This window comes from Mucilaginibacter straminoryzae (assembly GCF_022953055.1).
GTDB lineage: Bacteria > Bacteroidota > Bacteroidia > Sphingobacteriales > Sphingobacteriaceae > Mucilaginibacter > Mucilaginibacter straminoryzae.
The window spans coordinates 57,672-173,014 of record NZ_JALJEJ010000006.1 but is presented as its reverse complement, the minus strand read 5'-3'; the positions used below and the strand labels follow the sequence as shown (position 1 = coordinate 173,014).

113 protein-coding genes and 1 tRNA gene (2 of these 114 cut by a window edge) are annotated in these 115,343 nt (G+C 44.2%); 62 read left to right on the top strand and 52 right to left on the bottom strand.

Annotated features, from left to right (window positions below; genetic code table 11):
- Together dndD and dndC are read right to left on the bottom strand one after the other, a co-directional pair.
- Positions 1–447: the beginning of a DNA sulfur modification protein DndD gene (gene dndD / locus MUY27_RS13970; RefSeq protein WP_245130746.1), read on the bottom strand. It extends 1,650 nt beyond the left edge of the window; the window shows 447 of its 2,097 coding nt (coding positions 1–447); it begins with the start codon at positions 445–447; the stop codon falls past the left edge of the window.
- Complete coding sequence (gene dndC / locus MUY27_RS13965; RefSeq protein ID WP_245130743.1) at positions 444–1,775, bottom strand: DNA phosphorothioation system sulfurtransferase DndC; 1,332 nt, start codon at positions 1,773–1,775, stop codon at positions 444–446. The genes dndD and dndC overlap by 4 nt, the downstream gene beginning before the upstream one ends.
- A 396-nt stretch (positions 1,776–2,171) precedes the next feature.
- On the opposite strand from dndC, the gene MUY27_RS13960 reads away from it, so the two are divergent.
- Positions 2,172–2,315 carry a hypothetical protein gene (locus MUY27_RS13960; RefSeq protein WP_245130741.1) on the top strand — a complete coding sequence of 48 codons (144 nt, stop codon included), beginning with the start codon at positions 2,172–2,174 and terminating at the stop codon, positions 2,313–2,315.
- Positions 2,316–2,364: 49 nt separating this feature from the next.
- Here MUY27_RS13960 and MUY27_RS13955 read toward each other — a convergent pair whose 3' ends face one another.
- The 11 genes from MUY27_RS13955 to MUY27_RS13905 all read right to left on the bottom strand — a co-directional run bounded on the left by MUY27_RS13955 (position 2,365) and on the right by MUY27_RS13905 (position 11,844).
- Positions 2,365–3,750, bottom strand: coding sequence for an ApeA N-terminal domain 1-containing protein (locus MUY27_RS13955; protein ID WP_245130739.1), 1,386 nt, complete (start codon positions 3,748–3,750; stop codon positions 2,365–2,367).
- 124 nt (positions 3,751–3,874) lie between these two features.
- The gene (locus MUY27_RS13950) at positions 3,875–4,399 is read right to left on the bottom strand and encodes a hypothetical protein (protein WP_245130737.1); all 525 of its coding nucleotides are present in this window, start codon (positions 4,397–4,399) and stop codon (positions 3,875–3,877) included.
- A 17-nt stretch (positions 4,400–4,416) separates the two neighbouring features.
- Positions 4,417–4,692, bottom strand: coding sequence for a hypothetical protein (locus tag MUY27_RS13945; protein ID WP_245130735.1), 276 nt, complete (start codon positions 4,690–4,692; stop codon positions 4,417–4,419).
- 301 nt (positions 4,693–4,993) lie between these two features.
- Entirely contained in the window at positions 4,994–5,494 is a 501-nt protein-coding gene (locus MUY27_RS13940; protein ID WP_245130734.1) for a hypothetical protein, read from the bottom strand.
- Positions 5,495–5,575: 81 nt separating this feature from the next.
- Complete coding sequence (locus MUY27_RS13935) at positions 5,576–6,049, bottom strand: hypothetical protein (protein WP_245130732.1); 474 nt, start codon at positions 6,047–6,049, stop codon at positions 5,576–5,578.
- 374 nt (positions 6,050–6,423) lie between these two features.
- Positions 6,424–8,277 (bottom strand): hypothetical protein, encoded by a 1,854-nt coding sequence (locus MUY27_RS13930; protein ID WP_245130730.1) that lies wholly within the window; start codon positions 8,275–8,277, stop codon positions 6,424–6,426.
- Between the two features lie 65 nt (positions 8,278–8,342).
- Positions 8,343–8,885, bottom strand: coding sequence for a hypothetical protein (locus tag MUY27_RS13925; RefSeq protein ID WP_245130728.1), 543 nt, complete (start codon positions 8,883–8,885; stop codon positions 8,343–8,345).
- 83 nt (positions 8,886–8,968) lie between these two features.
- Positions 8,969–9,391 carry a hypothetical protein gene (locus tag MUY27_RS13920; RefSeq protein ID WP_245130727.1) on the bottom strand — a complete coding sequence of 141 codons (423 nt, stop codon included), beginning with the start codon at positions 9,389–9,391 and terminating at the stop codon, positions 8,969–8,971.
- Positions 9,392–9,493: 102 nt separating this feature from the next.
- Complete coding sequence (locus MUY27_RS13915) at positions 9,494–10,282, bottom strand: hypothetical protein (RefSeq protein ID WP_245130726.1); 789 nt, start codon at positions 10,280–10,282, stop codon at positions 9,494–9,496.
- A gap of 74 nt (positions 10,283–10,356) precedes the next feature.
- On the bottom strand, positions 10,357–11,562 hold the full coding sequence (locus tag MUY27_RS13910) for a site-specific integrase (RefSeq protein WP_338042677.1): 1,206 nt from the start codon (positions 11,560–11,562) through the stop codon (positions 10,357–10,359).
- 205 nt (positions 11,563–11,767) lie between these two features.
- A tRNA-Met gene (locus MUY27_RS13905) sits at positions 11,768–11,844 on the bottom strand.
- Positions 11,845–11,991: 147 nt separating this feature from the next.
- Between MUY27_RS13905 and era the strand changes: the two genes are divergently transcribed.
- Both era and der read left to right on the top strand, forming a co-directional pair.
- Positions 11,992–12,870 (top strand): GTPase Era, encoded by an 879-nt coding sequence (gene era / locus MUY27_RS13900; RefSeq protein WP_245130724.1) that lies wholly within the window; start codon positions 11,992–11,994, stop codon positions 12,868–12,870.
- Between the two features lie 251 nt (positions 12,871–13,121).
- Positions 13,122–14,423: a ribosome biogenesis GTPase Der gene (der, locus tag MUY27_RS13895; protein WP_245130723.1), complete on the top strand. Its 1,302-nt coding sequence runs from the start codon at positions 13,122–13,124 to the stop codon at positions 14,421–14,423.
- A 74-nt stretch (positions 14,424–14,497) separates the two neighbouring features.
- Here the strand turns inward: der and MUY27_RS13890 are convergent, their stop codons facing one another.
- From MUY27_RS13890 to MUY27_RS13880, 3 genes are read right to left on the bottom strand one after another with little or no spacing between them, the layout of a single operon-like run.
- The gene (locus MUY27_RS13890; RefSeq protein ID WP_245130722.1) at positions 14,498–14,887 is read right to left on the bottom strand and encodes a VOC family protein; all 390 of its coding nucleotides are present in this window, start codon (positions 14,885–14,887) and stop codon (positions 14,498–14,500) included.
- Positions 14,884–15,324 (bottom strand): SRPBCC family protein, encoded by a 441-nt coding sequence (locus MUY27_RS13885; protein ID WP_245130720.1) that lies wholly within the window; start codon positions 15,322–15,324, stop codon positions 14,884–14,886. Before MUY27_RS13885 ends, MUY27_RS13890 begins: the two co-directional genes overlap by 4 nt.
- A 2-nt stretch (positions 15,325–15,326) precedes the next feature.
- Positions 15,327–15,656 (bottom strand): ArsR/SmtB family transcription factor, encoded by a 330-nt coding sequence (locus MUY27_RS13880; protein ID WP_245130718.1) that lies wholly within the window; start codon positions 15,654–15,656, stop codon positions 15,327–15,329.
- A gap of 137 nt (positions 15,657–15,793) precedes the next feature.
- Between MUY27_RS13880 and MUY27_RS13875 the strand changes: the two genes are divergently transcribed.
- Positions 15,794–18,379 carry a DUF3857 domain-containing protein gene (locus tag MUY27_RS13875; RefSeq protein WP_245130716.1) on the top strand — a complete coding sequence of 862 codons (2,586 nt, stop codon included), beginning with the start codon at positions 15,794–15,796 and terminating at the stop codon, positions 18,377–18,379.
- Between the two features lie 67 nt (positions 18,380–18,446).
- Here MUY27_RS13875 and MUY27_RS13870 read toward each other — a convergent pair whose 3' ends face one another.
- A complete protein-coding gene (locus tag MUY27_RS13870; RefSeq protein WP_245130714.1) occupies positions 18,447–20,561 on the bottom strand; it encodes a prolyl oligopeptidase family serine peptidase in 2,115 nt (704 codons plus the stop codon).
- A 164-nt stretch (positions 20,562–20,725) separates the two neighbouring features.
- Here MUY27_RS13870 and MUY27_RS13865 point away from each other — a divergent pair, with 164 nt between their 5' ends.
- The 4 genes from MUY27_RS13865 to MUY27_RS13850 all read left to right on the top strand — a co-directional run bounded on the left by MUY27_RS13865 (position 20,726) and on the right by MUY27_RS13850 (position 23,342).
- Positions 20,726–20,905 carry a hypothetical protein gene (locus MUY27_RS13865; RefSeq protein WP_245130712.1) on the top strand — a complete coding sequence of 60 codons (180 nt, stop codon included), beginning with the start codon at positions 20,726–20,728 and terminating at the stop codon, positions 20,903–20,905.
- Entirely contained in the window at positions 20,883–22,304 is a 1,422-nt protein-coding gene (locus MUY27_RS13860) for a hypothetical protein (protein WP_245130710.1), read from the top strand. Before MUY27_RS13865 ends, MUY27_RS13860 begins: the two co-directional genes overlap by 23 nt.
- Complete coding sequence (locus MUY27_RS13855; protein WP_245130708.1) at positions 22,282–22,716, top strand: hypothetical protein; 435 nt, start codon at positions 22,282–22,284, stop codon at positions 22,714–22,716. The genes MUY27_RS13860 and MUY27_RS13855 overlap by 23 nt, the downstream gene beginning before the upstream one ends.
- A gap of 179 nt (positions 22,717–22,895) precedes the next feature.
- Positions 22,896–23,342, top strand: a complete 447-nt coding sequence (locus tag MUY27_RS13850) for a hypothetical protein (protein ID WP_245130706.1) — start codon at positions 22,896–22,898, stop codon at positions 23,340–23,342.
- Between the two features lie 43 nt (positions 23,343–23,385).
- Here the strand turns inward: MUY27_RS13850 and MUY27_RS13845 are convergent, their stop codons facing one another.
- Both MUY27_RS13845 and MUY27_RS13840 read right to left on the bottom strand, forming a co-directional pair.
- A complete protein-coding gene (locus MUY27_RS13845; protein WP_245130704.1) occupies positions 23,386–26,538 on the bottom strand; it encodes an ATP-dependent helicase in 3,153 nt (1,050 codons plus the stop codon).
- A gap of 79 nt (positions 26,539–26,617) precedes the next feature.
- A complete protein-coding gene (locus MUY27_RS13840; protein WP_245130703.1) occupies positions 26,618–27,721 on the bottom strand; it encodes a GAF domain-containing protein in 1,104 nt (367 codons plus the stop codon).
- Positions 27,722–27,933: 212 nt separating this feature from the next.
- Here MUY27_RS13840 and MUY27_RS13835 point away from each other — a divergent pair, with 212 nt between their 5' ends.
- Positions 27,934–29,283, top strand: a complete 1,350-nt coding sequence (locus MUY27_RS13835) for a M20/M25/M40 family metallo-hydrolase (protein WP_245130701.1) — start codon at positions 27,934–27,936, stop codon at positions 29,281–29,283.
- 188 nt (positions 29,284–29,471) lie between these two features.
- Here the strand turns inward: MUY27_RS13835 and MUY27_RS13830 are convergent, their stop codons facing one another.
- From MUY27_RS13830 to MUY27_RS13820, 3 genes are read right to left on the bottom strand one after another with little or no spacing between them, the layout of a single operon-like run.
- On the bottom strand, positions 29,472–30,275 hold the full coding sequence (locus MUY27_RS13830; protein ID WP_245130699.1) for an ABC transporter permease: 804 nt from the start codon (positions 30,273–30,275) through the stop codon (positions 29,472–29,474).
- Positions 30,272–31,177 (bottom strand): ABC transporter ATP-binding protein, encoded by a 906-nt coding sequence (locus tag MUY27_RS13825; protein WP_245130697.1) that lies wholly within the window; start codon positions 31,175–31,177, stop codon positions 30,272–30,274. Before MUY27_RS13825 ends, MUY27_RS13830 begins: the two co-directional genes overlap by 4 nt.
- Positions 31,171–31,377 (bottom strand): hypothetical protein, encoded by a 207-nt coding sequence (locus MUY27_RS13820; RefSeq protein ID WP_245130695.1) that lies wholly within the window; start codon positions 31,375–31,377, stop codon positions 31,171–31,173. Before MUY27_RS13820 ends, MUY27_RS13825 begins: the two co-directional genes overlap by 7 nt.
- A gap of 196 nt (positions 31,378–31,573) precedes the next feature.
- Here MUY27_RS13820 and MUY27_RS13815 point away from each other — a divergent pair, with 196 nt between their 5' ends.
- On the top strand, positions 31,574–32,587 hold the full coding sequence (locus MUY27_RS13815) for a sensor histidine kinase (protein WP_245130693.1): 1,014 nt from the start codon (positions 31,574–31,576) through the stop codon (positions 32,585–32,587).
- Positions 32,588–32,589: 2 nt separating this feature from the next.
- Positions 32,590–33,321 (top strand): LytR/AlgR family response regulator transcription factor, encoded by a 732-nt coding sequence (locus MUY27_RS13810; RefSeq protein ID WP_245130690.1) that lies wholly within the window; start codon positions 32,590–32,592, stop codon positions 33,319–33,321.
- 66 nt (positions 33,322–33,387) lie between these two features.
- Here the strand turns inward: MUY27_RS13810 and MUY27_RS13805 are convergent, their stop codons facing one another.
- From MUY27_RS13805 to metK, 3 genes are all read right to left on the bottom strand, one after another.
- The gene (locus MUY27_RS13805; protein WP_245130688.1) at positions 33,388–34,137 is read right to left on the bottom strand and encodes a lysophospholipid acyltransferase family protein; all 750 of its coding nucleotides are present in this window, start codon (positions 34,135–34,137) and stop codon (positions 33,388–33,390) included.
- A gap of 42 nt (positions 34,138–34,179) precedes the next feature.
- Positions 34,180–34,743, bottom strand: coding sequence for an NUDIX domain-containing protein (locus tag MUY27_RS13800; protein WP_245130686.1), 564 nt, complete (start codon positions 34,741–34,743; stop codon positions 34,180–34,182).
- A 130-nt stretch (positions 34,744–34,873) separates the two neighbouring features.
- Positions 34,874–36,124, bottom strand: a complete 1,251-nt coding sequence (metK, locus tag MUY27_RS13795; protein ID WP_245130684.1) for a methionine adenosyltransferase — start codon at positions 36,122–36,124, stop codon at positions 34,874–34,876.
- Positions 36,125–36,324: 200 nt separating this feature from the next.
- Between metK and MUY27_RS13790 the strand changes: the two genes are divergently transcribed.
- From MUY27_RS13790 to MUY27_RS13645, 30 genes are all read left to right on the top strand, one after another.
- Entirely contained in the window at positions 36,325–37,230 is a 906-nt protein-coding gene (locus MUY27_RS13790; RefSeq protein WP_245130682.1) for a diacylglycerol/lipid kinase family protein, read from the top strand.
- Positions 37,217–37,555, top strand: a complete 339-nt coding sequence (locus MUY27_RS13785) for a translation initiation factor (protein ID WP_245130680.1) — start codon at positions 37,217–37,219, stop codon at positions 37,553–37,555. Before MUY27_RS13790 ends, MUY27_RS13785 begins: the two co-directional genes overlap by 14 nt.
- Positions 37,556–37,931: 376 nt before the next feature.
- Positions 37,932–38,759, top strand: a complete 828-nt coding sequence (locus MUY27_RS13780) for a MotA/TolQ/ExbB proton channel family protein (RefSeq protein WP_245130679.1) — start codon at positions 37,932–37,934, stop codon at positions 38,757–38,759.
- Between the two features lie 85 nt (positions 38,760–38,844).
- Positions 38,845–39,456, top strand: coding sequence for an ExbD/TolR family protein (locus MUY27_RS13775; RefSeq protein ID WP_245130677.1), 612 nt, complete (start codon positions 38,845–38,847; stop codon positions 39,454–39,456).
- A gap of 6 nt (positions 39,457–39,462) precedes the next feature.
- A complete protein-coding gene (locus MUY27_RS13770) occupies positions 39,463–39,996 on the top strand; it encodes an ExbD/TolR family protein (protein WP_245130675.1) in 534 nt (177 codons plus the stop codon).
- 40 nt (positions 39,997–40,036) lie between these two features.
- Positions 40,037–40,870, top strand: a complete 834-nt coding sequence (locus tag MUY27_RS13765) for an energy transducer TonB (RefSeq protein ID WP_245130672.1) — start codon at positions 40,037–40,039, stop codon at positions 40,868–40,870.
- 7 nt (positions 40,871–40,877) lie between these two features.
- Positions 40,878–41,108 (top strand): hypothetical protein, encoded by a 231-nt coding sequence (locus tag MUY27_RS13760; RefSeq protein WP_245130670.1) that lies wholly within the window; start codon positions 40,878–40,880, stop codon positions 41,106–41,108.
- The gene (locus MUY27_RS13755) at positions 41,101–42,012 is read left to right on the top strand and encodes a PstS family phosphate ABC transporter substrate-binding protein (RefSeq protein ID WP_245130669.1); all 912 of its coding nucleotides are present in this window, start codon (positions 41,101–41,103) and stop codon (positions 42,010–42,012) included. The genes MUY27_RS13760 and MUY27_RS13755 overlap by 8 nt, the downstream gene beginning before the upstream one ends.
- Positions 42,013–42,043: 31 nt before the next feature.
- Complete coding sequence (locus MUY27_RS13750; RefSeq protein ID WP_245130667.1) at positions 42,044–43,735, top strand: tetratricopeptide repeat protein; 1,692 nt, start codon at positions 42,044–42,046, stop codon at positions 43,733–43,735.
- An 85-nt stretch (positions 43,736–43,820) separates the two neighbouring features.
- Positions 43,821–44,192 carry an NADH-quinone oxidoreductase subunit A gene (locus MUY27_RS13745; protein ID WP_245130665.1) on the top strand — a complete coding sequence of 124 codons (372 nt, stop codon included), beginning with the start codon at positions 43,821–43,823 and terminating at the stop codon, positions 44,190–44,192.
- 117 nt (positions 44,193–44,309) lie between these two features.
- Positions 44,310–44,852: an NADH-quinone oxidoreductase subunit B gene (locus tag MUY27_RS13740; protein ID WP_245130663.1), complete on the top strand. Its 543-nt coding sequence runs from the start codon at positions 44,310–44,312 to the stop codon at positions 44,850–44,852.
- A complete protein-coding gene (locus MUY27_RS13735) occupies positions 44,852–45,355 on the top strand; it encodes an NADH-quinone oxidoreductase subunit C (protein ID WP_245130661.1) in 504 nt (167 codons plus the stop codon). Before MUY27_RS13740 ends, MUY27_RS13735 begins: the two co-directional genes overlap by 1 nt.
- A 3-nt stretch (positions 45,356–45,358) precedes the next feature.
- Positions 45,359–46,570 (top strand): NADH-quinone oxidoreductase subunit D, encoded by a 1,212-nt coding sequence (locus MUY27_RS13730; protein ID WP_245130659.1) that lies wholly within the window; start codon positions 45,359–45,361, stop codon positions 46,568–46,570.
- Positions 46,563–47,087 carry an NADH-quinone oxidoreductase subunit NuoE family protein gene (locus tag MUY27_RS13725; RefSeq protein WP_245130656.1) on the top strand — a complete coding sequence of 175 codons (525 nt, stop codon included), beginning with the start codon at positions 46,563–46,565 and terminating at the stop codon, positions 47,085–47,087. Before MUY27_RS13730 ends, MUY27_RS13725 begins: the two co-directional genes overlap by 8 nt.
- 130 nt (positions 47,088–47,217) lie before the next feature.
- Complete coding sequence (gene nuoF / locus MUY27_RS13720) at positions 47,218–48,573, top strand: NADH-quinone oxidoreductase subunit NuoF (protein WP_245130655.1); 1,356 nt, start codon at positions 47,218–47,220, stop codon at positions 48,571–48,573.
- Between the two features lie 615 nt (positions 48,574–49,188).
- Complete coding sequence (locus MUY27_RS13715; RefSeq protein WP_245130652.1) at positions 49,189–49,596, top strand: gamma-glutamylcyclotransferase family protein; 408 nt, start codon at positions 49,189–49,191, stop codon at positions 49,594–49,596.
- Positions 49,586–50,590, top strand: a complete 1,005-nt coding sequence (locus tag MUY27_RS13710) for an NADH-quinone oxidoreductase subunit G (RefSeq protein WP_245130650.1) — start codon at positions 49,586–49,588, stop codon at positions 50,588–50,590. The genes MUY27_RS13715 and MUY27_RS13710 overlap by 11 nt, the downstream gene beginning before the upstream one ends.
- Positions 50,590–51,624 carry an NADH-quinone oxidoreductase subunit NuoH gene (gene nuoH, locus MUY27_RS13705; RefSeq protein WP_245130647.1) on the top strand — a complete coding sequence of 345 codons (1,035 nt, stop codon included), beginning with the start codon at positions 50,590–50,592 and terminating at the stop codon, positions 51,622–51,624. The genes MUY27_RS13710 and nuoH overlap by 1 nt, the downstream gene beginning before the upstream one ends.
- Positions 51,625–51,642: 18 nt before the next feature.
- Complete coding sequence (locus MUY27_RS13700; protein ID WP_245130645.1) at positions 51,643–52,140, top strand: NuoI/complex I 23 kDa subunit family protein; 498 nt, start codon at positions 51,643–51,645, stop codon at positions 52,138–52,140.
- Positions 52,141–52,197: 57 nt separating this feature from the next.
- Complete coding sequence (locus tag MUY27_RS13695; RefSeq protein WP_245130642.1) at positions 52,198–52,695, top strand: NADH-quinone oxidoreductase subunit J family protein; 498 nt, start codon at positions 52,198–52,200, stop codon at positions 52,693–52,695.
- Complete coding sequence (gene nuoK / locus MUY27_RS13690; protein WP_245130639.1) at positions 52,695–53,024, top strand: NADH-quinone oxidoreductase subunit NuoK; 330 nt, start codon at positions 52,695–52,697, stop codon at positions 53,022–53,024. The genes MUY27_RS13695 and nuoK overlap by 1 nt, the downstream gene beginning before the upstream one ends.
- Positions 53,025–53,238: 214 nt before the next feature.
- Complete coding sequence (gene nuoL / locus MUY27_RS13685) at positions 53,239–55,149, top strand: NADH-quinone oxidoreductase subunit L (RefSeq protein ID WP_245130637.1); 1,911 nt, start codon at positions 53,239–53,241, stop codon at positions 55,147–55,149.
- Positions 55,150–55,174: 25 nt separating this feature from the next.
- A complete protein-coding gene (locus MUY27_RS13680; RefSeq protein ID WP_245130635.1) occupies positions 55,175–56,668 on the top strand; it encodes a complex I subunit 4 family protein in 1,494 nt (497 codons plus the stop codon).
- 27 nt (positions 56,669–56,695) lie between these two features.
- The gene (locus tag MUY27_RS13675) at positions 56,696–58,081 is read left to right on the top strand and encodes an NADH-quinone oxidoreductase subunit N (protein WP_245130633.1); all 1,386 of its coding nucleotides are present in this window, start codon (positions 56,696–56,698) and stop codon (positions 58,079–58,081) included.
- Between the two features lie 51 nt (positions 58,082–58,132).
- Positions 58,133–58,774: a DedA family protein gene (locus MUY27_RS13670; RefSeq protein ID WP_245130631.1), complete on the top strand. Its 642-nt coding sequence runs from the start codon at positions 58,133–58,135 to the stop codon at positions 58,772–58,774.
- A 20-nt stretch (positions 58,775–58,794) separates the two neighbouring features.
- Positions 58,795–59,340 carry an inorganic diphosphatase gene (locus tag MUY27_RS13665; protein ID WP_245130628.1) on the top strand — a complete coding sequence of 182 codons (546 nt, stop codon included), beginning with the start codon at positions 58,795–58,797 and terminating at the stop codon, positions 59,338–59,340.
- Between the two features lie 7 nt (positions 59,341–59,347).
- On the top strand, positions 59,348–60,688 hold the full coding sequence (locus tag MUY27_RS13660) for a hemolysin family protein (protein WP_245130626.1): 1,341 nt from the start codon (positions 59,348–59,350) through the stop codon (positions 60,686–60,688).
- A gap of 92 nt (positions 60,689–60,780) precedes the next feature.
- Positions 60,781–61,488 (top strand): 16S rRNA (uracil(1498)-N(3))-methyltransferase, encoded by a 708-nt coding sequence (locus MUY27_RS13655; protein ID WP_245130624.1) that lies wholly within the window; start codon positions 60,781–60,783, stop codon positions 61,486–61,488.
- On the top strand, positions 61,488–62,147 hold the full coding sequence (locus tag MUY27_RS13650; RefSeq protein WP_245130622.1) for a DUF4159 domain-containing protein: 660 nt from the start codon (positions 61,488–61,490) through the stop codon (positions 62,145–62,147). The genes MUY27_RS13655 and MUY27_RS13650 overlap by 1 nt, the downstream gene beginning before the upstream one ends.
- A gap of 2 nt (positions 62,148–62,149) precedes the next feature.
- Entirely contained in the window at positions 62,150–62,647 is a 498-nt protein-coding gene (locus tag MUY27_RS13645; RefSeq protein WP_245130620.1) for an acyl-CoA carboxylase biotin carboxyl carrier protein subunit, read from the top strand.
- An 89-nt stretch (positions 62,648–62,736) separates the two neighbouring features.
- Here the strand turns inward: MUY27_RS13645 and MUY27_RS13640 are convergent, their stop codons facing one another.
- On the bottom strand, positions 62,737–64,500 hold the full coding sequence (locus MUY27_RS13640; RefSeq protein WP_245130619.1) for an SUMF1/EgtB/PvdO family nonheme iron enzyme: 1,764 nt from the start codon (positions 64,498–64,500) through the stop codon (positions 62,737–62,739).
- Between the two features lie 224 nt (positions 64,501–64,724).
- On the opposite strand from MUY27_RS13640, the gene porV reads away from it, so the two are divergent.
- Together porV and ispF are read left to right on the top strand one after the other, a co-directional pair.
- Positions 64,725–65,897, top strand: coding sequence for a type IX secretion system outer membrane channel protein PorV (gene porV / locus MUY27_RS13635; RefSeq protein WP_245130616.1), 1,173 nt, complete (start codon positions 64,725–64,727; stop codon positions 65,895–65,897).
- Positions 65,890–66,372, top strand: coding sequence for a 2-C-methyl-D-erythritol 2,4-cyclodiphosphate synthase (ispF, locus tag MUY27_RS13630; RefSeq protein ID WP_245130615.1), 483 nt, complete (start codon positions 65,890–65,892; stop codon positions 66,370–66,372). The genes porV and ispF overlap by 8 nt, the downstream gene beginning before the upstream one ends.
- 5 nt (positions 66,373–66,377) lie before the next feature.
- Here the strand turns inward: ispF and MUY27_RS13625 are convergent, their stop codons facing one another.
- Positions 66,378–69,749, bottom strand: coding sequence for a trifunctional glycoside hydrolase family 18/polysaccharide deacetylase/glycosyltransferase family 2 protein (locus MUY27_RS13625; RefSeq protein ID WP_245130612.1), 3,372 nt, complete (start codon positions 69,747–69,749; stop codon positions 66,378–66,380).
- Positions 69,750–69,799: 50 nt separating this feature from the next.
- On the opposite strand from MUY27_RS13625, the gene MUY27_RS20735 reads away from it, so the two are divergent.
- Positions 69,800–70,195 (top strand): hypothetical protein, encoded by a 396-nt coding sequence (locus MUY27_RS20735; protein WP_476739018.1) that lies wholly within the window; start codon positions 69,800–69,802, stop codon positions 70,193–70,195.
- Between the two features lie 69 nt (positions 70,196–70,264).
- On the opposite strand, the gene MUY27_RS13615 is transcribed toward MUY27_RS20735, so the two are convergent.
- Positions 70,265–71,080, bottom strand: a complete 816-nt coding sequence (locus MUY27_RS13615) for an alpha/beta hydrolase (protein ID WP_245130609.1) — start codon at positions 71,078–71,080, stop codon at positions 70,265–70,267.
- Positions 71,081–71,257: 177 nt separating this feature from the next.
- On the opposite strand from MUY27_RS13615, the gene MUY27_RS13610 reads away from it, so the two are divergent.
- The 4 genes from MUY27_RS13610 (at position 71,258) to MUY27_RS13595 (ending at position 75,281) form a co-directional block, all read left to right on the top strand.
- On the top strand, positions 71,258–71,923 hold the full coding sequence (locus MUY27_RS13610) for an alpha/beta fold hydrolase (protein WP_245130607.1): 666 nt from the start codon (positions 71,258–71,260) through the stop codon (positions 71,921–71,923).
- Between the two features lie 30 nt (positions 71,924–71,953).
- Positions 71,954–73,156, top strand: coding sequence for an ATP-grasp domain-containing protein (locus MUY27_RS13605; RefSeq protein WP_245130606.1), 1,203 nt, complete (start codon positions 71,954–71,956; stop codon positions 73,154–73,156).
- Between the two features lie 172 nt (positions 73,157–73,328).
- Positions 73,329–74,429, top strand: a complete 1,101-nt coding sequence (locus tag MUY27_RS13600; protein ID WP_245130605.1) for a carboxylate-amine ligase — start codon at positions 73,329–73,331, stop codon at positions 74,427–74,429.
- Positions 74,430–75,281 (top strand): type 1 glutamine amidotransferase, encoded by an 852-nt coding sequence (locus tag MUY27_RS13595; protein ID WP_245130604.1) that lies wholly within the window; start codon positions 74,430–74,432, stop codon positions 75,279–75,281.
- Positions 75,282–75,715: 434 nt separating this feature from the next.
- On the opposite strand, the gene MUY27_RS13590 is transcribed toward MUY27_RS13595, so the two are convergent.
- The 15 genes from MUY27_RS13590 to MUY27_RS13520 form a co-directional block, all read right to left on the bottom strand.
- The gene (locus tag MUY27_RS13590; RefSeq protein WP_245130603.1) at positions 75,716–76,018 is read right to left on the bottom strand and encodes a hypothetical protein; all 303 of its coding nucleotides are present in this window, start codon (positions 76,016–76,018) and stop codon (positions 75,716–75,718) included.
- Positions 76,018–76,587, bottom strand: a complete 570-nt coding sequence (locus MUY27_RS13585; protein ID WP_245130602.1) for a DUF3109 family protein — start codon at positions 76,585–76,587, stop codon at positions 76,018–76,020. Before MUY27_RS13585 ends, MUY27_RS13590 begins: the two co-directional genes overlap by 1 nt.
- Positions 76,588–77,388: a DUF3108 domain-containing protein gene (locus MUY27_RS13580; protein ID WP_245130601.1), complete on the bottom strand. Its 801-nt coding sequence runs from the start codon at positions 77,386–77,388 to the stop codon at positions 76,588–76,590.
- Positions 77,389–77,391: 3 nt separating this feature from the next.
- The gene (locus MUY27_RS13575) at positions 77,392–77,907 is read right to left on the bottom strand and encodes a DUF2480 family protein (protein ID WP_245130599.1); all 516 of its coding nucleotides are present in this window, start codon (positions 77,905–77,907) and stop codon (positions 77,392–77,394) included.
- A 67-nt stretch (positions 77,908–77,974) separates the two neighbouring features.
- Positions 77,975–80,083, bottom strand: a complete 2,109-nt coding sequence (locus MUY27_RS13570) for a peptidylprolyl isomerase (protein ID WP_338042676.1) — start codon at positions 80,081–80,083, stop codon at positions 77,975–77,977.
- Between the two features lie 111 nt (positions 80,084–80,194).
- Positions 80,195–80,776 carry an LPS export ABC transporter periplasmic protein LptC gene (gene lptC / locus MUY27_RS13565; RefSeq protein ID WP_245130594.1) on the bottom strand — a complete coding sequence of 194 codons (582 nt, stop codon included), beginning with the start codon at positions 80,774–80,776 and terminating at the stop codon, positions 80,195–80,197.
- Positions 80,777–80,788: 12 nt separating this feature from the next.
- Entirely contained in the window at positions 80,789–82,111 is a 1,323-nt protein-coding gene (gene bamG / locus MUY27_RS13560; RefSeq protein ID WP_245130592.1) for a BamG family beta-barrel-assembly machinery protein, read from the bottom strand.
- Positions 82,104–82,844, bottom strand: a complete 741-nt coding sequence (locus tag MUY27_RS13555) for a type III pantothenate kinase (RefSeq protein ID WP_245130590.1) — start codon at positions 82,842–82,844, stop codon at positions 82,104–82,106. The genes bamG and MUY27_RS13555 overlap by 8 nt, the downstream gene beginning before the upstream one ends.
- Complete coding sequence (gene purQ, locus MUY27_RS13550) at positions 82,837–83,529, bottom strand: phosphoribosylformylglycinamidine synthase subunit PurQ (RefSeq protein WP_245130588.1); 693 nt, start codon at positions 83,527–83,529, stop codon at positions 82,837–82,839. Before purQ ends, MUY27_RS13555 begins: the two co-directional genes overlap by 8 nt.
- Positions 83,530–83,574: 45 nt before the next feature.
- Entirely contained in the window at positions 83,575–84,561 is a 987-nt protein-coding gene (locus MUY27_RS13545; RefSeq protein WP_245130586.1) for a DUF6427 family protein, read from the bottom strand.
- Between the two features lie 47 nt (positions 84,562–84,608).
- Positions 84,609–85,595, bottom strand: coding sequence for a glycosyltransferase family protein (locus tag MUY27_RS13540; protein WP_245130584.1), 987 nt, complete (start codon positions 85,593–85,595; stop codon positions 84,609–84,611).
- A gap of 43 nt (positions 85,596–85,638) precedes the next feature.
- Complete coding sequence (locus tag MUY27_RS13535; RefSeq protein WP_245130582.1) at positions 85,639–86,493, bottom strand: UDP-2,3-diacylglucosamine diphosphatase; 855 nt, start codon at positions 86,491–86,493, stop codon at positions 85,639–85,641.
- A gap of 357 nt (positions 86,494–86,850) precedes the next feature.
- Positions 86,851–87,372: a DinB family protein gene (locus MUY27_RS13530; protein WP_245130580.1), complete on the bottom strand. Its 522-nt coding sequence runs from the start codon at positions 87,370–87,372 to the stop codon at positions 86,851–86,853.
- Between the two features lie 58 nt (positions 87,373–87,430).
- Entirely contained in the window at positions 87,431–88,123 is a 693-nt protein-coding gene (locus MUY27_RS13525; RefSeq protein WP_245130578.1) for a YjjG family noncanonical pyrimidine nucleotidase, read from the bottom strand.
- Positions 88,124–88,592: 469 nt separating this feature from the next.
- Complete coding sequence (locus MUY27_RS13520) at positions 88,593–89,369, bottom strand: ThuA domain-containing protein (protein ID WP_245130575.1); 777 nt, start codon at positions 89,367–89,369, stop codon at positions 88,593–88,595.
- 230 nt (positions 89,370–89,599) lie between these two features.
- On the opposite strand from MUY27_RS13520, the gene typA reads away from it, so the two are divergent.
- Positions 89,600–91,414: a translational GTPase TypA gene (typA, locus tag MUY27_RS13515; RefSeq protein ID WP_245130573.1), complete on the top strand. Its 1,815-nt coding sequence runs from the start codon at positions 89,600–89,602 to the stop codon at positions 91,412–91,414.
- A gap of 225 nt (positions 91,415–91,639) precedes the next feature.
- On the opposite strand, the gene MUY27_RS13510 is transcribed toward typA, so the two are convergent.
- The 4 genes from MUY27_RS13510 to MUY27_RS13495 all read right to left on the bottom strand — a co-directional run bounded on the left by MUY27_RS13510 (position 91,640) and on the right by MUY27_RS13495 (position 95,062).
- On the bottom strand, positions 91,640–93,295 hold the full coding sequence (locus MUY27_RS13510) for a response regulator (RefSeq protein WP_245130571.1): 1,656 nt from the start codon (positions 93,293–93,295) through the stop codon (positions 91,640–91,642).
- Complete coding sequence (locus MUY27_RS13505; RefSeq protein WP_245130570.1) at positions 93,276–93,929, bottom strand: hypothetical protein; 654 nt, start codon at positions 93,927–93,929, stop codon at positions 93,276–93,278. The genes MUY27_RS13510 and MUY27_RS13505 overlap by 20 nt, the downstream gene beginning before the upstream one ends.
- A gap of 15 nt (positions 93,930–93,944) precedes the next feature.
- Positions 93,945–94,385 (bottom strand): hypothetical protein, encoded by a 441-nt coding sequence (locus MUY27_RS13500; protein WP_245130567.1) that lies wholly within the window; start codon positions 94,383–94,385, stop codon positions 93,945–93,947.
- A gap of 227 nt (positions 94,386–94,612) precedes the next feature.
- Positions 94,613–95,062: a hypothetical protein gene (locus MUY27_RS13495; protein ID WP_245130566.1), complete on the bottom strand. Its 450-nt coding sequence runs from the start codon at positions 95,060–95,062 to the stop codon at positions 94,613–94,615.
- 136 nt (positions 95,063–95,198) lie between these two features.
- On the opposite strand from MUY27_RS13495, the gene MUY27_RS13490 reads away from it, so the two are divergent.
- From MUY27_RS13490 to MUY27_RS13480, 3 genes are read left to right on the top strand one after another with little or no spacing between them, the layout of a single operon-like run.
- The gene (locus MUY27_RS13490) at positions 95,199–96,515 is read left to right on the top strand and encodes a flippase (protein WP_245130564.1); all 1,317 of its coding nucleotides are present in this window, start codon (positions 95,199–95,201) and stop codon (positions 96,513–96,515) included.
- Positions 96,512–97,159 (top strand): class I SAM-dependent methyltransferase, encoded by a 648-nt coding sequence (locus tag MUY27_RS13485; RefSeq protein WP_245130562.1) that lies wholly within the window; start codon positions 96,512–96,514, stop codon positions 97,157–97,159. Before MUY27_RS13490 ends, MUY27_RS13485 begins: the two co-directional genes overlap by 4 nt.
- A gap of 5 nt (positions 97,160–97,164) precedes the next feature.
- Positions 97,165–98,067, top strand: a complete 903-nt coding sequence (locus MUY27_RS13480) for a glycosyltransferase family protein (RefSeq protein WP_245130560.1) — start codon at positions 97,165–97,167, stop codon at positions 98,065–98,067.
- Here MUY27_RS13480 and MUY27_RS13475 read toward each other — a convergent pair.
- From MUY27_RS13475 to MUY27_RS13465, 3 genes are read right to left on the bottom strand one after another with little or no spacing between them, the layout of a single operon-like run.
- The gene (locus MUY27_RS13475; protein ID WP_245130559.1) at positions 98,064–99,587 is read right to left on the bottom strand and encodes a rhomboid family intramembrane serine protease; all 1,524 of its coding nucleotides are present in this window, start codon (positions 99,585–99,587) and stop codon (positions 98,064–98,066) included. The two genes, MUY27_RS13480 and MUY27_RS13475, sit on opposite strands and share 4 nt — an antisense overlap.
- Before the next feature lies 1 nt (position 99,588).
- A complete protein-coding gene (locus MUY27_RS13470) occupies positions 99,589–100,335 on the bottom strand; it encodes a class I SAM-dependent methyltransferase (protein ID WP_245130558.1) in 747 nt (248 codons plus the stop codon).
- A 52-nt stretch (positions 100,336–100,387) separates the two neighbouring features.
- Complete coding sequence (locus tag MUY27_RS13465) at positions 100,388–103,576, bottom strand: S41 family peptidase (RefSeq protein WP_245130557.1); 3,189 nt, start codon at positions 103,574–103,576, stop codon at positions 100,388–100,390.
- Positions 103,577–103,620: 44 nt separating this feature from the next.
- Here MUY27_RS13465 and MUY27_RS13460 point away from each other — a divergent pair, with 44 nt between their 5' ends.
- The 10 genes from MUY27_RS13460 (at position 103,621) to MUY27_RS13415 (ending at position 113,499) form a co-directional block, all read left to right on the top strand.
- A complete protein-coding gene (locus tag MUY27_RS13460) occupies positions 103,621–104,898 on the top strand; it encodes a glycosyltransferase (protein ID WP_245130556.1) in 1,278 nt (425 codons plus the stop codon).
- Entirely contained in the window at positions 104,898–105,650 is a 753-nt protein-coding gene (locus MUY27_RS13455; protein WP_245130555.1) for a glycosyltransferase family 2 protein, read from the top strand. Before MUY27_RS13460 ends, MUY27_RS13455 begins: the two co-directional genes overlap by 1 nt.
- An 810-nt stretch (positions 105,651–106,460) precedes the next feature.
- A complete protein-coding gene (gene uvrB, locus MUY27_RS13450) occupies positions 106,461–108,488 on the top strand; it encodes an excinuclease ABC subunit UvrB (RefSeq protein ID WP_245130554.1) in 2,028 nt (675 codons plus the stop codon).
- A gap of 3 nt (positions 108,489–108,491) precedes the next feature.
- Positions 108,492–109,238, top strand: a complete 747-nt coding sequence (locus MUY27_RS13445) for an ankyrin repeat domain-containing protein (protein ID WP_245130553.1) — start codon at positions 108,492–108,494, stop codon at positions 109,236–109,238.
- An 86-nt stretch (positions 109,239–109,324) separates the two neighbouring features.
- Entirely contained in the window at positions 109,325–109,669 is a 345-nt protein-coding gene (locus MUY27_RS13440; RefSeq protein WP_245130552.1) for a hypothetical protein, read from the top strand.
- Positions 109,670–109,737: 68 nt separating this feature from the next.
- Positions 109,738–109,914 carry a hypothetical protein gene (locus MUY27_RS13435; RefSeq protein WP_245130551.1) on the top strand — a complete coding sequence of 59 codons (177 nt, stop codon included), beginning with the start codon at positions 109,738–109,740 and terminating at the stop codon, positions 109,912–109,914.
- A 57-nt stretch (positions 109,915–109,971) separates the two neighbouring features.
- On the top strand, positions 109,972–110,358 hold the full coding sequence (locus MUY27_RS13430; RefSeq protein WP_245130550.1) for a hypothetical protein: 387 nt from the start codon (positions 109,972–109,974) through the stop codon (positions 110,356–110,358).
- Between the two features lie 53 nt (positions 110,359–110,411).
- The gene (locus MUY27_RS13425) at positions 110,412–110,660 is read left to right on the top strand and encodes a DUF4834 family protein (protein ID WP_245130549.1); all 249 of its coding nucleotides are present in this window, start codon (positions 110,412–110,414) and stop codon (positions 110,658–110,660) included.
- A 2-nt stretch (positions 110,661–110,662) separates the two neighbouring features.
- On the top strand, positions 110,663–110,959 hold the full coding sequence (locus MUY27_RS13420; RefSeq protein WP_245130548.1) for a hypothetical protein: 297 nt from the start codon (positions 110,663–110,665) through the stop codon (positions 110,957–110,959).
- Between the two features lie 62 nt (positions 110,960–111,021).
- Positions 111,022–113,499, top strand: a complete 2,478-nt coding sequence (locus MUY27_RS13415; RefSeq protein ID WP_245130547.1) for a YfhO family protein — start codon at positions 111,022–111,024, stop codon at positions 113,497–113,499.
- A 65-nt stretch (positions 113,500–113,564) separates the two neighbouring features.
- Here the strand turns inward: MUY27_RS13415 and MUY27_RS13410 are convergent, their stop codons facing one another.
- Complete coding sequence (locus tag MUY27_RS13410; protein ID WP_245130546.1) at positions 113,565–114,755, bottom strand: hypothetical protein; 1,191 nt, start codon at positions 114,753–114,755, stop codon at positions 113,565–113,567.
- 407 nt (positions 114,756–115,162) lie between these two features.
- Positions 115,163–115,343, bottom strand: partial view of a GIY-YIG nuclease family protein gene (locus MUY27_RS13405; RefSeq protein WP_245130919.1) — the 3' portion only. The gene runs 116 nt beyond the window's last position; 181 of the gene's 297 nt are visible here — the last part of the coding sequence; its start codon lies off the right edge, out of view; the stop codon is at positions 115,163–115,165.

The following is a 115,343-nucleotide window of genomic DNA, read 5'->3' as shown; positions in this document are numbered from 1 at the left end:
GAAAATCTCGGGCCCCACCTCTCTCGACAACTCATTAGGACGTCCGTCAATCAAGACTTCTACATCTTCGTTGGAACTAGTTTTTAAGTTGTATGTACGTTTAACAGTAACTTCTTTGCACGGTACTTCAGGAATATTTAGATCGGTAAATGTAATAGCAACATGAAAATTGTAGTTCTCTTCTGCTTTTGCTAGTCGGTTTAAAGAGTTCACGATATACTTACTATAACCTCCTTGATCGGCAATCTCTTTTTTATACAAATCATCGACCTCCTGCATGTTTTTACCATACAGACACCAAACCATCGACATTAAAAAGGTTGTTTTACCAAACCCATTACGCCCACTGATAATAAAAATATTCTTATTGTCTTTGCGGGACAAGTCTATTACATTGGAATCTTTATAGATCCTGAAATTGTAAAGCTCAATTTCCTTAATTGTCATTTATATATTTCGCCTTTTTGCTGATTTTCTTCAACAAATAAATCAATTCTGCTTTCTATATCAGCCTGTAGACCACGTTTCTTTATCATTAAGGTTTTTGTTTTTTGTAGAGCGAGTAGGTCTTGAATTAAACTGACATCCTTAGGCTCTTCTTTACACGATGAATACAGCAGATCGGTTTCCTTTTTTGTGTTTTTGTGATGACGACTCATATTTAGGTTTCGCTTATAAACGTTATTGTAAATATCTGATACTTTAGTATGAAAAAGATTATCACGATACCAATAATATTGAATTAACACCATTTCTTGATGGGTTATCAACTCAATATTTTCAGTTGCTTGTATTTCCTTTTGTGCTTCAAGAATGCGCGCAAGTATTTCAATCCGGGTTTCATAACTATAAGGGCCCCATTTATCATCACTAATTGAACCATTCCTACGACGTTTTTCTCTGTACCGTTCTGGCTTTTCCCTGGCTTCAACTAAAAAGTTTCTAATTTCCGAAAGTGGTTCCATCCATTCTTCACCGTTCTCGATCAAGCCCTCCATGCTTTTATCTTTATTAACAACTGTGCATACCCAACAGCCGAAACGACTATTGCCGCAACTTGGAGTTGTATCATCAATCACCAAAGGACAATCGCCCGCATTCGCATTTCTATAGAGAGTTACAAGCTCTTTGTGGGTTCCGCCCCAAGGCGGAGCCACTTGGTTTAGGTATTGCCAAACCTCTTTTGTTGTTACATCTTTAATGGGTGCAAACACATACGCGTTACGAAGAAGATGTTTTCGTAACCTTTGATTCTTTACCTCATTTCTCTTTATTTGAGCAGCTCTATTAGTACTCTCGGCACTACGCGTACCTAATAGTATAATTGCTTCTCCATTTTCATCGACTTTTTCTAGAATAAATCGGGTTGTGGGATCTATTTTTAATCTATCAGTGCACCAACGATGCACTTTATTCGGTGCTGGATAGCCCAATCCTATAAGTTTAACCCAAAAGGTATCTTCCAACTTAGGTACCGTTTGTGCAACGATAAGCGGAATTTGTTGGTCATTAGCGGCCTCCTGAATTTTCTTTAGAGTTTCATTTATAAATCTAACAATTCGGGGATTTTCTACAAGTGTATCGTTGCAGACAACAAATATTTGCCTTGTTAACAGTATGGGTTCGACTTTTCTAAGGGCATTCCAAACTACTTGAAGGAGCATAGTGCTATCCTTACCGCCACTAAAACCGATAATCCAAGGCCTATTGGGGTTTTCATCATATAGATATTGGTCGATTATTTCATTTTCTAAATGCTGAATATTTAAAGACATGGAATGGTTTATGGTTATGTTTTCTAACTACAAAGTAACAAAAGCAAATGCTTCTTAAAGAAAAGATTATCAAATAGCAAATTAATAAGTTGCCGCGAGTCCGTTGCGAGTTGAGTGAGGGTCTAAGCAGGGAGAGCCGAAAGGCGGCTGCTTAGAATGCTTACAAGCAGCTGGCGCTGCTTTTGAGTGGAAGCAAGGGCGCAACGCCCTTCAAAAGCTGTGTACAGTTGAGCAGCCCGAACGATGGTAGCAGGCGAGCCAGACAGGGTGAACGCTTGGCTTTTATGGGTTAGGCAAACGCCGTAACTTATAAAAAGACAGAGAAAGTGAACGTGCTGAATGCCTTTGCTCAAATCAAAGTGCATGACGGGTTAGCTACAGCTAGTGAAGTGCAATGTGTATGAAATACTAATTGAACGTAACGGAACCCGGCATGATACTTTGCTGAGCTTAGAAATAAAGCACGCCTTTCTTCCTGGTGTTGAAATGGCCCATTCCGAAGGGAATGACCGTAAGCACAACTTGCCTTACCCCATGTAAGCAACTAAAGAAGGGGAAGGCAAGTGTAGGGCTTATGGCACCATCTAAATTATTGTCTCGCTTTTATCAAGTGGTCATATTTCATATAACCGTTGCGATCAAACAGCGATTCGATTGTATTCATTTCAATCCCGATTTCTTTTAATATTGCTGTTAGAAGCAGGATTTTTAAACGTTCCGAAGCGTAATAAAGTTCTGCGCCCTTTAATGCCCTTCTTTTTACACTATGATCGTAATGGGTATAATAATTCCTTGAATCTACTGCATTCCTAATTAGCCTAACAACGTCAGTATTATCTCCTGTCACATAGCTGAGTAAGCCTGTATTATAAAGTTTAAACAGCTCTCTTAGTCTGGCAGTTAATCCTGGTTCATAGCCGTATGACAGTTTTTCTTTCACTAACTTTTGTTGCTCCTCATTTAATAATTGAATTATCGAATTAAGTTTGATCAAATACTCGGCCTTCAGCGTTTCGGTATTTTGTAAAAAGCGTCTATGGAACACTTCCAAGGCTTGAATCACATCTAGGAAGCGATTTTCAATATATAGCAGACGTTCTGTATAACTTGAATAAATTGCATTAATGATCGGCTCCAACACATCCTTCTTTTCATACCATTGCCCTATTACAAAATCAAATTGCTCATGGATATCGTTGTAAGTGAAAAGAAAATTCATACTATGCTTATCATTTTTCTTAACATCAATATTTCTCTGATTATACAGTAACTCGACTAACTCATTTCTTACACCATCATCATCTTTCACCATATCCGATTTAAGTTGGACGTTTTTAACGAAAGTATTGCTTTCCGTAGCTAGAGTCAAAAATTTCTTGAAGTGCCATACATAAGCCAATAATTTCATAACAGGCAAGCCAGTTGAAGAAATAAACTTAACCTTTGCCTTATGAGAGCTTGTAAACTCTTCTTCCTGGTAGAATTGAGTTGAGCCATAAAATGTAAAAAGTCCTTGTACTTCCCCTAAACTAAAATGAATATCATTTGGATAATGGTAATCGAACGAAAACGAACCATCATCTTTAAGTTTTTTCTTAAAACCCCACTTATCAATCCATTTAGTAAGCAAATCAAACTCAACAATCACTTCATTGAAGTTTGTAGTTTCGATCTCATTTAGGTGTACCCCAATAAGAATTTTGCTTGGTTTATAGTTAATTGTTGAGTAGCCAGGAAAAGAAACTGCCGCACGCCCTCTTGCACAATCGATCAACGTTACCTTTTTCCCTTCGAGCGTAAAGCCATGTATTAACTTTACATAATGATAGTCATCATAAATGTCGTTATCATCATTTAGGGTTCCAAGTAATTGTAATTCTATATTACTTTGAGGTGTAAAATTCAAAACACCAGCCACATCTTGTGGTTTTCCAGGCAAACCCCAATATCCTTGGTAGGTTCTTTGATCTATCATTGTGCTAAGATTGTTATTCTAATTAAAGAAAAACAATTCACACACATTAACAACAGATTGCCTTTATCACATATGGCAATCAAAAGAGCCTGCGTAAGCAAGCTCTTGATAAAGGCAATCAGCTCTATTTACTCTTCAGTATGCTAACCTGATAACATCTGTCAGGCCCGTTTATACCAGGAGGAAATTCGGTGAGAGTAAAGGCAATATCGTTTATCGTATATGTTGTTTGTTGCCCACCATTAGCACTTCCAGCGCCAAGTTTCGTAGCTTCCATTGTTATCATCTGCTTCTTATACTGATTCCAGGTGTCAGGATCTGTAAACCCGTAAAGAATTCCCTTTGAAGCAGGAGGGCCAACATCAAGCGAAACCATCAGAATACATTCTTCTGGCTTATACCATTGACGCTGATCTTTAGTGTAACCATAAATAGCCGTAAAGCCTTTCTCGTCAATGGTAGGTCTTTCTCTTAACCTCCAATTCTTATCGACACTCATCAAGTAGTCATAGACCAACTTGTCAGCGTGAGGGTCATTCATTTGCCACGCTTTATGCAACTGTATTAAATCAGTGGGGGAAATATTCTGAGAGAATGAGATTCTGGTGGCCAGGCAGAGCAACAGTAATAATCCGTATTTGTTTAACATAACGTAGTGATAAGCGGTTAATAGCGATGTTCAATTACAATGTCTGAAGCCCTTGCGCCTCGGTCTACTTGATAGAGTTTACCATAATGGAAGTAGAAATAGTAGGGCTCATCAGTATTAGTTCTGTACACTGACCATTCCTGTGATTCCTTAATCATTCTGAATTGTCCAAGATGGTGTTTGTTCATGGCAAAGAATTCTTGTGACGTTTGTCCGATTTGATAACGAACACTAACGCAGCTTGTAAAAGCAAGCATCAGCGTTACGAGCGATAGGATAGCTAATTTTCTCATGTTGTGAGGGTTGGGTTAATATTACCGGGCAGTCCTTCACGGTATGTTGTAATGCACGAAAGCGCCTGGACTTTCGCCATATCTGAACTGGACCCCTAGGAGAGTGTGGAACAGACAGGTTAGGCCCAGACGCTTTCGCGTTGGGCGTTAACACTATCAGTCTTGTTTCCACTTTGAATTTCCTAGGTTCCAGTTACAAGTCTATAGCAAACGCTTATGTCTTATCTATATGATTGGGTAATGTACTGTCTGTGTATGTCCTCCTTGTTTTAATGTAAAGGTAGTAAGTAGTCAACAAAAGTTAAGCAACTCGTCTTAACTTTCTTCTCACTGGCCTTACCCTATATTTTATAAGCTTAAACTGGTGGTGCTTGTTACGCTGCTCTAAGTATTCATAGGCTTCACTACAGTTGTCAACTATCCAATCCGTTCTGACGGCCTCTTCGATGTTAATTGTGGTATTGCTTGCCATAGTCAGCTTATAAACCAGGCGGATAAAAGCAGCAGTGATATGATAATAAGGGCCAAAGACCGGGGAAAGTTCATAGCCATAGTGTATGCTGAATTCATCGTTCTGGTGCAATTCTAAGCGCAGGTAAATGAGTGGTGACAAAAACTCATGCAGGATGATCGCTTTCGTGTCCTTGTGTTTGTCTACTCTTGTCAGCGTGTAACGCAATCGCTCTTCCTCTAAAGTAGCGAGCAGGGCTTTAGCAGCCTTTAAAATAGCATAGTAAGCTGTAGTGATAGCTTGATTCCGTTTCGTTAGCTTTTGCGATGTTATTAGTTTTCTGTTGTTCATAATATGTAAGGATGAAAGGTTAGTAAATGAAAAAAGCCTGGTGTGAGACACCAAGCTTTTGAATGTTGTTATATAAGCTGACTAGGCCTTTAAAGAATAGATGTACTGTGAGGGCTGATACCTGAGCGTGTTATGATAGAAGGTGTTGAAATCGGGTCTAAGCTTTACTTCATTCGCTCTTTCGTTTATAGGGTAAACCTGCAACAGCTTTCTTATCTCCGCTTCTACGGGACAGTTGTTAAAAGCATAGTCGACCTTATAATCATAACAGAGTTCACACTCAAGTATGAAGTATAAGGTGCTGCTTATAAAGGCATGTAGAATGAATGCGTTATCATTGTTGTCATAACGGAAGTCCTTCTCAAACACCAGATGCTCATGTTCTTTTAGAAGTTGCTTTGCTTTAGTTAAGATGTCCCTGTAACAATAGCTTACCGACCCATTTAACGTGTTCTGATGAATGCTTTCGGCTCTTCTAAGTCCTGCAATCCATCTCTTCTTGAAGGGTTGCTTCTCAGGGTTGTTCTGATTTGTGAATGCTTGTTCTGATCTCATTTTACTTCTTGGCTTGCTAGTTCTTATTGGTTTCGCCTATAGGTGTTATATCGAGCTATGTTGCTATAGCAGCTTTAGTGCTAATTAAACTTGTAACTTATCAGCTTCGGGCATGAGTGATAGAGCTTACATAGACCTTATAAATCGAATGCTGAAAAGTTGAGTTTTGGATTTGGGAAAGACTATCGCAGCGTTTGCTTGATATATTTTCTTTAAAGTTCGAAAGGCAGGCCGGGGGTGATATCGGTACCTAGGTAAGTGCTCGGAGTTCAAATAAATTATCCTAATGTACGTTGGCCCTCGCTAAATTACTTGCGACAGATTAAATAAGGGGGGTATAAAACACCCAAATTCTCAAAAGTGTCTCACTACAGTTACTGTTTTACATTATGGTAGATTTCTAATATTCGGTAACCTTTTACCTCTTTCCCTCCATGCTTTCTGCCTAATGAAAATCGATTACTAAGCTTGCAGTACTTTTGTAAAAGATGAACATTGGGTTTCAAGTTGTACAATTTATTTTGCTTTATACCATTTGCGATCCGGCCACAAATTTGACTTGATGAAAGTTCCTCGCCAACTTTAAAGTTCTTATCAATAAAATCCACTAAACCAAACGCGGACTCAATATCCTCCTTTTGCTTTATCGCTGTCTTTACCTTTGAATAATTGAAGTTCAGCTCTTTAATCCTTTCATACCCAAGTAGTCTGTAAGCAGAGACGGCTTTCGGATATTCAGCCTCCAAAAAATCCATTTGGTTGATTCTTTTAAAGATATTATATCCTGGCTTGTTTATTTCATGTAAAATTGGAACTACAATTTCAAATACAGATTTTAAGGGAGCATGCTGACCACTTGCTTTGCGGTCTTTATCGGAGAACTTAAATTCGTCTATTCTGTCATCTATATTGAAGAACGATGTTCCTTGATAAGCTGCTTTGAGGTTTTTGCTATTATGATAAAATGCATTAGTTTGGTATTGATGAATAATGTTATCCTGCATAAAGTAATTTCTTGAACCGTCAGGATTTATATATCGTTTGTATTCAGATCTGTCAAGCATTTCTTTTAAAGCATCTATCGTTCCTTGTTTGGTTGCTGCTGTTAGATAAACGTTCAAATACTCATAGATGAGAAACCTTTCATTTACGTATTGTATAGCCTCTTTACGAGTCATCGATTGCAAAACCGGATCATAGTTAGTTATATGAACAATTTCCTTTTTCAACGTTATATTCTCATCTTTTGGACGTCGGAATCTCCCAGCTATCTGTATAGATTCAGTCAGAGGGTCAATTATAGAATGGGGCGCAAAAACCAAGTCTGTTAACATGATAATCGTCGGATTGCATTTATAGTCCTCGTATTCTATATCAACAGCAGAAAAAAATCTTCCAGTGAAGAAGTTATATTTTTTGAACGGTTCTAAGGAGGTATGAACAAAACTAAAACCGTTTGCTTTTAATTTTTGCTTACTTTCTTTGGCACAGAAAACTGCACTTTCCTGCTGAATGTCAAATGCCCTGATAAATTGACCAATGGAATCGGTAGACTTAAAAAATATAAAATACTTTTCGCGAGGATTTTTTTTCAGAAATTGTTTGAAGGAGAGAAATACGTTGTTAGTACTTACCAGTTTTAATGTTTCCTTATACTTAAAATTTGGTTCTATAAAAAGCGTCCTGAATTTCTCCTTTTTAAAACGAGGGTCACTCGGCATTATAGGAGTAGCTGAAATAAAGGCCTTATTTTTAAATTTAAAGAAATCATTTATTGGGAGAACAATATCTGCTCGGTAGCTTACATCCTGAATAGTGCGCTCACACTCGTCAAAGAGAAGGAAAAAGTCACTATAAAGATTGTAGCCATCAACACTATTAATTGCGTCTTTAACTCTGCGAAAAGATTCAGGAGTAACTATAATTTTTTTGACTTTTACTTTCGAATTTAAATAATCTAATATCTGCTCTTCTGTTTTTCCCTCATAAACGCCTAACAGTTTAATGGCTTTCCCTCCGTTATACTTCTTACATTTCCCTACGATAACAGGAACGTTAGGCTCTATAATTATACTGTTTCTAGTTTTATTCTCAATTTCTCCAGATGTAGCCCCTAAGCCAGGCAATTTTTTAAAAACAATAACATTCGAGGGAATGGATTTCACAATATCTTTCAAATACTGCTTAGCCCCTATGTATATGGTGTTATCTTTAGTTTGTTGAAACATGCCGTAATAAGAATTATTATTACCTCATTAAATATGGAGGAAGCTTTAAGCCTCCTCCGTTTAAATTATAAATTTGCAGTGTCAAACTTTGTAACCTGATTTATAGCCTCCTCAATCAACTCTTGAGCCGTGAAATCTATATCAATTTTGCAATTACAGTAATCTGATATAAATATCGAGAGCCCCGGAAAGTTAAAGTCGAGTTCGTATGAATTTTCCCGCCCGCTAGCTGAAATGAAGTGGTTTTCATCATTATCATCATAATATTTGACTACATAATCTTCCAAAAGAACATTCCGGTACATAAAGGATATTAAAGACCTAAATGCCAAAACATCGTTCCCTTCTCTTGTAGTAAAATGATCTACAAACTTTTTTGGGTTTTGGTATTTCACAAAAAATTGCTCAACCGTTATCCAAACTCGTTCATTGCGCTCTTTAAGATTACCGCTATGTAAAAATTTATAAAAGCTATCGGTTTCGTCACTCACTGCCGCTAAAAGAGCGTTATAAGGGCGGGTAAGTAATAAGTTATTATCTCCGTTATTTTTTCCCCCAATCTCTGACGGTGGGATATTAGACGCGGCTTCGCTTGTGTTTTCAATCATAACATTTTGTTTAATTAAATTTTTTAGGCAATAGCTTCCCATTAACCTGTTAGTTGTTACCTTTTTTAATAAAAGACAATTGATTATTCTTCCATAGGTTCTGCCTTTGTTTCGTCCGCCTGTTCTATAAGGGTTTCAAGAGTGAATGGAAATTTGAATTTTCCATCTGCATAGTCTTTGATGAAATCAAACATGCGGCCGTCCGCATATACGTTCAACGACTGTTTTACCCTACCGGATTTAAACGTACACCAACTAAAAGGATTACCATTTTCCTCTTCCAGCTTTGGAAAATTCGCCAAAGTTCTTCCCACACTTATGTTGTCAAAAAATTGCTTCAAATGGTTAATTTTACCTAGTCCTTTTGCTTTTAAAAGGAAATCAGCAAAGTCAGACTTTGAAAAATAGCCTTGGGTATTATCCTCAGTAAAAAAGATTTCCTGTTTCGATTCTTTAGCAGCCTCCTGGAGGTCACTAAATAGCTTTGTAAATAAATTATTTTCCATTTTTTCTTTATGGAGAGTAGGCCTACTCTGTCTTTTTACAAAGCTAATACGCCCTCAAAGCGATAGTTGAGTTAGAAAGTCCAACAATCAGAACTTATTAACTTATGCTAAAGATTTCTCTATGAGCCATTTAATCTTTTCCCAATCGTCGGAAACTTGTTCTATTCCGTTTGAAACTCTTTTTGACGGCTCGTATACGCCTAAGAATTTTACAAAATCGTAAAGAAACAGGTAAACTGCCCGATCCCCGTGAAGAATTCTTTTAAACTCTACTTTATTATTTTTCAGATAGTTGAACATCTGGTATAGCATAAGCCCCAAAGCTTTGTTTTGTTCCGGATGAGCCTTGTTAGGCTCAAAGGCAGTTTGATACAATGACTTCTTATTGCTAATCACATCGGGCGCGCCATTGGAGTTGTTGTTGAAGTATAATTTTATAGGTTCAGCCTTGTTTTTAATTTTAACTGTGATTTTTAGCTCTTCAACATTAATAATCGAACTAACTATTGCTTTGTAAGCTGTAATTAAACCATTATATGAGACAATGTCAGAACTATACGAAACCAATGACATAAACTTTTCACTGAAGTATGTAGTAAATACAAGCAGGTGGTTTAAATGAATATCAATGTTCTGCCTTAGTTTAATATGCCGAGTCAAAATATCGGAAATACCTCTAATAAAGTTTTCTGCTGCTGAAAGGTTATCAAAATAATCTTTCCTTATCGGATAGTAATTCACTAACGTCTTTCCAGACTTATTATAAGAATTTATAAAGCCAAATACATTTTCTTGCGTTTTATCGATTTCATAGGTTTTTAGCAACAGAGATGGAACGATTTCTAATTCTATATAAACTTTTTTATCCTTGTCGATTTTAGGTTTTCGCATGACATCTGAGAATTATTTAAGCGTAATCGAGTAATAATAAAAAAAAGCAGAGTGACTTCACTCTGCTCAATAAACTATTTTAGTCTCTTATTTAAGTTCCTGACATGCCTTATAACAGAGTCCTTGACCACTTTGGCGTAGTGCTGCTCAGTTGTGGTCGTTTTACTATGCCCTAGCAGAAACGATACTATCTCAACCGGTATATCATTATTAAGTAGCACGGTTGATGCAAAGGTCTTACGCGCAATATGATGTGTAAGATGTTTACCTATTCCAACTACTTCAGCCACCTCTTTAAGATAGCTGTTCATTTTCTGGTTTGAGATAACGGGCAATAGCAAACCTTCTTTGCCAGGATAGCCATATTTCTTAAGTACCTTCATTGCTTTTGGTAATACGGGTACGGATACTGGTCTTTGTGTCTTTTGTCTTATCATTTCAATCCAAAGCAATCCGTTATCGTCTAACTGCAAATGATCCGTACTAAGTTGAGAAGCTTCATTATAAGCTAGCCCCGTGTAGCAAGAAAAAATAAAGCAGTCACGAACCGCTTCTAAGCGGTCTTGTGCGAACTTATGTGTCTCAAGCTTCTTCAACTCGATGCTACTTAAGAACACTACCTCTTTAACATACTTCTTCTTTTGATAAAGCACGAACGGGTCTGATACAATCCACCCATTACCTACAGCTATCTTCATAACTTTCTTAACCCGCTCAATAACTTTATTGATCGTATTCTGGTTATGGCGTTTGGTGACTTTGAGGTAGTGGTCCAGGTCGTGCAGGAACTTTAGTTTGATTTCTGACAGGGGATAATCACTAAGCTTATATTCGCACTTAATAAACTCTTCTACGTGGTTTTGTATTACTACAAATTTGTCATAGGTCGCTTTAACGTAATCCTTCCCTACCAACTCTTTCATCTTCTCGTTGTGATATTCGAAGGCCTGCAGCAGTGTTTTGTACTCTTTGTCCTTCTCTGCAAAGCGATTATATACTTGCTCTACAGTAAAGACTGAACCTTCCTTAGCGATTGCGTTATAAGCCTTTATAAGTTGAACACGGATAGATTCAAGCCCGGAGTTAACATGTTGAGCATCGACAGAGGTGCCGCGATAACGTTGTGTTTGTCCGTTCCAGTTGGACTCTTTAAGAAAGAAGCCTGTTGAGAATTGCTTACGTTTACCATTTAATGTAAGCCTGCAGAAGATGGGCATTGTGCCTTTTTCGTTTGTCTTTGACCTGTACAGAAAGAACAGGATGTGAATGTTGTGTACCACTTGATTGTACCGATTTAAAATGAATAAATCGGATTGACGGCAATACTTACTGTAAAACAGATAGTTACAAGATTTAAGAAGTGTACCTCGGAGGTGTTTTGTGTACCTCGGGCTGTACCTCTTTCAGGGTTTGCTTTGTCTGGGTTAAACACAAAATCTGCATTTAAACCAATAAAAAAGCCCCTGATTTTCATCAGAGGCTTCCTGGGTAGCGGGAGCAGGACTCGAACCTACGACCTTCGGGTTATGAGCCCGACGAGCTACCAACTGCTCCATCCCGCACTATTTTTGTTTTGAACTTTCCGGCCATAACCTCCGGAAATCTGTTCCTCCAATACTACAAATGCAAGTTGCTTTTGTTTTTAATTGGACTGCAAAGATATAATTCGTTTCTTTGTACTCCAAATAAAAAATTAAAATATTTTCTAAATGAGTCACCGGGCCGGTTTTGTGAGTATAATTGGTAAACCCAATGCAGGGAAATCTACCTTAATGAACGCTTTGGTGGGCGAAAACATGTCTATCATTACGCCTAAAGCCCAAACTACCCGCCACCGAATTTTAGGGATCGTCAATACAGAGGATTACCAGATTGTGTTTTCAGACACGCCTGGCGTAATTAAACCAGCCTATCCGCTGCAGGAAAGCATGATGCACCAGGTAAATGGTTCCATCGTGGATGCCGACCTGATCCTGCTCATGACCGACGTGAACGAGAAGCATGATGAAAGCGACGTGATCGAAAGGTTGCAGGGATCATTAGCCCCGTTGGCCATCCTGGTGAACAAGATCGACCAAAGCAATGAGGAGACAGTGAAACAAAAGATTGCTTATTGGCAGGAAAAACTTCAGCCAAAGGCTATTTTTGCGATATCTGCTTTGCATAAGCATAATATCCAGTCGATCATGGATTTTATCGTGGATAATCTGCCGGAGCATCCGGCTTATTATGAAAAGGATTTCCTGACAGACCGTAACGATCGTTTCTTTGCTTCAGAAATGATCCGCGAGCAGGTGTTCAAGCAATACCAAAAGGAAATTCCTTACAGCACCGAGGTGATCATCACCAGCTTTAAAGAGGGGGATACCTTACATAGAATCAGCGCAGAAATCATCGTCGAGCGCGATTCGCAAAAGAACATCCTGATCGGAAAGAACGGTGAGATGCTGAAGATCGTAGGTACCTATGCACGTAAGAGTATGGAAGAATTCTTTCAGCGGAAGATCTTCCTGGAGTTGTTTGTAAAAGTGATTCCGGATTGGCGCAGTAAGAAAAATTACCTGAAACAGTTCGGGTACGAGGACTGATTTTTGGTAGCGAGTTACGAGTTTTTAAGTTTCGAGTAATTTGCTAGGCTAAAATCTGCATAGAGATTATAATAACTATAAGTTGGAGCTGTTTTTTGCATTGTGGTTTTCACACGCAACCTACAACTCGCAACTCAGAAACAAAAGCCGGTAAAAATTCTGGTTTGTAAATAATAATTAAGTAGAATCGGCAGTCGGAAAAAGATAAAGTCTTGTTTTTCCTGGCTCTTGATTCTTGATTCTATACAAGTATGAGCAATATTGTAGCGATCGTCGGCAGGCCGAATGTGGGGAAGTCGACTTTATATAACCGTTTGACGGAAACCCGTAAGGCCATTGTAGATGACATGAGCGGTGTTACCCGCGACCGTCATTACGGCTTAGCCGAGTGGACAAACCATCCTTTCACCGTGGTGGATACCGGCGGTTATGTGGCCGGAAGTGATGATGTTTTTGAAGCCGCCATCCGCGAGCAGGTAGTAATTGCTATTGAAGAAGCTACCTGTATCTTGTTTATAGTTGATGTGACTACAGGCATTACCGACCTTGACGACGAGATTGCGTCCATTCTACGCAAAAGCAAAAAACCGGTATTTGTTGTCGTGAATAAGGTGGACAACAATGCTTTATTGGCTGATTCGAGCGTTTTTTACAGCTTTGGTTTGGGCGAAATTTATACCATCTCGTCTATGACGGGTTCCGGAACTGGCGAACTGCTGGACGAAGTGGTCAAGACGTTCGAGGATGTCCCCGTTGAAGAGAATACTTTACCTAAATACGCCATTGTTGGTCGCCCTAACGTAGGTAAATCGTCATTGATCAATGCGTTGATCGGCAGGGAGCGTAACATTGTAACCCCAATTGCCGGTACCACACGCGATAGCATCCATATCCACTATAACCAGTACGGGCACGATTTTATGCTGGTAGACACCGCCGGTTTACGTAAGAAAACCAAGGTGAAAGAAAATATCGAATTTTATTCTGTGATGCGTACCATCAAAGCCCTGGAAGAAGCAGACGTAGTGATCCTGATGGTTGATGCCGTGGAGGGGCTGGAATCTCAGGATATCAATATCTTCCATCTTGCCGAGAAGAATAAGAAGGGGATTGTGATTGTGGTGAACAAGTGGGACCTGATCGAAAAGAACAGCAAAACCATTAAAGTTTTTGAAGAACAGATCCGCGAAAAGATATCGCCGTTTACCGATGTGCCCATCGTGTTCACTTCGGTTCATGAAAAGCAACGGATTATGAAGGTGATTGAAACCGCTAATCAGGTTTACACCAACCGCAGCAAGAAGGTTTCAACCAGTACCCTTAATGATGTAATGCTGCCGATTATTGAAAACTATCCGCCGCCGGCATTAAAAGGTAAGCACGTGAAGATTAAGTACGTGACGCAGATTAGCGGGGTGGCACCTATGTTTGCCTTTTTCTGTAACCTGCCGCAATATATTAAAGAACCATACCGCCGCTTTATAGAGAATAAGCTGCGCGAAAACTTTAACTTCAGCGGTGTGCCGATCCAGATTTTCTTCAGGCAAAAATAATTTTAGGATAAAAGACAATGGACGAAAGGATAAATGACAAATCGTTTTCTTTCGTCCAAACATCCTTTGTCCAATCAATTCATTTGGTACAATTGTATCCAGTTGCCGCAGTTATCATCCAGAATTGCAATGGTAACTGGTCCCATTGCGGTCGGTGCCATTTTAAAACTAACACCCTGTTGATTTAAACGCTCGTATTCTGCTTGTATATCCGAAACTGCAAAACCGGTAGCTGGTATCCCCGCTTCATAAAGTGCAGCTTGAAAAGTTTGTGCAGGTGCAAAAGCCATTGCTTCCAGTAAGAGCTCTACCTCATCGCTTTCGGGTGATACTACCGTTAACCACCGATGCTCGCCCATTGGCACGTCCTGCTTTTTAACAAAGCCTAAAACATTAGTGTAAAAGTGCGCTGCAGTTTCCTGATTCTTAACCATTACACTGCTCAGTTTTATTTGGATGCTCATTTTGCTTGTTCTGGTGTGTTTTCAACAAAATTTTTAATGGCGGTACCAACAAGGTAGGTCCATCCTGCTTCGAAGTTTGATTTTGCAAAGTCTTTCAACGGCGGGAAGGTTTCTAAACCCGTATGTGTTAGTTTTACCCGTGTCTGGTCACCCTCGGCAAATAATTCCCAGGTTACTTCAGATTCGCCATCGTAGCCCTCATATCGCCAGGTGTGGCTCAGTTTGCGGTTAGGTTCTACGGCAGTGATAACGCATTTATGCAGATAGGTACACTCTTCGGTGCCACCTTCAAATTCAAATTCAAAGCCAACTTTAGGTTCAAATTCTGCGATGTTAAAATACCATTGCTTCATTTGTTCGCGGTTTATAATGGCCTGCCATACCCGGCCCACGGGGACGTTTACAAGTCTTTCGATAACAAAGGGTACTGCTTCCATAATTATTTGTTTTCAGTTGGTTTATTGGTGTCCTGCTCAAGAAAGTTTTCTAAAGCATCTAACTTCTGTGTCCAGAAGGTTTTGAAATGAGTTGTCCACTCGTTTACTTCCTGCAATTGCTGCAAGTGAGCTTCGCAATAACGTTCGCGCCCTTGTTGTTTTATAACAATCAAGCCGCATTCGGTTAATATTTTAATATGCTTAGAAATAGCAGGCCTGCTAATATCAAAATTTTCTGCAACTGTGTTCAGATTCATGGATTGATATGCTACCATGTTTATAATGGCTCGCCTGGTTGGGTCTGCTATGGCCTGGAATACGTCTCTTCTCACTTTTATTACTTGTAATCTTCCGGTTACTAATATATGTGTAACCATTTGGTTACGCAATGGTTTTCGAATATTTTTCTGAATGAATAATCTTAACAGATTTTGAAGGGAAGCAGAATCTGTTTAATTTAAAAGCAGTTATGTTTAAGAAAGTCCCTGCCTTTATCACGGCCTGTTTATTACTTGTTTTTTACGCTTTTGCAGACGCTTCAACGCCAAAAGTTACTATTTCGGCAAAGCCACAATGGTTGCTTACCAGTAAACCTTACGATAAAAAGTTACCCGCCCGCCAGATTGACGGCGGATATTATTACCAGCTGATAGAGGAACAGTTTAACGTTGAGAAAGAGGCAGACTATAACCACAACATTCGCGAGATTGTCTCAGAAGCTGGTGTGCAGAATGCTTCGGAAATTTCTGTAGGCTTCGACCCAAGTTTCGAGAAGCTGGACTTTCACCAATTGGTGATCTGGCGCGATGGCAAACCACAGGATCGCCTGCGTGAGGCAAAGTTTAAGATAATTGCCGATGAAAAAGAGCTGTCTAAATTTATCTATCAGGGCACTTACTCTGCTTACCTGATCCTAGATGATATTCGCAAAGGCGACCGTATAGAGTATGCTTATACTATTACCGGGCGTAATCCTATTTTTAAGAATAAATTTTTCAAAGACATTTATTTCGATGGCAGCTCTGCCATTGCGCACGAATATATAACCATTCTTAGTCCGCAGTCGCGTAAGCTTAACGTCAAAGGGTTTAATAAACAGTTGCCATTAAAGCAATTTAACAACGGTCCTTTACATTACTATGAATGGGAAGGTTTCCAGGTGCAGCCGGTAATCAGTTATAACGATACACCGGGATGGTATAACCCTTACGGCCGTGTGCAAATAAGCGAGTATAACAATTGGAAAGAAGTGACTGACTGGGCACTGGGTATCAACAAGGTTCCCGAACACTTAAGTGGTGACCTGGCAGCAAAGGTAGCGCAGCTAAAAAAGCAAACCGGATACGATAAGGAGGAATATTTCCGCAAGGCAGTAATGCTGGTGCAAGACGAGGTTCGCTATATGGGCGTAGAGATGGGCCAGTATTCGCACCAAGCCAATGCGCCGGAAAAAGTTTTTAAGCAGCGTTATGGCGATTGCAAGGATAAGGCCTTATTGTTAGCCGCTATACTTCGGGCGAATGATATTGAAGCGTATATGGTATTGGTTAATTCGGATGTTCGCAAGGAGATAGACCAATATATTCCTACACCTAATGCTTTTGACCATGCCGTAGCGGTTGCCATGGTAAATGGTAAGCAGGTTTGGGTAGATGCGACTATAGCTTACCAACGTGGAACGGGTACCAATATTTATTTTCCGCATTATGGCAAAGGCCTGGTATTAAAGGCCGGTAATCAGTCGCTTACGGATTTGCCGGATCTGAAGGGTGGCACTACATCTTATGAAGAAATTTATACCGTCCCGGACGAAAAAGGTAAGGTTCAGCTGGATGTGCGTTCGGTTTATACATCCTATCATGCAGACAACATGCGCAATAAACTCGCTTCCGAAAGCCGGGATGAGACGGAAAAAAACTATCTGAAGTACTACAACAAGATTTATAAGGATATCGAAGCAAAGGACTCGCTGACGGTGATTGATAATCCCGCAGCTAATCAGTTGACAACAATAGAGCACTACGAGATCAGCAATTTCTTTACACGCGATAGTACCGAGCGTGGCAGGTACCAGGCCTCATTTTATGCTAACATGGTGGATAACCAGTTGCTTAACGTAGCAACAGATGCAAGGGCGCCAATTTCCATCAACTATCCGTACCATTTAAATTATACGATTAAAGTAGTGTTGCCGGGATGGAATATCGGCGAGAAGGAGAATAGCTTAAGCAACAAGTACTTTTCATTCAATTCTCATCAATGGGCAAAAGGTGACACCTTGTACCTGAATTATAAGTACGCCGCAAAGAAGGACTTTTTGCCGGTGGCGGATTTCGACAGTTATAAGAAAGATGTTAAACAGGTAGAGAATGACTATCTGTCTTACACCTTCAACTATACGCCCGATGTTTCTACTATTTCTTTTAAAATGAACTGGTGGATGCTGGCTTTTACTCTGCTCATTGCTGCTATAGCTGCGTTTGCAGGTTATAAAATTTATACCCGCGAAACACCTGGAATTATGTTTACCTACGGATCTAACTTTAAAATGCTGGGTGGATGGCTAATTCTGGTCACCATAGGGATGGCATTAACCGTACTGTTGGTGTTAAGCACCCTTATCACTAACGGCCCTTTCGATGTCCATACCTGGAACAGCCATTTATCGTCGGGTTTTGGCTTTCGTTTTATGATACTTTTTACCGCTTTCGGTAATACGGTAGAGCTTTGTTACGCCATTTTTTGCTTTATCCTGCTGGTTAATCGCAGGGATATTCTGCCAAAAGCGATCATTGGTTTTTACACCTATTGTGCGGTGTTTATTATAGCGAACTATACCTTATCGGCCAACTTATTAAGTAACGGGAAATTTGGAGCAGATGCAGGCGCTGCCATTATACGTTCTGTATTAACGGCAGCTATCTGGATACCCTATTTTATGCGTTCTGTACGTGTAGAAGAAACCTTTATTGTGCCTTATCCGCCTACCAATTTCAGTTATGAAACGGTTCCGGTACCAATCCAGGAAGGGAATGACGGTCAGGCAGAGAATTAAACTAATAAAAAGCACGAGCCGGTGGGCTCGTGCCTGAATTAGGTTAGAATAAACAGTTGTCTTTATTCTAAAACGTCAGCCCCATGTTAGCGAACATAAATGCCCACTTGTCGGCCTGCTGATTGATCACCTGCTGGGTGGATTGCCCTGCGCCATGGCCTGCGTTTGTTTCGATTCGAATTAACACAGGTGCCGGCCCTTGCTGCGCTTCCTGCAACCTTGCAGCAAACTTAAAGGAGTGGGCAGGCACAACCCGGTCGTCATGATCTGCCGTGGTAACCATCGTAGCAGGGTAGTTAGCCGGTTTTAGGTTGTGATACGGCGAATAGTGGTACAAGTAATTGAACATCTGCTCAGAGTCTTCTGCGGTACCGTAATCATAGGCCCATCCCGCGCCTGCCGTAAATTTGTTATATCGAAGCATATCCATTACACCTACCGCGGGGAAAGCTACTTTACACAAGTCGGGTCGTTGTGTCATAACAGCGCCAATCAGCAAACCACCGTTAGAACCACCGGAAATAGCCAGATAATCTTTAGAGGTATACTTGTTCTTGATCAGATATTCTGCTGCCGCGATAAAATCGTCGAACACGTTTTGTTTCTTCAACTTAATACCCGCGCGGTGCCAGGTTTCGCCATACTCGCCGCCACCTCGCAAGTTAGGCACGGCGTAAATGCCGCCATGTTCAAGCAGTACAATATTGCTGGTGCTAAAGGCAGGGGTAAGGTTTACACCAAAGCCGCCGTAAGCGTAAAGCATGGTTGGGTTTTTACCATTCAGCACGGTACCTTTTTTATAAGTAATGATCATCGGGATCTGGGTGCCATCCTTCGACTTGTAAAAAACCTGTTTAGATTCATACTGTGTCGGGTCGAATTGTACGGCCGGTTTCTTATAGACCTCAGATTTGCCGTTCGCAATGTTATACTTAAAAATAGTGGGTGGATAGACGTAAGAAGTGTAGGTGTAATACAGCTCTTTTTCTTCTTTCTTAGCGCCGAAGCCGCTGGCTGTACCTACGCCTGGTAGCTCGACTGCATGTTCCAGCTTGCCGTTCATGTTATACTGCTGTACCAGCGAAGTCGCATCTTTCAGGTATTCGGCAAAAAGCTTTCCGCCACCGGTGCTTACGGTCAGGGCATTTTTCGTCTGCGCGATCAGGTCTTTCCAATGCGTTACTTCAGGGCTGGCGGCATCAACAGTTACTACCCGGAAGTTTGGTGCGTAAAGGTTGGTGTAAATATACAGCTTACTGCCAATGTTATCTACCACGTTATGCTGGTTATCAAAATTACCTACAACCGTTACGATGCTGCTGTTCGGCTTGCTTAAGTCCTGGATGTATAGTTCGTTACCGGTGGTGCTGTTAGCTGCGGTAATCACCAGGAAGCGTTCGTCTTCGGTAAGGTAAGCGCCGATATAACGGCGAGGGGTTTGTTCGCCGCCGAAGATTAGTTTATCGCTGCTTTGCGGCGTGCCCAGCTTATGGTAATACAGTTTGTGGTATTGGGTCATGCCGCTTAGCTGGCTGCCTTCTTTGGGTTTATCGTAACTGCTGTAATAAAAACCATCGTTGCCATGCCAGGCAATACCGCTGAATTTTACATCGCGCAGCGTATCGCCAACTTGTTTTTTATCGGCGGTGTTTAACACAATTACTTTGCGCCAGTCGCTGCCGCCTTCAGAAATCTGAAACGCAGCCAGGCTGCCATCTTTACTGAAATCCAATCCTTGCAGCGAAGTAGTGCCGTCTTTAGAAAACGTGTTCGGGTCAAGAAATACCTCTGGTTGCTGCCCTTCTTTTTGCCGGTAAATTACGCTTTGGCTCTGCAGACCGCTGTTATGACCGTAATAGGTCCATTCACCTTCTTTATGTGGTGCGCCGAATTTCTCATAGTTCCAAAGGGTCTCTAACCGTTTGCGGATAGCCGGGCGAAACGGAATCTGGTCCAGGTAGTTAAACGTCACCTTGTTTTGCTCCTGCACCCAGGCTTTAGTTTCGGCAGAGCGGTCGTCTTCCAGCCAGCGATAAGGGTCGGCGACGGTGGTATTAAAATAAGTATCGGTAACGTCGCCCTTTTTAGTGGCGGGGTAGGGTAGTCTTTTTAAATTCATGGTTTGTGCAAAGGTAAAACCCGTTGCTATCAAAGCAGGTAACAAGCAAAATAGTTTTTTCATGAGTGCTGAATTAGGGGTCGGACAGTAAATATAACTTCCAAAATGCAGACTTGCAAGCTGTTGAGCCAGCAATACTTACCCTTCCTCGCTGACTTCAATAATTGAAAAAAAGTATGTAACTTGTAGATGTTAAAATAGTATAACAGCAAAACCTAACCATCTCAATGAAGAAAACCTTTACCAAGGCCGCCATCTACGTTTGGACGATTATCACTTTAGTAACCATTTCTCTAATTGTTTACAGCTGTAAAAAGGATAGCTTTCACCAACAGGAAACATCTATTGCGGAAACTCAAAAATCAAACAAAGATTTGATTGCAGATGCAAAGTTTGTTTTTCGATGATAAAGTAGCTAAGCAAAGTCAGAATGCTAAAAGCTCTGTAAATGTTGCAGCTAAGACCTTCAGGCAGTTACTTGAAAAGACTCCTGTATTTGATAGTGCTTACGTACAGGAGATGTTATCGAAACAGAAGTACGTTACTGTTCCCGTAGCTTATACAGGTAAAGAGTTATATCTAAAAGCAGGTCGAAGAACGCCTCGTATGGCTTATTTTACTTACCTCATTTTTTATTTAGATGAAAAGCAAGAAAAGCATGTGGAACTCGTAACAAAATTTCCGGACGAAGCGTATCTTATAGATACGTCAAAAACAAAGAAATTTAGTGGTGATATAGTTATCGAAGATTGGTATGGAAATTATACCAAGGGCTTTAAATACGTCGAGGGTATAGTAACAAAATTAATTGATGTACCAGCCCGATCAATGGGTAAAACAATTGTTAACAGCTTTAAAAAGCTAAATGAAGTTGATTGCATTAGGCAAGATTTTTACGTTCAGGTAACTGTAAATTTCAGTGAGAAACCGAAGGCGACAAATGTTGTCTATGTTTCTTATGACTACTCGGAATGGCACTGTTATTTTTCTCCTACTCCTGTGGGTGGTGGCGGAGATTTTGGAGGAGGATTTTCAGGGCTTACGGGTGCCGATTATGCGATTGTTGGCGGTGGAACGCCTAGCAATCCAAGTGGAGGACCTGGATCAGATTGTCCTCAGGATCAAAAATATAAAGGTGGAAAGGTTATTAACGGGTGTCCCTTGATAGTACAAACCATCAAATTCACGGATGCCTTTAAACAAAATGAAAAGCTTCAATGTGTATACGGGAAGTTATTAGCATTGTCCGCAGACTGGCGTCAGGACGGCTCCTCATTAGTCGCAAATTTATTCGCAACTTTCTCTCAGGATGACGATATTATATTTGACTTAGGCCATGTAGACAATGCATCTTGGGCTGGTACTACTGATGATATTACTGGTTTCTTTGGTGGACAAAAATATAGAGTGACCATTAATGTTGATAATTATGCGAATAGAACTGCGTTGCAAAACGCACAAACTATAATACATGAAGCAATGCATGCATACATCGAGCGGGCGATACACTACTCAGGCAATAGTCAAAACTTTTTCGATAAATTGAAGCAGTATAGAAATTTTGATCCCACAGATGATCCTAACCTTAATGAACATGAATACATAGCAAATTTTTATATAGATCCTTTTGCTAGAGCATTAAAATCTCTAGATGGAAATTTGCATGATTTAGATTATTATCGCTCATTGGCATGGGAAGGGCTTTTAGATACAACTCAATTCCAAGCACTGCCAGAGGATCAGAAGCAGAAAATTAAATCAGACATTTTTAATGAGGGAAGTAATGCGGACAAAAATTGCCATTAACAATTTGTTACTATTAGCTTTACTGTTACTATCTAATTGCTCTAATAAAGCTAAAAAGGACATTTTACTTATTTTTCCCAATCAAGACGAGAAGGCAATATCGTTAAGTTTTAATAAACAAGTTTATACATTCGGCACATCACCTTCAAAGATGGAGAGAGAAATGTATATTTTAACTACAGGGGGAAAAATGCGTGCCTTTAAACCCAAAATTCTAACTTTTTCAAAGTCATTGACAGAAAGTGAGTTTAACGCAAAATATCATAGTTCAGATGTTTCGTTGTTGTTTAACCGCCGAATTCTCGAAAATAAGTTGGAAGATCAATATGATATTTACGTCTGCCTTAAAGATAGTATCAATCGTACGTGGACGGTTAAACGAGTTGAAGTATATGATCGCTTAAGATTTTAGTGGTGAATACATTGGTAATTTCTATATAGATCCATTTGCAAAAGCATTACGATCATTTGATGGTAATTTACATGATTTGGACTATTACCGCTCGTTAGCGTGGGAAGGCCTATTGGATACTACCCAATTTGATTACTTACCTGAAGCTCAGAAGCAGAAAATTAAATCGGACATTTTTAATGAGAGAAGTAATGCGGACAAAAATTGCCATTAACAATTTGTTACTACTAGCTTTACTGGTACTGTCTAATTGCTCCAGTAAATCGAAAAAAGACATTCTACTTATTTTTCCCAACCAAGACGAGAAGGCAATATCCGTAAGTTTAAATAAACAAGTTTATACATTCGGCACATCACCTTCAAAGATGAAGAGAGAAATGTATATTTTAACTACAGGGGGAAAAATGCGTGCCTTTAAACCTAAAATTCTAACTCTTTCAAAATCATTGACAGAAAATGAGTTTAATGCAAAATATCGTAGTTCAGATGTTTCGTTGTTGTTTAACGACAATCTTTCTGCGGATCAGTTGCAAGATAAATACGATATATACGTCTGCCTTAAAGACAGTTCCAATCGTACGTGGAGTACAAAACATGTTGAGATAAATGACCGTATAGTATTTTAGTGGTAATGCGCTATCAATTCATACCTTATTTGAGTGAGAGGTGTTACCCTTCCTCGCTGACTTCCATAATGTTACCGGGCTGTTTAAAGTTGGTGCGAACGAAATGGCACCATTGGCAATCTGCCTTGCCACAACCGGTATTAAACTCGTGGTTCATGATCTTACGGTACGTGTTTACTATTTGATCCGTCACGTGACGGGTTTCTTCCGGCGAGATCACATATTTCTCGTGGTGATAATCGCCATCGTCTTTAGGTTCAATAAACTCAAAAACTGCGCTAACGGCCTGCCAGTCGTTCGTGCGGTCATTATCTACCAGCAGCTTATAGAATACACCCTGGCGCCAGTAGTCGCCGCCGGTATCGCCTTCAAACTCTGGCCGTCTTAATTTGTCTTTGGCATTCTTCAGCTTGCCGGTTTTGTAATCAACCACGGTTACCTGGTTGCCGTTAAATTCAATCTTATCGATGTTGCCTTTTACCGGCACGCCTTCAATTACCACATTACGGATACTGCGTTCGGTAACGGCTACTTTATTCCATGTCGGCAGGTTCCATTCGTAATACGCAGGCAGGATCAGGTCGCCATAGCTTAGCCTGCGTTTAAATTCCTCTTCGGTAAACAGATCGCGGTTGCGGTACATATACCAGCGGAACTCTTTCATGAAATCATCCAGCGGCATGAATTCATTGTTATTATCCTTCAGTTTACGGAACAAGCGGTTCAGTGCATGGTGGACAGCCGAACCAAATGCTGCTGCAGGACTTAATCCCGACGGCACGCAGATCAGGTTCTGGAAGTAGAACTTCAGCGGGCAGTCCAGGTAATTATTCAGGTGTGAAACGGACAGTGTATAGTTTTGCAGCAGGATATTGATATAGTTGTTATCCAGCAGGTCGAGCACCGGCTTATCTTCCTCGGTGAATTGCGTAGCAAAATAGTTGAGCAGCGATTCGGAGTTCACATGTGGATGCTGTACCTGCAAATTGGTTTCGGCCAGTATCTCCCCCACAAATTGCGAAGACTCCAGGTCTTTACCATTTCGGTCCTTAGCCGGGTAAGAGATATACAGATGCTGTTTAGCGCGGGTAAGTGCTACATAAAATAAACGGCGCGATTCTTCGCGTTGAGCAATGTCATCTGCCGAAGCCTGCATCAGGGTATCCGGGTAAGCATAGCTGCTGCTGCGGCCTTTGGTATCCCAAACCTTTTTGTTACAGCCGATCAGGAAAACATGCTCGAATTCCAGCCCTTTAGAACCGTGTGCGGTAAGGAAGTTGATGCCATTGGCCGCATAGATCACCTGATTCAGGTCCAGGCGGATGCCGTTGCGTTTCATCAGTTCAATGGTAGCGATTATATCGCGCAGCTTTGCGGCGGGGTTACGGTGGGCTTCATCTTTTATAAAATTGAAAAGATTAGTGAGCACCTCCATATGCCAGCCTTTGTCCGGTTGTTTCATCACGTAAGCCAGTATACCCATCTTTACGATCACCTGCTGAAACAACTGCTGCAGGTTAAGGCTAACGGCTACTTTTAGTAATGCTTCTATGTCTGTAACCAATTGCTTCATTTCGGCATTATGTACGGCATCAAAAAGGCCGGGCTGTTTCGGTAATGCCAACTCACTAATGTGCTGCCTTAACGAAGTTTTGACCGAATCGCCGTAGTTGGCTTTAGAAACGGCAATGCTGGCACGGGCAACGTCTACGGGTTTTATCTCGAAGAAATCATAGTGCATAATCTCGAACAGCAGGTTGTCGCCGCTGTAGGGCGAGTCCAGTTCGAGCGAGAGGTAACGCAGGATGTTGATGATCTTTTCACCAAAGGGCAATTCGAAGATATTGATCTTTCGTTTCGTGTTCACGGCAATCTTGCGCATATCCAGGTAGTGGATCAGCTCTTCTGCTTGGTTATGGTTGCGGTAGATCACCGCAATTTCGTTAGGTTCTACACCTTCGCGAACCAGCTGCTCAATCCGGTTACCTACGTCTACTAGTTCATGGTCGGGGTTGTCATATTCCAGGATTACTGGGTCGGCAGAAAGCTCGTTAAAACGGGGATGCGATGCCACCAGGTTTTTATCCAGGTTAAGCTGTTTCGTTAGTCGTTCGCGGTTATTATCGATCAGCGTCCGCGAAATATCAAGGATGGATTGATTTGAACGGTAGTTATTACGAAGGATCACCGTATGCAGCACGTCTGAATAATCGCCGGCAAAATCCAGGATATTCTTCATGTTCGCGCCCTGGAAACGGTAGATCGACTGGTCGTCGTCGCCCACCACAAACACGTTTGGCGATTCCCAGTAACTTAATAGGTATTTCAGCAGTTCGTTTTGGGCACCGCTGGTATCCTGAAACTCGTCTACCAGGATATACTGGTAACGTTCCTGGTAACGACGCAGAATTTCTTCATTCTCGCGAAAGGCCCGCAGTACCCACATAATCATGTCGTCATAATCATAGCGGTTGCGTTCCTTCATTTTACGTTCGAAGTTGCTGTATTCGGCCACGGCCGCCAGCAGTTTCTTCATCACCTCTTTGGCCGCGTCAATATCTTTCTGTTTCAGGTCGCCTTTTTGGATACCTTTTGATGGGATTCCTTTTTTATAAATGAACTCCTCGCGGTTGGGCAGATCGTCGATGTACTCATTCACCGCTTTTTCGATCATCGGCATATCCCAGTTCTCTTTCTTCATGGCAGAAAAAAGGCTTTTCAGGCGCGAAGCCTCGAAGTAAACATCGCCGGTAAAGCGTTTCAAGGCATGGTTGTCCGGAAACTCGTCGATCAGTTCGCGGAACAACATGGCCGATTCCAGATCGGTTAGCGGTTCCAGGTTCAGCTTACCGAAGTATTCCAGGTTCTCCTGGATTACCTCGTTACAAAAAGCATGGAAGGTATGGATATGGATGCGATAAGCGTCCGGGCCGATGAAGTCGAACAAACGTTTGCGCATGGCAACAGCGCCGGCGTCGGTATAGGTTAAGCATAAAATCTCTTCGGGGCGGGCATCGGTATCGATCAGGATTTTACCGATACGTGCGGCGAGGATCTGTGTTTTCCCGGTTCCGGGCCCGGCAACCACCATCACGGGACCGTCTATTTTGTTAACCGCGGCTAACTGTTCGGAGTTTAAGCCGCTCATAATTTCCTGAAACTTAGCCAGGTACTTTTCGGCGAGATTTTGCTTCATCAGGCAGTAAAGTTACTAAAAAAGTTAGTCTTGCCTGAATAAACCACGCGATGTGTGGGTAGATAAATATCGATAAGCTTTACTCGTCTTTTTGATTATTTCCGGCGTGATTCACTACTAAATGGATCTTTTCGTCCAGTTCGGCTACCGCTTTTTCAAGCAGACGGAAAGCTTCTATCTCGTGCAGGCCTTCGTCCATTTTTAAAATATCCATCAACCCCATTATTGATGCAACCGGCCGACGGAATTCGTGCGACTGCATAAAGGCAATTTCTTTAAGCGATTCGTTTTGTTCTGCTAACATCTGGTCTTGTTTGATCTTATTGGTAATGTCAGTCGAGTTGACGGATACACCAATGATTTCACCGTTGTTGTTAAATGCCGGTTCAAACTTAATGATGCGCCAGCCATAGCCATCGCCAATCTTCATTTCACGCTGCACAAATACCGCTGTTCCCTTTAAGGCCTTAAGATAATCCTGGAGGAAAGTTTCCGCATTCTCGGGATGGAGGAAGTTCATCATCGATTTGCCGCGTTCGATCACCACGCCGTCGGTACTTTTTACATAATTCTCCCACATCTTATTAAAGGCAAGCACTTCAAAATTTTTACCTAAAAGCAGGTGGTTATCAATAGTGCTCTCAAAAAACGAACGGAGTTCTATCTCGGCACGTTTAGCCTCGATAAACTGTTCTTTCAGAATCTGGACGCTCTGTTCAAACTCCAGCAGTTGCATGGCCTGTTTGGATAAGGCAGCGAGCATTTGTTGCTGGATATCGCTTAAATCCCTTGGCTGTTGGTCTATTACGCAAAGGCTTCCTAACCGGTGGCCGTCCTGGGTGGCTAAGGGCGAGCCTGCATAAAAACGGATATTTGGGCTGCCGGTCACCAATGGGTTGTTCACAAAACGATGATCAAGCATGGCATCAGGCACCACCATTACATCGTCCTGTTCAATTACGTGGTTGCAAAAAGCATCCTCGCGGGTGGTACGGTCATAATCAAAATAACGTTTGAACCGGATGTACTGAGTATCCTTATCTATAAAGGTAAGTAGCGCCGTGGGCGTACTGCAAATACTGGCTGCCAGGTCTACTATCTCCTGCAGTTCTTTTTCCTTACTGATCTCGAGCTTTAAAAAACGGTTGACACGTTGCAGGCGCTCCAATTCTCTCTGCGGCATAAAGTGGTACTGTTTGTCAAGGATACGTAAATGGGACAGCTTAAGGTTTCATTTTTTTTGAAATAGCGCAGTTTGTAACTGCTTTACGACGAAACTGTTGATAAATGAAATTTAATTAATCTGAGGGAAAATTAAGTAAGAAAGTAAAAATTCTGTTCAAGCCCGCGGCTCTTGCTGCTCAGATGTTAAATTGCATCAATTAAAGGAATTACATGAAGTACAGATTTCTACTCCCCCTGCTTTTTGCCCTGCCTGCCGCCGCGCAGACAACCGTAAAAACTGATACTAATATTAACCAGATGCTGAATGAAGTGTCATCGAAAAATATAGAAGCTATCGTGCGTAAGCTGGTGAGTTTTAAAACACGCCACACCCTGAGCGATACCACCAGCAAAACCGAGGGTATTGGCGCGGCCCGCAACTGGATCAAAGCAGAGATGGAGCGCTATGCCGCTGCTTCGGGCGGAAGGATGCATGTAGAATTTGATACGTTTACACAACCCGCGGGCGGGCGAATTGATAAACCTACGGTGCTGAAGAATGTGCTGGCTATTCTTAAAGGGACCGACCCGAACGATACACGCATTTATATGGTGTCCGGCCACTATGATTCGCGGGTGAATGATGTGATGGATGCAAAATCCTTCGCGCCGGGAGCTGTCGATGATGCTTCCGGAACGGCGGTGTCGATGGAGCTCGCCAGGGTAATGGCAAAAAGGCAATTTCCGTCCACCATTATTTTTATGGCCGTAGCAGGGGAGGAGCAAGGCCTGAACGGCTCTACCAATGTTGCAAAGCGCGCCAAGGCTGAGAACTGGAACATAGACGCCGTGCTGAACAATGATATCGTAGGTAATACCTTCGGTATGGAGAACGGCTTGAAAGATAATACGCACGTGCGCGTTTTTAGTGAAGGTGTGCCGTCCACCGTTGCCGGTAACGAAAAGGCGCTTTCTGCCTTAATTGGAAATGGTGGCGAAAATGACAGTCCTTCTCGCGAACTGGCCCGGTACATTAAAGAAGTGGCAGAACGTTATGTGCCGCAATTGGATGTAAAGTTGATCTATCGCCGTGATCGTTTTTTGCGTGGTGGGGATCATACACCATTCTTGCAGCAGGGATTTACAGCTGTCCGTTTTACCGAGATGAATGAAGATTTTAACCGTCAGCACCAGAACGTACGTAAAGAAAACGGCGTTGATTATGGCGACCTGCCCGAGTTTGCCGACTATGACTATATTCAGAAAGTAGCTCGTATGAATTTGTCGGTACTGGCTAACCTGGCCCTTGCACCTGCTGAACCGCAAAATGTAGGGGTAACTACCAGCGGATTAACCAACAAAACCACCTTAAAATGGGAAGTACCTAAAGCCGGAAAACAGCCTGCCGGTTACTACGTGCTGATGCGCGAAACCACCAGCGCTTTTTGGGAGAAGAAGTTTTACATAACCGGCACCGAAGCCATATTAGATTATTCTAAGGATAATTACTTTTTCGCGGTACAAGCGGTAGACGCTGAAGGGCACGAAAGCCAGATGGTATACCCGAAACCGATTAGGTAGCAGCCTCTCCCCATACCCCTCTCCGGAAAGGTTGGAGCGTTAAATTGTTGCTGGAAGGCTTTTTTAAATTAAAGTCCTCTCCTCTGGAGAGGATTAGGTGAGGCTAAAACCCAGAAAGAAAAAATCTTATCAAATTCACATTTAAATTAATGTGCTTACTTGTAAGGACAATCTACGTCGCCTAGATCTTACCTTACACTCCTTTTCTGTACGATGAAAAATCCGGCGACGAATACTACGGCAGCTACAATAAAGCTCACATAGGTTTCGCGGGTAAGCAGTACCACATTGATGTTAAAGCTGCCAAAAGAAGCCTTTGCGCGACGGATAACGTTCATGATGGCTAACATCGGGTGTGCATAGGGTACCAGGTAAATATATTTCCAGTTGGCGCCCACACCAATACCGCTGGCAATCAGTAGCAGAAAGCCAACGCCCATTGGTTTGATAAAGTCGCTCCAAAGCAGGCTGAGCAGAAATTGAATTGACAGGATACCCAGTGAATTGAAGAATAATTTAATATAAAGCCTTAGCAGGCTTTCGGATATAGAGCCCTCGTGAAATTTTAATTCGGGCTTAACCAGTTCGAGTAGATAGCCGGTAGCAATGGTCAGCGAAAAGAAAAGCGACAGGCAGATTACCAGTAGCATAAATGCATAAGCATATTTCGCGCTATAGACAGACCATTTAGGAATAGGCAGACTGAACAAGGTTTTCCAGGTCTCGGATTTATGTTCAATGTTATTTACCGAATAGCTGAGGAAGATGATATACATCGGCAGCAGCAGTACACCCATAATATTCAGGATACCGCCCGAAAGTTGCAGCCATAACAACGTGCCCGAAAGTTGCTGCATTTTTTCCGAATGTGCGTAGGTTCCCCAAAAAACGAGCATGCATATTAATAAAGGCAGCAAGATGGAGCCCCAGAAGCCTAATGTTTTTCGGCTTTTGTAGAATTCAGACCGGAATGATAACCAGAAACCCTTCATGCTTGTGCCTTTTTTGTAATGTCCAGAAAAAGTTTCTCCAGGTCTTTCTGTTGCTTACAGATGCTGTATACCTGGTAGCCGTTGCCGGTAAGCAAGCTGTTAACACGGCCCATATCCTCACGGCTGATATATGGCGCCAAAATACCTTCATCTTTAACTTCAACAGGGATGATGTTCTGTTTCATCAGAAAATTCGCTGCGGCTACGTTATCTTCCGTTTCAATATGTATCAGCGGTTTGCTCACATCCCTTAATTCGGTAATGCTTCCCTGGAACAATAACTCGCCATGGTTGATAATGCCCACATGCGTCGCCATTTTCTCTACTTCTGACAGAAGGTGGCTGGAAACGAACACTGTTTTATCATGGTTTCTCACCAGGTCAATCAGTAATTCGCGCATTTCGATAATTCCGTTAGGGTCAAGGCCGTTGGTGGGTTCATCCAGGATCAGCAGTTTAGGGTCGGCCAGTAATGCCAGGCCTATACCCAGCCTTTGCTTCATCCCTAAAGAATACTTACCTGCTTTTTTATCTGCTGCATGGTCCAGCTGAACCAGTTTCAGGATATCGTCGACCCGGTTTTTAGCTACCTGTACCAGCATGGCACGGTTCAAAAGGTTTTCTTTTCCGGTGAGGTGGCTGTAGATAGCAGGTTGTTCTATCAGCGAACCAATTTGCGAAAGTATCTGGACGCGATTTTTGTTCAGTTCCTGCTCAAAAATATAAATGCTGCCGTACTGCGTTTTAAGCAGGTTGAGCAGCATTTTTATCGTGGTAGTTTTTCCGGCGCCGTTAGGGCCTAAAAAACCATAGATGCTATTAGATGGTACGTTCAGTGAGAGCGATTTAACTACCTGCTGATTGCCGAAGTTAAATGATAGCTCCTCTGTTCTGATTACCATAATTGTTGCTGGGCGATAGCACAAACAGCTTTAACTAAACCTACGCTCTTGTAAAATAAAGAGGTGGCGTGAGGGGTGTTTGTGTTTTCAGCAATTTGTTTAGCTTGTTCTGCCTGATAACCAATACCCATAACCAGGGCAATTAATACCGGGATTAATAACAGTATAAATGGATTAAGGTGGCTTACTAACTTTTTCATTGTCTTGTGATCGATTTAACACTACAAAGGAATACAGAAAAAATTTCCTGCTAAAAAGTATTAGACCAACAGGCGCGAATTATAGATGAACAGGCTGGCGCCGGTTCGTCGTAACAAAATGCCCGTTCATCGATCAAAGCATTACTTAGATATAATTGAAATACATAACCCCGCTAATAATAGTATTTTTAAAGCAATGAAAAAAAGCTGGCAGGTCTTCTGGCATTTCCTCTTTTGGATCAGCATGATCTCGTTCTTCGTGTTTTTTGTGCACAACAACACCAAGATGAGCATGCCGCGCTTGCTGGTAATCTTTGTGCTTTACGGCATTATTAACATCGGTTTTTTCTATCTCAACCTATACGTTCTCATCCCCCGTTACCTGGATAAAAAGAGATTCAAGCTTTATGCACTGGTACTGTTAATAGCGGTGGTCATCGTGGGGATAGATAAATATGGTTTGGCGCTTTTATTTAAGCCTTACATCCTGGTGCGCGAGAAAGGGCAGGTACTCACCTTTGGGCAATACTTCGTCAGTTCCTTTTTTACCAGCCTGGTATTTATATTCTTAAGTATTGCACTAAAGTTTGCTACGGATTGGTTTAATAACGAACGTGTGCAGCGCGATTTGGAAAACCAGCGGTTAAGTGCAGAGCTTTCCTTCCTGAAGTCGCAGATCAACCCACATTTTCTGTTCAATTCGTTGAATACTATTTATTCGCTGGCTTACCAGAAATCTGAAACTACGCCGGAGGCTGTGCTAAAGCTGTCGGAAATTATGCGTTACATGCTTTATGAGTGTAATGATAACAAGGTAGACCTGGGTAAAGAGCTGCAGTATGTACAGAATTATATAGATCTGCAAAAGATCAGGTTTGGTAATAAGGCTTATGTAAATTATACCATCAATGGTGTAGTGACCAACCAGCAGATAGTGCCATTATTATTAATTGCTTTTGTGGAGAACGCCTTTAAGCATGGTTTGGCAAATGATGCCGCCAACCCAATCGATATTGTGATCGCCGTTAGCGACCATCACCTTAGTTTTTATCTACGGAATAAAAAGCATAGCCACAACCGCGATGCGGCAGGTGGTATCGGTCTAAGTAATGTTCAACGAAGGTTAGACCTATTATACCCGGGAAAGTATAAGTTGGAGATACACGACAAGCCGGAAACCTATTCTTGTGAATTATCATTAGATTTATAGCCATGATCAGATGCCTTGTAGTTGATGACGAGCCCCTGGCCCTGCATATTGTAGAAGATTATATCTCCAAGGTGCCGTTTCTGCAGTTGATTAAATCGACCACCAATCCTATTGAAGCGTTGACGACTGTTCAGGATGGCGGCATTGATCTGGTATTCTTAGATGTACAGATGCCAGAGCTTACCGGCCTGCAGTTCTTAAAAATCGCCAATGGAAAAGCAAAGGTGATACTGACGACGGCTTACCCGCAATATGCCTTGGAAGGTTACGAACTGGATGTGGTTGATTATTTGCTGAAACCTATTGCGTTCGACCGGTTTTTTAAATCGGTGCAAAAAGCCCAGGGCATGATCCGTCCGGCGGCAGCATCTATAGCTAAAGAAGAACCGCCCCCCGCGCAGTATGATGATTTCATGAGCGATTTTATTTTCGTAAAAACCGAACATAAAATTCAGAAAGTTTACCTGCACGATATTCTCTTCATCGAGGGGTTAAAGGATTATATTTCCATTTTCACCCCGGATGAACGCATCATTACGCTCCAGGGCATGAAGAAAATGGAGGACGCTTTACCCGAAAAGCACTTCGTCAGGGTGCATAAGTCATATATTGTAGCGCTAAATAAGATCGATAGTATTGAGCGTAGCCGCATCAGTATCGGCGACAAGATCATCCCGATAGGTGACACCTACCGCGACGCCTTTTTTGATAAAATAGAGGATAAGAATATTTGAAGCCTCTCCCCAGCCCTCTCCAAAAGAGAGGGTGAAAATAAAAGTCTCTCCCTATTGGGGAGAGATTTAGAGAGGGTCCAAATCTTGCCCCAAAAACTTTTTAATTTCCGCTTCGGCTTCCTTCACCACTTCGTCAGCAGGGCGTTTATTTACCTCAATTGCCGGTAGTACCGTAAATTTCAAATGCTCGAAAGTGCTCAGCGGGAAAGTTCCGTACTGCACCATCTTCCACGCATTTTCTATTGCAATGGGCACAATTAAGGCGTCCGGGCATTTTTTCAGGATGGTAGCAATACCGGCTGATTGAAAAGCGCGAACGTTACCATCTTTAGAGCGGGTGCCTTCGGGAAATATCACGGTAGACCATACGTTTTCCTTCATGCGCTGGCCCAGTTTCATCAGTTCGGTAATAGATTGCCGCGGATCTTTACGGTCGATATTCGCGCCACCGCCCACCTTCAGGTTATAAGAAATGGAAGGGATGCCTTTTGTCAGTTCAATTTTAGAGATGAATTTAGCATGCCATGGCGCCAGTTTCCAGATTAGCGGGGGGATGTCATACATGCTCTGGTGATTCGCTACAAAAATGATCGAGCGGTTGGTTGGCAGGTTTTGTTTGTTCACGAAGCTAACGCGGTTTCCTAATAAATAATAGGTAGCAGTAAGCAGCGAATTCAGAATATCAACAGAATATTTATGTGCGCGGTAACCAAAAGCACGGTAACAGATCCATTGTATAGGCTGGAAAATGCCCAACAGCAAACCGAAGGCGATATAATGTATTGGAGATAAAATATATCCGAAAACTTTTTTCATTAGCGGTCAAAGTTAGGGATTTATGCTTTTCGGCAAAAGTGCTTAGGGCAAAGTCTTTTCCAATAACATAATCTTTACGCGCAGTATCCCGGCAACAGAAAGTGAATCTGTTATTTCGTTATTCAACACCATTTGGTAGGCCTGCTCAAAGGGAACTTTCTTCACAATTAGTTCTTCGGTATCCTCTGGCTCGGCTTCATGCTGTTCTAAATCCTGCGCCAGAAAAATATGCCCGAACTCGTCATTTACAGAATTGGATAAATGGAAGTCTTGTATTTTAGTCCACTTTTTGGCTATTAGTCCGGTTTCTTCCAGCAGTTCGCGTTTGGCACCATCCAAAGGTTCTGTACCTAACGGGCCGCCACCCTCGGGTATCTCCCACGTATACTGATCGAGTACGAAACGGTACTGCCCAACTAAATAGATGTTCAATTCTTCATCGAGCGCGATAACGCCAATGGCCCTGTTTTTATAATGAATTTTACCATAGATCCCCGGGTTGCCAGATGGATTGATCACCTGGTACTCGGTTACGTTGATCCATTTGTTATCGTAGATTTCTTTTTGTCCGGTAATTTTCCAGGGGTTGTGCGTCGGGTGTTCCATGCGGGTAAAGTTAAACAGGAAACGGGATACCCGCCGGTCTTGTTTAATTAAAATCGGTAAAGCAGCGTTATAAAATAAAACAGGCGCCCCGAAAACCAGGGCGCCTGTTCGGTTATTGCAGGATCAATTACTACAAATTAAAAGCAGCTTTCACCTGATCAACATAATCCAGTTTTTCCCAGGTAAATAATTCTACTTCTTTTTCTAATTTGCTGCCATCTGGGCTAACAAAGGTTTTAGAAACGGTTGTGCTTGGTTTGCCAAAGTGGCCGTAAGCAGCAGTTTCGCTGTAGATAGGGTTGCGCAATTTAAAACGGGTTTCAATAGCATAAGGGCGCATGTCAAAAATGCTTTCTACCTTCTTTGCAATCTCGCCATCGTTGAAGTCCACTTTTGCAGTGCCATAAGTGTTTACATAGATACCCATGGGTTGGGCAACGCCTATAGCGTAAGAAACCTGCACCAATACTTCGTCGCAAATACCTGCAGCTACCAGGTTTTTAGCGATGTGGCGGGTAGCGTACGCAGCAGAGCGGTCTACTTTAGATGGGTCTTTTCCAGAGAAAGCACCACCACCGTGTGCGCCTTTACCACCGTAAGTATCTACAATAATCTTGCGTCCGGTTAAGCCGGTATCCCCATGCGGACCACCGATCACGAATTTACCGGTCGGGTTGATGTGATATTTAATGGCTTCGTTAAAGAAGTGGGCGTATTTAGGGTAACGGGCTTTCACGCGCGGGATCAGGATGTTGATGATATCCTCACGGATTTTCGCCAGCATCGCTTCTTCGGTATCAAAATCGTCGTGCTGGGTAGAGATCACAATCGCATCTATACGTTGCGGCTGGTTGTTATCATCATACTCCAGTGTTACTTGTGATTTTGCATCCGGGCGCAGGTATTTGATTTCGCTGTTTTCACGACGGATGGCTGCCAGTTCAATTAACAACGCATGGGCAATATCCAGCGCTAACGGCATATAGTTGTCCGTTTCTTTGGTAGCGTAGCCAAACATCATCCCCTGGTCGCCGGCGCCTTGCTCTTGTTTTTCTTTACGCTCAACGCCTTGATTGATATCCGGTGACTGCTCGTGGATGGCCGAAAGCACACCGCAAGAGCTGCCATCAAACATGTATTCGCCTTTGGTGTAACCGATGCGGTTAATCACCTCGCGCGCAATTTTTTGAACATCAAGGTAGGTTTTTGATTTTACCTCGCCCGCCAGGATCACCTGCCCGGTGGTTACCAGGGTTTCGCATGCAACCTTAGATTCGGGATCGAACGCTAAAAAGTTATCGATTAACGCGTCTGATATCTGATCGGCAACTTTATCGGGATGCCCCTCTGAAACTGATTCTGAAGTGAATAAATATGGCATAATTATAAGTTAAATAAAGCGGGACGAAGTAGCCGGCACAAACAAAAAAGAAGCATGGTTTTAGCACTTTTTTATGTGGTTGCAATCCAAGCAGCGCAACAGATACGCGGCGACTAAATCAGTCCACTTTCGGGCGTCAAAATTAAAACATTTTTAATTAACGCCAAATAAGGTTTACTTTTGAAGCTTATTGTTTGGAGTTGAAAAAGAAAGCGTTATTCATTATTAATCCTATTTCGGGAGGAAAGACAAAAGATAAAGTGCCGGAACTGATTAAGCGCTTTTTAGATCCGGAAATATTTACCTATCATATCGAATTTACGCGCGCACATGGCCAGGCCCATGAATTGGCAAGCAAAGCTGTTGGAGTTTACGACCTGGTAGTTGCCGTGGGTGGTGATGGAACGGTGAATGAAATAGCTTCTGCCCTGGCCGGTACAGCAGCCGTATTTGCGATATTACCTTACGGATCCGGCAATGGCCTTTCGCGTTTTTTAAGTATACCGATGGATACGGCCGAAGCCATCCGGACGTTAAATCACTATTATGTAGAGGTGATAGATGGGGCGAGGATAAACGGGCAATGGTTTTTTAATATGGCGGGTATGGGTTTCGATGCCCACATCAGCGAAGTATTTTCGCACCAGAAAAGCCGCGGGTTTATTACTTACTTCAAATCCTCTGTTAAGGAAATAACCACCTATAAATCGCAACGTTACCAGTTAAATATTGATGGGAAGCATTACGACCGCGAAGCGTTTATGCTCAGTTTCGCTAATTCATCGCAGTTTGGTAATAATGCCCACGTAGCGCCGCATGCTTCTGTACAGGATGGCTTGCTGGATGTTTGCGTGATTAAGCCGTTCCCGCTGTACCGCTTCCCGGAAATGGGATTGCGGATGTTTAATAAAACGGCGGATAAAAGCGATTATGTGGAGATCATCAAGGGCAGGCATATTGAAGTGAAGCGCCAGCAGGCGGGACCTGTACACCTGGACGGTGAACCCCAATTATTGGGACCGGACGCCGAAATTGAAGTAGTACCGCGTATATTAAAGGTAATTGTAGGCAAGCAGTATAAAGAGAACAACAATGGCGAAAAATAAAGGCTTCCAGGGCGTAGTTTATTCTACAGACCCGGATTTTCAATATCAGCATGAGCAGGAATCTGCGCACGAAACGCTTCCGCCACAGCAGCAGAACCTGAAAATTTTTCTGGACCGGAAAGGTGGGGGTAAACTGGTGACCCGTATAAATGGGTTCGTTGGAAAGGAAGATGACCTGGAAACACTCGGAAAGCAACTAAAATCTAAATGTGGTACAGGTGGTTCCGTAAAAGACGGCGAGGTATTGATACAGGGCGATTTCAGGGATAAACTGCTGCCGGTGCTACAGACCATGGGTTATAAGGCGAAAAAGGCTGGTGGTTAAGCCCGTTTTAATTTGTTTGAATTAAATTTTATTCACAAGCAAAACATAATCGCCTGTTTATTAGTCACAATTGCCACGGCACGCGGATGCTGTTTAATCGTTAAAAGTGTTAGTAACACACTTTTTGCGTAAGGCAACTTGATATTCTTAAAAAAAATAGTTTTTATTGTAAAAAATTGTTGATAGGAATACAATTTTACAAACCTATTGTAGTTTATGAATAACTTAACAGGCTAAAGAGTTTAAACCTTAATAATTTTTTAAAATAACATTTCGGTTTTTTGTCTTGATAAAATATTAGATTTGTTATTCGCAAAAGCGCACATTAATTAACTTTATATTATAAACAAAAACTAAAACTAAATTTAAAAAAGTAATGGCAAACGCACCAAAACCAACGACACCGGTTAAAAAGGAAAGCTCAGGTTCTTCAGCGATTTTTGCTACATTGGCAATTCCTATTGCTTTCGTTGTAGCAGTTCTTATTTACATGTTTATCCTTGGCGATCCAAGCCACTTCAGAGGTGGTAATCCAGAGGGCGAACCAGCAGATTACTTCGGAACTATCCACAAAGGTGGTCCAATTGTACCTGTACTGGTAACTTACCTTTTAATGGTGTTCATCTTTGCTATCGAGCGTTTCATTGTTATCGGTAAAGCTTCTGGTACAAGCAGCGTAGATACATTTGTGAAAAAGATCCAGGCTTACCTTAACCAAGGCAGCATTGACGCTGCTGTTGCAGAATGCGACAAACAAAAAGGTTCTGTGGCTAACGTAATCAAATCAGGTCTGAAAAAATACCGTGAAATGGAAAACGAGCCAAACCTTGACGTAGATCAGAAAGTATTGGCTATCCAAAAAGATATTGAAGAAGCAACTGCATTAGAAATGCCGATGCTGGAGCAAAACTTAACCATCATCGCTACACTGGTATCTATCGGTACATTAACCGGTCTGTTAGGTACAGTACGTGGTATGATCTCGGCTTTCGCAGCGTTAGCAACTTCAGGTGCTGCCAGCTCAACTCAGCTTGCATCTGGTATCTCTGAAGCGTTGATCAACACTGCGATCGGTATCTTAACTTCATGTTTATCAATTATCTTCTATAACATCTTTACTTCGAAGATTGATAAACTGACTTACGCTATCGACGAAACCGGCTTCAGCCTTGTGCAAACTTTTGCTGCATCTCACAAACGTTAAAATATTTAGTGTATAGTTTTAGTCCTGCCCTATACAGGGCAGGATGTTTATAACGTTATCACTTTATATTTAAAAAAATACGAAAATGCCAAGAGTAAAAATTAAACGGAAAAGTACAACAACAGACATGACCGCTATGTGCGACGTGGCATTCCTGTTGCTTACCTTTTTCATATTAACAGCAAAACCCAGGCAGCAGGATCCTGTACCGGTTGATACACCGGCCTCTACAGTGACCATTAAGCAGCCTGAGAAGGATATTGCCACATTAGTGGTAGGCTCTGGTAAAGTTTTCTTTGACATTACCGGTGCTAATATCCGCATTCAAACCCTTGAGCAAATGGGACAACGCTATGGCGTTACTTTTACTCAAGAAGAGAAAAACAAGTATGCAAACCTGCAGGCAGTAGGCGTACCGATGAACCAGATGAAGCAGTTCCTGAGCATGGAACCAGAGCAGCGCGAAAAATATACGCAGCCAGGTATCCCTGCCGATACTACCAACAATAACGAGCTTTTCCACTGGATTCGTGAAGCACGTATTGCTGATAAAGTGCTGGATAATGCAGAAATGCGTATCTCTATCAAAGGAAACGCTAAAGAGGAGTATCCTACCATAAAAAAGGTGATTACTATCCTGCAGAAGCAAAAAGTTAACAAATTCAATTTAATCACTTCTTTAAGAAGTGCTAAATAACAGGCAATGGCAGAATTAGACACCTCCTCCGACTCGGGCAAAGGCGGGAAGGTAAGAAGTAAAAAGGCCTCAACCCGGGTGGATTTAACCGCCATGGTTGACCTTGCATTCTTGCTGATCACGTTCTTCATGTTAACCACGACGTTAAACAAGCCCCAAGCAATGGACCTGGCAATGCCAGATAAGGACGAAAAGCAGAAAGACAATGAGTTAGCCGTTGCTGCTTCAAGAACCATGACCATCTTACTTGGCAGTAATGACAAGGTAGAATGGTACGTGGGCGAGCCAGGCAAATCTACACCCACTGTTGAAGGTTTCGGAAAAAACCAAATCCGGAAGTCGCTACTGGATAACATCCAGAAGATTAAAGCTTCTACCGGTAAAGATATGTTCGTAATTATTAAGCCAAGCGATAAATCTATCTATAGAAACATGGTGGATATCCTGGACGAAATGCACATCACTAACGTACAGAGTTACGGTATTGTAGACATTTCGCAACCGGAAGTCGAAGAGCTTAAAAAGCAGAACATCTATTAAAAGTTATTGTTAAAAACATTAAAGTAAAAATACTCAACTCATGAGCATTTTAGGATCAAAGTTAGACATCTTAAAGCCCGAATGGCTTGATGTGGTGTTTACTGGTCGTAACAAGGCTTATGGTGCTTACGAGCTCCGCAAGGAAAACCCAAAGACCACTAATAAGTCTTTGATCATAGCCGTAGTACTGTTTGTGTTTGTTATCTCCATTCCCACCATCATCAACTGGATTGAGGGTATATTGCCGAAGGAGCGCGAGAAGGTAAAAGTTACCGAAGTAGTGCTTCAGCCGCCACCACCGGTGGATCAGACCAAAAAACCACCTCCGCCACCTCCGGAGCCACCAAAACCACGTGTGGACCAGGTACGTTTCCCACCTCCGGTGGTAAAACCTGATAACGAGGTTCGTGAGAAGGATCCTCCGACTGTGGAAGAGCTGAAAACAGCAGACCCTGGTCAGGAAACCCAAAAAGGTAACCCGAATGCGGAAATCCGTATCGATGAGCCAGTAGGTAACTCTGATACCAAACAAGTGGTAGAAGATAACAGCAACGAGATCTTTACTTCGGTAGAAAACTCTGCTGAGTTCCCTGGCGGTTTAGAGAAATTCGGTGCTTACCTTGGTAAGAATATCCGTTACCCTGCGGTTGCCCGCGAAAACAACGTTCAAGGTAAAGTAATCTTAACCTTCGTTGTGGAGAAAGACGGATCATTAACAGATATTAAGGTTCTACGCAGTTTAGGTAGCGGTTGCGACGAAGAAGCCGTACGCGTTATCAAAAACTCACCTAAATGGAAACCTGGTATCCAGAATGGTAGACCTGTAAGGCAACAGTACACCGTGCCGATCAGCTTTACCCTGCAGGATCAATAATACTTTCATGGCATATCGATATGATCGTGATAAGCAAAAATCGCTCAAAAGGCGGTTTTTGCTTATTTTAGGAGCTACTACATTTGTTTTTGTACTTGCCTTCGGTTTGATGGTGATGTTTTGGCCGCGCCTGAACCTGCCCTTTAACACCTGGCAACGTATCGCCATCGGCTTACTGATCGTAGCCTATGGTATTCTTCGGTTCACCCGTTTGTTTAGAAAAGACCCTGATGAATAGAGTAGTTAAACTTTCCGGGCTTATCATCGTCTTATTTATAGTGTTAGCTGGTTGTAACAGGAAGACAGATAAGCATGCAGGAGATGACACCGTCCATAGTGGACACGAGGTTATTGCAGTAGATGAATCCTTTAAACCTGTTATCGAGGCCGAAGCCCAGGTGTTTGAAGGGATTTTTAAAGAAGCAAAGCCAGAATTTAGATATCAATCAGAGAACGCTTTATTACGCAGTTTTTTGAATGATACAGTTAGAGTAGCAGTATTGTCGAGAATGCTCGACACCAATGAAGTAAATATTTTAAAGAGCCGTACTTTAGTTGCCGAAACTTTTCCTATCGCAGTAGATGCGATAGCGCTGATCGTTAACCAGGCATCTTCAGATACGCTGATTACCGTAAAGGATCTGAAAAATTTGTTGAACGGAAATACCAAGACAGATAAGGCACTGGTTTTTGATAATCCAAACTCGAGTTTGGTAAGATATTTGAAAGAATTCAGTGGTGGTAAGCTTCAACAGAAAAATATTTACGCATTGAAATCAAATAAAGAGGTGCTTAATTACGTTAGTACCCATACAAATGCTATAGGGATTATCGGCTTTAGCTGGTTGAACGATCCTGATCCGGATTACGCAGATGCCGTAAACAAAGTTAAGGTTGTAGGCGTTAAGGATGAGGCGAATAAAAAATTCCCGAACGAGTATTTTAAACCATCACAAACATCGCTTGCGTTAAAGCAGTATCCGTTAAGCAGGCGAATCTATCTCATCAACAGTACCGGTAAAATGGGACTTGGTCGCGGGTTTGCAGAATTTGTGACCAATGAGAGGGGGCAAAGGATTATATTAAAGTCAGGCGTATTGCCGGATTCGATCCCCCACAGAGAGATACACATTAAGGAGTAACGAACTAATAAACTATACTATAATTAAAGCCATGAAACTATTAAGTAAAGTAACATATGCAGCAGCAAGCATGGTATTTATAGGTTCATCAGCTTTTTCGCAAAGTCTTGCCGACGCCAAAAAAGCTATTGACGCCGAACAATATCAGAAAGCCAAATCAATTCTGAAGAATCTGACGACAACGCAGCCCACTAAAGATGAGAACTTCTTCTACCTGGGTTGGGTTTATACCTTACAGGAATATCCAGATTCTGCAAAGGCAGCCTTTAACAAAGGTATCGCTGCTAATGCCAAATCTGCCTTGAACTATGCAGGTTTAGGTGCCGTAGCACGCCTGGATAAAGATAATGCCGGTATCAAATCAAATTTTGACCAGGCAGCAGCGCTTGCAGGTAAAGATAGCAAACCTTATTTGTACATCGGCCGTGGTTATTTATTAACTCCGGGAACCAGCAACGTAGTTGCCCCGGCAGATGCAAATGCTGCGATTGCTGCATTACAAAAGGGTTTAAGCATTAATGCTAAAGATGCCGACATTGATATCGCGTTAGGTGATGCTTACCGTTCGCAATTAAAAAGCAACGATGCTTACAAATATTACTCAGATGCAGTAAACCTGAGCCCGAATTCAACTACCGCTAACGTAGCGATTGGTGTGCTTTGGAGATATGCGAACAACTTCGAGGATTCTGAAAAGCAATTCCAGAAAGCGCTGTCTATCGACCCTAACTTTGGTCCGGCTTACCGCGAGTGGGCTGAAACCGATCTGCGTTGGGCTTTGACAGATCCGAAAATGGCATCTGCAAAAGTTAAAGAAGCAGCGGATAATTATCGTAAATACTTAAGCCTGACAGATATGTCTACAGAGTCGCGCATGCGTTACGCCGACTTCCTGATCCAGGCTGGTGATTACAAGACACTACAACAAGAAGCAGCGGCGTTGGCAGCATCTGCTAACAGTAACCTGCGTGTTTACCGTTATTTGGCTTATTCTGCTTACGAAAACAAGGATTATCCTGCTGGTTTGACAGCGATTAACAAATGGATCAGTTCTGCAGATCCTAAGCGTATTATCCCTCGCGATTACCTTTACTTAGGTCGCTTGGAGTTAGCTTCAGGACAAGATTCATTGGGTATCCAGGCGTTGCGTAAAGCATACCAGTTAGATACCACACAAACCGAAGTATTTAACGAGATTGCAAAAAGTTATTATGCTAAAAAACGTTATAAAGACGCAGCTGAAGCATACAGCCAGTATATTTCAAAAACACCTCGTGCTAAACTGCAGGATTACCTGAACCAGGGTATCAGCTACTTTTATGCGTACGACGATAAAGATCCGAAAGCAGATACCATGCTTTTAGTTAAATCAGACTCTGCATTTGCACATATTGAACACGTGGCAACTTCACCGATTGCAGCAGTAGCTTTATATCGTGCTTACGTAAATGATACCAAGGACCGTGACCGTCAGAACATTAAAGGTCTGGCCAAGCCGTACTATGAGAAGTATATCCAGATCGTTACCACAAAAGGCGTAACCGATGCAGATAAAAAGAACCTGGCTTCTGCTTATGCATATCTGGGTACTTATTATCAGTACAAAGAAAAGGACAACGCTAAAGCCGAAGAGAATTTTACTAAGGCGCGTGAGTTAGACCCTACCAACCGACAGGCACAGGCGTTCTTCGCGAAAAAGCCGGCCGCAGGTAAAGGCAAATAGCGCAAAGTATTGCCAATCATATTTAGAAAGACCTCTGTATGCACAGAGGTCTTTTTTTATGTTGTTCCATTGCTATATTTGCAGCATGGAAGTACAAAGTTTACCGGTTAATTATCTGCCTATTATATTTCAAATGATTGTAGCTGTAGGGTTCGTGGTAACTACCATGTTCTTTACGCACAAATTAGGGCCTAAACGCAATACCAGCGATAAATTGACGCCTTTTGAATCGGGTGTAGAGGTTATTGGTAATGCGCGTACGCCGGTTTCCATCAAATACTTTCTGGTGGCTATCCTGTTCGTCCTTTTTGATGTGGAGGTAATCTTTATGTACCCATGGGCCGTTAACTTTAAAGACCTGGGTAAGGAAGGCCTGATAGAGATGTTCATCTTTATGGCTACCCTCCTCCTTGGTTTTATTTACATCATTAAGAAAGGTGCACTTGATTGGGAATAAATTAGAATTATTCTAAATTATTCACGCATATTAAGTGTATCATTTACAACGTTATTTATTTATAAATTTGTACTTGTCTCTTTAACGAGGCATGGATATCCTATTTAAGATAAATCGATGAGCGATATTAAAATAGTTGAAGCGCCAGCGGGTGTAGAAGGGTCGGGATTTTTTGCAACATCATTAGATAAAGCCGTAGGATTGGCGCGTTCATATTCTTTGTGGCCGCTGCCGTTTGCCACTTCATGCTGCGGTATCGAGTTTATGGCTACCATGGGCGCACATTACGATTTGTCGCGTTTCGGAGCAGAGCGTTTAAGCTTCTCGCCTCGCCAGGCAGACCTGCTGATGGTAATGGGTACTATCTCAAAAAAGATGGCGCCGGTGCTTCGCCAGGTTTATTTACAAATGGCTGAGCCGCGTTGGGTAATGGCGGTAGGTGCATGTGCTTCAAGCGGTGGTATTTTTGATACTTATTCTGTACTGCAGGGTATCGACGAGGTGATCCCGGTTGATGTTTACGTGCCAGGATGCCCGCCCCGCCCTGAAGCAATTATCGATGGATTTATGAACATTCAAAAGCTGGTGCAAACAGAATCGCTTCGTAGAAGAGATACTCCTGAATACCAGGCTTTATTAGCAAAATACGGAATTCAATAATGGGTAAGATAACCAACGAAGAACTGCTTCAAAAGTTAACTGCACAATTTGGTGAAAATGTTCAACAGGTGACAGAACCTTATGGGCTGCTTACTTTTCATACCACCAAACAACACATTATTGAGGTGCTGGGCTGGTTGAAAGATCATCCCGAATTACAATTTGTTTTCCTGACAGATATTACCGGTATCCATTATCCAGAGCAGGAACTGCCTTTAGGAGTGGTTTATCACCTGCATAGCTTGGTGAATAACATCAGGGTAAGGATTAAGATATTTATGTCTGCCGATGATCTCGATGTTCCTTCTGCTACTGTTCTCTGGAACGGCGCGAACTGGATGGAACGCGAGACTTACGACTTTTTCGGTTTTAACTTTGTTGGTCACCCGGACTTACGTCGTATACTGAATGTGGACGACATGACCGTGTTCCCCATGCGGAAGGAATATCCGCTGGAGGATCCGAACCGGGTGGACAAAAAGGATTACTTTTTTGGAAGATAACATATGCAAAATTTTCCTGCATTTACAGATAACGATTTACAAAGCGAGGTTTCGACCCTTAACCTGGGCCCAACCCACCCGGCAACGCACGGCGTTTTCCAAAACGTGTTGCAGATTGACGGTGAACGCATTGTAAGCGGCGTATCTACCATTGGCTATATACACCGCGCTTTCGAGAAAATCGCAGAGCACAGGCCTTTCTATCAGATCACCCCGTTGACAGACCGTTTAAACTACTGCTCGTCGCCGATCAATAACATGGGCTGGCACATGACGGTAGAGAAACTGCTGAAAATAGAGCTTCCAAAACGCGTGGATTACCTGCGTGTGATTGTGATGGAACTGGCTCGTATTGCCGACCACATCATTTGTAACTCTATCCTTGGTGTAGATACCGGTGCGCTTTCGGGCTTCGTTTACATGATGGAGTACCGCGAGGCCATCTACGAAATTTACGAAGAGGTTTGCGGCTCACGCCTGACAACCAACATCGGCCGTATCGGTGGTTTCGAACGTAACTTCAACGATATCGCTTTCGCCAAGATCCGTAAGTTTTTAAATGAGTTCCCGAAGCAGTTGAAAGAGTTTGAAACGCTTTTCAGCCGTAACCGGATCTTTATAGACCGTACCAAAGGTGTTGCAGAAGTTAGTGCCGAAAAAGCACTGGATTATAGCTGGACCGGGCCGATCCTTCGTGCTACCGGTGTCGACTATGACGTTCGGGCGATGAACCCTTACAGCTCTTACCAGGATTTTGATTTTGAAGTGCCGGTAGGTACAACAGGCGATGTTTACGACCGCTACCTGGTACGTAACGAAGAAATGTGGCAAAGCATGCGCATTATAGAACAGGCGCTGGCTAAGATTGAAAAGGAAGATCCTTCCGTGTTCCACGCTGATGTGCCAGAGTTCTATCTGCCGCCGAAAGAGGAAGTTTACAACAACATGGAGGCCTTGATCTATCACTTTAAGATTGTGATGGGTGAGATTGAAACCCCGGTTGGCGAAGTATATCACAGTGTTGAAGGCGCTAACGGCGAACTGGGCTTTTACCTGGTAAATGATGGTGGCCGTACACCTTACCGTTTGCATTTCCGCAGGCCAAGCTTCATCAATTATTCGATGTATGCCCCAATGAGCCGCGGCATGCTGCTGTCTGACGCGATTATTAACATGAGTAGTTTAAACATTATAGCCGGAGAGTTAGATGCTTAAAGTTCAGGATACAAATGTGCCGGTAGAGTTTTCAACGCAACTGCTGGCAAAGTTTGCAGATAAAGTAAGCCGTTACCCGGAAGGAAAGCAAAAATCTGCTTTGTTGCCTATACTGCATGATGTGCAGGCAGAGTTTGGCTGGTTGAGCGTTCCGGCGATGGATAAAGTAGCCGAATACCTGGGTATTGAACCTATTGAGGTTTATGAGGTAGCTACTTTTTATACCATGTATTTTTTACGCCCGCAAGGCAAGTATGTGCTGGAGGTGTGCCGTACCGGCCCTTGCTGCCTGGTTGGCGCCGAAAAGATCATGGATCATATCGAGCAGAAATTAGGCGTTAAAGAAGGGGAGGTGACGCCGGATGGTTTATTTAGCTGGAGAGGTGTAGAGTGCCTTGCTGCTTGCGGTTTCGGCCCGGTATTACAGATCGGTCCAGAATATACATTCTACGAGAACTTAACGCCGGAGTCGGTAGATCAATTGATCGGCGATTTAAAGGCGAAAGCAAATAATTAAGAAAATTTTTCTCTCCGTTATGTCATTGCTAGGAGGAACGATGAAGCAATGTCTTTGAAGAAGATTCTTCACTACGTTCAGAATGACAATGGGGGGAGATGCTTAACAGATATAAAAACAAAGCGTAACAATGGGACGCAAGCTATTATTAGAACATATTAACGTACCCGGCATCAATACTTATGATGTTTACCGCTCTAAAGGGGGTTATGCTTCGGTGGAAAAAGCCCTGAAGACATTAACGCCTGATGAAGTGGTAGAAGAGGTAAAAAAATCCGGCCTCCGTGGCCGTGGTGGTGCGGGTTTCCCAACCGGTATGAAGTGGAGCTTTCTGGCAAAGCCTGAAGGTGTTCCGCGTTACCTGGTTTGCAATGCCGACGAATCTGAACCCGGTACGTTTAAAGACCGTTACCTGATGACCTATATCCCTCACTTGTTAATTGAGGGTATGATCATTTCCAGCTTTGCTTTGGGCGCAAAAACTTCGTACATCTATGTGCGTGGTGAAATGATGCCGCAGATCCGCATTCTGGAAAAGGCCATCGCTGAAGCAAAAGCAGCAGGCTTTTTAGGTAAGAATATTTTAGGTAGCGGTTACGATCTGGAACTGTATGTGCAGCCAGGTGGTGGCGCTTACATCTGTGGGGAAGAAACTGCGCTGCTGGAATCATTGGAAGGAAAACGTGGTAACCCGCGTATTAAGCCACCATTCCCGGCTATTGCTGGTTTATATGGTTGCCCTACCGTGGTGAATAACGTAGAATCTATTGCAGCTACCGTTCCGATCATTCGTGACGGTGGTGAAGAATATGCAAAGATTGGTATTGGTAGAAGTACCGGTACTAAACTGATCTCTGCTTCCGGTAACTTGAATAAACCGGGTGTTTACGAGATTGAATTAGGTATCCCTGTTGAAGAGTTTATCTATTCAGACGAATACTGTGGCGGTATTGCCAATGGCAAACGCTTAAAAGCGGTAGTAGCTGGTGGTTCATCTGTGCCGATCCTGCCAGCTAATTTAATTTTGAAAACTGCTGCAGGCGAAGGCAGGGTGATGAGCTATGAAGGCCTTTCAGAAGGTGGTTTCGCTACCGGTACTATGATGGGCTCTGGTGGTTTTATCGCTTTCGACGAAGACCAGTGTATTGTTCGTAACACCTGGAACTTTACCCGTTTCTACCATCACGAAAGCTGCGGACAGTGTTCGCCTTGCCGCGAAGGTACCGGATGGATGGAAAAGGTGCTGCACCGTTTAGAGCACGGCCATGGCAAGATGAGTGATATGGACTTACTGGTAGATGTTTCTAAGAAGATTGAAGGAAATACCATTTGTCCGCTGGGTGATGCAGCAGCGTGGCCTGTAGCCAGTGCCATCCGTCACTTCCGTGATGAATTTGAGTGGCACGTGACTGACGCAGCTACTGCGGTAACACGCAATTACGGTTTAGCGCATTATGCTGATCCGTTAGTGGTGGCAAGCGCGTAGAGTAGGTGTCATGCTGAGGCTCTCGAAGCATGAGCGTTGGGAGAAAGAGCAAACAAGAGGTTGTCATTCTGAACGAAGTGAAGAATCTGTACAGATTCCTCGTTACGCTCGGAATGACAAATAATAAGTTATAGAATCTGAAACTAACCCTTCGACAAGCGTAGGGTGACAATGTTCAGGAAGGTTCGTAAGATAAAACGTCATTGCGAGGAGGAACGACGAAGCAATCCCCTCTAAGCAAAGGCAGTAATCAAAAGTTTGTCATTCCGATCCGTCGGCTGACGGAGAGGAATCTTCTGAATGGAGTAAATCGAAGAAGATTCTTCACTTCGTTCAGAATGACAAAAGGTTTAGAGATACTGAAACGAATTCAGGGTGACATGTTCGGGAAGGTTCGTAAGGTAAAACGTCATTGCGAGGAGGAACGACGAAGCAATCGCCTCTAAGCAAAGGCAGTAATAAAAAGTTTGTCATTCCGAGTGCAACGAGGAATCTTCTGAATGAAGTAAATCGAAGAAGATTCTTCACTTCGTTCAGAATGACAAAAAGGCCCAGAGAGATCCTGAAACGAGTTCAGGATGACAATATTAGGGATAATTCAAAAAGGTAAAGTCAGTGGGGTATTTGTTTGTTTACGGCACTTTATTGAAAGACTTTAAACATCAGGTACTTGATACCATTAAACATTGCCTTGAACTTGTTGAAGAGGTCAGTATAAAAGGAACCTTATTCGACCTGGGCAGTTACCCGGGTTTTGTGCAAGAAGGGGAGGGCGAGGTGAAAGGAGAGCTTTACCGCATCAATGACCCGCAAAAGGTTTTTGAAGTGCTGGATGAATATGAGGGGCTGAATGAGGATCAACCGGAATATGTCCGGAAAGAAATAGCGGTAACGCTGAACGATGGTTCGGAGCTGCAAAGTTGGATCTATGAGTTTCAACCGGGCGACGGACAACAATACAAGATAATTGAAAACGGCGATTACATCGCCTATATCAGAAATAAGGTTAAGAATGTCAGTTAAAGTAACGATAGACGGAATATCCATCGAAGTAGAGCCAGGAACCACTATCCTGAATGCCGCAAGGAAAATAGGTGGTGACATTGTTCCGCCGGCGATGTGCTACTACTCTAAGCTGGAAGGCAGCGGCGGTAAATGCCGTACTTGTTTAGTAAAGGTGAGCAAGGGGTCTGAAAAAGACCCGCGTCCGATGCCTAAACTGGTGGCCTCTTGCCGTACCACCGTAATGGACGGTATGGAAGTGCAGAACATTACTTCGCCAGAAGTAATTGAGGCGCGTAAAGGTGTAGTAGAGATGTTACTGATCAATCACCCGCTGGATTGCCCTATTTGCGACCAGGCAGGGGAGTGCCATTTACAGGATTTAGGTTACGAGCACGGCGCGGCTAAAACCCGTTACGAGTTTGATCGCCGTACGTTTGAACGCATCGACATTGGTGATAAGATACAGCTACACATGAACCGTTGTATCCTTTGCTACCGTTGTGTGTTTACTGCCGATCAGATAACCGAACAACGCGTTCACGGGGTACTAAACCGTGGCGACCATGCCGAGATTTCAACCTATATTCAAAAGGCGGTTGATAATGATTTCTCTGGCAACGTGATTGACGTTTGCCCGGTAGGTGCATTAACCGATAAAACTTTCCGTTTTAAAAATCGTGTTTGGTTCACTAAACCAGTTGAAGCGCACCGCGATTGCGACCACGAAAAGTGCAACGGTAAAGTAACGCTTTGGTACAAAGGTGAAGACGTGATCCGTGTTACTGCACGCAAAGATGTATATGGCGAGGTAGAAGAATTTATCTGTAACACCTGCCGTTTCGACAAAAAGAAAACCAGCGATTGGGTGATCGAAGGGCCGCGTAAAGTATCACACAAATCGGTGATCAGCGCTAACCACTATGAAACCATGAAGCCGTTGCCGGTAGTAAAGCAAAATCCTTTATTACAGGAAGCGAACAAAGAACAATTTGAAAGGGAGACAAGACTGTAATGGAATTAGCAGATATATTGATAAAATTTGGCTTAATCGTGGTGATCTTCCTGATCAGCCTGGTGGTAGCCATGTATTCCACTTATGCAGAGCGTAAAGTAGCGGCATTTTTCCAGGATCGCGTAGGCCCTAACCGTGCCGGTCCGTGGGGTATCCTGCAACCACTGGCAGACGGTGGCAAGATGTTCATGAAGGAAGAAATTATTCCTAACCGCGCAAGTGGTTTGCTATTCATCGTGGGCCCCTCACTGGCAATTATGACAGCTTGTATCGGTTCAGCGGTTATTCCGTGGGGACAACCATTGCATATCGGTTCTAAAGTTGTTGATCTGCAGGTTACCGATATCAACGTAGGTGTATTGTACATTTTCGGTGTAGTATCATTGGGTGTTTATGGTATCATGATCGGTGGCTGGGCATCCAATAACAAATACTCTTTGTTAGGAGCTATCCGTGCGGCATCACAAAATATCAGCTACGAAATTTCAATGGGTCTGGCTATCATCGCTTTATTGATGGTAAATGGTACCCTTAGCCTGAAAGAAATTGCTGAACAACAGCATGGCTGGCATTGGAACGTGATTTATCAGCCACTTGGCTTTTTAATTTTTATTGTTTGTGCATTTGCAGAAACCAACCGCAGCCCGTTCGATTTGCCGGAGTGTGAAACCGAGTTGATCGGTGGTTACCATACCGAGTATTCGTCGATGAAGCTGGGCTTTTACCTGTTCGCGGAGTATATCAATATGTTTGTGTCTTCGGCAGTAATGGCAACCCTTTACTTTGGTGGTTATAACTACCCGGGTATGGATTGGGTGACAGCGCATGTTGGCCCGGTTATTGGCCCGCTGATTGGCACTGTTGTGTTATTCGCTAAGATATTCCTGTTCATCTTCTTCTTTATGTGGGTAAGATGGACTATCCCGCGTTTCCGTTACGATCAGCTGATGAACCTTGGCTGGCGTACACTGATTCCGTTGGCAATTGCCAACATTGTGTTGACAGGAATTATTATGACTTTTTTTGGTAAATAAGTAGGAGAGATCAGATTCATGGAATCATTAAGCAATAAAAAGAAAGTACTGGAGGCCAAGCCGCTTACGCTTGCCGAAAAGGCCTATTTACCCGCCATTGTACGTGGTATGGGTATTACCTTAAAGCACTTTTTTAAGAAAGACGTGACCATCCGCTACCCGGAGCAGAAACGCGAATTCTCTGAGAACTTCCGCGGAATGCACTCACTGAAGCGTGACGAGCAAGGTCGCGAGCGTTGCACTGCCTGCGGTTTGTGTGCATTATCCTGCCCGGCAGAGGCCATCACCATGACTGCAGCCGAGCGTCAGCCTGGTGAGGAAAACCTGTACCGTGAAGAGAAATATGCAGCGGTTTACGAGATTAACATGTTGCGTTGCATCTTCTGCGGGTTATGCGAAGAAGCCTGCCCGAAAGAAGCAATCTATCTTGACGGCGATATTGTTCCTTCGGAGTTTATCCGTAAAGACTTTATCTACGGCAAGGACAAATTAGTGGAAGCGCCGCTAAATCAATAAAGAAAGTTTATACCTTTGCCCGTCCTTACAACTGGCGAAGGTATTTTGTAATATAGCATGAGTACTTTTTACGTTATCGCATTTCTATCAATCGTATTTTCGCTGCTGGTGATTTTTGCTAAAAACCCGGTACATAGCGTATTATACCTGATACTTACCTTCTTTACATTCACCATTCATTACATTTTATTGAATGCCCAGTTTTTAGCTGTGGTAAACTTTATTGTGTACATGGGGGCCATCATGGTATTGTTCCTGTTTGTAATGATGTTGCTGAACCTGAACAAGGATACCGAGCCAGGCAAGCATAACTTAGCCAAACTGGCTGGTGTAATTGCAGGTGGATGTTTACTGGTGGTTATCGCCGGATCGCTGAAGGCGCTCGGTAAATCTGAACCTGTGGTATTGCAAAATCCAGATCTGGGTTTGGTGAAAAACCTAGGTAAAGTATTGTTCGGCGAGTTTTTGCTGCCGTTTGAGGTGTCATCCGTACTGCTGTTATCTGCCATGGTGGGTGCAGTTTTATTAGCTAAAAAAGAACCAAGAACTGTTTAATGGAAAATATTACACATACTATCCAGGCTGTTCCGCTAAACCATTATATCCTGCTTAGCACCATTATTTTCGCTATTGGTGTTACCGGGGTATTGATTCGTCGTAACGCCATCGTGATCTTTATGTCGGTAGAACTGATGCTGAACGCGGTTAACCTGTTGCTTACTGCATTTTCTGCTTACAAAGGCGATGCTTCGGGTCAGGTGTTCGTGTTCTTCATTATGGCATTGGCCGCAGCTGAAGTAGCTGTTGGATTAGCGATCATCGTGATGATCTATCGTAATACGCACTCGACAGACATCAACGTGCTGAACAGGCTGAAATGGTAATTTAAGATTTCGGAATTCGAATTTTCAATTTCGGATTCTGAATAAATATAAAATATGTCATCCTGAACATTGTCACCCTGAGCTTGTCGAAGGGTTGTTTCAGGATCTTGCTTGCAAGTCTTTCTTGTAAGATGCCGAAACAGGTTCGGCATGACGTACGATAGAATAAGAATTATAAAACGTAAAACGGTCAACGTAAAACGTATCGCATAAAATGAATAATTATCTCTGGCTTATTCCCATATTACCCCTTGCGGGATTTCTGATTAACGGACTTGGCCGAAATGTTCTTCCGAAAAATTTAATAGGCACCATTGCCAGCCTGGTTATCCTGGCGGCTTTCGGTTTAAGTGTTTCTGCCTTTTTACAGGTTAAAGCACATGGCCCCATTAATGTTACCTTTTTCAACTGGATACAGGCAGGTACTTTTGTAGTTCCTTTTGGTTTCCTGGTAGATCAGTTGAGCGCTATCATGCTGCTGATCATCACCGGTATCGGTTTCCTGATCCACCTGTACTCTATCGGCTACATGCACCACGATGCCGGCTTCGGTAAGTTCTTTGCTTATCTTAATCTGTTCGTGTTCTTCATGCTGCTATTGGTATTGGGTTCAAACTACGTAGTGATGTTCATTGGATGGGAGGGCGTTGGTTTATGCTCATACCTGCTCATCGGTTTCTGGTTTACCAACGGCGCGTATGCTGATGCTGCTAAGAAGGCCTTTGTGATGAACCGTATTGGCGACTTAGGTTTCCTGATCGCTATTTTCCTGCTGGTTCGCTATTTCGGCTCGGCCAGTTTTGCTGATATTTTTCCAAAGGCATACCTGATCACCGGCCCACACGCAACTACTATTTTAACACTGATTACCATGTTGTTATTTGTGGGTGCAACCGGTAAATCGGCCCAGATCCCTTTGTTTACCTGGTTACCGGATGCGATGGCCGGCCCCACCCCGGTTTCGGCACTGATCCACGCTGCTACCATGGTTACTGCCGGTATCTACATGATTGCCCGCTCTAACGTTTTGTTCAGCATGGCGCCTATCACCATGAATGTGGTGGCCATTATCGGCTTGGCGACCGCCATTTTTGCTGCACTGATCGCACTTACACAAACAGATATTAAGAAGGTGCTGGCTTATTCAACCGTATCTCAGTTAGGCTATATGTTCCTCGGTTTAGGCGTAGGTGCCTATACCGGTGCTTTCTTCCACGTAATTACCCATGCATTCTTTAAAGCATTATTGTTTCTTGGTGCAGGTTCTGTGATCCACGCGGTAAGCGGCGAGCAGGATATGCGTAACATGGGGGGCTTAAGGGGCAAACTGCCAATAACGTTCTTTACCATGCTGATGGGCACTATCGCTATCGCTGGTATTCCGCCGTTCTCTGGTTTCTTCTCCAAAGACGAAATTCTGGCCCATGCTTACGAGCATAGTCCTGTTTTCTATGTGATCGGTGTGATCGGCGCGATGCTGACCTCATTCTACATGTTCCGTATGCTGTTCCTTACCTTCTCTGGTAAGTTCCGCGGCACGCACGAACAAGAACATCACCTGCATGAGTCGCCTGCGAATATGACCATCCCGCTGATCGTCCTGGCTATCTTATCGGTAGTTGGCGGTTTTATCGGCGTGCCCGAAGTATTAGGTGGTCATCACTTATTAGGTGAATTCCTGAAACCAGTATTTGCAGAATCGGCAAAACATGCAGAAGCAGCGACCTTGCCGCCGGCGACCGAATGGGGCTTAATGGCTATTTCGGTTGGTGCAGCAGTGCTTGCCCTGGTGATTGCTTATGTGAAGTATGTAAGCAAGAAGGAACTTCCTGTGGCGGATACAGAAGACCGTCCTGCGCTGACAGCACTGTCTTATCATAAGTTTTATATCGACGAGCTTTACGATACCATTATCCGCAAGCCGCTGGACGCCCTTTCTGTATTCTTCTATAAAGTGGTAGATAAGTTGGGTATCGATGGATTGGTAAATGGTTTAGGCAGCGGTTCGGTTGAAGCCAGCAAAGGTTTACGTTTGCTTCAGGCCGGGAATGTGGGTTTCTACCTGTTTATGATGGTTATCGGCATTATTGCCGTCTTACTCTATAGTTTAAATATTAAATTTTAGCCATAGCGTTATTGCAAATTAGAAAATGACGGTTAGTATTTTAATTTTCTTGCCCCTGATAGCAGCCCTGGCTGTAGCATTGATAAAAAATCAGGCCACCAAGCATGTCGCATTGCTTTTCGCTATTGCCGAACTGGTAGTAGCTGCGCTAATGATCACACGCTTTATACCAGACGCTTCTATGCAGTACGTAACCGATCTGCCATGGATGCCAAAAATGGGCGTGTATTTTACCGTCGGTTTGGATGGTATCAACATTATTCCTGTTTTACTGAACGTGCTGCTCATCCCGGTAATTATCCTGGCCAGCTATAACCACGATTATAAGAATGCGAACGCATTCTACGCCCTGATCTTATTTATGCAGGCCGGTATGATGACGGTGTTCACCGCTTTAGATGGCTTTTTGTTTTATGTGGGCTGGGAAGCAGCGTTAATCCCGATTTATTTTATCTGTGCATTATGGGGCGGCGAAAACCGTATCCGCATCACGATGAAGTTTTTCATCTATACGTTTGCCGGTTCTTTGTTTATGCTGCTGGCCATTATTTACCTGCACCTGCAAACGCCTAACCGCACTTACTCTATCAGTGATTTTTACGACCTGCACCTGACATTGAAACAACAGGGGCTGGTATTCTGGGCATTCTTTTTAGCCTTCGCTATTAAGATGCCAATATTCCCTTTCCATACCTGGCAGCCGGATACCTATACCGAAGCGCCTTCTGCAGGTACCATGCTACTTTCAGGTATCATGTTAAAGATGGGTGTTTATGGCGCTATTCGCTGGATGATTCCGGTAGCCCCTCAGGGCTTCGACCACTGGCAATATATCGTCATTGCGCTGGCAGTTGCGGGTATTGTTTATGCCTCTCTGATTGCCTTTAACCAGAAAGATGGTAAGCGTTTGGTTGCTTATTCATCAATAGCACACGTTGGACTGATTGGTGCGGGTGTTATCGCATGGACGGTTACCGGCGTACAAGGTGCAATGATCCAGATGCTGAATCACGGTATTAACGTAGTAGGTTTATTCTTTATCTGGGATATCATCAGCAGAAGATTAAAAACCCGCGATCTTGACGAGCTGGGAGGTATCGCTAAAGCGGCGCCGCAGTTCGCTATTGCTTTCCTGATCGTGTTATTAGGTTCGGTAGCATTACCGTTAACTAACGGTTTCATCGGCGAGTTCCTGTTATTAAAAAGTTTATACGAGTATAACATCTGGTTAAGTGCAGTTGGTGGCCTTACCATCATATTCGGTGCAGTTTATATGCTGCGGATGTACAAGAAAGTAATGCAGGGCGAAACATCTGCCATCAGCGCACTATTTACCGATTTAAATGGTAACGAGAAATTAGTGCTGGGCATTATCTGTGTGCTGATCATCGTGTTGGGTATATACCCGAATGTGGTGATGCACCTTTCTGATGCGGCTGTAAGCAAGCTTGTAAATTCTGTTAATGACAAAATCAGCCAGGTTCAGTCCGGAGTGAATATTATTGCTCCGCAGCGATAACCTGTTTAAAATATTGTAGCAACCAAAATGAATACCTTAATACTGATATCTGTTCTGCCGATTTTACTGTTGTACCTGGGTGTGTTCAAAGCAAAAAATGCTTTGCTCCCGGTTACCGTTATTGGTTTATTGGCGGCTGCAGGCTTAGCTATTGCCGGATGGAATGCTAATGCAACGCCTATCTATCATGACATGGTGTTGTTTGACAGGTTTTCTATCGCGTTTTCTGTAATTACTATCTTGTCTACGGTATTGATCCTGCTTCTTTCAAAAGACTATTTCGAAAAGATCAGCAGTCACGTAGCAGAATATTATGCCGTAATGCTGTTTTCTCTTGCGGGTATTATTTGCATGGTTTCTTATTATAACCTTACCATGTTGTTTATCGGTATAGAGATCATGTCTGTAAGCTTGTACATCCTGGCAGGTATCAAAAAGAGGGATTTCGCTTCGAATGAAGCTTCATTAAAATACTTCCTGATGGGCGCCTTTTCTACAGGCTTCCTGTTGTTTGGTATCGCGCTCATCTATGGTGCTACCGGTTCTTTCAGTATCTCGGTTATCCGCGATTGGATCCTGACCCACCCGCGTGGTATCGATCCGTTGTTCCACACCGGTGTATTACTGATCATCGTAGGGCTTTGCTTTAAACTGGGTGCTGCTCCGTTCCACTTCTGGACACCGGATGTGTACGAAGGCTCTCCATCACTGATTACAGCCTTTATGTCAACCGTGGTAAAGACAGCCGGTATTGCTGCATTCCTGCGTTTATTCCAAAGCGCATTCTCAACCATCAGCGATTTCTGGATGCCTGTATTACTGGTAATTACCGTGCTTACCTTGTTCATCGGAAACATCACCGCCTTATATCAGCAAAGCTTTAAGCGTATGCTGGCGTTCTCGAGTATTTCGCATGCCGGTTACTTGTTGTTCGCCGTGGTTGCTTTGGGTGCAGCTTCTGCTAATTCGGTATTGATCTATGCTGCTGCTTACTCAATCGCTTCTATTATTGCTTTTGGTGTGCTGATCCTGGTACAACAACAAGCGGATAGCGATCACTTCAGCAGCTTTAACGGATTGGGTAAAAGTAATCCCTTCCTGGCGTTTGTATTGACGGTAGCCATGCTGTCATTAGCGGGTATCCCGTTAACTGCCGGCTTCATCGGTAAGTTCTATATGTTTACAGGGGCGTTGTCCCGCTTACAAGTATGGTTAGTGATCATCGCGGTAGTCAATGCCATCATCAGTATCTACTATTACTTCAAGGTGATTGTGGCGATGTATTTCAGAGGCGGCGAAGAGCGTACCGTACTTGCTGTTCCGGGTTACTTTGTTTTTGTATTGGGTTTATCGGCGCTGCTGACCATCGTTTTAGGTGTTTATCCTACTTTAATAGCCGATATCAATTTCTGATAGCAAGTAAGCCTATTTGATTTAATATTTGTAGCTTTACAAATATTGTGAATGGAAAGCTTCTGGGATCACCTGCATAATATAACCGATGCTAACTCTATAATAAGTCAGGGAGGATTCTACCTGTTGCTTGTAGTTGTTTTTGCAGAAACGGGTTTGTTCTTCGGCTTTTTTCTGCCTGGCGACTATCTGCTGTTTATGGCAGGCCTTTTTTGCGCCACAGGTTCCCTTGATGTTTCTGTTTATACCCTGATCAGCTCGCTGATTATTTCCGGAATTTTAGGTAATTTTATGGGGTACTGGTTTGGTTACAGAACCGGGCCGTTACTTTTTAATAAGAACGATTCGCTGTTTTTTAAAAGACAGTATATCGTAATGGCCGAAAAGTTTTACGATAAGTACGGTGGAATGGCTTTAATATTAGGAAGGTTTTTCCCCATTATCAGAACTTTTGCGCCTATCTTTGCAGGTGTAGTTAAAGTTAAGCTGAACAAATTTACCCTTTATAATATTATAGGGAGTATAGCATGGGTTTTGACGCTGACACTGACAGGTTATTTTTTGGGAAAGAAATATCCGCAGTTAAAAGACTACTTACAATATATAGTGATAGGCCTGATATTGGTTACCAGCCTGCCGCTTGTTTTTGCCTTTTTAAGGAAAAGACTAACGAAAAACGAAACACAAACTTGATATAAAATTTTTTACGAATAATGAGTACTCAACATCCCTGGCACCAGGTATCTACAGGTGAAAACGTTCCTGAAGTTGTAAATGCAATTATAGAGATCCCTAAAGGATCAAAAGCAAAATATGAGATCGATAAAGAATCTGGTTTATTGAAACTGGACCGCGTATTGTTCTCTTCTGTAATGTACCCGGCCAACTATGGCTTTATCCCGAAGACTTACTGCGATGATAAAGACCCTTTGGATATCCTGGTCCTTTGCTCTGTAGACGTTTTCCCGATGTCTATCATCGAAGCGAAGGTAATTGGTGTAATGCACATGGTGGATAATGGTGAACAGGACGATAAGATCATCGCTGTTGCTAAGAATGACATGTCTGTTAACTATATTAACGATTTGAATGAGCTGCCCCCGCACGCGATGAAAGAAATTGTACGCTTCTTCCAGGATTATAAGAAACTAGAAGGTAAGAACGTTACAATCGAGCATTTGTTAGGACGCAGATACGCGCATAAGGTAATTCAAGAGAGTTTGGAATTATATACCCAGACTTTCCCGTCGAATCAATAATTTTTGAATGGGCCCCGATTTAGAAATACACCTTTCGTATATCATTCTTACCATACTACTGGTTGTGCTCAACGGTTTTTTCGTTGCAGCCGAATTTGCAATTGTTAGGGTAAGAGGCTCACAAATAGAAATACAAGCTAAGGCAGGTAGCCGAACCGCCAAGATTGCGCGTGGTATAATGCACAATCTTGACGGTTACCTTGCAGCAACCCAGTTGGGTATCACTATCGCTTCGCTAGGCCTCGGTTGGGCGGGCGAGTCTGTAGTGACCACCGTGATGCTCCGCCTGTTCGCCATGTTTGGGCTGGTGATCACCAATGAAGTGATCATTACCATCAGCCACGTAGTTGCCTTCCTTACCATCACCATGTTGCACATTGTGTTTGGCGAGCTTGCCCCTAAAACACTGGCAATTCAACGTACGGTTCGTACGGCGATGGCAGTATCCCTACCGTTGCGTGTCTTCTTCGTAATCTTCAGGCCGGCGATATGGGTCTTGAATACCTTTGCTAATTTTATCCTGGGGCTTTTCGGCATTAATCCTTCCCATGGCGAAGAATCGCACCATAGTTCAGAGGAATTGCAATACATTCTTGAGCAGGGTAAAGAAAGCGGCGCTATCGATAAAAATGAACATGAACTGATTAAGAACGTGTTTGATTTTAACGAGCGTGTGGTGAAGAACATTATGGTGCCGCGCACTAAGATTTCGGGGATCGAAATTGATGATACCATCGATGAGTTGATGGATACATTGATCACCGAAGGCTATTCGCGTATGCCGGTGTACGAAGAGAGTATCGACAAGATCATCGGCATTGTACATGCCAAGGATATTCTGCCCTTATTAGCGCGTAACGAAGAGATCGTGCTGAAGGACATTATCCGCAAACCTTACTTTATTCCGGAGACCAAAAAAATCAATGATCTGATGGCCGAGCTGCAGCAAAAGCGTATCCAGATCGCTATCGTGTTGGATGAGTTCGGCGGTACCGCCGGTATGGTTACCCTTGAAGATATTGTAGAAGAACTGGTAGGTGAAATACAGGACGAATACGACGAAGAAAAGCCGATTGTAGAGAAGGTGAACGACCGTGAGTTTATCATTAATGCGCTGGCTTCTATCTATGACGTAAACGAGCATTTGCCGCATGATTTACCGGAGGATGGCGACTTTGATACTGTCTCCGGATGGTTAGGCCATATCTTTGGTAAAATACCTGATGTGGGCGAGCAAAAGGAAGCTAACGGATATAACATTACCGTGCTGCGCAAATCTGATCAGAACATTGAATCCGTTAAGCTTGAGTTGTTGCTGAATGAAGAGGATGCAGTAGATTTGCATTAAGTTTGTTCTGCACGGTAGTGCCGGATTTGATCAGCGTTGATAATGACAGCTATCAAGGCGATTGAACCGGTGCACTTTTACACCATACCATTATGCACCTCTTTTACACACCTGATCTGGCTCCGGGCCAAACTGCTTACCAATTGAATGAAGAGGAGAGCAAGCACTGTATCCGTGTGCTGCGACTTTCGGTGCAGGATGAAGTGGAGCTGATAGATGGCCGTGGTGGTTGGTACCATGCCGTTATTGCCGACGCACATCCCAAACGAACTTTGTTAACCATAACATCCAGTGAGCAGGAATACCAAAAACGTAACCATCACCTGCACATTGCCCTCGCACCGACAAAGAATATCGAACGGACGGAATGGTTTCTGGAGAAAGCAACAGAGATCGGGATAGATGAAGTATCGCTTTTGCTTTGCCAACGGTCTGAACGGAAAGAGGCCAAGGTAGACCGCCTGGATAAAATAGTTACAGCTGCGGTTAAACAGTCTTTGAAAGCATATCACCCGCTTATTCATCCAACAATCACTTTTAATCAGTTTATTTCGCAGCCTTTCGAGGGGCAGAAGTTTATCGCTCATTGTGAACCAGGCGAAAAGCAAGAAATTTCAACACTTTTAGAGCCACACGGACGTTATTTGATATTGATAGGGCCCGAGGGCGACTTTAGTCCGGCGGAGATAGAAGGGGCTTTAAAAAATGGATTTAAACCCATAACTTTAGGTAGCAGCCGCCTGCGTACAGAGACCGCTGCACTAGAAGCCTGCTTCGAGGTGAACTTTTTAAACCGTTGATGAGAAAATCTGCGCTATTTTTTCTGGTATTGTCGGGATGCTTGTTGTTTAGCTTCAGCAAGCCGTCGTACAAGCTTGCCCGTTTGAAATATAACGGTGGGGGCGACTGGTATGGCGACCGTACAGCTTTAACCAACCTGGCGAAGTTTTGCAATACTAATTTAAAAACCAATTTTCAGGCAGATGAAGAAACGGTTGATGTAGGTAGCACGGAAATTTTTAACTACCCGTTTGTTTTTATGACTGGCCACGGTAATGTGATATTTACCGATCAGGAAGCGCGAAACCTGCGGAAGTATTTAATAGGTGGGGGCTTCCTACACATTTGCGATAATTACGGGCTGGATCAGTTTATCCGCCCGCAAATGAAAAAGGTATTCCCCGAGCTAGACTTTATAGAACTACCGTATAATCATCCGGTATATCATCAGAAATACGATTTTAACAACGGATTACCCAAAATTCATGAGCATAATAACAAACGTCCACAAGGTTTCGGGATCATTTATAAAGGCCGATTGGTTTGTTTTTACGATTACGAGTGCGATTTGGGTAATGGTTGGGAAGATTATGGTACCTATGCTGGTGACTCGCAACAAACACGTTTAAAGGCTTTGCAAATGGGCGCAAACCTGGTTCAATACGCATTAATACAATAGCTATGTATCAAATTACCGTTAACGAGAAATTCAAATTTACGACTGAAGGAAAAGATGGGTTAGTTGAATTGAATGATAGTATCATTCAGCCAGATATCGCATCCCTTAGCCAAACGAGGTTTCATATCATATTGGATGATAAATCTTACCAGGCAGAACTGGTGGCTTTTGATGCTACTGAGAAAAGCGCTTCGATAAAGGTAAACGGTAATGTATACGAGCTAAAGGCCAAAGACCAGTATGATGCCTTATTAGAACAATTGGGTATGAGCAGTATCACTGCGGGTGCCGTAGCTGATTTGAAAGCGCCAATGCCTGGCTTAGTACTTAAAGTATTTGTTAACGAAGGGGACACCGTGCAAAAAGGCGATAACCTGTTTGTACTTGAAGCGATGAAAATGGAGAATATTATCAAGGCCCCAGCAAGTGCTACCGTAAAGTCTGTACGGATAAAGCCTGGCGATAAAGTAGAAAAAGGAACGGTGCTAATCGGTTTTTAGTGCTTAAGTAAGGTCTGTCTGTTCTGAAAAATAAAAGAGCCTTAAGTGTTTAGCTTAAGGCTCTTTTGGTATCATTACTTCGCCAGTGATTATCTTCCCCTGGCTTTGAATGGTTTCGGTTTTTTCTGAACAAAGTGCGGGCGGCCCGAAGGGTTTATCTCTGTTGCGCCAACCATGGTCATGGCACAACGGAAACCAACTTCTGCGCTTGACTGGTCTTCGTCCATATAACGGCGTGTAGCCGGGTTAAGCCAGTAAGCACGATCATTCCATGAACCGCCTTTGTAAACCTTAGAATGGTCGTTAACCAAAGTTGTCTGTCCATACAACACGGTATTAGCACTATCGGCATAACCTCTGAAATCCGGGTTATAAGGTTTTTTGTACTGATCTCTGATGTCACCTGTAGGCGCAGCAGCAGTAGTGGTAGCAGGCGTAGCACCGGTTGTAGCAGTAGCGGGCTGTGTTTGGGCTGGGGCAGCAGTTATACCAGCGGGCAATGTTTCATTAGTTGCACCGGTTCTTGCATTAGTACCAACGGCAAGTTGTTGTTGAGCTGTCAGTTCGTCCCATTTTTGTTTACGGCCAGTTTTTGCCGGATCTTTAATCGGCCTGCCATATTTATCTTTTGCCAATAAGCCTTTAGCCGGATCTTCCAGGCGTTTGTCTTTAAACTGGTTACCGCGGAATGGGTTAAAATCATCCACGTCTTCAAATGAAGATTGGCGATACGTATCGGCGGTCCATTCGTTTACGTTACCAGCCATATTATATAAGCCAAAATCATTAGGTTGATAAGAACGAACTGGAGCGGTAATGTCTGCCTTATCATTAAGGAAGCCGCCAACACCCATGTTATCACCGTCACCACGTTTAAAGTTAGCCAGGATTAAGCCTCTGGTTCTTTTCTTTGGTGAGCGGACACCCATGCCATTCCATGGATAGATCTTACCGTCGCTGATATTTTCAAATTCGGTATTGCCAATTAAACCTAAGGCAGCGTATTCCCATTCCGCTTCAGATGGTAAACGGTAGCCTGGTTTCAGGATACCATCTTCCAGACCTGCAGGCCTTGTCGGACGGCCATTTTTGCCTTTAGCATTAGCAGCCGGTTTTGCATTAGGGTTCAGATCAGGGATCATTTTTTTACCGTCGATACCCTCGCCACGGTACTGGCCGTTCAGATAAATTTCTGTATTGAAAGGTTCTTTGCCGCCATTTGGTGCCGACGCTGTTGTTGCTCCACCTTTACCATTGCCGCCCTTACCTGCGCCTGCCGCATCTTTCCATGTCGCCAGAATGTTGGCATTACGCAGCAAGTTTTCGTTCATACGGTCTGTACGCCACACACAGTAATCTTGGGCCTGATCCCAGGTAACACCAACAACAGGATAATCCTGGTATGCCGGGTGACGGAAATAGTTGCTAACGTAAGGTTCGTTGTAAGACAAAGGGCTGCGCCAAACTAATGTATCCGGCAACGCTTCATAATAAAGTCTTTTGTCGTCCGGATAGTTAATATTTAACCAATGCAGGTACTCTAACCAGTCCACGTTGGCAACCTCGGTATCATCCATATAAAAAGATGGTACCGTTACCCTGCGGCGCATATTGTTATATTCGTAATTAACATCCTGATCGGCACTGCCGCCTAATACAAAGGTGCCGCCCTCTATAGGAACTAAGCCTGGCCCCGGAGCGGGGTGGGTTTTCTTAAATACCTGGAACCCTCCATTGTATTTATCATTGTAGTTCATCCCTGTTTTAGGGGATTGCTGGCGCTTGCTGCAGCTACTTAACACTACACCCAGGCACAACAACACCAAAGCAAACCTTGTACAATTTAAAGTCATAAATCTATAGTTGTTCACAATGTAAATATAAAAACTTTGTATGTAAATATTTAGTGATCTTTTTGTTAGATATTTAAATTTTTTTACCATTAATTGGGGTTTTTACGATAAAATCAACTAAGAGTTACAATTGTTTGAGAAATTATTTTTTATGCCTGCTGGTAACTTTTGATAAAGTGGCAGATTAACTCTAATATTGCATATAACGCTGTAACAAGTACCAATTGAGCAAGTTTTTTTTTAATAGAATCTTATGGCTTACCGGTGGGGCAGTGTGCTTATTGCCCTTATCGCTTGCAGCCCAAACCACCACACAAACCGTAAGACGCGATAATATTGCTGTACCCTCTATCAACCTTACACCAGATGCGCGTTCTGGTTCCATGGGTGAAGCAGGTGTGGCCATATCGCCGGATGTAAATGCTAATTACTGGAACCCTTCAAAGCTTGCCTTTATTGAGGATGTAAACACGGTATCGGCCTCTTATAATCCCTGGCTGCGTAAATTGGTGCCAGATGTTAGCTTATCTTATTTGAGCTATGCGCACAAGTTTGACGACAACAATGCGCTTGGGCTTTCCATGCGTTATTTCAACCTGGGTTCGGTGCAACTGACTAACGAATTTCAGCAGGATATGGGCACATACACCCCCAATGAATTCACCGCTGACGCTTCTTTTGCGCGCCGTTTTGGTAAAGAGTTTTCATTAGGTTTATCATTAAGATACATTCATTCTGGTCTTTTTAATAATTCGTTCTCTACCGGGCAGCAGATCAGTTCGGTCAATACCGTAGCTGCTGATGTATCTATGTACTATCGCAAGGCGGGAGAGCAGTTTGGCAAGACTTCTTTATTTGCCTTCGGTGCAGATATTTCCAATATAGGGCCGCGTGTAAGTTACTCCGATGGCGGCCCCAAATACTTTTTACCTACTAACCTGCGGTTAGGCGCAGCAAATACGATTGACCTGGATGACCTGAACCAGTTTACCCTGGCTTTTGATCTGAATAAGTTATTGACACCTTCACCCCCAATCAGGGATGCCCAGGGTAATATTATATCCGGTAAGGATGATGATAAATCCGTCCCGGCCGGTATTTTCGGTTCGTTTTCAGATGCACCGGGTGGTTTTAAAGAAGAACTGAAGGAAATAGGCTACTCGCTTGGTATAGAGTACTGGTATAATAAGCAGTTTGCTTTACGTACCGGTTACTATTATAAAGACCCTCAAAAGGGTAGCGGTAACTATTTTACTTTAGGCGCCGGATTGAAATACAAAGCCTTTAACCTGGATTTTTCTTATGTAGCCGCCAGCCAGCAAAAAAGTCCTTTCGCGAACACCCTTCGCTTTACATTGCTGGTTAATTTTAATTCGCTGTTTGATAAAGATGAGTAAGCTAAAAGTTGGATTTGGGTTTGATGTGCACCAGATGAAAGAAGGCCATCCGTTTATTATGGGCGGCGTGCAACTGGAACATCACTCAGGTGCGTTCGGACACTCGGATGCAGACGTCATTGTACATGCCATTTGCGATGCCTTGCTCGGGGCTGCGAACATGCGCGATATCGGCTACCACTTTTCTAATAAGGACGAGCGCTGGCGGGGTATCAGCAGCCTGATCTTGCTGCAACATGTGATAGGTTTATTGAAAGAAAAGGGATGGGCGGTAGGTAATATCGATGCCATGATATGCCTGGAAGCGCCAAAAATTAATCCGCATGTACCGGCTATGAAGGCAAACATTGCCCAGGCAGCCGGGATAGACGAGGAAGACATTTCTATCAAAGCCACTACCAACGAACAAATGGGTTTCATTGGCAGGGGCGAAGGTGTTGTGGCTTATGCCGTTTGCCTGATAGAAAAAGCCTGATCGTTTTACTTTTGTTCCCCTCGCTTTAAGGTTACGTTTCCGGTGCGCTTTAGTGCTCCCCAGCCGCTTAATTCGCCTTTAACCGCTTTACGGATCGCCTTAAACAGTACGTAATACATTAATTGCCTCCAGATGAACCGTTGCGGAATAATGTAAACCAGCTTCTTATAATCTTCACGTTCCATGCGGAAGGCCACCACAGACACAATAAAGTCTACCACAATAAAGGCCAGGTAATAGCCCAGAATTTTCCACGGCTTATCGCTGAACAGACCGATGATCATCAGAAGATCGGCAAGCGGTGAAAATAACGGCAGGATGATCTGGAAGACGAGGATATTAGGCATGCCCACCATCCCGAAGAATTTAAACTTCTTGTTGAACAGCGCATCGCGGTTTTTCCAGAAACTTTGAATTACGCCAAAGCTCCACCTGAAACGCTGTTTCAGCAACGCACCGATCGTTTCCGGCGCTTCTGTGTAAGCAATGGCCTCGCCGCAGTTACGAACAATATAGCCTTGTTTAAGGATGCGCATGGTCAAGTCGCAATCCTCTGCAAGGGTATCATAGGTAAAGCCGCCCGCTTTAAAAATAGCTGCTTTGCGGAAAGCGCCTATGGCACCGGGTACCACGGTGATACTGTTAATCAGGTCGAAGGCGCGGCGGTCCATGTTCTGGGCCGTAATGTATTCAATCGATTGCCAGCGGGTAATCAGGTTATTTTCATTACCAACTTTTACCGTACCGGCTACCGCGCCTATTTCCTCATCGGTAAAGTAGGTCATCAGGTGGTAAATCGCGTCATTCTTCAACACAGTATCTGCATCAATACAAACTACATAATCATACCGGGCATGGGTAATACCAAAATTCAGTGCAGAAGCTTTGCCACCATTAGGTTTGGTTAGCACTGTTACCTTTTCATGGTTACCGTAAGCATTGTTCACCACTTCAAAAGTGCGGTCTTTAGATCCGTCATCTATGAAGATAATTTCCAGTTCCGGATATTCCAGTTGCAATAAGCTGTCGATGGTTTTAATGGCGGTAACCTCTTCATTATACGCCGGAACAATAATGCTTACCGGGTAAAGTACGGCATTTTGGTAGCGGGCATCGCGGGTTTTCTTATCCTCGAAATACTGCCTGATAGCCAGTACACCGATCATGATGATGCGGCCAATAGCCAGGAAGATAGCCGAGAAGAACAGGTACAACATGAACCAGTTGCCATAAAAGAACCCGATGATGAAGAAGTTATACAAGGGGCCGGTGATGCCGCTGTTGGCGTCGTCTTTTATCGGCGGCATCAGGTCATCCTTGGTTTTACCTAAAACGTCGGCAATGGTAGTGAACTGGTAGCCGTGTGTTTTAAAATAATGGATGATCGCAGGCAAAGCCTTAACGGTTTCCTCGCGTGTATCACCGCCGGCATCATGAAGTAAGATCATGGAGCCCTTGTCTGCCTGGCGAATGGTTCGAGCGATGATGCTATCAGCAGTTACGCCGGGCTGCCAGTCCCAAGGGTCGATAGATTCGCCGATGTTGATATAGTTTTGCTTGCGGCTTTCAGCTACCGGAATCACCTCGGCAAGCGTCTGCGGTTCAGCATCCGCATTGAAAGGCGGGCGGAACAGGATGGTACTTCTACCAGTTACCGCTTCTATTAAACGGCGGGTTGAATTCAGTTCCAGCCTTACCCTCGGAATGCTAACGGTTGAAATATCCGGGTGAAAGAAAGTATGGTTTCCGATCTCGTAACCTTCGTCATAGATGCGTCGCAGCAGCGGAATATTCTTTTCCACCATGGAACCTACCACAAAGAACGCCGCAGGTACTTTTTCTTTTTTCAGGATATCCAGAATACGCGGCGTATAATCCGGATCGGGGCCGTCATCAAAAGTAAGCACCACTTTTTTAGGCGCGTAACCGTACCGTCTGATCACGTATTTGGTCGGCAGCTTAATGTAGTTCTGGTTGGTGATTACGAAGTTCTTGGTATCCATCTGCACATCGATACTGCCGGTATCGGGCGTGGTGATCAGGTCCAATACTTCACCATCACCATCGTAATCAATCTTGTTGTTGAGGCCGACGCTGGTTAAACGTTTTACCTCGACGCCCGTTTTTCTGAGCGAGTCTATCGTTAGGTTTTTCTGGAAGAAGGTCCACAATCGTGGGTCTTCCGTGCCTAAACGCCACAAGGCTACACCACCTGTAGCCCAGTCGTCCGCCATGCGGATGATATTAAAGTTGGTAGCCGCATCGGTAAAGTAAACATCATGGCGCAAGCCGTCTTTGCCAACATAATCGTAACTGAGGTTAGCAGACTGCGGATCGTAATTGATCTTTTTATGCTGCTCCAGTGCAGTACTGATAGCATATTGGTACCCGATAGACTTGCCGGTGCTGTTTTGAGGCCAGTCGTAACCACCGCCAGCTACAGTTAAAATCACTTTTTCGCTCGGCACAATAGCGCATACGCGGTCTAAGATTTCTTCTACCCAATGCTGGTTAGAAATGTCGCCCGGATTGGTATTCTCGTTGTGCTGGTCAAAAGCCATCACAAATAGAAAGTCGTTATACTTTTGCAGCTCTTTCAGGTCGTAAGTGTCATCCTCGGCAATTACGTTCTGGGTAACCAGGTAGCCGGCAGCATGCAGGGCGGTATAAAACTCGCGCAGGAAGTTATAGTAAGCTTTGCTGTTACGGCTTGGCAGGTCATCAAACCCAAGATTGATCCCTTTAAACTTGTAAAAGTTTAGCTGTTTAATAACGCTGCTGATAAATGTTGCACGTGAAGCCTTGTTGTTAACAATGCGGATGACATCTTTACTATCGAACCCGCCATGTTGGTTATCGTAGTTGATGTAGTTGGAAAGCGATACAACTACCGGTTTATGATACTTTTTATTGAGGTTCAACAGGCCGGTATCCATTTTAGCGGTAACGGTATCTGCATTCGGCGTAATCGAAAAGCCTTCCGAAACAATCATGTCCAGCTTGCCGATGTGGTCATACAAAGAATTGTAGGCCTGCGCTTCCCATGCGCGATAAAAACCTGCGTTAATCCGGTCTTTGTTGTTGGGGTGCAAGCGCTGGTGTTCGCGGCGGGCACGGGCTAGGGCCTGTATCTCTGCCTTCTGAATGCGGAAATCTTTGTATTTTTTGGAGTGCTTAAGCTGGTCTATCTCCTCTTTGGTTAACTTTTTGGGCGCAGGGTTTAAGTTAGGCAGCGAGGGATACTGCTTTGAAGTAATGGTGATTACCGATGCTGCCACGGCGGCTGCCAGGATAACAGCAATAACACGGCTGATCCATTTAAAACGGTTCCATCTACCAGGGGTTTCGGCTTGAAAAATTTGCTTGTTCTGCGCCATTAAATAGTTTAAACTTTAAACAAAATTAAAAGTTTTGGCGTGAAGATACAGTGAATACCTTTCTAAAGCAATCAGGGTTTGATATTAGAAAAATCTACTCCGCATTTACAATTGCTGCCACAGCTTTTTTTTGCCGTGAAACTTTTGTAAACAAGCCGGCCTACATAGAACAAGGCCGCCGCGAAGAGCAATATGACGATAATGGTTTGAACCATAGCACAAAAATACAATTTATAATCTATACGCAAATCACAGGTAATTATTGTGACGTTAGGTTGATATGGGGGTTACGAGGATTGGGCCCGGCGGAGAGTGTGGCGATAGGAGCGATTTTTGGTAGCGAGTTTCGAGTATTCAGTAGCGAGTATTCAGTAGCAGAGAGCAATGGTAGCGAGTTTCCAGTGGTCAGTAGCGAGTCGGGAAAATCAAAGTTGGTAGGAAGTTAAAGTTGTGCGGGTCTTGCTTAGAACTGATAATTCTCTCGTAACTCAAAACTCGTTCCTAGAACCCTTTACCTATCGTTTAAATGCCCAGCAAATAAACTTTGGTAACACTCTAGCCCAGGTTTCGGTATTGTGCTTACCGCCAACTACTTCTACGTAAGTAATGTCTTCCGGACGGTGATAACCTTTGTTCTCCAATTCGATCATTAGGTCAACGGTATCATCAATGGAGTCAATAATGCCGTTCTGGTTACGGTCGGCCGTTTCGTCTAAAGTTCCTGTCTGGAAGAAGAATTGAAGTTCAGGCTTACCCTCGGTATTACGGATAATTTGGTGCATAACACGGTCGTTATCAGTATAACCATCAGCAAGGCCTTTGGCACGCCACCAAAGCGAGCCGGAGAATACCCCAACTTTGTCAAATATTTCCGGATGATTCCAGCTGATATCCAAAGCAGAAAGCCCGCCGAGTGAAAACCCCGCAAAGGCTACCGTATCAAATCCTTTGTACTGCAATTCATCCTTAAGAGCCGGTAACAGTTCGTCAACGATAAATCCGGTATAAGCTTTTGCTTTGCTGCCGCGCTGCAGGTAATCTACCTGGCTTGCCGTACCGTATTCCTGTATGCGCTCTTCACCTGCGTGTAAGGCCGCCACTGCAAGTTGTTTAATCTGCCCGTTACTATTAAGCCTTTCGAGCGACTGCTTCAATAACAGGTTTTCAGCATCCTGCCCATCATTTAGTAATAACAAGCTCAGAGGTTCTGCCTGGTTGATTAACTCCGGCAAAAGCAGGGTAACCGTTACGTCGCGATCGAGTTCTGTAGAAGGTATTGTTAAGGTTGTTTGTATATAGGGCATGTCAACGGCACAAGTCGGGTACATCATCAATAATAATGGGGATGCAAAAATAAGTTTATCCCGTAGCAAAGCACAACAACGGTCAGATAATTATTTACAGATCATTGACAGATCAAACAATACCTGCTAACTTACATTGTATAAAAAGTAAAGCTTTCTGTTTTGATAGAGCATTATCGGCGCTGGTATTCTCAGAATTTAAGCATGGATATGGAAATGCTGGTCTTTGGCGACCGGGGTTATCCTGTTATATTATTTCCTACTTCGCAGGGGAAGTATTATCAGAATAAAGATCACGGGTTAATTGATAGTATAAGCTGGTTTATAGATCAGGGCCTGGTTAAGATTTATTGCCCGGCAACCATAGATAATTTAACCTGGTACGATAAAAGCATCCATCCCGCCGAGCGGGCGAGAAGATATACCTGGTATGATAAAATGCTGCATGACGAACTGGTTCCCTGGGCAATGCACGAGACCGGTGTAGGTAAAGTGGCGGTAGCAGGTTGCAGTTTTGGGGGTTACCATGCGGCAAATTATGCCTTTAAACACCCGGAAAGGACAGGACATCTGTTTAGTATGGGCGGCGCATTTGATATCAAGATGTTTACCGATGGTTTCTTCAATGACGATATTTTTTACAATAACCCCGTCGACTTTTTACCGGGCAGTAATAACCCGGATCTTTGGCAGATAAACATTATTTTAGGGACATCTGAGTGGGATATTTGCCTTAATTACAACAGGCAGCTATCAGACATTTTAAACAGGAAGCACATTAATCATTGGCTGGACGTGCGGCCGCAGGCAAAACACGACTGGCCCGTTTGGAAAGAAATGTTCCCGCACTATCTATCGACCGTTAAGTAAAAGCAAACAACATAAAACATCACATTTACTATGAAAAAAATTGGAATTCTTTTCGGACAGGAAAATACCTTCCCGCAGGCATTTGTAGACCGGGTGAACCAGAAGGCCGAAAAAGACATCGTTGCAGAATTTGTACGCATTGATAAGGTGCTGCAGGGAGAACCGCTGGATTATGCGGTAATCATAGACCGTATTTCTCAGGACGTGCCTTTCTACCGTGCTGCACTGAAGAATGCCGCAATTAGCGGGACTGCCGTTATCAATAACCCTTTCTGGTGGAGTGCCGATGAGAAATTTTTTAATAATGCGCTTGCGGTAAAACTAGGCGTTCCGGTGCCGAAAACTGCGTTGCTGCCTTCTAAAGATCATCCGGATGGTACGAACGAGAACTCGTTCCGCAACCTGGCTTACCCGCTCGATTGGAATACTATTTTAGATTACGTTGGCTTCCCTGCTTATATGAAACCATTTAACGGTGGCGGTTGGCGCGACGTTTACCGTATTGAAAACAAGGAAGACCTTTGGAAAAAGATGAAGGGCACCGGGCAGTTGGTAATGCTGTTACAGGAAGAGATTGTTTTTGACGATTATTTCCGTTGCTATTGTATCGGTGGCAAGCATGTGCGCATTATGCAGTATGAACCACGTAACCCGCACCATTTGCGTTACGAGCATGGTAAGGCGCCTGCCGAAAAGAGGCTGTTGGAAACCATTAAAAATCATGTATTAACGCTGAACCAATACCTGGGGTACGATTTCAATACCGTGGAGTTCGCCGTTCGGGACGGTATCCCGTATGCGATAGATTTCTGCAACCCCGCGCCCGATGCAGATGTAAACAGCGTAGGGCAGGAGAACTTTGAATGGGTGGTGGAAACCGCAGCTGATTATGCGATAGAGAGAGCGAAAGCACAAAAGCCGGGAGCAGATAACCTTACCTGGGGTAAGTTTATTTCAGCAGCAGTAGGTAAAACGGCGTTGGTTGTGGTGCAGGGAAAGGAAACTAAAGCGGATGTAAGCATTGGCGAGATTGACCATGCCATTTCCGAAGAGCAACAGCAAAAACCTAAAGCAGCTAAGGCAAGAGCCACTAAACCAAAGGCAGCAAAAGAAGCTTCAGCAGAGGTACCTATAGCGGAGCCGGAAAAGGTTGAGCCTAAGCCAAAGTCAAAGAAATCGGCGGCGAAAGATGAAGGTAAAGCAGAGGCAAAGCCGAAAGCGAAGAAGAAATAGAAGCCTGAATATGCGATTGCAAGGCGGGGTGGCAAAGGTTGTCACCTCGGGCTTGTCGAAGGGTAATCTCGCCATATTATTAAAACAGGGGATTGCTTCTACGCTTGCAGCGTATCGCAATGATATTTTTGTTAAATTACTCTTTTTGATAGCGCAAATCAATTAACGCCTTATGAACGATTTTACCTTAGGTGTAGAAGAAGAATTTATGGTGGTTGACCCCGTAACAAGGGAACTGACCTCGCATCAGCAAAAAATTGTAGACGGTGCGCAAAAGATCCACCATGACCAGGTGAAGGCCGAAATGCACCAGGCTGTTGTAGAGGTGGGTACGCACATCTGCCGAAACACGGAAGAGGCGCGTCGCGAGGTAACCAAATTGCGGCTGACTGTAGCGCAACTTGCCGGCGATCTGGGTCTGCGAATAGGTGCATCAGGAACACACCCGTTTTCGCATTGGCAGCACCAACTGATTACGCCGCATCCGCGATATGACGAAATTGTGGACGAATTGCAGGAAGCCGCCCGTTCTAACCTCATCTTTGGTTTGCACGTACATGTAGGGATCCAGTCGCGCGAAATGGCGATCCATATTGCTAACCAGGTACGGTATTTTCTGCCGCATGTATTTGCGCTATCTACCAACTCGCCTTTTTGGGAAGGCCGGAATACGGGCTATAAATCCTTCCGGACCAAGGTGTTTGATAAGTTCCCCCGTACGGGTATTCCTGATGTTTTCAGCAGTATAGAAGAGTATGATAATTACATCAAGCTGCTGGTAAAAACCAACTGTATCGATAACGCGAAAAAGATCTGGTGGGATATCCGTGTACACCCGTTCTATGAGACCATCGAGTTCCGCATTTGTGATTGCCCAATGCTGGTAGATGAAACCATTGCCTTTACCGCATTGTTCCAGGCCCTTTGCGCCAAGTTGTACAAGCTGCGACAGCAGAATATGAAGTTTATTACCTACAGCCGTGCACTCATCAACGAGAATAAGTGGCGGGCCGCAAGGTATGGCATCGACGGTAAAATGATAGACTTTGGTAAACAGATAGAGGTGAACAGCCGTGCCCTGGTGTTAGAGTTGCTCGACTTTGTAGACGACGTAGTAGACGAACTCGGCTGCCGCGAAGATCTATCCTACATTCATCAAATACTGGAGAATGGTACCGGTGCGGACAGGCAACTGGCGGTTTATAATCAGAAAAGCAGTTTTATCGACGTGGTGGATTACATAACTTCGCAAACTTTAAAAGGAGTTGAATAGATGACCACTGATCCAAGGGAAATTAAAGTTGCCGTGCTTGACCTGTATAACGGGATTGAAAACCAGGGTATGCGCGGTTTCGACGAGATATTACGAAGATTTAAGAGCGACAAGAACCTGAACCTTACCTGGCAGGTGTTTAATGTAAGGCAAAAGAATGAATTACCCGGAATGGAGTTCGACTTGTATATTTCCAGCGGAGGGCCGGGTAATCCGCTTACAGAGGATGAGGAATGGGATAAGCGTTACATGCAGTTGATAGATGAACTGGAAGCCTGGAATAATTCTGACACTACTCCTAAAAAGCATGTGCTTTTTGTTTGCCACTCATTTCAGTTGCTTTGCCGGAAATACAAGTTGGGCGAGATATCGCTGCGCCGCTCGCCTTCTTTTGGTATCCTTCCGGTACATTTTGTAAATGGGGGCGAATCTGATCCGGCGATGGCAGGTCTTGCTGATCCTTTCTACGCAGTTGATTCGCGGAGCTGGCAGGTGGTACATCCGGATGAACAGGCATTTGAAAAAATAGGAGCGAAGCTGCTGGCCATAGAAAAAGAACGCCCTTATGTAGACCTGCCGCGGGCAATGATGGCCATTCGTTTTAATAAGTATTTCATTGGTACCCAGTTTCACCCTGAAGCCAACCCCGAAGGGATGAAGTTACATTTGCTGAATGCCGAGAAGAAACAACAGGTGATAGACGAGCACGGCGAACATAAATACAACGAGATGCTGGAACGGCTGGATCACCCGGAAATGCTGTTGCATACCCAACGTACACTGATACCAAACTTTTTGAGAGAGGCAGTTGAGGAGGTGTTGGGGAAAGAGAGCGTCATTTGTAAATCCTGAATTCTGCAATCGAGCGCGTTTGTAACGCGTTCGGGGAGTAATTGACGATTCAATCGTCTTTTGTCAAAGGGAGAAAACATGACAAATGTGTCATTAAATGAGTTAACGCAAATCCGCTTTGAAGTAGTCGCTCGCTTGAAAGTTCAGCGATTAGATAGTCGTCACTCGGCAGGAGCCGAGCGACTGCTGTTAGAGTGTGTAATTCTACACATTGTCATGCTGAGCTTGTCGAAGCATATATAAAGTATCGTTTTTGTTTGTAATGAACCATCTGCCTGTTAGGTTGATGCCCGAGTTACCCTAACGGGCAGATGCTTCCCGAAACTAGTTCGGCACAGGTCGACTACCTTAGCATGACAAAGGGGAATAAAAATAGCGAAGCTTTATGTGTACCTTGCGAGAAACGAAGCATTCTTGAAGGCGCTCAGGATAAATTAAAGTGATAGTACCCGCACTACTGTTTGGCCAAACCGAAGGGTATTTACATCTGCGTTAGTCTGCGTAAAAAGGTCTTCATCGATATCAATTACCACACCGCGTTCATTTGGCCCCTTTCCGCTAAACTCCACCTCGACGCCGTATTGCGCAAAAGCAGATTGGATAACTTCCCGTAAAGTGGTTTGATGATCAGCCCCGGCTGTAGTTACGCGATGGTCAAGGGCAGCGCTTGTAGAAATGGCGCCTTCAAGGCCCAGTACAACTTGCCTTACCTGGCTTTGTATATCAGCAGCAATCATTAGCTGTTAATCTCTGCCAGTTGTTCTTCCAGTTCCTGGTACCAGGCTGCGCCGTACTTACGGATCAAAGGTTCTTTCAGAAATTCATGAACTTTTACCTTTAGCTCATCACCAAAGCTACAGGCCGGGCTGCAGATATTCCAGCGGTCGTAATGCAATACATCAAACTCAGGGTAGGCGGTGATGCGGATGGGGTACAGATGGCAGGAAATCGGCTTTTTCCAATTCATTTCGCCTTGTTCGTAAGCCTTTTCAATCGCACATTTTGTAATACCATTTTCCCAGGTTACGTAGGCACATTCCTTATTAGTATCTACACATGGGGTAGTATAGTCGCCTTCAAAGTCGGTTACGTGCGTGCCTTGCTCTTCTACGGCTTGTATGCCTTTGGCCGTCATAAACGGCTTTACTTTAGGATAGATCTCTTCGAGGATGGCCAGTTCATCGTGGTTCAATGGCGCACCCGAATCGCCCTCGATACAACAAGCCCCTTTACAACGGTTAAGGTTGCATACAAAATTCTCCTTCACTACATCCTCATGCAGCAGCGTACTTCCTACTTCTATCATTTAATTTTTAAGCTGTCCGTTCAACGGAAATTTTAAACCGGTTGCGTTGGTAAGCTCCATTGTAAGGCTTCCTACCACCACTTCTACATGTGCTTTTACCGGTATGCGGTTATTATCATCCGTTACCCAAAGATACAATTTACTGTTTTTGCGAAAAATACGACCAGGGATAATAGAGGGATTAAATTTCAGACAGTTGAATGTACCCAAAGCGGTCTTTACTTTTTCGCGACCGGCAAAGGTAATGCTGAGCGTTTGCACGCCATCGTCTAAAAAATATTGCATGTCAAAAGTATCGCCAACCTTCAGTTTAGAAACGTCCAGGTTACGGGCAAAGTAGTATGCGGATGGAAAATCGAACACTTTTCCGCCTTTTAACGGGAAAACTCCCTGCCCGGCGGTTACCTTGTTATCCTGCCTGTCAAAGCTTACCTTGTCGGTATGGTGCCAGCTGCCTTCGTGCCTGTTTTCGGTATACAAATAGGGCAGCAGGGTGCTTTTATCAATATAACTTTCGTACCTGTTACGCACCTTGTAGAACACGTCAAACGTACCGGCGGTATTTCCGTCAGCAATGATATGATAAGCCGGTCGCCCGTCGAATTTTACATCGCTGTCTTCTATCTTTAAATGGGCCTCGGCTGCAGTAAAAATGCCGTACTTGAGGCGGTAGTTCAGCCGCTCGCCAGCTTTAAATGCCGTATCATCTATCCTGTCGGGCATGGGCAGAAATTGCCTGAAGGCAAACAGCGCTGCCGCGGTAACAATGGAGAATAGTATAATAAAGGCCCTTTTTGTCATGTTTTAATCCTTCCTTTTGTAAATAGGTACGGTAGAGCAAGGCTCGCCGAACATTAGACTCTTTACAACAGGCGAAAGTTTAGTCGTCAATGCAACATAAGCGTCAACAGGCACAGGGGTATCGCCACAACCCTTGATCACGATGCGCTGATCGCGGTACGGATCCGCGTCGAAACGCTCGATCTGCTTTTCAAACAGCTTCGCTTCTATGGTATCTGCATCGCCAAAAACAACCGCTTTAGCATAAGGCGCAAGCCGGTTAGCTAACAGCATATAAGCCCAGGCAGGCACAATAGCATCAGCCGTGCAGGTAATACCAACAATTTTATCCTGGTACTGCGCCCAGTCATGCGCCTTCACAAACTCCCGGAAGTCTTTCTCACGCAAGATCAGGCCGTGAAAAAGATTATCTTTTATATCATAAACCACGCGTTCCCCTTCCGGATAAAAATCCGCCGGGTCGATGGTTACCAGCCCGCTTTGGGCAACCTTATTCACAAAATTTTCCTGAATCTCCATAGTCTTAAAATAAAAAATCCGGAACAGTTATAACGCTGTTCCGGATGCAAAATTACGCTATTTTAAATTACATGAATTTAGCGCGGTAATCTTTTACATTCGCCTTATCTTTCAGAGCATCAAAGATCTGGTTATCGGCGCGCTGTAATAAAGCCTGTCCGATCTGCTCACGCTGACGAACTGCATTTGTAAGTGGCGCCGGGTTAACAAAACCATTAACCACAAAGGCGTAAACGCCATGTTCGCCTTCAATAGGTTTGCTTAGCTTATTCGGTTGTGAACCAAATACAGCACCAATCAGTTTATTCTCTTGTGCCACGGCAGGTAATATCGGGTTGGCAAATACCACGTTCTCAACAGGAACTACGCTGGTACCTACTTTTTGTGCAACCTGCTCAATAGAAGAAGCGCCGTTTAACGCACCTTGCAGTTTCTCGCTCAGTTGTTTCGCTTTAACAATATTACGGACAGCAGGCTCAATTTGCTTCTTAACCACCTCGAGCGGTAAAATGCCTTCCGGTTTAATTTCTACCAGTTTAGGAACCACGTATTGGTTACCCACGGTAAACGCTTTATCGGCAAGGGCACCTTTTTCTGCACCGAAGCCCCATTTAACCATGTCACGGGCATTTTCCAAGCCTGGCAGGCTAACTGCTAAACCATTTACATCATCAGCAGTTTTAACCTGTAAGCCCATCTTTTTGGCTTCGGCTTCAAAGTTATCGCTGTTAGCAGCAGACAGGAATGATTGTGCTTTGCTGAACGCAGCAGACTGGGTTTGGCTGCTGGCCGTAAGCGGACGATCAACTGTAGCTACTTTAACTACTTTAGATGAACCTTTTTGATCCTCAATCTGGATCAGGTGTACGCCAAATTGTGAAGTAACAACTACCAGGTCTCCTTTTTTACCGGTGAATGCAGCTTCCTCAAACTGAGGCACCATTGCGCCACGGCCGAAGTAGCCTAAGTCGCCGCCTTTTTCAGCAGAACCTTTATCTGTAGAGTAAGTTTTTGCCAGGTCAGCAAAAGGCTTACCACCCTGGATCAGTTTCTTTAATGAATCTGCCTGTGCTTTGGCTTTATCCAAACCACCTGTTAATTGCGGGTTGATCAGGATGTGACGTGCTTTAACCGAATCTGGACCAACGGTTACATCTACCAGTTTAGATACTTTGTAGCTACCGTCAGACAGGTATGGGCCGTATACAAAACCTTTAGATGCATTAAACATCACGGTATCCAGTTTAGGCTCTAACTGGCCTTTGCGCAGAAATGCCAGCGGCGCTTTATAAGCAGCATTAACGGCATTGATCTGAACGAAAAGGGAATCGTTAGGGGTTGTTTTAAAATCTGCAGCCAGTTTATCTGCCTGTGCTTTTATCGCAGCAGAATCTGCTTTAGAAGGCGCAGCATTAAAGCTAACATATTTGAACGTGCGCAGCTCCTGCTCATTTTTGAAAGCAGCTTTGTGCTCGTCATAATAAGCCTGGAAGTCGCCGTCGGTAAGGGTAACTTTATTATCAGGGATGGTTGAATAATCTAAAGCGACATATTTAAAGTTGGCCAGTTTGTTTTTAGCCTCGTAATCGTCTTTAGCATCTAATGAGTTTACGTATAAACCGTTTCTGATCAGAGAAAGGTATTTCTGGGTTTTTTTGGTATCAATTAAAGAGGCTACTAGTTGAGACCAGCGCTGTTTCATTTCATCAGCACCAGGTGCATTTTGCATAGCGCTTAAGAACTGGTTCAGCTGTCCGCGGTCGAACTGGCCGGTTTGAGGGTTAGAGAAGTTGCGTACGATCTCCGGATCAGGATTTGGTCCGCTGATCATGTTGCGGGTTTCGTCTTCGCCAACTACCAGCCCTAATTTATCCACTTCTTTTTTCAGGATGATCTGGCTTACGTTCTGGCTCCAGGTCATGTTTTGTACGTAGCTTACCAACTGCGGCGTAAGGTTTTGGCCGAATTGCTGCTGATACTGCTTTTCGTTAAACTCTACACGTTTGTTAAAGTCTTCGTAACTGATCTTTTCACCTGCTACCTCGCCCACTGTTGTGCGGTCACCAGAAAAAAAAGATCTGCCGTACTGCACCGCTTCACTGGCAATAAAGGCAAAAAGCGCTAAACCGATAACAACGACCAGGATTACTCCCATCCGGTTGCGCAAAAAACTCATAATACCCATATACTAACTCAAATAATAATTTTCTATTTAGTTAAAAGAGGGCGCAAGATACAATTTTTACCAAAAAATAGCATCAGAAATTTCGCGCCATTAAACAAATTTTTATGGAGCAATGTTTTGATTGACAGGAAATTTACCGGTGGTTTGTGAGATGTCCCACGGATCAAATTTCTGATTGGTCTTTAAAGAGGCGCCATTGATCACACTGCCATCGGTGGTAATGATGGTAACCGGCTTCTGCGAGGTTACTTTATTGGTAATTTCCTCCCAGATCAGTTCATCAGACATAAACTTATCGCCTTTGGCATTGGTTGCCACTACATTCTTTCGTAGCTCGATCAGGTGTTCGTTATTATAGCGGATGGCGTAGTCAGCAACTACGGAACTGCTCATCTTCAGGTTGGCATCAAAAAACACCACCTTAACGCCTTTGGGCATTTCGGTATAAGGCTTTTTCCCTTCGGTGTATTCGAGCATCAGGGGCGAAGTAAGTCTTGCCTTTACTTTTGCAGAATCGCTATAGATCACGTCAACGCCTGTTGTACGTTGTACGGGTTTTGTTTCCTGCATGGAGGCAATCTCGCGTACCTTCTTCAGGTCATTTTCTTCACAGCCAGCCAGTAACAGCGCCACAACAGCAACTGTAAAACCAAATTTTACACCGTTACAAAGGCTTCGAAGCATTATTAACCTCAATTAATCGAACCGGTATTTGCGGAACCAGATATCGTTCAGGGTGAATCCTAAATGGAAGTTAAAATAATTTTCGCGGATCAGGCCCGGAGCTAAGCTTCCGCGGCGGCCAACTTCTGCTGAGAAATTAATCTTGTAAAAGCTGGTGTTGTTACGCGGCAGCGGGAAACCCAAACCAAAGGTAATGGCCTGCGCTTTAATATCCCGGTCGTTGATGGTAATGTAAGTCTTTTCTGCTTTGAAACCCAGGCTGTAATCCATCAGCGCGAAGTAGTTATGCAGTGCGTTGTAGTTTGGTGTAATCTGGCCGCCAACGTTGAAAGACTGGCTGTTACTCAATCCCTGGTTTACGCCACCAATGGTCAGGTCAGACCATTTTCCGGTGCTGTAATCTGCACCGAACAGGTATTTATTTTCTTTATGTAATGAAAAACCAAAGTGATTGATCAGCGGTAGTTTGATCTTAGATTGGCTAGATTGCCTGTTTACCAAAGTATCTGTTGCGAGGCCCTCGTTATTTGTTGTAAAGTTCTTGCTGTACTGGCTCAGAATATATTTGCTCTGGCTGTTCAACTGGGTGCTTGCCGAACCAGAGTAACCGAAGGTAAGGTGCGTAGCTTCAGCAACATCGAATGTTACCTGCGTGCCGAAATCATAATTCAGGCCGCCTACGTTATTGCTTTGCTCCAGACGGGTATTAAAGCCGCCATAAAGGTTAGGGATCTCTGTAGAACTAAATTGCTCCAGGTTACCAAAGATGTAAGAAACATTACCACCGAAATAGAAGTGCTTACCCAGGCCAAAACCATAACCGATGAAGGCCTTAGACAAACCACCTTCGCCACTGTAAATGTAATTCACGCTGTTGGTATCTGATGGCAGGCCCGAACCCAGGTTAGATTTAGTTTGCGTATAATTATAACCCAGTTCTGAATAGGGTTTTAAGCCGAAGGCCAGCGCAGAGCGTTTGCTTACCGGAACAGCAAAAGTAATATGGCTTAACCGGAAATTGCCGTTCGTTTGTGAAGAAGCGCCCGACTGGTTAAGGGTGATGAAATTGGCAGATGCACCAACATCGATAGTAGTAAGGTTGATAAAGCCGTAAGAAGCCGGGTTGTAAGAGTTTACCAGGTTATACCCGCCGATTTTATTAATAGCAGCACCGATACCGCCCATACCCCGCTGCTGGGGCAGCAGATCCTGACTTAGCAAGCCCAACCCATATTTAGAATAAGGGGAGCTGGTAGTAGCGGTAGACTGTGCCATTACCGCACTTGCTGATAAAGCAAAAAAGAACAGGATTACAAAACGGATATATTTAATCATTATGCTGTATAACTGCGTTTAAACCCCTTAAAACGAGATAAGGGTCAATTTTAATATAGGGGGCAAAGATGCTATTTTTCAGTACAGTATCCAAAAAAATAGCGTCGCCGCCGGTTAGTATCACATTTAATTCGGGGTGCTGCTCCCGGTAACTTTCTACGAAGCCGGTCACCTCATATTTTAGTCCGTTTTGTACACCCGACTGCATCGCTGAGGGCGTATCGTCGCCCCAGGCCGTGCTTATTTTTTCCGAGTCGGTACTTACCAGCGGCAGGGCGGCCGTGAATTCGTGCATTGCCCTGAACCTCATTTGCAAGCCCGGTGAAATACTGCCACCGTTATAATTGCCCTGGTTATCTACAAAGTCGTAAGTGATGCAGGTGCCCGCATCTATTACCAAACTGGCTTGCTCCGGGTATTCGGCATAAGCGCCAACTACTGCCGCAAGCCTGTCTAAACCAAGTGTTTCCGGCGTACGGTAATGATTTTTGATATTGGCGGCCATCCGGTAGTTAAAAACCTGCACCGGCAAATAAGCAGAAAGCTGCTCGTGCCAGGTATGGTCTTTTTTTACGGTGGAGATAATTGCGCTTTCTGGTTGATAACGGCTGAGTACATCGCTTAAGACTGCCGGATCCGGCTCGGGTAGATGAGCTGTCCAAAGAATTTCGCGGTGTTGAAAAATAGCAAGCTTGGCTTGCGAATTGCCGATATCAACTACCAGATCAGGCATTCGCCAATGACAATATCGATTCGAACAACACCAATCCGTCCTGATTACCCACCAGAATGTCGGCAGCGCGTTCAGGGTGCGGCATCAATCCAAAAACGTTTCTGCCTGCATTACACACACCGGCAATGTTTTCTAATGAGCCATTCGGATTAGCATCCGCCGTTACATTACCCATCTCATCGCAATACCTGAACAGCACCTGGTCGTTATCATTTATCGCCTTCAGTGTCTCCGCATCAGCAAAGTAATTTCCCTCGCCATGAGCGATAGGGATCTTCAATGCCTCATTCAAATCTGCTTGTGAGGTCAGTAATGAATTGTTGGTTTGCGGTTTCAGGAAAATGTTGCGGCAAATAAATTTACGGTTCTCGTTATGCAGCAATGCACCGGGCAGTAAACCTGCTTCAACCAAAATCTGGAAGCCGTTACAAATACCCATTACCTTACCACCGTTGCCGGCAAACTTAATCACCTCTTGCATAATAGGTGAAAAACGGGCAATGGCGCCAGAGCGCAGGTAATCGCCAAAAGAGAAACCACCGGGCAGAATAATAAAATCAGCACCTTGTAAATCATGGTCTTTATGCCATAGGCGAACCACCTGCTGACCTAATATTTTGTCCAACACATAGATGATATCTTCATCGCAGTTGGAACCCGGGAATATAACTACGCCAAATTTCATGCTACAAAACTAATACAACCTGTTGAACCTGAACGAATGTAAAAGTTAAAAAGTGTTAAACTGGAAATAAATAATGCTGGCAACGAAGATCAGGAACAGGGTTTCATAGAACCAGCGCCGCGATGCGTACATGAAATAATAGGCAAAGAAGACGCTCGCCGGGACTGCACAAAGCAAAAAGTGGTTCAAGCGGAAATCAACTTTTACATAAAATGCCAGACCGGCAACCAGGAATAGCAGCACCAGCACCTGGTAAGATTTGCGGATGTGGACGTAACTTTTGTAGAAGGATTGCTGCAGCTTAAACAAGCATAAAATGAAGATCAGTACCACGGGTACCAGCACCAGGTAGCTATACTGGCTAAAGTGAATGCTGGACGGGAAACGGCTACCCAGGGGCGTCCAGATATCTAAAAACTTGTTGAGCTTATCGTTGAGATAGAAATAAACGGCAATGAAAAAGTAAATGGTGATATAACCAAAAATACTTGCCAGCAGGTCGCGCAGGTCGAACGGTTTAAAAATAACCAGGGCTATCCACACCACTAAAATCGTATAAATAAACGGGAGGTAGATGAGCGAACCAACCGCTACCATCATGCCCAGGTCATAGGCAATGGTTTTTGATTCTGCGCTTTTGTACAATCCGAATATTTTGTACAGCATCCAGATGATGATGAAATTACAGAATAACGGCGGGCTAAGTACCAGGAACGGCGTAAACAGGCTGGCTGCAACAATGTACATTAAGCCCGGCAGGAAGCTGGGTTTACCCAGCAGGTTGTAAAAGTTGATGATGTAGTTCACCAGCAGGGCCTGGATGAAAACCAGCAGCGCAGCGATGAAAATATTGGCGGTTGAGGAAAGTGCGTCTTCGTAATTAACGGGAATAAGCGAGCGGATGTAAGATTCTACAAAAATAAAATGCACCTGGTCTGGTGCTTTTATAATGTAACCTAAACGCATAACCAGCAATACCAGCGTAAGCCAAAAGAAATTGGTGGGCTTATATGTCCTGAAGATACTGATCATTAATTACGATGGGCAATAATACTACAAAAAGCGCTCATGCTCAAATCTCAACGGGCGTAGGTTTTTACCATTCGTTCCACAATTGCTGCAGTTTCATCCGGGAAATTTACGCTGATACGGTTTTCAGCCCCGATCCAGTCCCTTAACCTGCCTTCAAATGCCTGGTCGATGTGCTGCACAACCGGCACCCCCAACCGCGACGCCGACAATGCGTTGCACTGCTGCTCGTATTGGTTGCGCATGGGTATCATCATCACCTTCTTGCCCAGGTATAATGCTTCAGCAGGGCCTTCAAATCCGCCGCCGGTAAGCAAGCCCTCGCACCCGGCCATACTGGTATTAAAGCTATCATTATTTACCGGGAACACGCTGACGTTGCCTTCGTGATAAGGGGCTTTCTGCCGTTTAGAAAAAATCTGCCATTGCACCTCTTTTACCTTGCTTAAATACTTAATCAGTGTTTTATCATCATAAGCCGGCAGGTAAACGGTGTAATGCCCTTTGTTTACCGGCTGCAACTGCCTGATCTCGCTACGTATAACCGGGGTGTGAATAAAATCTGCATAACGTTCGAAATGGAAGCCGATATGGTAAGTAGTGGGCGAATAGTATTTGAACAGCCACTCGGCATAGTTCCACTTAGCGGGCCGCGGAGTTTGTGGTGATACAAACGAGCATTGATGGCTTAACGAAACGGAAGGTATTTTTTGCAGACGACAGGCCCAGGCGCTAACCGGTTCAAAATCGTTAACGATAAGGTTATACTGCTGCAACGGCAGCGCATGCATATCATGCCAAAGCCGCCGAAGTTTCATTATTTTAAAGGTTTTCCACTTATCTACCCCGCCCGTAGTGCCAAATACAAAACTGAAGCCGTGGTAACGGTATTTTACAGGCTGCGTTAAAGCAACTTCTGCCTCCGTACCGCTGATGAGCAAGTCTACCTCGCCATATTGCTGTAGTAAAGGGACAATTTCCCTGGCACGGCTGATATGGCCGTTACCGGTACCTTGTATACCGAAGAGTATTTTCATGCGGAAGGAAGACTGATAACGCAAATATCAGTTTTTAGGTGTACTAATGCGCCTCCTGCCTGAATCTTTCTAAAAGATTTTTTACGTCGAGCTTGTCATCCAGATTTTCGGTATCGGTTTTATCTTCGTCCTCGGGCTCATTTACAAAGTCTTTCGGTTCATATTTAAAGATGGTCCAGTTGCCGTTGTGATATTCCAGCGCGGTTAAGCTTTCTACCCAGTCGCCAGAGTTGAGGTAAAGTACTGAACCTGGGCTGTCCGTCGCCTGGATGGTGCGGATCTCGGCATGGTGGATGTGCCCGCAGATGACGTAATCGTATTGTTTATCCACAGCCAGGTCGGCGGCGGTTTGTTCAAACTGGTTGATGAATTTTACTGCTTCTTTTACGCGGCCTTTTATTTTCTGCGAAAAGCTCATTTTCTGACGGCCCATTTTGGTTAAGAACCAGTTTACAAAGCTGTTGATCAGAATCAGGCTATCGTAACCAACGGCGCCTAATTTAGCCAGCCATTTAGAATGCTGCATGGTAACGTCGAAAACGTCGCCGTGAAATATCCAGGCCTTTTTACCATCCAGGTTCAGCACCATTTTGTTGAGTAGCTGAAAAGTGCCCAGGTTAAAATCGGCAAATTTCCGCAGCATCTCGTCGTGGTTGCCGGTAAGGTAGTAAACGGGAACGCCGTCGGTCACAAATTTCAGTATCCTGCGGATCACTTTCATGTGTGCTTCGGGCCAGTAAGATTTACTGAACTGCCAGATGTCAATAATATCGCCGTTAAGAATCAGCTTACGGGGTTTAATGCTCTTGAGGTATTTGAGCAATTCTTTGGCGTGGCAACCATATGTACCCAGGTGTACGTCAGAGATCACCACAATATCTACTTCGCGTTTTGGCATCAACACATGTATTTCAGCACCGGTTGTAATTTAAACCGGCGGTCAAAGTTCTATGCGGCGGTACTGTTCAATCCTCGTCTTCTTCTTCCACCTGTAATTCATACGGGCTGAAGTAAAGAATAGCGAGCAACAGCAACAGGCCGGTAACAATCAGGTATGCGATGTTGAAACTCATAGTAACCTTATTAAGGCCAAAAGTAAGGCCGGGTGATTATTTTAATGTTAAGACGATATTAAGTATCAACATGTTACACCCTTGTTGATAAAATATAGATGTGTGGAAAAAGAAAAGGTTTAATACGGGCAGAAGAAAAATTTCGAGATGGGGTAGGCGGGTGTTGATTAAATGGAATATGATCAGCCGGCTAATGCCTTACTGATGCGGTCCAGCTGTTTAAGATGGTGTTCGGCGTGCATGCGGCAAAACTTAAACCATTGTTTACCGCTCAGCATGCCCATTATGGGGTGCTTAATGCGATAATCTTCCGGTGCTGACTGTAAGCGGGTGGCCAGTTCTTCGATACGCCGTCTTATTTTTACCAGTTTGTTACGGGCTTCTTCTTTTGTGATTTTTTTTACGCGCGCTGCCACTTCGGGCGGTGCGTTAATACGCATAAAGGAAAGTGTGCCCAGCCACATCATCAGCTTCCCTTTCCAGTTTTCTTTTACAGTAGTATGCTCAACCGTCTTCATGCAACACTGGTCTATGCCCATGAATGTGCGCAGGGTAGCATCCAGCAGGTGCGAATATACTTCAGCGGCAGACCAAACACCGGGGGCGGGGGCTTTCTCAAACTCCTCGTCCGGGATCTCGTCAAGCCGGTTCCTGTATGCTTCAAAAGCTTGTTCCAGCAGTTTTCGCTCGTGGTTAATATTCACAATGTACCTTCAATTACTGTTTGAAGATAACAGATAGAATTGAAATAAAGTTGGTTGCTTATAAAATATCGCGCAGTTGGTTCAAATGCGTTATCTGGACGGGTACGTCATCCGGCTTGGGTAAATTGTTCGGATTGAAAAATATGGCATCCATGCCAAAATTAAGCGCGCCACGGACGTCTGCCTCTAAACTGTCGCCGATCATCACGCTTTCTTCCTTAACGGCACCGGCCAATTCCAGGGCATGTTCAAAGATTGCTTTATCCGGCTTATTCACGCCTACTACTTCAGAGATGATTACATTATCAAAGTAGGCAGTCAAACCCGTATTGCTCACCTTCATGCCGGTAGCCTCTTTAAAACCGTTTGAAATAATGTGCATCGTATATTTCTGCTGAAGGTATTGCAGTGTTTCATGCGCCTCTGGGAACAGGTTCATTTTTGTAGGGCAGATGCGTACATAATCATCTTCGAAACCTGTAGGGATCAGATCCGGATGCATACCCAGGTCTAAAAAGGTTTGCTTAAACCGCATTTCGCGCAGGTAATCTTTTGTGATTTTTCCTAAATGGTATTCTGCCCACAAGCGGTGGTTGTTCTGGGTATAGTTCTCGATAAAGGCAGCAGCCGAAGGCAGGCCGAGTACATCCAGTTTGTAATGCACATAAAGCTCGTGCAGGGTTTCTTCGGCATTACGGTCAAAATCCCAGATGGTATGGTCCAGATCAAAAAACAGGTGACGATATCTCATTACAGCGCAAAAATGCAATTAAAGTGCTAATGTCGGAGTGTTGGTAAATGAATTCATCATTAATCTTACAGCCATCATTCGGAAACGACCTCTCCCCAAGCCCCTATCCGAAAGAGAGGGGCTTTAAATGTGATAAACCCCTCCCCAACCCTCCCAAGGGAGGGAGCTAAAAGTCCTCTCCCTTGGATAGGATTTAGGAGAGGTATAACTAGCGACCTCTCCCCAACCCCTCTCCGAAAGAGAGGGGCTTCACATTGCAATCGTAATAACACAAAATTCATGAAGTCCTCTCCCTTAGAGAGGATTTAGGAGAGGTGAAATGGCGACCTCTCCCCAAACCCCTATCCGAAAGAGAGGGGCTTTAAATGTGATAAACCCCTCCCCAACCCTCCCAAGGGAGGGAGCTAAAAGTCCTCTCCCTTGGATAAAATTTAGGAGAGGTAAATTACAAAGCTATTCTAAACCCACCTTACTTCCCCTTGCCCAGCCATAGTAAAGTTTCGATGATCATTTTGTCTTGGACAGGGTTGCCAAAGGTTTGCGAGAGATCTTTATTGGTATGGTGCTCGTAGTCGATATCATTGTGCCCCATGTTGAAATAAACCATCCTGTAATTTTTGTTAGTCCATACCACAGGGTAGTAGCCGCTATGCCAGATCTCGTTTGGTTTGGGCCCGGTGCCGAGCGGAAAGCTGGAAGAGTCAATTGCGCAAAGGATCTGGATATCGGGGTTCTGGCGAAGATCTTTCTCCCATCGGTACCATTCATTCGGTGAGGCTTTAAAGGTATGCGGCAGTTTTTTGGTGGTAGGGTAGTTTTTGTTTTCTACCCGGAGTATGGCAGACGTCGGCCGCCAGGTATTGCTACCATACTGGCCAGAGCCAAGGAATTCGTTATGGTACCAGTCCCAGTTTTGCGGATAAGTCGATGGCGTAAGCGCAAAGGCCGAGAAATGAAAACCCATCCAGCCACCGCCGTTTTTCATATACTGTTCAAAGGCCTGGCGTTGTGCAGGCTCTTCGGGGCGCGTGTCTAAAAAGATCACCACCTGGTATTGCTTCAAAAACTCGGGGTTCAGGTTAGTCCAGTTATTGGTGGAATCGTATCGAAAATGATATTTCTCTGCCATCTTAGGAAACCATCGGTTAGCTTCATGTACAAAGCTGATATGCGCCTGATCGTGCAGCGCCGTATAAAAAGCAATTACACTGAACCGGGGCTTTTTCTGCGCAGATGCGTTAAACATAACGGCGCTTAATAAGAGCAAGCAGAGAGCTTTGAGAAGGTGGCGATGAAGCGGTTTCATAAGTTATAATGGTAAGGCTAAAACTAAGTAAACCACCTGGATTTCTTAGTGTAAAATTTACAATATTATTATGTTAGATTACCGTTGTTTGTTAAATAAAGAATAGCCAACACTTTAAATTGCAATAAATTAACCCTACCTTTGCGCCAAAATAGAGAGGCGCATTTTTTATGCAAAATAATATCAGGAATATAGCGATCATCGCTCACGTTGACCACGGTAAAACTACGCTGGTTGATAAAATCTTACATCAAACAAGCATTTTCCGCGACAACCAGGAGACCGGTGAACTTATTCTGGACAACAATGATCTGGAACGTGAACGTGGTATCACCATCGTTTCTAAAAACGTTTCTGTACGTTACAAAGACATTAAAATCAACATTATAGATACCCCTGGTCACGCCGACTTTGGTGGCGAGGTTGAACGGGTACTGAAAATGGCTGACGGTGTATTGCTTTTGGTGGACGCATTTGAAGGCGCTATGCCTCAAACCCGTTTCGTAACCCAAAAGGCGTTATCGTTAGGTTTGAAACCAATTGTGGTAATTAACAAGGTTGATAAAGAAAACTGCCGCCCTGAAGAGGTACACGAGCAGGTTTTCGAATTGTTCTTCAACCTTGAAGCTACTGAAGAGCAGTTGGACTTCCCGGTGATCTACGGTTCTTCAAAACAAGGCTGGATGAGCACAGACTACACCAAGCCAACTGAAGATATTACCCCGTTGCTGGATGCTATTCTGCAATACATTCCTGCTGCACCGGTTAATGAAGGTACTTTGCAAATGCAGATCACTTCATTAGATTATTCTTCTTTCGTAGGTCGTATCGCTATCGGCCGTGTGGCACGTGGTACCATCAAAGAAAACCAGCCGGTATCATTAGTAAAACGTGATGGCAAGATCCAGAAATCACGCATCAAAGAATTATATACTTTCGAAGGTTTAGGTAAAATTAAAGCTACCGAAGTAAATTCTGGCGATATATGCGCGGTAGTAGGCATTGAAGGTTTTGAAATTGGCGACACCATTGCCGACTTTGAAAATCCGGAACAATTGGCGGTTATCAAAATTGATGAGCCGACCATGAACATGCTCTTCACCATCAACAACTCGCCGTTCTTTGGTAAAGAAGGTAAGTTTGTTACTTCACGCCACCTGCGCGACCGTTTATACAAGGAAATGGAAAAAAACCTGGCGCTGAAGGTGGTTGAAAGTGATTCGCCGGATTCATACCTGGTATACGGACGTGGTATCCTTCACTTATCTGTATTGATTGAGACCATGCGCCGCGAAGGTTATGAGTTACAGGTTGGCCAGCCGCAGGTAATCGTTAAAGAAATTGACGGCGTGAAATGCGAGCCGGTTGAAAGCCTGATCGTAGACGTACCTGGTGATGTTGCCGGTAAAGTAATTGAACTGGTTACGCAACGTAAAGGTGATTTATTGGTGATGGAGCCCAAAGGCGACCTGCAACATCTGGAGTTTGAAATCCCTGCACGCGGTATCATCGGTTTACGTAACAACGTATTGACAGCAACAGGTGGCGAGGCTATTATGGCACACCGTTTTAAAGCTTACGAACCTTGGAAAGGCCAGATCCCGGGCCGTTTAAATGGTGTATTGGTATCTATGGATACAGGTAAAACCACGGCATTTGCGATTGATAAATTGCAAGACCGCGGTCGTTTCTTTGTTGATCCGGGTGTTGATATTTACGAAGGTCAGGTACTTGGCGAGCATATCCGCGATAATGACCTTGTGATCAATTTAACCAAGGGCAAGCAGTTGACCAACATGCGTGCATCTGGTAGTGACACCAACGTACGTATCGCGCCAGCGATCAAATTCTCGTTAGAAGAATCTATGGAATATATCCAGGCTGATGAATACATTGAGGTTACACCGCAAAGTATTCGTATCCGCAAGATCTTCCTTAATGAGAATGAGCGTAAGATCAACGCTAAGAAGTTTGTGAATCAATAAGTATTTAGCTTTATCAGATATATCAAAGCCTTCCCTTATCCGGAAGGCTTTTTTCGTTAAAACAATAGCGATTTAATCGCTGAAACAATTCCGCACGCATTACAAATGCGCGCGATAGTAAGATTACTCTGCTTTAGCTGCTTCCGCACATTGTTGGTGTTGTCACCAACAATCAAACTAGATAGCACGCATTACAAATGCGCGCGATAGTAGAATTATTTTGCTTTAGCTACTGGCGATGCTTTCCAGTGCTGCCATCAGTTCTTCAACCTTTAGGGGTTTAGGCAAGTAACCATCCATTCCGGCTTCGAAGCAGGCCGTGCGGTCTTCTGCAAGTGCGTTTGCCGTCATGGCGATAATGCGCGGCTGCGCTATATCCATGTTGCGGATGTACCGGGTGGCTGCAATTCCGTCTAATTGCGGCATTTGAATATCCATTAAGATAAGATCTACAGGAGATCTCAATAATTGCTGAATTGCTTCTTCACCGTTTTCTGCCAGCGCAGGCTCGTAGCCCAGTTTGCGCAGAATGCGCATAATTACCAGCTGGTTCACCTTATTATCTTCGGCTACCAGTATCTTTAACGGGTTGGCCTTAGCAAAGCTTTCCTGCAAAATCGGCTTAAGGATAATTTCATCAGTCTCGCTTTTTTTACCCAGCGCCTTTGCGATTGCCTCTGCTAACTGATGTTGTTTAAGTGGCTTATTCAGCACTGCAGTAAAAATCTCGCCCTGGTTCCTGGCAAGGGGATCCCCCAGAATGCTTAGTAGAATAATCGGAAGGTCAACGGATTGCTGCCTGATGGTATGCGCCAGTTCTACACCATTGGTACCCGGCAAGCCAATGTCAATCAGGGCCAGATCAATTTTTGTCTCTTGATCCCGAATTATCTGCAAGGCCTCAGCCGCAGATGTAGCCTTTATAGGTTGCATGTGCCAGCGCTGTACCTGCTGCTGCAAAATATCCAGGTTGGTAAGGTTATCTTCAACAATCAGTACCTTTTTATCCTTGGTGTATTTATCGCTGGGTTGCGCAACCCTTTCATTGATATTGTTAGCTGCTGTACACTTGATGTTGAAAGTAAAGCAGGTGCCAACATCTGGGGTGCTGGTTACACTGATATCGCCCCCCATCAGGTTAATCAGCGTTTTGCTGATACTCAAACCCAAACCAGAGCCACCGTAGGTACGTGCGGTAGCTGCGGATGCCTGGGTAAAGGCATCAAACAGCATAGCAAGTTTGTTGGCGGCAATGCCGATACCTGTATCGCGTACCTCAAAAACCACATCTGCTATATCGTTTTCATAAGCACGTAATGAAATGCCGATGTAGATTTCGCCCTTACGGGTAAATTTAGCGGCATTACCGATCAGGTTGATGAGCACCTGCCGAAGGCGCATACTATCGCCGCTAAGCGTAACGGGCAGCTTTTCATCTATTTCGCATAGCAGCTCTACCTTCGTCTGTGCCAACCGGACCGCAAAAACGTCGAGTACATCTTCAATAGATTTTCGCAGATTAAAGGAGTGGATATCAATCTCCATCTTCCCCGATTCGATCTTGGAGAAATCCAGGATATCATTAATGACATTGATCAAAGCCTCACCGCTATGGATAATGGCTTGCATGTATTCGCGCTGCTCATTCGTTAGCTCGGTATCTCTCAACAGGGAAGCCATACCCAATACGCCGTTCATGGGTGTGCGTATCTCATGGCTCATAGTGGCCAGGAACACACTTTTGGCGCGGTTGGCTTCCCGTTGCCTTTCAGCTTCAAGCTGTTTGCGGTAAATAACAATCAGAAAACAGATAACTATGGTGAACGTGCAGATCATTGCTGCAATCACCAGTACCGCCATATTATCTCTGACTTCTTCCATGCCTGATGATTGCTATCAGAAATATCATATACATAATAAAAACAAGGGCCGCATGGATATCCCAGATCATGATCCGGATTGACCTGGGTGTAGTGTGCCTTAGCGCTTCTGTAAAAATAAACTGGAAAATGGCGCTGCAGAAATAAAGCAGAAAACCACCTGCTACGATACGGCCGGAAGACGTGACCAGTTCGCGGTTAGGAATACTGTTTTGATAGGCGAGATAAGCCGCGCTGAAAATAATGATCATTAAAGCCCCTACCGGACGTGTGTTGGTGTTAAACTCATAAATGCTTTGAAAGAACAAAGCGTTTATAATACACGCTGTAGAAAAGAAGATAATGCAAATGGTTGTCCAGCGATTTACTACCGGGCTGTCAAACGCATACCGGTAGTAAAGCAGAATAAAAACAGCCTCGAGCAAAGTATATAAATGCAGCGCCGGAAGGTTATTAATATCGTAGTGGGCCATCGTGGTGCCGATCACATTCATGATGAATGCCATCAGCAGATAGGCCAGCAATGCTTTTAAAGGCTTGTTCAGCTTATTAAAGTATATAAAGCCTGCTCCGATGGGGAGAAGCGTACTTGCCGGGACGATATAACTGGTAAAAAAGTTAAAAAAGGGGCGCATTTCTTATCTCAGGGCTTATACTATTGCTTCTCCGTACATTGCACTTTGTGTATCGCAATAATCAGGACAAGGCTTTGTAAAATCATACAGATCAGACTCTGCCGGGCCGCCGCCATATTCTTTGGCATCAGGAATATAAAGCATGTCTTTCCCTGCAGGATAACCTTCTTCAGCTGCTACGGGTACCAGTACAAACTTAATTTCATTCTTGATATCTTCAGACCAAGGATATTTAAGTGTAAAATAAGCGCGTGTTCCCACCAGGTTCTCATTATTTTGGAATTCTTTTGCAAGCGCCATAATATCGTCTCTTGATATATATACCGCTTTTGGGATTTTTGGTTGAGAAGAGGCGCTTACCTGCGGGCCGATAAAATCACGCCAGTTTTGTGCCTCCTGAATAGCTTCTTCAACCGGGATTCTTACTCTTGTTGCTTTTGTTAGGTCTTGTTTCATGGTGCTTAGATTGTGCCCTAAATTTAGGTATTACGCTATCAGAAACGAATATTACCCGATAAATAATTGCATTTTCATCGGTTGTGGCACAGGTTAGTAACCTGTTAACGTACTTTTTTTGACTTTACACAGTCATCCGTATAAAGTATATAAAGCCAGCCCCTATCTGCAAAATTGTACTTGCCGGGGCTGGTGTGAGGTAGGGTAATAAACATAAGGCTGCCGTATTATTCAGCTTCCGGCAAGTATATCGATGGTCCGAACATTTCACTTTTTGTGTCACAGTAATCAGGGCAAGGTTTAGTGAAATCGTACAGATCAGAGTCGCCATCCCCGTCACCCTTTATTGGCGAAACCGTAAGAATATCTTTACCGTGGCTATACCCTGGCACATTTTTTACGGGCACCAAAACAAATTTCAGGTGATTCTTTTGTTTTCTGGTCCAGGGGTACTTTAGTGTGAAATAAGCCCTCACGCCAACCAGGTTAGGGTCGCCTTCCATCTCTTTGTAAAGATCCTGTATATCTGTCCTGGAGATATAAACAGCTTTAGGGATTTTGGCCGATAAAGCGCTATCCACGTGTGAAAAAATAAAGTCTCGCCAGTTTTTGGCCTGCTGAATAGCTTCTTTAACAGAAATTCTTGATCTGGTAGATTTTGTAAGTTCTTGTTCCATGGTGTTTAGATTGTTTCCCTAAATTTAAGTATTACGCTATCAGAAAAGAATATTACCTGATAATTAATTGCAATTTCGCAGGTTGTACGCCAGGTTATTAACCTGCTAATACGCTTTTTTATAACTTTACACCTTCATGCGTATACCTAACATTAAAGGTTTTGACCAGCAGGCGCTCGAAAAGTATTTTAAAAATACCGGATGGCTCTTTTTAGGTAAGGTAGGCAGTCTGGGAATTAAAATGGTGGTTAGCATATTGGTCGCCCGCTATTTACTACCTGCAAAAAATGGTATCCTTACCGGTGGCATCAATTATATCTATTTCTTTTCAGCTATTGCCACATTGGGGCTTGATCAGTTTATTGTTAAAGAACTACACCAGTTCCCCGAGAAACGCGATACCATTTTAGGCACTTCGCTTTGGTTAAAGGTGGTAGCCGGTTTGGCCTGCCTTCCGCTCATTTACCTGGCTTATGCTATTTATCCGGCTAAAGCCACGCCGTACAGCTTTGTATTTATTTTATCCTTTACCGGGATCATACAGTCGTTTAACGTTATCGATTCCTATTTCCAGTCGCAGGTACAATCGCAATATATTATGCGGGTGCAGGTGATTGGTAACCTGATTTCAGCCGCGATTAAAGTTTCACTGATTATAATGAAGCAGCCTTTAGAGCTGTTTGTATTTGCTTACGTTATTGACATCGCCTTACTTTCTGTAGGTTATTTTATGGCCTATCAAACGCCGGACAGAAACATCCTGGACTGGAATTGGGATAACTCACTGGCTAAGAAACTCCTTAGCTATTCGTGGCCGCTGATTATCTCGGGCATTATGGTTTCTGTGTATATGCGGATAGACCAGCTGATGCTGCAGAACATGGTAGGGGTGAAAGAGGCCGGCGCTTACGCCACGGTAGCCACCTTAAGCGAAGCCTGGAATTTTATCCCTTCAGTAATTGTTTCTTCGCTGTTCCCGGCGATACTAAATGCCCGGCGCGACGATCCCGAACGCTATAAAAAACGCATCCAGAACCTGTACGACCTGATGGTTTATCTGAGCTTCCCGGCTGCATTGGTGATCACGTTTGCCGCGCCGCTGATCTATAAGCTCTATACGAAAGAGTATGCTTACGCCGCGCCGGTATTATCTGTCCATATCTGGTCTGGCGTGTTTGTGTTTCTTGGTGTAGCCAGTAGCCAGTACCTCATTACGGAGAATTATAACAAATTAACGTTCATCCGTACCGGATTTGGCGCGGTTGTAAACATTTTGCTGAATTTGATCTTAATACCCCGGATGGGTATGATGGGAGCTGCCATTGCTACGCTGATCGCTTACGCCAGCGCTACATTTTTTGTATTGGTAATTCCTAAAACCCGACAGCAGGGCTACATGATGTTAAAATCATTATTCCTAATTTCGCTTTTTAAAAAACTGATAAAACGTTGAATATCTTAACCTCACTTCTGGATCTGGCCGCAAAGCCCAAACGCCTTCGTTCGCTGCTATCTTTTAATGGTAAGGGCTACCTGAATGAAATTGGCTGGTTTAATGCTTTTGATAACCAGAAGCCGGTAGATGCCGAGGGTAATCCTATCCCTTGGGTAACTTACAGTTTTATCGATTTTATTAAAGACCGGATTGGTAAGCAGCATGCCATCTTCGAATTCGGCTCGGGCAACTCCACTTTCTTTTATGCCAAGTCTGCCGGGATTGTGGTTTCAGTTGAACATGACAAAGGCTGGTACGAAACCATATTGAACAATCGCCCCGAAAACTCCGAGATCATTTTTTGTGAGTTGCATAAGGATGGAGATTACTGCCGCATGCCGGTGAAGCTCGGTGAGCAATTCGACATCATCATTGTTGACGGCCGCGACCGTGTAAACTGCTGCAAGCAGGCCGTAGCAGCACTTTCTGAAAATGGGGTTGTAGTGCTGGACGATTCTGAGCGCGAGTTTTACCAGCCCGGTATAGATTTCCTGAAAGAGAACGGTTTCCGCGAATTACCATTCAGCGGTATTTCGCCGGGGTTATTCTACCGTAAATCAACATCTATTTTCTACAAAGACAACAACTGCCTGGGTATATAACCTGTATGCAAAACCTGGCCCCGATAGCGCTTTTTGTTTATAACCGGCCCGAACATACGCGTCGCACCTTGAGCTATCTGCAAAAAAACCTGCTGGCAGACGAGTCGCGCTTATATATTTTTTCTGATGCCGCTAAAACAGAAGCAGATGCAGCGAAGGTGGACGAGGTGAGACGGATAGCCGAACAGGTGACAGGTTTTAAGGCTGTCAGGATCATTGCCCGTGAACAGAATATGGGACTGGCTAATTCCATTATTTCCGGGGTGACGCAGTTGGTGAATGATTACGGAAAGGTCATTGTATTTGAAGATGATTTGCTTTCATCACCATACACGCTGCAATATTTTAACGAAGCCCTGCAACGCTACCAGCACCAGGAACAGGTAATGCACATTGGTGCTTACATGTACGATTTAAAAAGCCCTGAGCTGCCCGAAACTTTCTTTTATCGTGCTGCCACCAGCTGGGGCTGGGCTACCTGGGCACGCGCCTGGAAAAACTTTGAGCCGGATGTTGATGTACTGATGAAACAATTCGACCGCGAGAAGATCCGTGCTTTTTCTATTGAAGGCACCATGAACTTCTGGAAACAGATGCTACAGTTTAAGGCCGGCAAAAACAATTCATGGGCCATACGCTGGTATGCCTCCATATTTCTGAAGAACGGCTTAACGCTCAATCCTTCGCACTCACTGATCCAGAACATCGGGCATGATGGCAGCGGCGTACATTCAAACCAGGAAGAGATGTACCAGGTGCATATCTCGCGTAAGCCGGTTACCTATTTCCCCGATGATCTGAAAGAAAATACAGACGCTTACCGCGCCATCAAACATTTCCTTAAAAACCGCAAAGGTAATTTATGGCAGCGTGCGGTACGTTTTATCCGCCAGCGGGTTAAAAGTTAGCGTTTATCGTCCTCTGTCCACTTTGCCCGCAATTTGTTAATAGAATCAGTTGCAGCAATAATCTGCGGCCGGTATTTCGGTGTCTTCTCTTCAAACTCGCGATAAAGCAGCCCAAAATATTTCGCCTGTAACTTAACAATCTGTGCCCGGTAACTGGCTTCTTTACGTTCTTTCTCTGGAAGCGTGAGTTTCAGATATTGCCCTTCCAGATTTTGAAGCAGCTTGATCTGCGGTAATGTTTTGCGCTTAAAAAGCGCCAGCTTTTGGTCACGGGTTACCAAACTATCGTCATAGAATTCGGCGTACAGGTTGCGGCTGTAGTTTTCACTTTTATCCACCAGTTGCTTGTATTCCTTCAACTGGTAATCTTTTGCCGTCGCCATACCAATGACAACAAATAAAACGCTGAGAACCGCGGATACTAAACCTGCGGTGATCGTATTAACGCCTTTTCTGTTCTTCTTTAACCCAAAGTAAGCGATCCAGCCAAACACATAACCAGAGATAAGCCCGCCAAAATGAGCCGCATGATCAATCCCCTTTCCTAAGGGAAGGATATGGAACGCTACAAAAATACCGGTACTGATCAATAATGCCCTGCGGGCATTGCGTTCGTAAAAATCAGTACTTAGTAAAGCCAGCAAAATGCCAAACAGGCCAAATATGGCACCCGAAGCACCGAGTGCGTAACCATCTGTATGCCATAATACCGAAGTCATGCTGGCAACGATGCCGGTAAACAGGTACAGAAACAGGAAGTTCCATCGGCCCAGTTTCCATTCAATCAGCGAGCCGATGTAAACCAATACAATCATGTTGCCAAGCAGGTGCATAAAGCCCCCATGTAAGAAGGTACCCGTGATCAGTCGCCAAACTTCTCCATGCAAAACAGGGGTGCGTCCGTTAATGCCTACTGCCAGATAGATGTCGTCGATTGGCGAGCGGTCGTCGTAACGGATCTCTTTAGAATTTAGAAATTTAATAGTAGATACTGCGATAGCTAAAGACGAGGCGATAAAAGCCAGGATGTTCAGATAAACCAGAACAGGCGTAACTAAATACTTCTTAGTCGGCACAAACCAGTCCGGCAGGAAGCGCAGATCTTCTTTGGCGGCGAGCGGCGGATCGGCTAATTGTACAAACTGATTTTCGGGCACGCTATCCATTAGTTTTTGCACGCTTTCTTCCATTTCGGCCCTTAAAACAACTTCGCGTACGTCAATTTCGCCAAACAGCAGTTCCAGGTTCTTTTCGTTTTTACCATAGTCTGTAAACAACCCCTGGTAGCCCACGCACTCACTTTTTATCACGACCATATTACCGCGAATTCTTGCAGAGACTTCCTCTGCATAAGAAGCCCAGGAAATATTGGTGTAGGCGATAATGCCATCATGGTCGAAATAGCTGATGTGCCAACCCATGTTTTGCATTGCGTGATAAAGTAAGGTAAGGTAGTGGTCGGCGCTGTAAGCGCCTAAAGGCACCACTTCGAGTTTTCGAGGAGAAATTCCCCAGGCCATATTATTTTGTTGCTGTTAGCACAATATACGGCGAAAGCTGCTTGCTGTCAATGGGAATAATCTTGGTGAAAATTTTGCCGGTAAGCCAGATCAGTTTAAACAATGCCTTTACAGAACTAGGCTGCTGTGCCTTGTTTTCTAACCAGATGGTAAACTTGCCATAATAGCAGGAACGTACGTTTTTTAAGCCTAAAGCCTTGGCGTGGTCTGCCAGTAGTTTAGGATCCATGCAGTCTATGTTATGCTTGCTGTAATTCTCCGGGTCGAACTTGCGCTGCATCCAGCCGTTAACGCCCGTAAAGTTAGGAAGGGTGATGAGCAGGGAACCACCGGGTTTAACAAAATCAACATGGCGCGATATGATGTCGCGGGTATCTGTAAAATGCTCGATCAACCCGCAGGACAGCACTAAATCATACTGTTTCTTTGGGCTGTAGCTAAAGATATCGCCCTCGATAGCCGGGATGTCATTTTCGGAAAGCTGGTTTGCCGCAAGTACTTCATGTAGTATCTGCGGATGAATGTAATAATCGAACAGCGACGCATTCACCCCGAAGTAATTTTTAAGAAAAATAGCGTAATAGCCGGGGAAGCCACCCAGTTCAATGGCGCTTTCAATTTTGTTTTTACCGGTAATGCGGCGGATTACTTTATAAAACGTATGGTTAACCGGAACCTTAAAAGCCAGTCCCTTTTTCGATTCCCAATAGTTTGCCCAGAAGCTTTTGTCGGTAAGTTCGGTGTTCATTAGTCGCACAAATAAACAAAAAATCGGGAGCGTTTTACCGCCCCCGATCTAATTATTTCAGCTGCTTCATAATCTCTGAAACAGCGCGGTCTATCTGCGGGTCGGTATTGTTCAACCGGTCTGTAAAGGTGGTGTTTACCGTAATATCCGGTTTCACCCCTTCATGCTCAATGTCTTTGCCATCAAGGGTAAAACATCCCCAGGCGGGTATGCGGTAGCTTGATCCATCCACAAGGCCTTTCGCACTGGTAAAGATGATCCAGCGGTAGGTTTCCGTGCCGATGATCTTACCCAAGCCCAGCGCTTTGAATCCTTGTGCTGTCATCTCGCCATCGCTCAGCGTTTGCTCATTCACTAACAGTATGATCGGTTTCGCAGCCGGGGCAAAATTAGGCTGTTGCGTGCGCACGCCGCCGCGGTATTGCCATTGCAGGTAAGGTTTCTGCGACAGGAAACGTAATACGGCATCATGCACGTTACCACCGGTATTGTAGCGCAGATCAAGGATGAGGGCATCTTTACGATAGGCTTCGTCCACCATGTCTTCCAGGAAGCTTTCTAACGATGGCCCGCCCATATCTTTCATATACACATAGGCAATGCGGTCGTTACTTTTCTCTGCTACCATTTTCCGGTTGTTCTCAATCCAGTCGTCGTAAAGCTGGCCTTTCAGCTCATAACTGGCTTCCGGGTGGATCTTCACATTAACGGAAGTCCCGGCGCGATCAAAGGTGAGCTGCAACTCATCATCCAGCGAAGGTTTGGTAAAGTAGGCGTCGCGGTCCATGTTTTCATCCACCTTTACGCCATCGACCGCTACAAGTTTATCACCGGGCTGTACGTTTATTCCCTTACGGTCGGCCTTGCTGTTGTCAACAACAGCAGCTACTTTATACGGGTTGTTATTGTCGAATAAAATACCGGTCTCCATTGTGCGGTAGCGCAGGTTGGTGCGTTCCTCTGCACCAAAGGTGCTGAAGCCCATATGCGAAGAATTTAATTCGCCCAGCATGTCATTCAACATTAAACGCAGGTCTGCCCGGTTATTAATGTAAGGCAAAAATTCGGCATACTCGTCATGTATAGCCTTCCAGTTTACGCCGTGGAAATTACCGTCGTAGTAATTCTCTTCCAGTCCAGCCCATGATTCGTCAAACATCTGGCGGAACTCGCCTTCCAGGTTGCGGTTAAATTTCAGGCTCACGTCTACCCGGTCTACCTTGTTCTGGTCGAGGTTCAGTTTGTAAATGTTCCCGCCGAATAAAGCATAGTATTTATCGCCTCCCGAAATGATATCGTAGCTGAACAAGTTTTCCGCTCCGGCTACCTTTTCAGTCTTGTTGTTTTCGAAAGGTTCCAACGTGGTACGGTAAAGTGCGCGGCGTCCTTCGGCCTGGTCTGACACGAAGTATACGAATGTTTTAGTCCCTTTTTGAACAACATAAGGCGAGCTTTGCGAGCCAAAATCCGGACTGATCCTTTCCAGGCGCTTCATGATATCTTCCGTATCAATAACCAGGTCGGCTGCGGGTTTAGGTGCAGGCTGTTGCGAAACGGGTTTAGCGGCGCCGGTCTTTTTATCTTTCTGGTCTGCTGGTTTTGCCGGGTCTTCTTTTTTCTCTTCTTTAAACAGGTCGTTGAATTTATCCAGCTTGTAGTCTTCGTCGAATTTCTGTAGTGGCATGCGGTAAACATGAGCATCCTGCATACCGTACGGATAAGCAGGTTTGGTGCGCGAAGAAGCAAAGTAAATGTACCTGCCATCCGGCGACCAGAATGGATCTGCTTCCGTTACACCGCTGCTAGTAAGGTTGGTGGTTTTACCTGTATTGATGTTATACACAAAAACGTCCAGCTCGAAGTTGCGGTAAGCATTGTACACCACGTAGTCGCCATTGGGCGAGAAAAGCGGCTGAGTATTCTGGAAGCCCCAGAATTCGTCTTTCACAATAGTTTTGCTTTCCAAAGTGGCAGGGTTGAAAAGCCTTAATTCGTTACGGCCGCTCAGATAAACACCTTGCGTGCGTTTTTTATTGAAGATCAGCAGGCGGTCGCTTTGCTTGTCATTAGTTAACTGCTTTTCTTTTCCGTTTCCTGCGGCAGAGATCGTAAACAGATTTGGGTAACCGCCAACGGTACGCGCATAGATTAGGGTTTTATTATCCGGCATCCACTTCACTTCCAACACCCGCTCGCTGTTGCCGCGATCAATATGCTGAATGAACTTACCATCTGCGTCGCTGACAAATAGCTCGCCGCGCGATACATACGCCAGCTTCTTGCCATCGGGAGAAATATCCGCACCTTCGATATGGCCTGCTACATCAAACTCCTGCTCTTTTGGCAAAATATTATTGCGGTAGATGTTCAGGTTAAGTTTCTGTGTTTGTTTAGAAGCCACATCGTACACATACAACTGGTAATCGCGCTCGAAAGCCACCTTTGCCCCGTTAGCACTAACGATGGGACGTTTGATGGACGTTTTAAAATTGGTGAGTTGCGTCTTCTTTCCGTTTACGAAGGTGTACAGGTTGTATTCTTCGTTGCCTTCGTCAGAGACAAAGTAGATATCGCCTTTCTTATCCAGCGATGCCCAGAAATCTTTACCCTGCCAGGTGGTATATTGCTTGTACGCTTTGGTTTTAGGATTGTATGATTGGATATCCGGGTTGTACGCGCCTTTGTAATGTTTACGCGTAGGAAAGCGGTAACTTTCCCAGGTGTTGCTGAAAAACAGCTCGCCCGTTGTTGGGTGTTCAAAAATGCCATGGATGGTATTGAAGTAATTACCAAATACGCGGACAGGCGTTCCGCCTTCACGGCTTACTTTATAACCCGAAAATGCATTGTATCGTCCTGAAGTAAAGTAAATGGTTTTTGAATCCCAGCTCCATGAATCCACTTCGTCGCTGGCCTCGTGGTAGGTGAGCTGTTTAATTTCGCCACCGGCCAAAGGCATCACGTAGACATCGTTGTTGCCAAACTGGTTAGAAGAAAATGCCAGCCATTGGCCGTCTGGCGAAACACGCGGATTAGTTTCCTGCCCTTGCATAGCGGTAAGCCTAACAGCCGCCGGGTTGCCGATATCTGCCTTCCAGAGGTCGCCCTCGTAGCTGAAGATAACGGTTTTACCGTCGGGGGTAAGGGCAGGGTTAGAGGCAAAATAGGCCTGCGAAGCCTGCGCTTTTGCGCCCACCCCGGCAAATAATGAGAGAACAAAAAACAAGTAAGCTTTTTTCATGTAAAATAAAGGTTGTCTGTAGCGAATAAATGTATTTTTGAAGCATGCTGAAAGTAGTGCACTTAAACACTTATGATGGTAATGGTGGAGCCGGTAAAGCCTGCATCCGCCTTAACCAGGCATTGCTGAACGAAAATATCGATTCGAAAGTAATAGTGCACTATAAATTCGGTAAAAACCCGGCTATTCTTACTTTTAATGATAGCGTGGTAAAAAAAGGTTACACCGCCGCCACTATTATACTGGAACGGATACTCGCCAAGCGCTTCCTGAAACCCAATAAGCGCACCCCTTTTTCTTTTACCTGGTTTGGCCGTTCGGTGATCCACCATCCGGATGTTCAGAATGCAGACATCATTCACCTGCATTGGGTGAACCATAGTTTTTTAAACCCGGCCCACCTGGCAGAGCTGGCTAAGCTGAACAAACCTATCGTCTGGACGTTCCACGACAGTAACGCTTTTACAGGCGGTTGCCATGTGCGCTACACCTGCGACCACTACCAGCATCAATGCGGTTATTGCCCCTTGCTAAAGCACCCGGACGAGCACGACCAATCGAACAAGATCTGGCACCAGAAAAAACAGGCTTATGACGGGCTGAACTTCAGTATCATCGCGCCAAGTTCGTGGATGCTAAGCTCGGTTTTGATGAGCAGCCTGATGAAAGATAAAGCCATTAAGCAGGTTCCGAATACGCTGAATACCTCGGTATTTACCCCGCTTAAACAGGCAGAAGCGCGGGCTGCGCTAAACATTCCTGCTGATAAATTTATTTTCCTGAGCGGTTTTATGCCCTCGCGCAAAGACCTGCATAAAGGGACTGAATATCTGATGGAAAGCCTTAACATGCTGAAAGAACGCAGAGGGGTAAAAGCTGATGATATTGAACTGGTGATCTTCGGCAACCGCACCAATGACCCGCTTCCGGTTTTTCCATTTAAGACTACTTTTTTAGGTACTATTGGAAATGAGGAGAAATTAGCGCAGTGCTATGCAGCTGCGGATGCTTTTCTAATCCCATCCCTCGAAGATAATTTGCCTTACACCGTAATGGAAAGCCTGGCTTGCGGAACTCCGGTGATCGCCTTTACAACCGGTGGTATACCCGATATGGTACAGCACAAGCACAACGGTTACCTGGCTACCTACCGTTCTTCTGAAAGTTTTACAAAGGGAATGGAATGGGTGCTGGATTATTCGGACAAAGAGCAGCTAAGGCAGCAGGCCCGGCAAACCGTGATGGATAATTTTTCGGAGCAGGTGATCGCTCAAAAACATATTAAACTTTACCAGCAAGCACTAAAAACCACGGGTATTTAATGTTTCAGCCGAAGCTTAGCGTAATTACTGTTGTCTATAATAACGTTCGCGATATCGAGCGGACCGTTCAATCCGTCGTTCATCAAACTTACCGGAACATCGAATATATCGTGATCGACGGTGCTTCTTCCGACGGTACTTTAGCTATTCTTAAGCAGTACAGTAATGAAATTTCAAAGCTGATCAGCGAACCCGATAAGGGCATTTATGATGCCATGAACAAAGGCTTAGCTTTAGCTACTGGAGATTATGTGTTGTTTATGAATTCGGGCGATGAGATTTATGCACCTGATACGGTAACCAATATATTTGCCACTGCCGACGATGCAGACATTTATTACGGAGAAACCGAAATGATTAATGAGCAGGGTGAAAGCCTTGGCCAGCGCCGGCATAAAGCACCAGAACAATTTACCTGGCGCGACTTTAAGTACGGCATGAATATCAGCCACCAGGCGATCTATATCCGCCGTAGTTTGACCTCTCCGTATGATCCCGCTTATGGTTTAAGTGCCGACATCGACTGGATACTGAAAGCGGCCAGACAAGCTAAAAGCATTGTTAACGTGCATCAGTACGTGGCCAAGTACCTGGTGGGCGGTATGTCTAAGAAAAAGCACCGTCAAAGCCTGGTCGAGCGCTTTCAGATCATGCGGAAATACTACGGCCTGCTACCGACTATTGTTAATCATGGCATAATTGCTTTCAACCTCGGCTGGTACTGGTTAAAGCATCGAAGGACGAATGATTAAGGGCCTCTCCTAAATCCTCTCCAGGGGAGAGAACTTTTAGCTCCCTCCCTCGGGAGGGTTGGGGAGGGGTTTGAGTAGTTGCAAACTGAAGCAATTCTAATATCCTCTTACATCATACCTTCGAAGCCCCTCTCTTTCGGAGAGGGGTTGGGGAGAGGTAGTACCCCTTCCTCCTCCTTACCCCAGGAAGGAACCGCACGACCCTGGCTTCCCTTTATCTTCATAAAGTCACTCTTTTAGAAATGGGTTTGGGGAGAGGTCGCCTATTTCACCTCTCCTAAATCCTCTCCAGGGGAGAGGACTTCATGAATTTTTAGTTATTACAATTGTAATGCGAAGCCCCTCTCTTTCGGAGAGGGGTTAGGGGAGAGGTCGTATATTTTATCTATCCTAAGTCCTCGCCACAGGAGAGGACTTTTAGCTTTTTAAGGAGCCCCTCTCTTTCGGAGAGGGGTTTGGGGAGAGGTCGCCATTTTACCTCTCCTAAATCTCTCTTAGGAGAGGACTTTCCAACTCCCTCCCTCGGGAAGGTTGGGGAGGGTGTGAGTAGTTGCAAACTGAAGCAATTCTAATATCCTCTTACATCATACCTTCGAAGCCCCTCTCTTTCGGAGAGGGGTTTGGGGAGAGGTCGTACCCCTTCCTCCTCCTTCCCCGAGGAAGGAACCGCACAACCTGGCTTCCCTTTATTTTCATAAAGTCACTCTTTTAGAAATGGGGTTTGGGGAGAGCCGTGCTCCTTTTTAACAACAAAGTAATATTTGCTAACGTTATTAGCGTTTGGCCTTAACTTGTTGTATTTTTGAAGTAATGGAGTTTAAGTTAAATTCACACTATAAGCCTACCGGCGATCAGCCTGGCGCTATTAAGCAATTGGTTGAAGGCGTTGAGAGCGGCGAGCAGTATCAAACCCTTTTAGGGGTTACCGGTTCGGGTAAAACATTTACCGTTGCCAACGTTATTGCTGAAACGCAGCGCCCTACTTTGGTGCTTAGTCATAACAAAACTTTGGCTGCGCAGCTGTATGGCGAGTTTAAGCAGTTCTTCCCGGAGAACGCCGTGAACTACTTCGTGTCGTATTACGACTATTACCAGCCGGAAGCGTTTATCCCGACCACGAATACTTATATCGAGAAAGACCTGCAGATTAACGACGAGATTGAAAAGCTTCGTTTGCGAACTACTTCTTCGTTAATGGCTGGCAGAAGAGATGTAATTGTCGTATCATCCATATCCTGCATTTATGGTATGGGTAATCCGGAAGACTTTTCCAATTCTGTCTTCCGTTTTGCGGTGGGTACGCGTATCAGTCGCAATGCCTTTTTGCACCGCTTGGTAGAGATTTTATATTCAAGAACTACTGCCGATTTCAAACGCGGTACTTTCCGTGTAAAAGGTGATACCGTTGATATTTACCCGGCTTACCTGGACTATGCGTACCGCATTTCTTTCTATGGCGATGATATAGAAGAACTGAGCAGCTTTGATGTGAAGACAGGTAAAACCCTGGAGAAAATGGAGAACATGGTGCTGTTCCCGGCAAACTTGTATGTTGCTCCGCGAGACCGTTTTACCAAATCTATCTGGGCTATACAGGAAGAGCTGGAGATGCGTAAACAGCAGTTTTTAGATGAGAAGCGTTTCCTGGAAGCTAAACGACTGGAAGAAAGGGTGAACTACGACCTGGAGATGATCCGCGAGTTGGGCTATTGTTCGGGTATCGAGAACTACTCGCGCTTTTTTGATGGCCGTCGCCCAGGTGCGCGCCCGTTCTGTTTGCTGGACTACTTCCCCGATGATTACCTGATGGTGATTGATGAAAGCCACGTAACGGTTCCGCAGATCAGGGCTATGTATGGCGGCGACCGTTCGCGAAAAATTTCGCTGGTAGAATATGGTTTCCGTTTGCCTGCCGCATTGGATAACCGCCCGTTGAATTTCCAGGAATTTGAAGGCTTGGCGCCGCAGACTATTTATGTAAGTGCAACGCCGGGTGATTATGAACTGGAAAAATCTGGAGGTGTGGTGGTAGAGCAGGTGATCCGGCCAACCGGTTTGCTCGATCCTGAAATTGAAATCCGCCCGGTAATTAACCAGGTGGATGATCTGCTGGATGAAGTGGACAAAACCGTAAAATTGGGCGACCGCGTACTGGTAACTACACTAACCAAACGTATGTCTGAAGAGTTGGCTAAGTATATGGACCGTCTCGGCATCAAGTGCCGTTATATCCACTCCGAAGTGAAGACACTGGAACGTGTGGAGATTCTGAGAGGCTTGCGTTTAGGGGAGTTCGACGTGCTGATCGGGATCAACTTACTGCGCGAAGGTTTGGATTTGCCGGAAGTTTCGTTAGTAGCCATTCTGGATGCGGATAAAGAAGGCTTCTTACGTTCAGAACGTTCGCTGATACAAACCATTGGCCGCGCCGCACGTAACGACCGTGGCCGCGTTATTATGTATGCCGATACGATTACCGATTCTATGCAGATCACGATTGATGAAACTACCCGTCGGCGCGAAAAACAGATCGCTTATAATGAAGAACATGGTATTGTACCTAAAACGGTAGGTAAATCTAAAGAAGCCATTATAGAGCAAACATCTGTTGTAGACTTCAAGGGCGGCGTGCAGCGGGCATATGTAGAAGAAATTGATTCTGCTACCAGCATAGCAGCAGACCCGATTGTACAGTACATGACCAAAGCCGACCTGAAAAAGGCAATAGAGAACACGCGTAAAGAAATGGTGGCCGCTGCTAAGGATATGGACTTTTTGCAGGCAGCCAAGCTACGCGACGAGATGTTTGCTTTGGAAAAAATGTTAAGCGAAAAGTAAGCCATGCCAGATTATCAGCAAGTATTGAATGATATTGAAGTTCATGCTTTTGAAGGGATAAAGAGCTACTTTGAAGAAGGTGGTAACCCGAATGAAGTACATGACGGCGTACCGCTTTTCACCACTATGGTAGAAATGTACCTGCGTTCGCCCAGGTTTAAAACCTGCGTCCGTACCTTTATTAATTATGGGCTGGAGTTCGACGACGATGCATTGCTGGCTGTTTTGGCTGATGATGCCGAGAAATTGGAAAACCTGATCCAGGCAGATTCAGAAATTATTCATCGAACTTATTCGCGCTACAATAACACCTTTACGCCATTATCGGGAGCTACTTTGCTTCACTTTTGTGCAGAGTATAACCACGTAGACTGCGCGAAGGTGCTGGTAAAGCATGGCGCTAATGTGGATGTCCGCGCCGGGTATGACGAACATGGTTTCGGCGGGCAAACACCTGTTTTTCATACGGTGTGCCAACACAATCATAATTCATCCGCCATGATGAAGTTTTTGCTTACCAACGGTGCAGATCTGGAATATACTGTTAAGGGCCTGGTGTGGGGTAAGGGTTACGAGTGGGAAACCTTTATCCCAGCGGTAAACCCTATCAGTTATGCCAGCATGGGCATGTTGCCGCAGATGCACCGCAACCCTTTTACCATCGCCAACGTAATTTCAGAATTGATTAAACATGCTTACGGGATCAGTTATACACTGCCTAACATTCCAAATGCCTATCTTAAAAAGTAACGCTGCGGAAAAACTGTTTGCAATTTTGAAACTTTTGTGACACTAATCATTTGATACTTAGTTGCAAACACCGTACTTAGTGGCTGATGAAACTGTTATCGGTGATATTAATAGCATGCATGTTTTTCCTTACCGCGTTTAGCGGTTTGGAGCGGGCGGAAGCTATGCCGGTGAAAAAGCTTCATCAATGCTGTAAAAAAATGGCTGGCAAAGTGGCTTGTCATCACCAAGACAACAAAGCAGATAGTGGTTGTGATAAGCCTGCTTGCACCATGATGTTCTCTTGCAGTCTTTGCGGGTTTATCGTTACAGAACCTGTCCGGATAACTATTACTCCGGCGTATGCACTTCCGAAGCCGGTTTCTCTCTATAAAATGGGCGATCTGTCTGCTTACCATGCTTCCAACTGGAAACCGCCACGCACCTGTTAAGTAATTTTCCAGACCAACCTAAACCGTTGTACTTCTTGAAATTATTTAACATTTAAAATTTTAAAAAAATGAAAAAATTAAGTTTAAGTGTGCTGGCAATCGCTTTTGCCGCAACTTCTTTAATGGCTAATAATGTAGTAGTTGTAAAAAAAGCTAAAGCAAAACAAACCTCTTGCTGCAGCAAAGAAAACTGCACCAAAAAGGCAGATTGCCCAAAACCAACCAAGGATTGTCCTTGTAAATAATTGATATAGCTACGAGCCTCCCTGAATAAAGGAGGCTCGTTATTAATACATCAGCTAATGAACAAGTTTAAAGCCATACACATTTTCAGGATCGGCCTCGGTATCAATATGCTGATGCACGGCATCGTCCGTATACCTAACTTGCCTGCTTTTGTAGCTAAATCGGGTGCAGCTTTTGGTTCCACTATTCTGCCGCCAGCGTTGACGAACGCGTTTTTGTATGTGTTGCCTTTTTTAGAGGCGCTTACCGGGTTACTGATCTTATTAGGCGGCAGACTTAGTCGCCTTGGATATATCACCGGTGGGTTAATCATCAGTGTGTTGATTTTCGGTACAACCCTCCTGCAGGATTGGGGGCTGGCCGGGCAGCAGGTAGTTTATATCATTGCTTTCGCTTTAGCCCTGTACCTGCATGACCAGCAGGAGACATCGTCCCTATCATAAACAAACTTTTTATTCGTTATTAAACTTATATTTGTAAGCTAAAATTTTAGAAAATGATACTGATTAGGCTCCTGATCATCTCTATATGCGTGTTATACATTATTAAAAGTCTGGCCCGCATTTTTCTTCCTATGTTGTTCCAGGGTTTGGTAAACAAGGCCCAGCAACAGCAAAATCAGCAACAATACCGCGAACAGCAACGCCCTAACGGTAGTATCCGGGTAGATTATATGCCCCCGGCGCAAAAGAAATCCGTACCCGACTCTGAAGGGGAGTTCATCGACTACGAAGAGCTTAAATAACCATGCTGCCCAAGGAAGTATTTAACCGCAGGCACCATGGCACGCCGTGGATCTTCAGCCTGATTGTGGTGGATGCCATCCTGGTATGCTTCGTAGTTCCGTTTTATGCGCATTGTGCGCCGCTCAACTGGTTTTTCTGGATATTTATAGCAGGAATGGCTGCATACAATGCCTATACGATCTATTTCAACCGTGAGGATTTTGGTCGCATTAACCTCATTTCTTATCTCATCTTCATCGTTATTTTAATTGCAGGCATCCTGCTGATTTTAAACAGCGGCTGCGGTACTACCGCCTGAAAAACAAATCGTTTCTATTCTCGGTCAAATTCCTATTTTTGGAATTCAATTTTTAGAATTAAATGAACAATTGGTTAAAGCGCAATGGCATACACCTGGCCATTACCGGAATTTTTATAGTAATCTGTTTTATTTACTTCCTTCCGGCGTTTCAGGGTAAGGTGTTAAGCCAGGGCGATGTGATTCGCGCGCAGGCTACTCAAAAAGAAATTATGGACGTCAAGGCCAAAACGGGAACTGCCCCGCTTTGGACTAACAGCATGTTCGGCGGTATGCCCGCCTACCAGATCTGGACGTTCTTCCCTTCAAATGCCACTACCTGGGTAGTAAAAGTAGTAAAGGACATTTTCCCGAACCCGGTAGATACCGTGCTGATCATGCTTTTAGGCGCATATCTATTGTTCTGCGTACTGAAGCTTAACCCATGGCTTGCCGCTGCCGGCGCTATTGCGTTTACATTCTCCACCTATAATATTATCCTGCTTGATGCCGGGCATGCTAACCAGGCGTTTGCGATTGCATTTTTTGCACCGATCATTGCAGGTATCTTGCTGACGCTCCGCGGAAGGTACTGGTTGGGTGGCGCGCTTACGGCGTTCTTCCTGGCAATGGAAATCCGTGCGAACCACATCCAGATGACGTATTACCTGATGATCGCTATCCTGGTATTGGTTGGTATCGAATTGTACCACGCGATCAAAGCAAAACAAACCAAGCCCTTCTTTACGTCTATTGTTTACCTGGCTGCTGCTACGCTTTTGGCGCTTGCAGTGAATGCTTCTATGTTGTGGACCACCTATGAGTACGGCAAAGAATCAAACCGTGGTAAATCCAACCTTACCCAGCATACTTCAGAGCCATCTAATGGTTTAGACAAAGAATACGCCTACCAATGGAGCCAGGGTGTGGGTGAATGTTTCACTTTCCTGGTGCCGAATGCTTACGGCGGTGGCGCGATCACCCCGGTGCAGGAGAATTCTAAAGTGGTGCAAACCCTTACCCAAAAAGGTGCTTCGCCGGAACAGGCGCAAGGACTTGCACAGCAATTGGGTACTTATTGGGGGAATAAGCCATTTACAGAAGGTCCGTTCTATTTTGGCGCAGGAATTTGCTTCCTGTTCATTTTAGGCTTGCTGATTGTTAAGAGCAGGTTGAAATGGTGGCTGCTGGCAGTTACCGTCCTGACGATGTTCCTGTCATTCGGTAAGAACCTGCCGTTCCTGTCAGACCTGTTCTTCAACTACTTCCCGTTATACAACAAGTTCCGCGCGGTTGAATCAATTTTAGCTGTAGCCGGTTTGTGTGTGCCGATATTAGCCTTACTGGCCGTACAGGAAGTGATCGCCGGAAAAGACGAACAATACTTGTTAAAGAAATTGTACATCGCCGGTGGTATCGCCGGTGGCTTGACCCTGATCTTACTGGCAGTGCCGGAACTGTTCTTGAGCTTTAAAGGACCAGAACACCAGAACATGATCGCCCAGCTTACACAAATGCTTGGGGGCGATTCTGGTACTGCTAACAGCATTGCCAGCGCATTGATCGAAGACCGTAAGTCGTTAGAGCAGCATGATGCAATCCGCTCGCTGATCTTTATTGTGATTGCGTTTGGCCTGGTTTGGGCTTTGATTAAACATAAGCTGAATGTGGCTACTGCCTCTATTGGCTTCCTGATCCTGGCGTTGGTAGATATGTGGACGGTAGATAAACGCTTCCTTTCTGAAGACCATTTTGGCGAAAAGCAGGAACTTTCGCAACAGATCAAACCGCGCGAGGTTGATCAGTTTATTCTCCGCGATACCGATCCGGATTTCCGCGTGCTGGATTTGACAAGCGATCCGTTCACCAACGCATTTACCTCTTATTATCATAAAAGCATCGGCGGCTACCACGCTGCTAAGTTAAAACGTTACCAGGAACTGATCGATAATCAATTAACTAAATCTGTTAACCAGGATGTGCTGGATATGCTGAATACCAAGTACATCATCAATTCTGATCCAAAAAATCAGCAGGCGAGCATGCAGGTGAACCAAACCGCTTGCGGACATGCCTGGTTCGTGAAGAATGTGAAGTACGTAGATAACGCCGATCAGGAAATGCAAGCCATCAGCAGCTTCGACCCTAAGAATGAGGCGATCGTTGATAAACGTTTCCGTAAACTGATTGACGAGAAACAGAACCAGGTAGACCCAACCGCGACACTAACGTTAACCAGCTACGCACCGGATCATATGGTTTATCAGAGCGGCGCAACCGCGACAATGGTGGCTGTTTTCTCTGAAATTTATTATGACAAGGGCTGGAAAATGCTGATCGATGGTAAAGAGCAGCCTTATTTCCGCGCAGACTATATCCTGCGTGCAGCGCAAATTCCGTTGGGTAACCATAAGATTGAATTTGTATTCCACCCAACTTCTTATTATACAGGTGAAGGTATTTCCCTGGCCGGTTCAATCCTGTTGGCACTGGCATTAGGAGGCGTAGCCTTCCGCGAGTACAAAAAGAAGCCGGAACCTGCGACACCGCAGAAAAAATAAAAGATACAAATAGCACAGGCACCGCGAGGTGCCTTTTTGCTTATCAATACTTTTATAAGGTTGGCTTATTTTACCAAACCGGCGCTGCCGCCAACCCAGGTAAAATCTTTGTTGTAACGTACGCCGATCATCTTGCCACGGCTAAGCCTGGCCAGGTTAATGGCTAAGGTAGGCCGTTCATCGCCATCGGGCCAAAGGTACAACAGCCTGATCTCGGCTTTTACGCCACCCTCCGGCGATTGCACAACAGGCGCATAATTCACTTTCTGCTGCAGTATCCAGTTTTCGGGGTCTTTAAGCTGCCGGATGCTGCTTTCCGTTACATCTATCATTACACCCTGCCCCGCAAAAGAAAACAAAGGCTTCAATACAAAGCCTGCTAAATTTTCGGGTAGTTGCTTTAAGTCGTTAACAAACCGGCTCACAGGGATGTAATCGCCTTTCAGGAACGGCATGGTATACTTGCTAATGCGATAGAACCAGTTGGGGTGCGTAATCCACTCCACGTCCAAAGGCTTGCGAATGTCTACCACCTTGTCAAATATCTTTGGATCATTGTCAATTTCGTCGAAGATCAACCGGTTATATATCCGCTTGATCCGCAGCACTTCGCCTTCTTTCTCGTAAAACAATTGCCCGTTATGCTCGCGTAATTCCTCCAGGGATACAATTGGAATCCCCAGGTATTGAGAAGTAAGGTGAAAATCGACCACTGTTTTTTGCTGCCTGGCGTTCACGTCCATCAGCACTACTTCGCTTGGTAGGTATTTCCCAAGGATAGTTCTTTCCAGCAGTTTAAGGTAAGTATCCTTATCCAAGCCACTGAGGTAAGGTTGCCAGGTATCATCAATATCATAAACTTCTTTACACGTCTCCGAAAGATAAACCTGGAATCCGTACAAAGAGGGAAAGCCTTGCAGCTCGATCAGCTTAGGGGCAAGGTTGCCTGCATCGTCACGGCAAACGCCAAAGTCTAAAGCGATAAAATGCGGATGGTTATTCTCGTTCGGTATGCGCCACTTTTCCGGGATGGCGTTTTCTGTCAGCTGCTTGAAATCTGGTTGAAGGATGGTTTGAATAATCTCTTCGCCGGCAGCGATCAGTTGATCGCGAAAAGCGTCCGGGATAAACACTGGTGTTTCGGCAACACGAAAAGCAACAGGCGCTGGTAAGCCGCTATTCAGTTTGTTCAGCAGATCGCGGTATTTCGCTTCGCTGAAATTTTCGTTAAAACTTTTACGTGCTGAAGGTTCCATGGGATAGTTTGGCTGTTTCCTATGTAGTGCTTAGGGTGTTGTGTGTCGTTCTTAATTGTTTTACCCTTCGACAAGCTCAGGGTGATATCCGGAATAAGTTGTTTCGCTTTTGTCATGCTGGGCCCGTCGAAGCATTCTTCATCGTTTGCCCTTCGACAAGCTCAGGGTGACATCCGGAATAAGTCGATTCGCTTATGTCATGCTGAGCCTGTCGAAGCATTCTCAACCATTTTTGCCCTTCGATAAGGGGTGACCTCTGGAATAAGTTAATTCGCTCTTGTCATGCTGAGCCTGTCGAATCATCATCAATTATTTTTGCCCTTCGACAAATTCAGGGTGACATCCGGAATAAGTTATTCGCTTTGTCATGCTGAGCTTGTCGAAGCACCCTTATGAAAAGATTTTATCTACAACTTTGTTTTGGGCTTTCTTGACAACTCTGGCAATAACTCCCATTGTTGATCAATAAGTGCCTCTTTCTTTTTACGACTCCATCCCTTTACCTGCTTTTCGAACGCAATGGCTTGATTAATATCAATAAACCGTTCAAAAAATACAAGTTTTACAGGACGCCTGTTATAAGTATAA

Coding starts and splice junctions, on each gene's coding strand:
- MUY27_RS13740 (WP_245130663.1), top strand. CDS start 44,310: ATGAGCGATATTAAAATAGTTGAAGCGCCAGCGGGTGTAGAAGGGTCG.
- MUY27_RS13875 (WP_245130716.1), top strand. CDS start 15,794: ATGTTTAAGAAAGTCCCTGCCTTTATCACGGCCTGTTTATTACTTGTT.
- MUY27_RS13750 (WP_245130667.1), top strand. CDS start 42,044: ATGAAACTATTAAGTAAAGTAACATATGCAGCAGCAAGCATGGTATTT.
- MUY27_RS13675 (WP_245130633.1), top strand. CDS start 56,696: ATGAATACCTTAATACTGATATCTGTTCTGCCGATTTTACTGTTGTAC.
- MUY27_RS13500 (WP_245130567.1), bottom strand. CDS start 94,385: ATGAAACAAGACCTAACAAAAGCAACAAGAGTAAGAATCCCGGTTGAA.
- MUY27_RS13490 (WP_245130564.1), top strand. CDS start 95,199: ATGCGTATACCTAACATTAAAGGTTTTGACCAGCAGGCGCTCGAAAAG.
- MUY27_RS13730 (WP_245130659.1), top strand. CDS start 45,359: ATGCAAAATTTTCCTGCATTTACAGATAACGATTTACAAAGCGAGGTT.
- MUY27_RS13600 (WP_245130605.1), top strand. CDS start 73,329: ATGAACGATTTTACCTTAGGTGTAGAAGAAGAATTTATGGTGGTTGAC.
- MUY27_RS13915 (WP_245130726.1), bottom strand. CDS start 10,282: ATGCGAAAACCTAAAATCGACAAGGATAAAAAAGTTTATATAGAATTA.
- MUY27_RS13520 (WP_245130575.1), bottom strand. CDS start 89,369: ATGTTTAACGCATCTGCGCAGAAAAAGCCCCGGTTCAGTGTAATTGCT.
- MUY27_RS13945 (WP_245130735.1), bottom strand. CDS start 4,692: ATGAGAAAATTAGCTATCCTATCGCTCGTAACGCTGATGCTTGCTTTT.
- MUY27_RS13410 (WP_245130546.1), bottom strand. CDS start 114,755: ATGGAACCTTCAGCACGTAAAAGTTTTAACGAAAATTTCAGCGAAGCG.
- MUY27_RS13655 (WP_245130624.1), top strand. CDS start 60,781: ATGCACCTCTTTTACACACCTGATCTGGCTCCGGGCCAAACTGCTTAC.
- MUY27_RS13850 (WP_245130706.1), top strand. CDS start 22,896: ATGAGAGAAGTAATGCGGACAAAAATTGCCATTAACAATTTGTTACTA.
- MUY27_RS13470 (WP_245130558.1), bottom strand. CDS start 100,335: ATGAACACCGAACTTACCGACAAAAGCTTCTGGGCAAACTATTGGGAA.
- MUY27_RS13640 (WP_245130619.1), bottom strand. CDS start 64,500: ATGACTTTAAATTGTACAAGGTTTGCTTTGGTGTTGTTGTGCCTGGGT.
- metK (WP_245130684.1), bottom strand. CDS start 36,124: ATGCCATATTTATTCACTTCAGAATCAGTTTCAGAGGGGCATCCCGAT.
- lptC (WP_245130594.1), bottom strand. CDS start 80,776: ATGCTTCGAAGCCTTTGTAACGGTGTAAAATTTGGTTTTACAGTTGCT.
- nuoH (WP_245130647.1), top strand. CDS start 50,590: ATGGAATTAGCAGATATATTGATAAAATTTGGCTTAATCGTGGTGATC.
- MUY27_RS13735 (WP_245130661.1), top strand. CDS start 44,852: ATGGGTAAGATAACCAACGAAGAACTGCTTCAAAAGTTAACTGCACAA.
- MUY27_RS13725 (WP_245130656.1), top strand. CDS start 46,563: ATGCTTAAAGTTCAGGATACAAATGTGCCGGTAGAGTTTTCAACGCAA.
- MUY27_RS13710 (WP_245130650.1), top strand. CDS start 49,586: ATGTCAGTTAAAGTAACGATAGACGGAATATCCATCGAAGTAGAGCCA.
- MUY27_RS13920 (WP_245130727.1), bottom strand. CDS start 9,391: ATGGAAAATAATTTATTTACAAAGCTATTTAGTGACCTCCAGGAGGCT.
- MUY27_RS13820 (WP_245130695.1), bottom strand. CDS start 31,377: ATGAAAAAGTTAGTAAGCCACCTTAATCCATTTATACTGTTATTAATC.
- MUY27_RS13460 (WP_245130556.1), top strand. CDS start 103,621: ATGCTGAAAGTAGTGCACTTAAACACTTATGATGGTAATGGTGGAGCC.
- MUY27_RS13695 (WP_245130642.1), top strand. CDS start 52,198: ATGAGTACTTTTTACGTTATCGCATTTCTATCAATCGTATTTTCGCTG.
- MUY27_RS13440 (WP_245130552.1), top strand. CDS start 109,325: ATGAAACTGTTATCGGTGATATTAATAGCATGCATGTTTTTCCTTACC.
- MUY27_RS13800 (WP_245130686.1), bottom strand. CDS start 34,743: ATGGAACACCCGACGCACAACCCCTGGAAAATTACCGGACAAAAAGAA.
- nuoF (WP_245130655.1), top strand. CDS start 47,218: ATGGGACGCAAGCTATTATTAGAACATATTAACGTACCCGGCATCAAT.
- MUY27_RS13670 (WP_245130631.1), top strand. CDS start 58,133: ATGGAAAGCTTCTGGGATCACCTGCATAATATAACCGATGCTAACTCT.
- MUY27_RS13860 (WP_245130710.1), top strand. CDS start 20,883: ATGCAAAGTTTGTTTTTCGATGATAAAGTAGCTAAGCAAAGTCAGAAT.
- MUY27_RS13425 (WP_245130549.1), top strand. CDS start 110,412: ATGATACTGATTAGGCTCCTGATCATCTCTATATGCGTGTTATACATT.
- MUY27_RS13475 (WP_245130559.1), bottom strand. CDS start 99,587: ATGGCCTGGGGAATTTCTCCTCGAAAACTCGAAGTGGTGCCTTTAGGC.
- MUY27_RS13610 (WP_245130607.1), top strand. CDS start 71,258: ATGGATATGGAAATGCTGGTCTTTGGCGACCGGGGTTATCCTGTTATA.
- MUY27_RS13505 (WP_245130570.1), bottom strand. CDS start 93,929: ATGCGCCCCTTTTTTAACTTTTTTACCAGTTATATCGTCCCGGCAAGT.
- der (WP_245130723.1), top strand. CDS start 13,122: ATGAGCAATATTGTAGCGATCGTCGGCAGGCCGAATGTGGGGAAGTCG.
- MUY27_RS13535 (WP_245130582.1), bottom strand. CDS start 86,493: ATGCCAAAACGCGAAGTAGATATTGTGGTGATCTCTGACGTACACCTG.
- MUY27_RS13585 (WP_245130602.1), bottom strand. CDS start 76,587: ATGATAGAAGTAGGAAGTACGCTGCTGCATGAGGATGTAGTGAAGGAG.
- MUY27_RS13555 (WP_245130590.1), bottom strand. CDS start 82,844: ATGCCTGATCTGGTAGTTGATATCGGCAATTCGCAAGCCAAGCTTGCT.
- MUY27_RS13925 (WP_245130728.1), bottom strand. CDS start 8,885: ATGATTGAAAACACAAGCGAAGCCGCGTCTAATATCCCACCGTCAGAG.
- purQ (WP_245130588.1), bottom strand. CDS start 83,529: ATGAAATTTGGCGTAGTTATATTCCCGGGTTCCAACTGCGATGAAGAT.
- MUY27_RS13420 (WP_245130548.1), top strand. CDS start 110,663: ATGCTGCCCAAGGAAGTATTTAACCGCAGGCACCATGGCACGCCGTGG.
- MUY27_RS13745 (WP_245130665.1), top strand. CDS start 43,821: ATGGAAGTACAAAGTTTACCGGTTAATTATCTGCCTATTATATTTCAA.
- MUY27_RS13615 (WP_245130609.1), bottom strand. CDS start 71,080: ATGATGTACCCGACTTGTGCCGTTGACATGCCCTATATACAAACAACC.
- MUY27_RS13595 (WP_245130604.1), top strand. CDS start 74,430: ATGACCACTGATCCAAGGGAAATTAAAGTTGCCGTGCTTGACCTGTAT.
- MUY27_RS13840 (WP_245130703.1), bottom strand. CDS start 27,721: ATGCCGCAGAGAGAATTGGAGCGCCTGCAACGTGTCAACCGTTTTTTA.
- MUY27_RS13590 (WP_245130603.1), bottom strand. CDS start 76,018: ATGATTGCTGCTGATATACAAAGCCAGGTAAGGCAAGTTGTACTGGGC.
- ispF (WP_245130615.1), top strand. CDS start 65,890: ATGAGTAAGCTAAAAGTTGGATTTGGGTTTGATGTGCACCAGATGAAA.
- MUY27_RS13665 (WP_245130628.1), top strand. CDS start 58,795: ATGAGTACTCAACATCCCTGGCACCAGGTATCTACAGGTGAAAACGTT.
- MUY27_RS13765 (WP_245130672.1), top strand. CDS start 40,037: ATGAGCATTTTAGGATCAAAGTTAGACATCTTAAAGCCCGAATGGCTT.
- MUY27_RS13870 (WP_245130714.1), bottom strand. CDS start 20,561: ATGAAAAAACTATTTTGCTTGTTACCTGCTTTGATAGCAACGGGTTTT.
- MUY27_RS13855 (WP_245130708.1), top strand. CDS start 22,282: ATGCGGACAAAAATTGCCATTAACAATTTGTTACTATTAGCTTTACTG.
- MUY27_RS13605 (WP_245130606.1), top strand. CDS start 71,954: ATGAAAAAAATTGGAATTCTTTTCGGACAGGAAAATACCTTCCCGCAG.
- era (WP_245130724.1), top strand. CDS start 11,992: ATGAGTCACCGGGCCGGTTTTGTGAGTATAATTGGTAAACCCAATGCA.
- MUY27_RS13455 (WP_245130555.1), top strand. CDS start 104,898: ATGTTTCAGCCGAAGCTTAGCGTAATTACTGTTGTCTATAATAACGTT.
- dndC (WP_245130743.1), bottom strand. CDS start 1,775: ATGTCTTTAAATATTCAGCATTTAGAAAATGAAATAATCGACCAATAT.
- MUY27_RS13780 (WP_245130679.1), top strand. CDS start 37,932: ATGGCAAACGCACCAAAACCAACGACACCGGTTAAAAAGGAAAGCTCA.
- MUY27_RS13700 (WP_245130645.1), top strand. CDS start 51,643: ATGGAATCATTAAGCAATAAAAAGAAAGTACTGGAGGCCAAGCCGCTT.
- MUY27_RS13545 (WP_245130586.1), bottom strand. CDS start 84,561: ATGATCAGTATCTTCAGGACATATAAGCCCACCAATTTCTTTTGGCTT.
- MUY27_RS13580 (WP_245130601.1), bottom strand. CDS start 77,388: ATGACAAAAAGGGCCTTTATTATACTATTCTCCATTGTTACCGCGGCA.
- MUY27_RS13525 (WP_245130578.1), bottom strand. CDS start 88,123: ATGAGATATCGTCACCTGTTTTTTGATCTGGACCATACCATCTGGGAT.
- MUY27_RS13540 (WP_245130584.1), bottom strand. CDS start 85,595: ATGAAAATACTCTTCGGTATACAAGGTACCGGTAACGGCCATATCAGC.
- MUY27_RS13510 (WP_245130571.1), bottom strand. CDS start 93,295: ATGGAAGAAGTCAGAGATAATATGGCGGTACTGGTGATTGCAGCAATG.
- MUY27_RS13885 (WP_245130720.1), bottom strand. CDS start 15,324: ATGGAAGCAGTACCCTTTGTTATCGAAAGACTTGTAAACGTCCCCGTG.
- MUY27_RS13940 (WP_245130734.1), bottom strand. CDS start 5,494: ATGAACAACAGAAAACTAATAACATCGCAAAAGCTAACGAAACGGAAT.
- MUY27_RS13645 (WP_245130620.1), top strand. CDS start 62,150: ATGTATCAAATTACCGTTAACGAGAAATTCAAATTTACGACTGAAGGA.
- MUY27_RS13810 (WP_245130690.1), top strand. CDS start 32,590: ATGATCAGATGCCTTGTAGTTGATGACGAGCCCCTGGCCCTGCATATT.
- MUY27_RS13435 (WP_245130551.1), top strand. CDS start 109,738: ATGAAAAAATTAAGTTTAAGTGTGCTGGCAATCGCTTTTGCCGCAACT.
- MUY27_RS13955 (WP_245130739.1), bottom strand. CDS start 3,750: ATGATAGATCAAAGAACCTACCAAGGATATTGGGGTTTGCCTGGAAAA.
- MUY27_RS13430 (WP_245130550.1), top strand. CDS start 109,972: ATGAACAAGTTTAAAGCCATACACATTTTCAGGATCGGCCTCGGTATC.
- MUY27_RS13890 (WP_245130722.1), bottom strand. CDS start 14,887: ATGAGCATCCAAATAAAACTGAGCAGTGTAATGGTTAAGAATCAGGAA.
- MUY27_RS13835 (WP_245130701.1), top strand. CDS start 27,934: ATGAAGTACAGATTTCTACTCCCCCTGCTTTTTGCCCTGCCTGCCGCC.
- MUY27_RS13625 (WP_245130612.1), bottom strand. CDS start 69,749: ATGGCGCAGAACAAGCAAATTTTTCAAGCCGAAACCCCTGGTAGATGG.
- MUY27_RS13480 (WP_245130560.1), top strand. CDS start 97,165: ATGCAAAACCTGGCCCCGATAGCGCTTTTTGTTTATAACCGGCCCGAA.
- MUY27_RS13935 (WP_245130732.1), bottom strand. CDS start 6,049: ATGAGATCAGAACAAGCATTCACAAATCAGAACAACCCTGAGAAGCAA.
- MUY27_RS13825 (WP_245130697.1), bottom strand. CDS start 31,177: ATGGTAATCAGAACAGAGGAGCTATCATTTAACTTCGGCAATCAGCAG.
- MUY27_RS13570 (WP_338042676.1), bottom strand. CDS start 80,083: ATGAGTTTTTTGCGCAACCGGATGGGAGTAATCCTGGTCGTTGTTATC.
- MUY27_RS13785 (WP_245130680.1), top strand. CDS start 37,217: ATGGCGAAAAATAAAGGCTTCCAGGGCGTAGTTTATTCTACAGACCCG.
- MUY27_RS13865 (WP_245130712.1), top strand. CDS start 20,726: ATGAAGAAAACCTTTACCAAGGCCGCCATCTACGTTTGGACGATTATC.
- MUY27_RS13415 (WP_245130547.1), top strand. CDS start 111,022: ATGAACAATTGGTTAAAGCGCAATGGCATACACCTGGCCATTACCGGA.
- MUY27_RS13575 (WP_245130599.1), bottom strand. CDS start 77,907: ATGGAGATTCAGGAAAATTTTGTGAATAAGGTTGCCCAAAGCGGGCTG.
- typA (WP_245130573.1), top strand. CDS start 89,600: ATGCAAAATAATATCAGGAATATAGCGATCATCGCTCACGTTGACCAC.
- MUY27_RS13680 (WP_245130635.1), top strand. CDS start 55,175: ATGACGGTTAGTATTTTAATTTTCTTGCCCCTGATAGCAGCCCTGGCT.
- MUY27_RS13830 (WP_245130699.1), bottom strand. CDS start 30,275: ATGAAGGGTTTCTGGTTATCATTCCGGTCTGAATTCTACAAAAGCCGA.
- nuoL (WP_245130637.1), top strand. CDS start 53,239: ATGAATAATTATCTCTGGCTTATTCCCATATTACCCCTTGCGGGATTT.
- MUY27_RS13755 (WP_245130669.1), top strand. CDS start 41,101: ATGAATAGAGTAGTTAAACTTTCCGGGCTTATCATCGTCTTATTTATA.
- uvrB (WP_245130554.1), top strand. CDS start 106,461: ATGGAGTTTAAGTTAAATTCACACTATAAGCCTACCGGCGATCAGCCT.
- MUY27_RS13465 (WP_245130557.1), bottom strand. CDS start 103,576: ATGAAAAAAGCTTACTTGTTTTTTGTTCTCTCATTATTTGCCGGGGTG.
- MUY27_RS13775 (WP_245130677.1), top strand. CDS start 38,845: ATGCCAAGAGTAAAAATTAAACGGAAAAGTACAACAACAGACATGACC.
- MUY27_RS13650 (WP_245130622.1), top strand. CDS start 61,488: ATGAGAAAATCTGCGCTATTTTTTCTGGTATTGTCGGGATGCTTGTTG.
- MUY27_RS13770 (WP_245130675.1), top strand. CDS start 39,463: ATGGCAGAATTAGACACCTCCTCCGACTCGGGCAAAGGCGGGAAGGTA.
- bamG (WP_245130592.1), bottom strand. CDS start 82,111: ATGATTAAATATATCCGTTTTGTAATCCTGTTCTTTTTTGCTTTATCA.
- MUY27_RS13930 (WP_245130730.1), bottom strand. CDS start 8,277: ATGTTTCAACAAACTAAAGATAACACCATATACATAGGGGCTAAGCAG.
- MUY27_RS13950 (WP_245130737.1), bottom strand. CDS start 4,399: ATGTTAAACAAATACGGATTATTACTGTTGCTCTGCCTGGCCACCAGA.
- nuoK (WP_245130639.1), top strand. CDS start 52,695: ATGGAAAATATTACACATACTATCCAGGCTGTTCCGCTAAACCATTAT.
- MUY27_RS13660 (WP_245130626.1), top strand. CDS start 59,348: ATGGGCCCCGATTTAGAAATACACCTTTCGTATATCATTCTTACCATA.
- MUY27_RS13845 (WP_245130704.1), bottom strand. CDS start 26,538: ATGAAGCAAAATCTCGCCGAAAAGTACCTGGCTAAGTTTCAGGAAATT.
- MUY27_RS13445 (WP_245130553.1), top strand. CDS start 108,492: ATGCCAGATTATCAGCAAGTATTGAATGATATTGAAGTTCATGCTTTT.
- MUY27_RS13760 (WP_245130670.1), top strand. CDS start 40,878: ATGGCATATCGATATGATCGTGATAAGCAAAAATCGCTCAAAAGGCGG.
- MUY27_RS13815 (WP_245130693.1), top strand. CDS start 31,574: ATGAAAAAAAGCTGGCAGGTCTTCTGGCATTTCCTCTTTTGGATCAGC.
- MUY27_RS13805 (WP_245130688.1), bottom strand. CDS start 34,137: ATGAAAAAAGTTTTCGGATATATTTTATCTCCAATACATTATATCGCC.
- MUY27_RS13495 (WP_245130566.1), bottom strand. CDS start 95,062: ATGGAACAAGAACTTACAAAATCTACCAGATCAAGAATTTCTGTTAAA.